The organism is Bradyrhizobium tropiciagri (assembly GCF_001189845.1).
GTDB classification, from domain to species: Bacteria; Pseudomonadota; Alphaproteobacteria; order Rhizobiales; family Xanthobacteraceae; genus Bradyrhizobium; species Bradyrhizobium tropiciagri.
The window spans coordinates 57,672-145,003 of sequence record NZ_LFLZ01000016.1 but is presented as its reverse complement, the minus strand read 5'-3'; the positions used below and the strand labels follow the sequence as shown (position 1 = coordinate 145,003).

74 protein-coding genes and 5 pseudogenes (1 of these 79 only partly in view) are annotated in these 87,332 nt (G+C 61.6%); 32 read left to right on the top strand and 47 right to left on the bottom strand.

Translation table 11 applies throughout. The features are described from left to right. Positions 1-378: 378 nt before the first annotated feature. Together trpS and AKN84_RS15740 are read left to right on the top strand one after the other, a co-directional pair. Positions 379-1,379: pseudogene (trpS, locus tag AKN84_RS15745) on the top strand (tryptophan--tRNA ligase). A gap of 158 nt (positions 1,380-1,537) precedes the next feature. Continuing rightward, the gene (locus AKN84_RS15740) at positions 1,538-1,738 is read left to right on the top strand and encodes a hypothetical protein (RefSeq protein ID WP_050421611.1); all 201 of its coding nucleotides are present in this window, start codon (positions 1,538-1,540) and stop codon (positions 1,736-1,738) included. A gap of 27 nt (positions 1,739-1,765) precedes the next feature. Here the strand turns inward: AKN84_RS15740 and AKN84_RS15735 are convergent, their stop codons facing one another. From AKN84_RS15735 to AKN84_RS15725, 3 genes are all read right to left on the bottom strand, one after another. Further along, positions 1,766-2,656 carry an aldose 1-epimerase family protein gene (locus AKN84_RS15735; protein ID WP_050421610.1) on the bottom strand — a complete coding sequence of 297 codons (891 nt, stop codon included), beginning with the start codon at positions 2,654-2,656 and terminating at the stop codon, positions 1,766-1,768. Positions 2,657-2,769: 113 nt separating this feature from the next. Next, positions 2,770-3,537 carry an enoyl-CoA hydratase-related protein gene (locus tag AKN84_RS15730; protein WP_050421595.1) on the bottom strand — a complete coding sequence of 256 codons (768 nt, stop codon included), beginning with the start codon at positions 3,535-3,537 and terminating at the stop codon, positions 2,770-2,772. Between the two features lie 143 nt (positions 3,538-3,680). Continuing rightward, positions 3,681-4,115, bottom strand: coding sequence for a MarR family winged helix-turn-helix transcriptional regulator (locus AKN84_RS15725; protein ID WP_050421594.1), 435 nt, complete (start codon positions 4,113-4,115; stop codon positions 3,681-3,683). Between the two features lie 309 nt (positions 4,116-4,424). Between AKN84_RS15725 and AKN84_RS15720 the strand changes: the two genes are divergently transcribed. From AKN84_RS15720 to AKN84_RS15685, 8 genes and pseudogenes are all read left to right on the top strand, one after another. Beyond that, on the top strand, positions 4,425-5,324 hold the full coding sequence (locus AKN84_RS15720) for a CHAD domain-containing protein (RefSeq protein ID WP_244485158.1): 900 nt from the start codon (positions 4,425-4,427) through the stop codon (positions 5,322-5,324). Between the two features lie 159 nt (positions 5,325-5,483). Further along, positions 5,484-5,756, top strand: a complete 273-nt coding sequence (locus tag AKN84_RS15715; protein WP_050421592.1) for a helix-turn-helix domain-containing protein — start codon at positions 5,484-5,486, stop codon at positions 5,754-5,756. Then, positions 5,753-7,767 (top strand): annotated as a pseudogene (gene hyfB / locus AKN84_RS15710) (hydrogenase 4 subunit B). The gene AKN84_RS15715 and the pseudogene hyfB overlap by 4 nt, the downstream one beginning before the upstream one ends. Continuing rightward, positions 7,758-8,713 (top strand): annotated as a pseudogene (locus AKN84_RS15705) (respiratory chain complex I subunit 1 family protein). Before hyfB ends, AKN84_RS15705 begins: the two co-directional pseudogenes overlap by 10 nt. Then, entirely contained in the window at positions 8,713-9,375 is a 663-nt protein-coding gene (locus tag AKN84_RS15700; RefSeq protein ID WP_021077468.1) for a hydrogenase-4 component E, read from the top strand. Before AKN84_RS15705 ends, AKN84_RS15700 begins: the two are co-directional and overlap by 1 nt. Continuing rightward, entirely contained in the window at positions 9,372-10,820 is a 1,449-nt protein-coding gene (locus tag AKN84_RS15695) for a hydrogenase 4 subunit F (RefSeq protein WP_050421591.1), read from the top strand. Before AKN84_RS15700 ends, AKN84_RS15695 begins: the two co-directional genes overlap by 4 nt. 18 nt (positions 10,821-10,838) lie before the next feature. Beyond that, positions 10,839-12,350: a hydrogenase large subunit gene (locus AKN84_RS15690; RefSeq protein ID WP_050421590.1), complete on the top strand. Its 1,512-nt coding sequence runs from the start codon at positions 10,839-10,841 to the stop codon at positions 12,348-12,350. Between the two features lie 12 nt (positions 12,351-12,362). After that, positions 12,363-12,896 (top strand): NADH-quinone oxidoreductase subunit B family protein, encoded by a 534-nt coding sequence (locus AKN84_RS15685; protein ID WP_050421589.1) that lies wholly within the window; start codon positions 12,363-12,365, stop codon positions 12,894-12,896. Positions 12,897-12,958: 62 nt separating this feature from the next. Here AKN84_RS15685 and AKN84_RS15680 read toward each other — a convergent pair whose 3' ends face one another. After that, positions 12,959-13,957 carry a LacI family DNA-binding transcriptional regulator gene (locus AKN84_RS15680; RefSeq protein WP_162240882.1) on the bottom strand — a complete coding sequence of 333 codons (999 nt, stop codon included), beginning with the start codon at positions 13,955-13,957 and terminating at the stop codon, positions 12,959-12,961. 110 nt (positions 13,958-14,067) lie between these two features. Here AKN84_RS15680 and AKN84_RS15675 point away from each other — a divergent pair, with 110 nt between their 5' ends. The 4 genes from AKN84_RS15675 (at position 14,068) to AKN84_RS15660 (ending at position 18,801) form a co-directional block, all read left to right on the top strand. Next, entirely contained in the window at positions 14,068-14,940 is an 873-nt protein-coding gene (locus AKN84_RS15675; RefSeq protein ID WP_050421587.1) for a phytanoyl-CoA dioxygenase family protein, read from the top strand. Between the two features lie 78 nt (positions 14,941-15,018). Next, complete coding sequence (locus AKN84_RS15670) at positions 15,019-16,362, top strand: MFS transporter (RefSeq protein ID WP_050421586.1); 1,344 nt, start codon at positions 15,019-15,021, stop codon at positions 16,360-16,362. A gap of 3 nt (positions 16,363-16,365) precedes the next feature. Continuing rightward, the gene (locus tag AKN84_RS15665; RefSeq protein ID WP_050421585.1) at positions 16,366-17,226 is read left to right on the top strand and encodes a sugar phosphate isomerase/epimerase family protein; all 861 of its coding nucleotides are present in this window, start codon (positions 16,366-16,368) and stop codon (positions 17,224-17,226) included. A 129-nt stretch (positions 17,227-17,355) separates the two neighbouring features. Next, positions 17,356-18,801: a glycosyl hydrolase family 79 N-terminal domain-containing protein gene (locus AKN84_RS15660; RefSeq protein WP_244485156.1), complete on the top strand. Its 1,446-nt coding sequence runs from the start codon at positions 17,356-17,358 to the stop codon at positions 18,799-18,801. A gap of 10 nt (positions 18,802-18,811) precedes the next feature. Here the strand turns inward: AKN84_RS15660 and AKN84_RS15655 are convergent, their stop codons facing one another. Beyond that, on the bottom strand, positions 18,812-19,594 hold the full coding sequence (locus AKN84_RS15655) for a division plane positioning ATPase MipZ (protein ID WP_050421583.1): 783 nt from the start codon (positions 19,592-19,594) through the stop codon (positions 18,812-18,814). Between AKN84_RS15655 and AKN84_RS49975 the strand changes: the two genes are divergently transcribed. Continuing rightward, positions 19,593-19,718: a hypothetical protein gene (locus AKN84_RS49975; protein ID WP_283805520.1), complete on the top strand. Its 126-nt coding sequence runs from the start codon at positions 19,593-19,595 to the stop codon at positions 19,716-19,718. The two genes, AKN84_RS15655 and AKN84_RS49975, sit on opposite strands and share 2 nt — an antisense overlap. A 147-nt stretch (positions 19,719-19,865) precedes the next feature. Here AKN84_RS49975 and AKN84_RS15650 read toward each other — a convergent pair whose 3' ends face one another. Beyond that, on the bottom strand, positions 19,866-20,654 hold the full coding sequence (locus AKN84_RS15650; protein ID WP_050421609.1) for a crotonase/enoyl-CoA hydratase family protein: 789 nt from the start codon (positions 20,652-20,654) through the stop codon (positions 19,866-19,868). A gap of 104 nt (positions 20,655-20,758) precedes the next feature. On the opposite strand from AKN84_RS15650, the gene AKN84_RS15645 reads away from it, so the two are divergent. The 4 genes from AKN84_RS15645 (at position 20,759) to AKN84_RS15630 (ending at position 24,459) form a co-directional block, all read left to right on the top strand. Next, positions 20,759-21,328, top strand: coding sequence for a TetR/AcrR family transcriptional regulator (locus AKN84_RS15645; protein ID WP_050421582.1), 570 nt, complete (start codon positions 20,759-20,761; stop codon positions 21,326-21,328). A 95-nt stretch (positions 21,329-21,423) separates the two neighbouring features. Continuing rightward, positions 21,424-22,182, top strand: a complete 759-nt coding sequence (locus AKN84_RS15640) for an SDR family NAD(P)-dependent oxidoreductase (RefSeq protein WP_050421608.1) — start codon at positions 21,424-21,426, stop codon at positions 22,180-22,182. 111 nt (positions 22,183-22,293) lie between these two features. Further along, complete coding sequence (locus tag AKN84_RS15635; protein WP_050421581.1) at positions 22,294-23,217, top strand: glutathione S-transferase family protein; 924 nt, start codon at positions 22,294-22,296, stop codon at positions 23,215-23,217. Between the two features lie 207 nt (positions 23,218-23,424). Further along, a complete protein-coding gene (locus AKN84_RS15630; RefSeq protein ID WP_050421580.1) occupies positions 23,425-24,459 on the top strand; it encodes an LLM class flavin-dependent oxidoreductase in 1,035 nt (344 codons plus the stop codon). A gap of 82 nt (positions 24,460-24,541) precedes the next feature. Here AKN84_RS15630 and AKN84_RS15625 read toward each other — a convergent pair whose 3' ends face one another. The 3 genes from AKN84_RS15625 to AKN84_RS50695 all read right to left on the bottom strand — a co-directional run bounded on the left by AKN84_RS15625 (position 24,542) and on the right by AKN84_RS50695 (position 31,108). Further along, complete coding sequence (locus AKN84_RS15625; RefSeq protein ID WP_050421579.1) at positions 24,542-26,092, bottom strand: porin; 1,551 nt, start codon at positions 26,090-26,092, stop codon at positions 24,542-24,544. Positions 26,093-26,920: 828 nt separating this feature from the next. Next, positions 26,921-30,025 carry a DEAD/DEAH box helicase gene (locus AKN84_RS15620; RefSeq protein ID WP_050421607.1) on the bottom strand — a complete coding sequence of 1,035 codons (3,105 nt, stop codon included), beginning with the start codon at positions 30,023-30,025 and terminating at the stop codon, positions 26,921-26,923. Between the two features lie 447 nt (positions 30,026-30,472). Further along, on the bottom strand, positions 30,473-31,108 hold the full coding sequence (locus tag AKN84_RS50695) for an enoyl-CoA hydratase/isomerase family protein (RefSeq protein WP_050421578.1): 636 nt from the start codon (positions 31,106-31,108) through the stop codon (positions 30,473-30,475). A gap of 340 nt (positions 31,109-31,448) precedes the next feature. Between AKN84_RS50695 and AKN84_RS15610 the strand changes: the two genes are divergently transcribed. From AKN84_RS15610 to AKN84_RS15600, 3 genes are all read left to right on the top strand, one after another. Continuing rightward, positions 31,449-32,078 carry an FMN-binding negative transcriptional regulator gene (locus tag AKN84_RS15610; RefSeq protein WP_050421577.1) on the top strand — a complete coding sequence of 210 codons (630 nt, stop codon included), beginning with the start codon at positions 31,449-31,451 and terminating at the stop codon, positions 32,076-32,078. Positions 32,079-32,497: 419 nt separating this feature from the next. Next, the gene (locus AKN84_RS15605; protein WP_050421576.1) at positions 32,498-33,178 is read left to right on the top strand and encodes an HAD family hydrolase; all 681 of its coding nucleotides are present in this window, start codon (positions 32,498-32,500) and stop codon (positions 33,176-33,178) included. A gap of 246 nt (positions 33,179-33,424) precedes the next feature. Further along, complete coding sequence (locus AKN84_RS15600; protein WP_050421575.1) at positions 33,425-34,333, top strand: TauD/TfdA dioxygenase family protein; 909 nt, start codon at positions 33,425-33,427, stop codon at positions 34,331-34,333. A 195-nt stretch (positions 34,334-34,528) separates the two neighbouring features. Here the strand turns inward: AKN84_RS15600 and AKN84_RS15595 are convergent, their stop codons facing one another. The 16 genes from AKN84_RS15595 to AKN84_RS45515 form a co-directional block, all read right to left on the bottom strand. After that, the gene (locus tag AKN84_RS15595) at positions 34,529-34,765 is read right to left on the bottom strand and encodes a DUF2274 domain-containing protein (protein ID WP_050421574.1); all 237 of its coding nucleotides are present in this window, start codon (positions 34,763-34,765) and stop codon (positions 34,529-34,531) included. Positions 34,766-34,769: 4 nt separating this feature from the next. Continuing rightward, a complete protein-coding gene (locus AKN84_RS15590; protein WP_050421573.1) occupies positions 34,770-35,975 on the bottom strand; it encodes a TraB/TrbI/VirB10 family type IV secretion system protein in 1,206 nt (401 codons plus the stop codon). Next, a complete protein-coding gene (gene trbG / locus AKN84_RS15585) occupies positions 35,972-37,003 on the bottom strand; it encodes a P-type conjugative transfer protein TrbG (protein ID WP_050421572.1) in 1,032 nt (343 codons plus the stop codon). The genes AKN84_RS15590 and trbG overlap by 4 nt, the downstream gene beginning before the upstream one ends. After that, complete coding sequence (trbF, locus tag AKN84_RS15580) at positions 37,000-37,683, bottom strand: conjugal transfer protein TrbF (protein ID WP_050421571.1); 684 nt, start codon at positions 37,681-37,683, stop codon at positions 37,000-37,002. Before trbF ends, trbG begins: the two co-directional genes overlap by 4 nt. Positions 37,684-37,776: 93 nt before the next feature. Beyond that, on the bottom strand, positions 37,777-39,006 hold the full coding sequence (gene trbL, locus AKN84_RS15575; RefSeq protein WP_050421570.1) for a P-type conjugative transfer protein TrbL: 1,230 nt from the start codon (positions 39,004-39,006) through the stop codon (positions 37,777-37,779). After that, positions 39,003-39,371 (bottom strand): putative entry exclusion protein TrbK-alt, encoded by a 369-nt coding sequence (trbK-alt, locus tag AKN84_RS15570; protein ID WP_050421569.1) that lies wholly within the window; start codon positions 39,369-39,371, stop codon positions 39,003-39,005. Before trbK-alt ends, trbL begins: the two co-directional genes overlap by 4 nt. Beyond that, positions 39,371-40,099 carry a P-type conjugative transfer protein TrbJ gene (trbJ, locus tag AKN84_RS15565; protein ID WP_050421568.1) on the bottom strand — a complete coding sequence of 243 codons (729 nt, stop codon included), beginning with the start codon at positions 40,097-40,099 and terminating at the stop codon, positions 39,371-39,373. The genes trbK-alt and trbJ overlap by 1 nt, the downstream gene beginning before the upstream one ends. Then, the gene (gene trbE, locus AKN84_RS15560) at positions 40,096-42,537 is read right to left on the bottom strand and encodes a conjugal transfer protein TrbE (RefSeq protein WP_050421567.1); all 2,442 of its coding nucleotides are present in this window, start codon (positions 42,535-42,537) and stop codon (positions 40,096-40,098) included. The genes trbJ and trbE overlap by 4 nt, the downstream gene beginning before the upstream one ends. A gap of 10 nt (positions 42,538-42,547) precedes the next feature. Then, complete coding sequence (locus AKN84_RS15555) at positions 42,548-42,811, bottom strand: VirB3 family type IV secretion system protein (protein WP_050421566.1); 264 nt, start codon at positions 42,809-42,811, stop codon at positions 42,548-42,550. Further along, entirely contained in the window at positions 42,811-43,110 is a 300-nt protein-coding gene (locus tag AKN84_RS15550; protein ID WP_244485162.1) for a TrbC/VirB2 family type IV secretion system protein, read from the bottom strand. Before AKN84_RS15550 ends, AKN84_RS15555 begins: the two co-directional genes overlap by 1 nt. Positions 43,111-43,138: 28 nt before the next feature. Next, positions 43,139-44,053 (bottom strand): P-type conjugative transfer ATPase TrbB, encoded by a 915-nt coding sequence (gene trbB / locus AKN84_RS15545; protein ID WP_193399657.1) that lies wholly within the window; start codon positions 44,051-44,053, stop codon positions 43,139-43,141. Between the two features lie 215 nt (positions 44,054-44,268). Continuing rightward, positions 44,269-45,597: an MFS transporter gene (locus AKN84_RS15540; RefSeq protein WP_050421564.1), complete on the bottom strand. Its 1,329-nt coding sequence runs from the start codon at positions 45,595-45,597 to the stop codon at positions 44,269-44,271. A gap of 132 nt (positions 45,598-45,729) precedes the next feature. Then, the gene (locus tag AKN84_RS15535; RefSeq protein ID WP_050421563.1) at positions 45,730-46,155 is read right to left on the bottom strand and encodes a ribbon-helix-helix domain-containing protein; all 426 of its coding nucleotides are present in this window, start codon (positions 46,153-46,155) and stop codon (positions 45,730-45,732) included. Positions 46,156-46,161: 6 nt separating this feature from the next. Beyond that, on the bottom strand, positions 46,162-48,150 hold the full coding sequence (locus tag AKN84_RS15530) for a conjugal transfer protein TraG (protein WP_050421562.1): 1,989 nt from the start codon (positions 48,148-48,150) through the stop codon (positions 46,162-46,164). Between the two features lie 37 nt (positions 48,151-48,187). Beyond that, entirely contained in the window at positions 48,188-49,951 is a 1,764-nt protein-coding gene (locus AKN84_RS15525; RefSeq protein WP_050421561.1) for a relaxase/mobilization nuclease domain-containing protein, read from the bottom strand. Positions 49,952-50,500: 549 nt separating this feature from the next. Next, positions 50,501-51,565, bottom strand: a complete 1,065-nt coding sequence (locus AKN84_RS45515; RefSeq protein ID WP_157863308.1) for an IS110 family RNA-guided transposase — start codon at positions 51,563-51,565, stop codon at positions 50,501-50,503. A 232-nt stretch (positions 51,566-51,797) separates the two neighbouring features. Here AKN84_RS45515 and AKN84_RS15515 point away from each other — a divergent pair, with 232 nt between their 5' ends. Further along, positions 51,798-51,998: a hypothetical protein gene (locus tag AKN84_RS15515; protein ID WP_244485154.1), complete on the top strand. Its 201-nt coding sequence runs from the start codon at positions 51,798-51,800 to the stop codon at positions 51,996-51,998. 144 nt (positions 51,999-52,142) lie between these two features. Here the strand turns inward: AKN84_RS15515 and AKN84_RS45510 are convergent, their stop codons facing one another. The 3 genes from AKN84_RS45510 to AKN84_RS15505 form a co-directional block, all read right to left on the bottom strand. Then, positions 52,143-52,838, bottom strand: a complete 696-nt coding sequence (locus AKN84_RS45510; RefSeq protein WP_244485152.1) for a lytic transglycosylase domain-containing protein — start codon at positions 52,836-52,838, stop codon at positions 52,143-52,145. A gap of 182 nt (positions 52,839-53,020) precedes the next feature. Continuing rightward, positions 53,021-53,533: a S26 family signal peptidase gene (locus tag AKN84_RS15510; protein ID WP_128970851.1), complete on the bottom strand. Its 513-nt coding sequence runs from the start codon at positions 53,531-53,533 to the stop codon at positions 53,021-53,023. Next, on the bottom strand, positions 53,530-53,994 hold the full coding sequence (locus tag AKN84_RS15505) for a DUF2840 domain-containing protein (protein WP_050421559.1): 465 nt from the start codon (positions 53,992-53,994) through the stop codon (positions 53,530-53,532). Before AKN84_RS15505 ends, AKN84_RS15510 begins: the two co-directional genes overlap by 4 nt. Positions 53,995-54,272: 278 nt before the next feature. Here AKN84_RS15505 and AKN84_RS15500 point away from each other — a divergent pair, with 278 nt between their 5' ends. Further along, on the top strand, positions 54,273-54,509 hold the full coding sequence (locus AKN84_RS15500) for a transposase (protein ID WP_050421558.1): 237 nt from the start codon (positions 54,273-54,275) through the stop codon (positions 54,507-54,509). 75 nt (positions 54,510-54,584) lie between these two features. On the opposite strand, the gene AKN84_RS45505 is transcribed toward AKN84_RS15500, so the two are convergent. Continuing rightward, the gene (locus AKN84_RS45505; protein ID WP_083992262.1) at positions 54,585-54,863 is read right to left on the bottom strand and encodes a helix-turn-helix transcriptional regulator; all 279 of its coding nucleotides are present in this window, start codon (positions 54,861-54,863) and stop codon (positions 54,585-54,587) included. Positions 54,864-55,759: 896 nt separating this feature from the next. Between AKN84_RS45505 and AKN84_RS15495 the strand changes: the two genes are divergently transcribed. Beyond that, positions 55,760-56,095, top strand: coding sequence for a helix-turn-helix domain-containing protein (locus AKN84_RS15495; protein WP_050421557.1), 336 nt, complete (start codon positions 55,760-55,762; stop codon positions 56,093-56,095). After that, on the top strand, positions 56,088-57,335 hold the full coding sequence (locus AKN84_RS15490; protein WP_050421556.1) for a type II toxin-antitoxin system HipA family toxin: 1,248 nt from the start codon (positions 56,088-56,090) through the stop codon (positions 57,333-57,335). The genes AKN84_RS15495 and AKN84_RS15490 overlap by 8 nt, the downstream gene beginning before the upstream one ends. Before the next feature lie 892 nt (positions 57,336-58,227). Here the strand turns inward: AKN84_RS15490 and AKN84_RS50410 are convergent. Genes AKN84_RS50410 through AKN84_RS15475 form a run of 3 tightly spaced genes read right to left on the bottom strand, consistent with a single transcriptional unit; the run spans position 58,228 to position 59,395 of the window. Continuing rightward, positions 58,228-58,440 (bottom strand): hypothetical protein, encoded by a 213-nt coding sequence (locus AKN84_RS50410; protein ID WP_347337342.1) that lies wholly within the window; start codon positions 58,438-58,440, stop codon positions 58,228-58,230. A 53-nt stretch (positions 58,441-58,493) separates the two neighbouring features. Then, positions 58,494-58,952, bottom strand: coding sequence for a hypothetical protein (locus AKN84_RS50405; protein WP_347337341.1), 459 nt, complete (start codon positions 58,950-58,952; stop codon positions 58,494-58,496). Continuing rightward, on the bottom strand, positions 58,949-59,395 hold the full coding sequence (locus AKN84_RS15475; protein ID WP_347337340.1) for a hypothetical protein: 447 nt from the start codon (positions 59,393-59,395) through the stop codon (positions 58,949-58,951). The genes AKN84_RS50405 and AKN84_RS15475 overlap by 4 nt, the downstream gene beginning before the upstream one ends. 165 nt (positions 59,396-59,560) lie before the next feature. On the opposite strand from AKN84_RS15475, the pseudogene AKN84_RS45500 reads away from it, so the two are divergent. Next, positions 59,561-59,863: pseudogene (locus AKN84_RS45500) on the top strand (transposase); the annotation flags it as partial. Between the two features lie 321 nt (positions 59,864-60,184). Here AKN84_RS45500 and AKN84_RS15470 read toward each other — a convergent pair. The 3 genes from AKN84_RS15470 to AKN84_RS49055 form a co-directional block, all read right to left on the bottom strand. After that, positions 60,185-62,146 carry a putative bifunctional diguanylate cyclase/phosphodiesterase gene (locus AKN84_RS15470; RefSeq protein ID WP_050421553.1) on the bottom strand — a complete coding sequence of 654 codons (1,962 nt, stop codon included), beginning with the start codon at positions 62,144-62,146 and terminating at the stop codon, positions 60,185-60,187. Positions 62,147-62,926: 780 nt separating this feature from the next. Further along, positions 62,927-63,193, bottom strand: coding sequence for a DUF3551 domain-containing protein (locus AKN84_RS45495; RefSeq protein ID WP_128970849.1), 267 nt, complete (start codon positions 63,191-63,193; stop codon positions 62,927-62,929). 224 nt (positions 63,194-63,417) lie between these two features. After that, positions 63,418-63,618 (bottom strand): hypothetical protein, encoded by a 201-nt coding sequence (locus AKN84_RS49055; RefSeq protein WP_128970862.1) that lies wholly within the window; start codon positions 63,616-63,618, stop codon positions 63,418-63,420. Positions 63,619-64,065: 447 nt separating this feature from the next. On the opposite strand from AKN84_RS49055, the gene AKN84_RS15465 reads away from it, so the two are divergent. The 3 genes from AKN84_RS15465 (at position 64,066) to AKN84_RS15460 (ending at position 67,863) form a co-directional block, all read left to right on the top strand. Next, a complete protein-coding gene (locus AKN84_RS15465) occupies positions 64,066-64,854 on the top strand; it encodes an effector protein NopP (protein WP_488226063.1) in 789 nt (262 codons plus the stop codon). 1,116 nt (positions 64,855-65,970) lie between these two features. Beyond that, positions 65,971-66,438 carry a Rossmann-fold NAD(P)-binding domain-containing protein gene (locus AKN84_RS45485; protein WP_128970848.1) on the top strand — a complete coding sequence of 156 codons (468 nt, stop codon included), beginning with the start codon at positions 65,971-65,973 and terminating at the stop codon, positions 66,436-66,438. A gap of 99 nt (positions 66,439-66,537) precedes the next feature. Next, a complete protein-coding gene (locus AKN84_RS15460; RefSeq protein WP_050421551.1) occupies positions 66,538-67,863 on the top strand; it encodes a DUF3422 family protein in 1,326 nt (441 codons plus the stop codon). A gap of 138 nt (positions 67,864-68,001) precedes the next feature. Here the strand turns inward: AKN84_RS15460 and AKN84_RS15455 are convergent, their stop codons facing one another. The 5 genes from AKN84_RS15455 to AKN84_RS45475 all read right to left on the bottom strand — a co-directional run bounded on the left by AKN84_RS15455 (position 68,002) and on the right by AKN84_RS45475 (position 74,866). Next, the gene (locus AKN84_RS15455; protein WP_050421550.1) at positions 68,002-68,325 is read right to left on the bottom strand and encodes a DUF736 domain-containing protein; all 324 of its coding nucleotides are present in this window, start codon (positions 68,323-68,325) and stop codon (positions 68,002-68,004) included. A gap of 948 nt (positions 68,326-69,273) precedes the next feature. Continuing rightward, positions 69,274-70,197 carry a DUF2493 domain-containing protein gene (locus AKN84_RS15450; protein ID WP_050421549.1) on the bottom strand — a complete coding sequence of 308 codons (924 nt, stop codon included), beginning with the start codon at positions 70,195-70,197 and terminating at the stop codon, positions 69,274-69,276. A gap of 376 nt (positions 70,198-70,573) precedes the next feature. Further along, positions 70,574-71,635 carry a DUF7146 domain-containing protein gene (locus AKN84_RS15445; RefSeq protein WP_050421548.1) on the bottom strand — a complete coding sequence of 354 codons (1,062 nt, stop codon included), beginning with the start codon at positions 71,633-71,635 and terminating at the stop codon, positions 70,574-70,576. Positions 71,636-72,230: 595 nt separating this feature from the next. Next, positions 72,231-73,424 (bottom strand): hypothetical protein, encoded by a 1,194-nt coding sequence (locus tag AKN84_RS15440; protein WP_050421547.1) that lies wholly within the window; start codon positions 73,422-73,424, stop codon positions 72,231-72,233. Between the two features lie 254 nt (positions 73,425-73,678). Next, positions 73,679-74,866, bottom strand: coding sequence for a hypothetical protein (locus tag AKN84_RS45475; RefSeq protein ID WP_128970847.1), 1,188 nt, complete (start codon positions 74,864-74,866; stop codon positions 73,679-73,681). 431 nt (positions 74,867-75,297) lie between these two features. On the opposite strand from AKN84_RS45475, the gene AKN84_RS15435 reads away from it, so the two are divergent. After that, a complete protein-coding gene (locus AKN84_RS15435) occupies positions 75,298-75,594 on the top strand; it encodes a hypothetical protein (RefSeq protein ID WP_050421546.1) in 297 nt (98 codons plus the stop codon). Positions 75,595-75,814: 220 nt separating this feature from the next. Here the strand turns inward: AKN84_RS15435 and AKN84_RS15430 are convergent, their stop codons facing one another. The 6 genes from AKN84_RS15430 to AKN84_RS50400 are packed head-to-tail and all read right to left on the bottom strand — an operon-like array spanning position 75,815 to position 83,779. After that, positions 75,815-77,149 (bottom strand): glutamine synthetase family protein, encoded by a 1,335-nt coding sequence (locus AKN84_RS15430; protein ID WP_050421545.1) that lies wholly within the window; start codon positions 77,147-77,149, stop codon positions 75,815-75,817. Further along, positions 77,146-78,435, bottom strand: a complete 1,290-nt coding sequence (locus AKN84_RS15425) for an ATP-grasp domain-containing protein (protein WP_050421544.1) — start codon at positions 78,433-78,435, stop codon at positions 77,146-77,148. Before AKN84_RS15425 ends, AKN84_RS15430 begins: the two co-directional genes overlap by 4 nt. Then, entirely contained in the window at positions 78,432-79,454 is a 1,023-nt protein-coding gene (locus tag AKN84_RS15420; RefSeq protein WP_244485150.1) for a DMT family transporter, read from the bottom strand. The genes AKN84_RS15425 and AKN84_RS15420 overlap by 4 nt, the downstream gene beginning before the upstream one ends. After that, a complete protein-coding gene (locus AKN84_RS15415; protein WP_050421543.1) occupies positions 79,451-80,281 on the bottom strand; it encodes a gamma-glutamyl-gamma-aminobutyrate hydrolase family protein in 831 nt (276 codons plus the stop codon). The genes AKN84_RS15420 and AKN84_RS15415 overlap by 4 nt, the downstream gene beginning before the upstream one ends. Beyond that, a complete protein-coding gene (gene rtxC / locus AKN84_RS15410; RefSeq protein ID WP_050421542.1) occupies positions 80,278-81,336 on the bottom strand; it encodes a dhydrorhizobitoxine desaturase in 1,059 nt (352 codons plus the stop codon). Before rtxC ends, AKN84_RS15415 begins: the two co-directional genes overlap by 4 nt. 31 nt (positions 81,337-81,367) lie before the next feature. After that, on the bottom strand, positions 81,368-83,779 hold the full coding sequence (locus AKN84_RS50400) for a 2-aminoethylphosphonate--pyruvate transaminase (protein WP_202814694.1): 2,412 nt from the start codon (positions 83,777-83,779) through the stop codon (positions 81,368-81,370). Positions 83,780-84,981: 1,202 nt separating this feature from the next. On the opposite strand from AKN84_RS50400, the pseudogene AKN84_RS15400 reads away from it, so the two are divergent. Continuing rightward, positions 84,982-85,682: pseudogene (locus AKN84_RS15400) on the top strand (IS630 family transposase); the annotation flags it as partial. Positions 85,683-85,912: 230 nt separating this feature from the next. Here the strand turns inward: AKN84_RS15400 and AKN84_RS48355 are convergent. Next, on the bottom strand, positions 85,913-87,332 hold the 3' portion of the coding sequence (locus AKN84_RS48355; protein WP_244485148.1) for a shikimate kinase. Its footprint extends 3,476 nt past the window's final position; 1,420 of the gene's 4,896 nt are visible here — the last part of the coding sequence; its start codon lies beyond the right edge, outside the window — the gene reads right to left on this strand; it ends in the stop codon at positions 85,913-85,915.

Below are 87,332 nucleotides of genomic sequence, written 5' to 3'. Positions count from 1 at the left end.
GGGAGAGGGCTGGGGTGAGGGGCCGTCTCCGTATTCGGTGATCGCTGCGTTTGCGGAGGCCCCCCTCACCCGGAACGCATCTAACGATGCGTTCCGACCTCTCCCCGCGCGCTGGGCGAGGTGAAGCGGAGTTCGACCCTGGACTCGAAGCAAAGTCATCATGCTCTGAGCTGACGCATCTTGACCCGAAAGCTCGATTGCCCTACCGGTCACGCATGAACCGATCGATCTTCATCGCCAATTTCTGGTGGCTCGCCGACTGACAGGCGGGCCGAACGCGTTCATGCATTTTCGGGGCCGCCGCATCGGGCGGCCTTTATTGTTTCATCCCATCCGGCCCGCATGCGGTGTCCCCATTCAACCGAATGGAGATCAACCGTGACCAAACCAATCATCCTGACCGGCGACCGCCCCACCGGGCCGCTGCATCTCGGCCACTACGCCGGCTCGCTGCGCAGCCGTCTTCAGTTTCAGGACAGCCATGAACAGTTTCTGCTGCTCGCCGACATGCAGGCGCTGACCGACAATGCGCATGATGTCGGCAAGGTTCGCAGCAACGTCATCGAGGTCGCGCTGGACTATCTCGCCGTCGGGATCGATCCCGAGCGAACGTCGATCTGCCTGCAATCGCAGCTCCCGGCGCTGGCGGAACTGTCGATGCTCTATCTCAACCTCGTCACCGTCGCGCGGCTCGAGCGCAACCCGACCATCAAGGACGAAATCCGTGCGCGCGGATTCGGGCGCGACATCCCGGCGGGCTTCCTGTGCTATCCTGTGGCGCAGGCCGCCGACATCACCGCGTTCCGCGCCACCGTCGTGCCGGTCGGCGAAGACCAGGCGCCGCTGATCGAGCAGACCAACGAGATCGTCCGGCGGGTCAATGCCCTCGCCGGCCGCCCGCTGCTGCCGGAGGCCGAGGCCATCATCCCGCGCGCGGGCCGGCTGCCCGGCGTCGATGGACGCGCCAAGATGAGCAAATCCGCGGGCAACGCGATTGCGCTTTCGGCTTCGCCCGATGACATCTCGGCCGCGGTGCGCGCGATGTTCACCGATCCCGACCATCTGCGCATCACCGACCCCGGCAAGGTCGAGGGCAATGTCGTGTTCACCTATCTCGACGCGTTCGACGACGATCACGACGCGGTCGAGGAATTGAAGGCGCGCTATCGGCACGGCGGTCTCGGCGATGCGACCGTGAAGCGGCGGCTGGACGACGTCCTGCAAGCCTGATCGCACCGATCCGGGCGCGGCGCGCTGAGCTCTCGACCAATCGCGATCACGTCGTCGACGTGATCAGGCGCGGAACCCTGAAAGCGCGGGAGATCACCGAACGCACCAAGCGCGACGTGATGGCGGGGCTGGGCTTGTTCCAGCTCTGAACCCTGTCATGAAACCATGGCAGGAACTGTGCTTGGCTAAGGCAGTTGTCCGTTTTGAGCATGATCTCCGCGCAAACGCCTTTGGCGTTTGTCGCGAGGGAAAACCGCTTCGCACTTTTCCGGATCATGCTGTGGCGAAACCGGATTTGGAGCCTGTCGTGATCGATCCGAAAACGCTTCTCGAACGCGCCGCGCAGCTGGCCGATCAGGCCAAGGGCGAGGAAGACGCCGGCATCCGCGAACGGCTGCTGCGCATGGCCGAGCACTACCGCGACCTCGCCGCGCATGAGGCCTGGGCGCATGAGAACCCGCCATCAGTCGGCGCGCTGACGGGTGCGCTTGGCACCCGCCCGCATTGAGCTGATCAGGCAACCGATGTCGTTTCGTCAGCTCACGCGAATCCGGTAGCCGAGCGACTGACGCGCGCTCGGCGCGATCTGCATCAGGCCGGGCTTGTCGGCAAACTCGCCATCGAACTCCGTGGGGCTGGCAAAACCGTGCCACGGCTCGATGCAGAGGAACGGAGCTCCGCCAACCTTCGACCAGACGCCAAGCTCGCGGAAGCCGCGCCAGGAGATTTCGATCGTCGGGCCTTGCGTGGCTGCTGCAGGACCCAGTGTCGCCGTAAAGAGGATCGATGTACTTGCGATCTGATCGAAGACCATCGCGTCGTCATCGAACAGCTCCTCCAACAGCGCAAGCGTTCTGCCCTTGACCGGATTGGGTTCAGGCTGCAGTCGCATCAATCCATCCTTCAACCGCCGGATCGGCGCGGGTTCAGCCTTGCCGAAGGTCAGCGTGTAGGCTTCCTTCGGCAGCCCCGGCACCAGCGGCCAATTGAACGCGGGATGACCGCCGAGCGAGGCCGGCAGCATCTCGTCGCCGGTGTTGATGATCTCGAAGCCGACCTCGAGATCGGCGCCATCGACGGCATAGGTGACCTCCAGGCGGAACGCGAAGGGATAGCGCGCCCGCGTTTCCGCATCGTCTGTCAACGCCAGCGTGCACGATCGCGGGCCCTGCTCCACCCACGCAAAACGGTGGTCGCGCGCAAAGCCGTGCTGCGTCATCGGATAGGTCTTGCCATTGTGGCGCAGCGTGTCGTTCTTCAACCGGCCGACGATCGGGAACAGGATCGGCGCATGGCGCGGCCATTGCGGCCCGGCCTGCCACAGCAGTTCCCTGCCTTCGGCATTCCTGAGCGACGACAATTCGGCGCCCTGGGCGTTGATGGTTGCGGCAATCCCGTCGCCGCGCAGGGTGTGACTGTCGCTCATGGCCGGCCTCGTCGGGGTTGCACTCTGCCCCGTCACGAGATGTTCGATGCCGGCGCAGCCGTCAACCCCAAAGCGATCGGGCCGCCCGCGCATGGCGGCCCCGGACACCGAGCCTAACCGGTGATCTTGGAGAAATCGGGCTGGCGGCGCTCGGCAAACGCCGCAAAAGCCTCGCGCGCTTCGGCGCTCATCAGCCGCTCCTGGAAGATCTTGCCCTCGCGCGCCATTTGCGCGCTGATCCCTGCGGGATCACGCATCAGCGCCTTGGTGTGCTGCAGCGAGCCGAACGGCCGCTTCGCCAGCGCGTCGGCAGCAGCGCGCGCCTTGGCGCGGAGATCCGCGAGCGGCACGACGGCATTGGCAAGGCCGATCGAGACAGCGGTCTCCGCCTCGACCGGTTCACCGAGCGCGAACATCGCATAGGCGCGCGCATAGCCGATCCGCTGCGGCAGCAGGTAGGTCGAGGCCGCCTCCGGCACCAGCGCCAGGTTGACGAATGGCGTGATCAGCCGCGCGGTCGGCGCGAGATAGACGAGGTCGCAATGCAACAGCATGGTGGTGCCGATGCCGACCGCATTGCCCTGCACGGCCGCAACCAGCGGCCGCGTCGCCTTGGCAAGACAGCTAAGGAAGCGCGTCACATGGCGCTCGCCCTGCACGCCGCGCGACACCGCGGCGAAATCGGCGAGATCGTTGCCGGCGGTAAAGCTGTCACCGTCACCCTGCAGCAGCACGGCGCGGATCGCGGAATCGCCTTCCGCACGCTCGAGCGCGTCGGCCATCGCGCCATACATCGCGTTGGTGATTGCGTTCTTCTTGTCCGGACGCGCCATCGTCACGGTGAGAACACCACCGTCCAGCGCTACGACCACGTCACTCATGTCTCACTCCTTTGATTGCTACTCGTTTGACGCGTTTTCTTCACGCGAACCGGTACCCACTTCGCTTGAAAACGCTCTAACTGGACCTTTGATTTGAGCATGATCTTTTCGGAAAACCGCTTCGCACTTTTCCGGATCATGCTCTAGCCGTCTTTGTCCTTCGGAAACTTCTCCTGCAGGCTGGTCAGCCAGCGCGACACCACGTCGATCTCGGCTTCCGAGAAGCCGTCCATCAGGCGGTTGTTGATCACCCTGGTCCGCGTCGCGGCGCGCTTGCCGAGATCCTGGCCCGCCGCGGTCAGATGGAGCCGCTGGCTGCGCCCGTCCTCACCGTCGCGCCGGCGCTTCACGAGGCCCGCACGTTCCATCCGGTCGGCGAGCCCGGTCATCGCTGACGGCACGATGTCGAGCGCCTGCGAGACGTCGCCGATCAGCGCGCCGTCATTGCGGCCGAGGAAGAACAGCACGCCCGTCTGGGCCGACGTCAGATCGTGCGCGGCCGTCTCCTGATCGATGGCGCGTTGCAGCCGCCGATAGGCCACGGTCAGGAGAAAGATCAGCCGGTGTTCCGCTCTCATCCCGCCGTTATATATTTCGCGTGCGAAATATCAAGATATTTCGCGCACGAAATACCCGGCGATTGGTCGAAATCCGTTTTCATGTCGCGCGGCGGCCTCAATGCAACCGACACCCCCACCGGAGCGAGCCAACATGTCGATTGGAATGCGACTGCCCGGCCAGGTTGATTGCGACAGTTTGATTGCAGCGCCGGATCGCCGCAGTGCCGCCACCGGCAGAAAACCCTTGATCGGCATCGACCAAACGGGAAATCTTCCATCCAGGAGCGGCGCTTTGCGTCGCGGCTCCGGCAGCGCCACGGGAGTGTCATGACGTCAGCGGCTAGTCCGGACCGGGAACGCGTTGCCCGCCCGAAGCGGCCGCGTCATCTCAGCCAGGCCATGCGTTGTGAGACCGCGTTTCGCCTGATCCTGTCCGAATGCCTCGAGGAAGTCGCGACCAATCACGAGGCCCTGAGCTCCGGCAATCCCGCCGCGCTGCACCAGACCCGGATCGCGCTGACGCGGCTCAAGGCGGCGGTCGCCTTCTACGGCCCGATGGTGGCCGACAGCGAATGGACGCGACTGAAATCCGAACTGAAATGGCTGAGCGCCCATCTCGGCGCAACGCGCGATCTCGACGTCGCGATCGCGAACAGCAAGGGCTTGCCTGAGGAGCGCATGCTCCAGACGGCGCGAACCGACGCGTTCGACGCCCTCAAGGAAGCGTTGCAAAGCGACCGATACTGGCAATGGTTCGACGGCATGTGGGACTGGGTCGGCAGCGGTCCCTGGACCACGCGGCAGAACCGCCGCGCCGCGCAGCGGCGGGCGGTGCCGGTCGCGGTGTTTCACGCCCGCCGGCTGGCGCGGTGGCACGGCAAACTGTGCCAGCGGAGCCGCGGGCTGCAAGGCATGGGCAAGAACAAGCGCCACCGCGTCCGGCTCGCCAGCAAGCGGCTGCGCTACGCCATCGAGTTCTCGGAGGGCGGCTTGCCCGCCGATGTCTACGCATCATGGCGGAACGTGCTGAAGCATCTGCGCAAGGGACAGCAACTGCTCGGCGAACTGAACGATGACGAGGTGCGTCGCGCGCTGCTCGAAAGTGCCGATGCCCTCGCGCAGCGCGCCCAGGAGCGCAAGGCCAAGCACCAGCGCGTGCACGAGCGGAAGCGCAAGAGCCAGCTGCTGCGCCGCGCCGCAGCCGTCTATCGGAAAATCTCCGACTGAGCACCCAGCAGCGCAGCGTTGCCGGTACGCGGCATCGACGCGCAGATAGCCTTGCTCGTAATGATGTATAAAACATCATTTATTGTCCTTGTAACATCACTACTCAATATGCATAAACGACATTCAACTAGACTCGACTCCCAACCGACGGCCCGATCGATGATCACTGCAGCGCAGCTTCGGGCTGCAAGAGCCTTGCTTGGCATCGACCAGCGGCAGCTCGCCGAGCTGTCCGGACTCTCCGTGCCGACCATCCAGCGCATGGAAGCGAGCGAGGGCACCATTCGAGGCAATGTCGACTCGCTGGTGAAACTGATCGACGCGCTCGGTGCGGCCGGCGTCGAGGTCATCAACGAGGGCGCCGTCAGCAGCGGCGGCGGCCGCGGCGTGCGATTGAAGGCCGGATCAGGCTCACCGAAGGTGCAGACGTGATCTCAACGGTCGCCCAGCAGCTCTGGTGTGTAGCCGCGCTGCTGGCGACGACCGTTCTCGCGATTGCAACGAGCCGATCGCGCCGATCGACGGCCATCGTCTACGGCGCGACCTTTGCGATTTCGGCGATCGCGTTGGCCGCAGCACTGCACGCGCTGATCGCCCACAGCAATGCGACCGGACTGATGCTGCCGGTCGGCCTGCCCTGGCTGGGCTCGCATTTCCGCCTCGATGCGCTCGCCGCATTCTTTCTCGCGGTGGTCAATCTCGGCGGCGCGGCCGCAAGCCTGTATGGACTCGGCTACGGCAGCCACGAAACGACCCCGCACCGCGTCCTTCCGTTCTTTCCGGCGTTCCTCGCCGGGATGAACCTCGTCGTGCTTGCCGACGACGCGTTCACCTATCTGCTCTGCTGGGAATTCATGTCGCTCGCATCCTGGGCGCTCGTGATGTCGCACCACCGTGAGGCAGACAATGCGCGGGCGGGCTACGTCTATCTCGTGATGGCAAGTTTCGGGACCCTGGCGCTGCTGCTTGCGTTTGGCCTGCTGTCGGGAGCCGGCGGCAGCTACAGTTTTGCGGCCATGCGCGGCATCCAGCACACGCCGTCCGAAGCCGCATTGGTGCTTGCGCTGATGCTGCTCGGCGCCGGGTCGAAGGCCGGCCTGGTCCCGCTGCATGTCTGGCTGCCGCTCGCTCACCCCGCGGCCCCGAGCCATGTCTCGGCGCTGATGAGCGGCGTGATGACGAAGGTTGCGGTCTACGGATTCATCCGGGTCGTGTTCGATCTGCTCGGACCGCCAAGCTGGTCGGCGGGTGTCGTCGTTCTCATCCTCGGCGGAGTGACCGCCGTGATGGGGATCCTCTATGCGCTGATGGAGAAGGATCTCAAGCGCCTGCTCGCCTACAGCACGATCGAGAATATCGGCGTCGTCTTCGCGAGCCTCGGCCTCGCATTGGCGTTTCAGGCGAACGGCTACCGCCTGGCGGCGGCCCTCGCCTTCACAGCCGCGCTGTTCCACGTCCTCAACCATTCGTTCTTCAAGAGCCTGCTGTTCTTCGGCGCCGGTGCGGTGCTGACGTCGACAGGCGAACGCGACATGGAGAAACTGGGCGGCCTGATCCACCGCATGCCGCTTACGAGCTTCGTCTTTCTCGTCGGCTGCGTTGCGATCTCGGCGCTTCCGCCGTTCAACGGGTTCGTATCGGAATGGCTGATGTTTCAGGCGGTCCTGCAAAGCCCGGATCTGCCGCAATGGATGCTGAAGATCATGGTGCCCGCGGTCGGCGCGTTGCTGGCGCTGGCGGCAGTGCTCGCTGCCGCATGTTTCGTCAAGGCCTTCGGCATCACGTTCCTCGGCCGCGCGCGGAGCCCGGCCGCTGAGGCCGCCGGCGAGGTCGATCGCTATTGCCTCGCCGCGATGTTTGGCCTCGCCGCGCTGTGCTTCCTCGCCGGAATTCTGCCGGGCCTGGTGATCGACGCGCTCTCGCCCGTCGCAATGGCCGTGATCGGCCACCGAATGCCGGTTCAGGCGAGCGACGCCTGGCTTTCGATCGTTCCGATCGAGGAGAGCCGCAGCTCCTACAACGGATTGCTCGTCTTCATCTTCATCACGCTGCGGCGTCGCTTGCCGTGTATTTCATCCATCGCTTTGCATCGCGCGCGATCCGGCGCGGGCCCGCCTGGGGTTGCGGCTTTACCGATCCGGCTCCGGCGGCGCAATATTCCGGAGTAAGCTTCGTCCAGCCGATCCGCCGCGTGTTCGGCACGTTGATCTTCCAGGCCCGCGAACACGTCGACATGCCGGCGCCGGGCGACCTGCGGCCGGCCCGTCTCAGGATCGACATGCATGATCCGGTCTGGGAGCGGCTCTATACGCCGGTGACTGAAACAGTGTGGTTCTTTGCCGATCGGCTGAACCAGCTCCAGTTCCTCACCATCCGCCGCTATCTCAGCCTGGTCTTCGCAACCCTCGTCACTTTGCTGCTGGCACTCGCGATATGGTCGTGATCTCGGACATCCTCGTTCAACTGGGCCAGATGACGCTTGTTCTGCTGCTCGCGCCGCTCCTGACCGGCGTCGTGCGCAAGATGAAGCTCGCCTGCTACGCCGCAAAGGACCATCGATCCTCCAGCCGTACCGCGATCTGCTGCGGCTGCTGCGCAAGGAAGTCGTGCTCGCCGAAAATGCGTCCTGGCTGTTCCGCGTCACCCCCTACATAACCTTCGCCGCGATCTGGGTCGCCGCGGCGCTGGTCCCGACATTTGCCACCGGCCTTGAGTTCAACTGGAGCGCCGACCTGATCGCGATCGTCGCCCTGCTCGGCAGCGCGCGCTTCTTCCTCGCGCTTGCCGGCATGGATGTCGGCACCAGCTTCGGCGGCATCGGCTCCAGCCGCGAGGTGATGATCGCAGCGCTCGCCGAACCGGCCATGCTGTTGATGGTGTTCTGCGTCGCGCTGATTGCCGGCTCGACCCAGCTGTCGACGGTCGCGACCTTCATGGCGTCATCCGAAGTGGGCCTGCGCGTCTCGCTCGGCATGGCGATGATCGCCCTCATCATGGTGGCGCTCGCCGAAAACGCCCGCATTCCAATCGACAACCCGGCGACGCATCTGGAGCTGACCATGGTGCACGAGGCGATGATCCTGGAATATTCCGGACGCCATCTCGCCATGATCGAGTTCGGCGCCTTTCTCAAGCTCCAGCTCTACGTCTCGCTGATCATCTGCGTGTTCTTTCCCTGGCAGATCACCACCGAAGGCGCAGGCCCGCTGTCGTACCTCGTGAGCGTCGCCGCCTACATCCTCAAGCTCGTGATCGCAAGCTTCCTGCTTGCGGTGTTCGAGACCGCGACGGCGAAGGTGCGCGTTTTCCGTGTTCCCGAGTTCCTCGGCGCCGCCCTCATGCTCGGCCTGCTCGGTACGCTTCTCCGGTTCGTGTCGCGGGGCTTCTGATGCACAACCTTGCCTTCGACATTGCCCATCTGCTCGCCGGCGGGCTCGTGCTGATCAGCTTCATGATGCTGTATCAGGACCGCCTGTATGCGTTGCTGAACATCTTCGCGGCCCACGCCGTGGTGCTCGCGCTCTCCGTCGCCTGGCAGGCATTCATCCAGAACGCACCGCATCTCTACGTGACCGCGGTCATCGCGCTGGTGTTCAAGGCGATCATCATCCCGGTGGCCCTACACCGGATCGTCAAGCAGCTCGGCATTCATCGCGATATCGAGACCGCAGTCGGTATCGGCCCGACCATGCTGGCCGGCATGGGGCTCGTCGCCCTCTCGATGGTGCTGATGCTGAGGGTGACCGGCGCGGCCGATCCGCTGGCGAGGGAAGACCTCGCCTTCGCGTTGTCGGTGGTGCTGCTGGGACTGCTCGTCATGGTGACGCGGCGCAACGCCGTCAGCCAGGTCGTCGGCTTCATGTCGTTGGAAAACGGATTGGTGCTGGCCGCGACCGGCGCCAAGGGCATGCCGCTGGTCGTGGAGATCAGCGTAGCCTTCTCGATCCTGATCGCGTTCATCGTCATCGGCGTGTTCCTGTTCCGGATCCGGGAGCGCTTCGACACCGTCGATGTCGGCGCGCTCGATGAATTCAGGGGGGAGCGGCGATGAACGCGGCGTCGGATGCCGTTGCCTGGATTCTCTTGATACCGATCTGCGCCGCAGCGGTGCTGGCGGCGCTGCCCGGCTATCGGCTGACCGCGGGGCTCAATATCCTTGCCAGCTTCAGCACCTTCCTGGCCGCGCTTTCGCTGCTCGTCATCGCCCGCCCGCAACCCGGCCAGTATCTGCTGGTCGACGATCTCAACATCGTCTTCATCGTGCTCAACACCTTCGTCGGTCTAACCACGAGCGTGTTCAGCGCGAGCTACATTGCCCATGAACTCGAGACCGGGCGACTGACGCCGCGTTATCTGCGATTCTACCATGCCATGTATCAGGTCATGATGTTCGGCATGAACCTCGCATTCGTGTCGAACAATATCGGCCTGATGTGGGTCGCGATCGAGATCGCCACGCTCACCACCGTCTTGATGGTCGGCATCTACCGGACCCACGCGGCGCTGGAGGCTGCCTGGAAGTATTTCATCCTCGGCAGCGTCGGCATCGCGCTCGCGCTGTTTGGTACCATCCTGGTCTACATGGCCGCGCTGCCGGTCATCGGCGAGGGGCAGGACGCGATGGTCTGGACAGTGCTGGTCAGCCGCGCCGCGACATTCGATCCGGCATTGCTCAACGTCGCCTTCATCTTCCTGCTGCTCGGATACGGAACGAAGGTCGGCCTCGCGCCGCTGCACGCCTGGCTGCCAGATGCGCATGCCGAGGGCCCGACTCCGATCTCCGCCGTGCTCTCCGGCCTGCTGCTCAACGTCGCGCTCTACGCGGTGCTCCGCTTCAAGATCCTGCTTGCCGCCAATCCGGACGCGATATCGCCGGGTCCGCTGATGGTGACGATGGGGCTGACCTCGTTGCTGTTCGCAGCCTTCATGCTCTATCGCCGCCGCGACATCAAACGGCTGTTCGCCTATTCCTCGATCGAGCATATGGGCATCATCGTATTTGCGTTCGGGATGGGCGGCCCGCTCGCCAACTTCGCCGGCCTGCTGCACATGGTGATGCACAGCCTGACCAAGTCGGGGATCTTCTACGCGGTCGGCCACATTGCGCAGGTGAAGGGCACGCAGCGGATCGCCAATATTCGCGGCCTGACTGAAACCCATCCCGCGCTCGGTTGGGGCCTTGTGATCGGCGTGGTCGCAATCGCCGGTCTGCCGCCGCTCGGCATTTTCATGAGCGAGTTTCTCATCGTCAGCTCGACCTTCGCGCGCCAGCCGCTGCTCGCGATCCCGCTGGTGTTCGGCCTGCTGCTCGCCTTCGGCGCGCTCGTGCTGCGCCTGACGAGCCTTGCGTTCGGCGAGCCGCGCGGCAGTGCGGCGCCGGCGGAAGCGTCATATTTGCCGATGTTCGCGCATTTCGCGCTGGTGCTGACTGCGGGCATCTATCTTCCGGGACCGCTCGTTGTCTGGTTCCAGCACGTCGCCAACCTCCTGGGCTAGCGCGAGGGAAAACGAGACATGCCGGCATTGATCGATCTGATCCGGGCAGGCCGCAGGGTTGAACGGCACAACCCATGGCCGCGCGTCAGCGTGGACAGCGGCACCTGGCGCTCCGCCGCCGGCGCCCTTGCGGATGGCGGCCTGAGCTTGCTCGGACTGTGGGGCGAGCCGGCGCGCGTGCATATGGCGCTGCTTGACAACAGCACATCCAATATTGGTGTGATCAGTCTGGACTGCCCGGATCGCCGCTATCCCTCCGTTGCCGCCCGCCATCGCCCGGCGCTTCGATTGGAGCGCACCATCCACGACCTGTTCGGACTCGTGGCCATCGAGACGCCGGACAGCCGCCCCTGGCTCGATCATGGTCGCTGGCAGATGCACGCACCGCTGGGCGAACGTCTCGATGCGGCACCGGATGCAGCGCCTTATCCGTTCCTTCCGGCCGAAGGTGACAGCCTGCACCAGATTCCGGTCGGCCCCGTGCATGCCGGCATCATCGAACCCGGACATTTCCGCTTCACCGCCAGCGGCGAGACCGTGGTTCGCCTCGAGCAGCGGCTCGGCTACACCCATAAAGGCATTGAAGGGTTGATGGCGGGAAGCACCGTCGAGCAGGCAGCACGGCTCGCCGGCCGGGTGTCCGGCGACAGTACGGTTGCCTATGGACTGGCATTCGCGCAAGCCGTCGAGGCCGCGCAGCAGATTGTCGTGCCGCCGCGCGCGGTGTTGCTGCGCGCGCTGATGGCTGAGCTCGAGCGATTGGCCAACCACCTTGGCGACATCGGCGCGATCTGCAACGATGCGTCGTTCGCACTGATGCACGCGCATTGCGGCGTGCTGCGCGAGCGCGTGCTGCGCGCGGCTGACGCTGCCTTCGGCCACCGCCTGATGCGCGACATCGTCGTTCCCGGTGGCCTGGCGCGCGACATCACCGGCGAAGGACCTGCGGCAATCCGGGCCGCGCTCGAGCAGGTCCGCCGGCATTTTCCGTCGCTGGTCGAGCTCTATGACAACACGGCATCGTTACAGGACCGAACCGTCGGGACCGGCATCGTCACCCCGGCACTCGCACGACAGTTCGCCGCCGGCGGCTATGTCGGACGTGCCAGCGGCCGCGGCTATGACGCCCGCCGCAGCCCTGGCTATCACCCCTATGACGGCCTGCGCTTCGACGTGCCTGTTCTCAGCGACGGCGATGTGAACGCCCGCGTCTGGATCCGGATCCGCGAGGTCGAGCAGAGCCTGTCGCTAGCAGGCCAGATCCTCGATGCGCTCGAGGCCGGCCCGATCAAGGTGCCGCTGCAGATTGCGCCGGAGCCTTGCGAAGGCATCGCGCTCGTTGAAGGTTTCCGGGGCGACATCCTGGCATGGCTGCGCCTGAGCGACGGCCGGATCGAGCGATGTCATCTGCGCGATCCGTCATGGTTTCAATGGCCCCTGCTCGAGGCGGCCATCGAAGGCAACATCGTGGCGGACTTCCCGCTGTGCAACAAGTCGTTCAACTGCTCCTATTCAGGGCACGACCTCTGAGGACCGGACGCGATGCGCAAACTTCTGCTGCAGAGTCTGTTTCGCCAGCCATTGACCGAGCAGGCGCCGCGTCCGGACGACGCCGCGATCGCGGAGCTCGCGGCCACGGTCGGCCGCACCGCAAGGCGTCGCCTCGGCCGCAGCCTGTCGATCCGCGAGGTTGATGCCGGCTCGTGCAACGGATGCGAATTGGAAATTCACGCGCTGAGCAATCCGTATTATGACGTCGAGCGATTTGGAATCCGGTTTGTCGCATCACCCCGTCACGCCGACGTCCTGCTCGTCACGGGTCCCGTGACGAGGAACATGCGCGAGGCGCTGGAGCGGACCTACAATGCAACGCCCGATCCGAAATGGGTTGTCGCGGCGGGCGATTGCGCCAGGGACGGCGGATGCTTTGCCGGCAGCTACGCGGTGGTGGGCGGGGTTTCCGCAATCATCCCGGTCGATCTCCACATTCCGGGATGTCCTCCGCCTCCGATGACGATCTTGCGTGGCCTTCTCGGCTTGCTCGAGGAGGCGGGCTCCGGCGGCGCGGCAAGGTGAGGGATCGCGCTTTTAAGCATGATCTTCTCGGAAAACCGCTACGCACTTTTCCGGATCATGCTTTAGCCGCTGTCGCGCAGCACCAGTTCGAAGCCGAGATCGATGCGGCGCTCGCCGCCGCGCTCCAAGGTCAGCGTCGCCGCGGTGCGGCCGATCGCATCGCCATGCACGCTGATCGTGCTCAATGTCGGCGAGATCAGCTGGCCCATTTCGAGATCGCCGAGGCCGATCACCGCGACCGGCTGCGCGGATGCAGGCCCATCGCGCAGCAGCCCGGCCTTGCGCAGCCCGGACATGAAGCCGATCGCATGCGCATCATTGGCGGCGAACACGGCGTCGACATCAGGCAGGCGCGCGTGCGCCGCCACGCTGCCGGAGTCCTTGCGGTCCAGGATCAATCTGCGCGGCTCGGCTCGACCGCTGGCCAGCGCCTCGTCCCTGAAGCCGAACCAGCGGCGCGTGCCGCGCGGATCGTCGCCGCCGATGAAGGCGAGATGCTTGCGTCCCTGCGCAACCAGATGTTTCGCGACAGCGACACCGGCCTTGTAATTGTCGAAGCCGGCGACGGCATCGATCGGGTTTGCCGGCAGATCCCAGGTCTCGACGATCGGGATCCGCGCGTTGCGCAGCAGCCGGCTGCCCTCCTCCGTCGCTGGGGAGCCGACCATGATGATCGCCTCGGGCCGCCGCGACAGCAGCGCCGCCAGCATGCGGTCCTCGCGCGCCGCGTCATAGCGCGACTGCGCCAGAATCACGGAGAAGCCGAGCGGCTCGAGCTTGTCGGACAGGCCCTGCACGGTGTCGGCAAAGATCGAGTTGGCGATGGTCGGTACCAGCACACCGACCGAATTGGTCCGCGCGCTCGCCAGCGCGCCCGCCACCAGGTTCGGGATATAGCCGAGGTCGCGCATCGCCTGCTCGACCCGCGCCCGGGTCTCGGGGGCGACCAGGTCGGGCATCCGCACCACCCGACTCACCGTGATCGAGGAGACGCCGGCGCGCTTGGCCACCTCTGAAAGGGTGGGCGCGGCACCGGCCGGGCCGGTCCCGGGTTCGGTCACTTCGGAGCTCATGGCCCGACCCTGCACGATTCCGGGTTGCCAAGCCACGATGTTAGCGCTAGCATCGCACCATGTTAGCGCTAACATAGAACAAAAAGTGGAGCAACGGCATGATTTCGGACGAGCAGGCCCAGGCTTACAAACGCGACGGGGTGATCGTGGTCCCCGAGGTGCTCAACCAGGAGACCCTGGGGAAGGTGCGCACGGTGCTCGCAGAGCTGGTGGCTGGCGCCGCCAGTGTGACCGAGCACACCGATGTCTACGACCTCGAACCGGGCCATACGCCGGAGACCCCGCGCGTCCGCCGCATCAAGGCGCCGCACAAGGTGCACCCGATCTTCGACGAGATCGTCCGCAGCCCCGCCGTGATCTCGATCCTGACCAAGCTAATCGGCCCCGGCCTTCGCCTGCACGGCTCCAAGCTCAACATGAAGTCGGCGCAATACGGCTCGCCGGTCGAGTGGCATCAGGACTGGGCGTTCTATCCGCATACCAATGACGACATTCTCGCGATCGGCGTGCTGCTCGACGACTGCGATATCGAGAACGGCCCGATGCTGGTGACGCCGGGTACGCACACCGGCGCCACGATGTGGGATCATCACGGCGAGGACGGCCACTTCGCGGGCCTGATCGATCCGGACCAGATCCAGGACGACATCAAGCGCGCGGTGCCCTGCATGGGCAAGGCCGGCAGCATGTCGTTCCATCACGTGCGCGCGCTGCACGGCTCGGCGACCAACACATCGAACCGGCCGCGCAACCTGCTGCTCTACGAAGTGGCCGCCAGCGACGCCTGGCCGCTGATGGGCGTGAAGGACTTTGACGAGTTCAACAGCCGCCTGCTGGCGGGTCCGCCGGTGGTCGCACCGCGGCTCACCGACGTGCCGGTGCGGATGCCGCTGCCGCCGGCCAAGCGGCAGGGATCGATCTACGAGACCCAATCGGCGTCGAAGAAATCCTACTTCACGCGCGCTGCCTGAAGACGACGACAATGCCCGCGGCCACGCCGCGGGCATCGCTGCTTCAAATACATAAAAACATACATAACGGGGAAACGAATGACCAAGATGGCAGATGGCGCCAGTAAATCGCGCCTGCGAGTGATTCTTGCAGCCAGCATCGGCTCCGCGCTCGAATGGTACGACTTCTTCCTCTACGGCACCGCCGCCGCGCTGGTGTTCGGCGAGTTGTTCTTTCCAAAGAGCGATCCGGTGGTCGGCACGCTGCTGTCGTTCCTGACCTTCGGCGTCGGCTTCGTGGTGCGGCCGTTCGGCGGCCTGTTGTTCGGCATCCTCGGCGATCGCTATGGCCGCAAGCCGGTGCTGGTCGCAACGCTGCTGATGATCGGCATCGGCACCACCGCGATCGGCTTGCTGCCGACCTACTCGCAGATCGGCATCTGGGCGCCGGTGCTGCTGGTCGCGATGCGCGTGATCCAGGGCCTCGGCGCCGGCGCCGAATATGGCGGCGCGGTGATCTATCTGGTTGAAAATGCGCCGCCGAAACATCGCGGCTTCTGGGGCGGCTTCGCGCCGCTCGGCGTCTCGGTCGGCAACCTGCTCGCCGCCGGCGCCTTCGCGCTGGCGACGATGCTGCCGCGCGAGGCGCTGATGAGCTGGGGTTGGCGGCTGCCCTTCCTGGCGAGTTTCCTGCTGATCGTCGTCGGCATCTTCGTCCGCATGCGCATCACCGAGACGCCGGTTTATACCGATGCCGTGGTCGCGCGCGGCAAGGTGGAGAGCAATCCGGCGATGGAGGCGTTGCGCCAGCACCCGCGCAACTTCTTCGTCGTGCTCGGCGCCCGGATGGCCGAGAACGGCCTCGGCTATTTCTTCCCGGTGTTTGGTCTGAGCTACGTCATCACCACGCTGGGCGTGCCGAAAGCGGAGGCGCTCAGCGCGCTGATGCTGGCCTTCACGGTCGAGCTGTTTGCGATCCTCGGCTTTGCCGCCCTGTCGGACCGGATCGGACGGCGGCCGGTCTATATGTTCGGAGCGCTGGCTGGCGTCGCGCTCGCCTTCCCGTTCTTCTGGATGGTCGGCACCAAGGAGTGGGTCATGATCGCACTCGCCTTCATCCTGGCGCGTGCCGTGGTGACCGCGGCGATGTTCGGGCCGCAGGCGGCATACTTCGCCGAACTGTTCCCGCCGCAGCGCCGCTTCGCCGGCTTTGCCTTCGCCCGCGAGCTCGGCTCACTGCTGTCGGGCGGTCCCGCGCCGTTCGTCGCCACCGCGCTGGTGGCCGCCTATGGCACCTGGTGGCCGGTCGCCTGCTACGCGATGTTCCTGTCGGCCTGCACGGTGGTTGCGATCTGGATCGGGCCGGAGACCTATCAGGAGAACATCGCCGCCGACGCGAGCGAGCAGGCCGAGCTGCCCACCGCGATCCCGGCGCGGGCTTGATCGGTGGCGCAGCAACTGCGTGTTCTGCAGTCGCTCTGGGCGATGGAGCGGCGGCTGGCCGATGAGGATGAATGGCCGCTGCAAACCCAGCTCGCGATGATCCGCGATGCCGGGTTTGACGGCGCCGGCGTGCGCTTCATCGATCCTGCCTTCGCGCGCGAAGTGACGGGCTTCCTTGGCGCGCATGGCATGATCTGGCAGGCGCAATGCTACCCGAAGAGCGTCGACGACCTGAAGCCGGTGCTCGAGCTGGTCGCCCGGCTCGGCGCCGATCACGTCAATCTGCAGCCGGACGTTCGGCCTCGCCGGCTCGCGGACTGCATTCCCCTGCTCGAAGGCTGGCGCCGGCTTGCCACTGACGCCGGCGTTGCCGTGCATGTCGAGACCCATCGCGACCGCATGACGACCGACCTGTTCTTCATGCTCGATTTGCTCGACTGCTTTCCCGATCTGCGGCTGACCGCCGATCTCTCGCACTACCTGGTCGGCCGCGAATTCGCCTGGCCGGTCGACGACGCCAACCACGCGATGATCCATCGCATCCTCGACCATGCCTGGGGCATCCACGGCCGCATCGCGAGCCGCGAGCAGGTGCAGATCTCGCTCGGCTTTCGCCAGCACCAGGGCTGGGTGTCGCTATTCACAGACTGGTGGGAGTACGGCATCCGCTCCTGGCGGAAGCGCGCCGGGCCCGATGCGACCCTGACCTTCCTGTGCGAGCTCGGTCCCCCGCCCTATGCCATCACCGGGGCCGATGGCCGGGAATTGTCCGACCGCTGGCAGGACGCGCTGGCCATGAAGGACATGATCCACGCGCTGTGGGACAGCATCGCGAACGAGCCGCAAGGCACGCTCCCGCGTTGATTCAAGCAGGCGGCAGCGGCATTCTGAATTGACAAGCAGTTCAGATCGACGCGAGCACCCGTGCGCAACCACCAACGAGCCGGCTCACTTCGACGCCTCACACGCATCGCCATCCCGGCGATTGCCGCCTTGGTCTGCACGAAGGCGATCGCGGCAGAACCGACGCTTGATGTCGCGCGCATGCCGCGCATTGCGACCATCGACCCGCGCTTCCAGTCCTACAACATCGAGATGGTCGAGGTGACCGGCGGGCGATTCTGGAAGCCTTATGCGGCCGCCGATGCACGGACATATCCAAAGGCGGAACGGTTCGCGGCCCGTGCGCCGATCGATCTGCACGACGGCAGGCTACGCTCGCTGGCCGCCGCCCTCGCGCCTGCGTATCTGCGCGTCAGCGGAACCTGGGCCAACAGCACGTTCTTTGCAGATTCCGACGCACCACCAAGCGCACCGCCGGCCGGCTTCAAGGGCGTGCTGACACAACGGCGATGGCGGGATGTGATCGACTTCTCGCACGCCGTCGATGCCCCCATCGTCACGTCTTTTGCGATCAGCGCCGGCACGCGTGATTCCGAGGGACGATGGACCTCCGAACAGGCCCGGCAGCTTCTTTCCTTCACGCGATCGGCCGGCGGCCAGATTGCCGCAGCCGAGTTCATGAACGAGCCCGACCTGCCTGCGATCGGCGGCGCGCCTGACCGCTACGATGCCAAAGCCTACGGCCGGGACTTTGCCGCGTTCCGTGCATTCATGAAGGACACGGCGTCCGACGTGACGATCCTCGGCCCAGGCACGATCGGCACCACCGCGGACGCACAAGCGCGCTTCGCGGTCTCGGCAGCAGGCATCGACGCGGTCTCCTACCATCACTACGGCGCGCTCTCGGCGCGATGCTCCGGCAATCGCACAGCCAAGCAAGCGCTGTCGGACGAGTGGCTGGCGCGAACCGGCAGGACATTCGCCTTCTACAAGACGCTGCGTGACCGGCTTGCGCCGGGCAAGCCGATCTGGCTGACCGAGACCGCGGAGACCGCATGCGGCGGCAACCGCTGGGCCGCAACCTTCATCGATACCTTCCGCTACCTCGATCAACTCGGACGGCTGGCCAAGGCCGGCGTTCAGGTTGTCATGCACAATACGCTTGCCGCCAGTGACTACGGGCTGCTCGACGAGCGAACCCATCTGCCGCGGCCGAACTACTGGGCCGCGCTGCTATGGCGACGGTTGATGGGAACCCGCGTGCTCGATGCCGGCATCTCACGGCAACCCGGTTTCCATGTCTATGCGCATTGCACGCGCGACATGTCCGATGCAATCACCCTACTCGTCATCAACAATGATCGGCAGACGCAACGCAAGCTGACACTGGCAGCCGCCGCACAACGCTACACACTGGCGAGCCCAAAGCCCGCCGACGGCACCGTTCAGCTCAATGGCAGCTCGCTTGCACTTGGGGCTTCCGATCAGATCCTGGCCCTAAAGGGTGATCCAGCTGCAGCAGGAGCGATCGTCTTTGCTCCCGCAACGATCACGTTCCTGACCATCGCTAGCGCCGGCAATAGCAATTGCCCGTAACGCGCAAGCCTTACGCCGCGTCGCGGCTGTCCTCGGAGGAGGCTGCCGGGCGCACCAGATGGCCGAGCATGATCGCGGTCATCAACCGCTCCATCTCGAGCCATGCGGTGACATGTGACATGGTCGGCCGGCCGCCAAGCGCGAGCTGGTTGACATCGTCGACCGCCGTCAGTCCGCGCGGATAGAACTCGCGGAAGATCACCCGTTCGGCCAAGCCGTCGACCAGGCGGAAGTTCAGCGTCTTCGACAGTTCGCTGAGAGCCTCGCCGACCAGGCGCTTGTTGCGAGAACCGAGCGTGGAGAGACGGTTGCGCAGCACCACCCACTCGAATGCCGGCTGATCGTTTGCGCTGCGCTGGCGCCGCGCCTCCTCCACCATCTTGGAATAGTGGCTGATGCCGGTCACCTTGAAGTCGTTCGGATCGACGGTGCCGAGCACGTCGAAATCGATGAAGCTGTCGTTCAGCGGCGTGATCAGCGTGTTCGCCAGCGAATGCGTGAACGTTGTCAGGTAGGTGTCATGGCCGGGGCAGTCGATGACGACGAAGTCATGCGATCGGCCGAGCCGTTCGACGATCTCGGCGAGCGCGCTACGCCCGAGCGTCTCGACCTCGCTGCTCCTGCCGCTCACCGTCTCGAAGCACATATGCGCCGGGATGCCGAGATCGAGCGAGGTTTCCCGCGCCCAGTCCCGCCGGTTCTCGACGTAATGCGTCAGCGACTTCTGCTTATTGTCGAGATCGATGGTGGCGACACGCTGACCCGCCTTGATCAGCGCGATGGCGACGTGCATGGCAATTGTCGACTTGCCAGAGCCGCCCTTGTTGTTTCCGACAACAATTACTCGTGCGTTTGTCATGGGAATCCATACCGGACGCTTGAGTGAGAGCCAGGACGAAATGAAATTTAATGAATGACTGGAGTCTCCCTGATTCGACGAATCTCGACAAGAGTCGCTGCAACAATGTCGTGATCGAAATCAAGAAGCTGCGACATCATTGTCACAGCTTCCTACAGTACGGATCGCGAACACAACTCGCGCTTTGGAGCTCGCGTCCCGAGCGCTAGCGCCCCTGGAACACGGCGGCGCGACGCTCCACGAACGACTTGATGCCTTCGGCAGCATCCGCGGTGTTGAGCACGCGTTCGCGGATCTGCGGGATGATTGCGATCGCCGCCTGCTCGCCGGCTTCGATGAACTTGCGGCCCGCCTCTTTCGTCACCTGGATTCCGAGCGGCGCATTGCGCGCGATGATCTCGGCAAGCGCCATCGCGCGCTCGATCTGCTGACCGGCCGGCACGACCTCCTGCACGAGACCGATCCGATGCGCTTCGGCCGCAGAGAACTCGTCGCACAGAAGCAGGTGATACATCGCATCGCCCCACCCGGCACGGCTGATATAGCGGAAATGCGCGCCGGCGAGCGGCGCGATGCCGCGCTTGGCTTCCATCTGGCAAAAGCGGCTGTCGTCCGCGGCGACAACGATATCGCCGGCCAGCATCATCTCGATACCGACCGTGAACACGATGCCCTGCACCGCCGTGATGATCGGCTTGCGGCACCGCTTCGACAATCCAAAGGGATCGACGTTGCCTTCCGGTAGCGGCTTGCGGCTCGCCGTCGGACCGAAGAATTTCGGCATGTCGAGACCCGCGGTGAAACTGCCGCCGGCGGCACAGAGCACGCCGACCCAAAGGCTGTCGTCATTGTCGAGCAGCGTCAGCGCGTCGGACAGCTCAGTCATCATCCCCGGACTGAAGGCGTTCTTCTTCGCGGGATTGTCGATGATGATCTTCAGGATGCGGTCATGCCGCTCGTGGCGGACCCGCCCTTCGCTCGCGCTGCCGGACATCTGTTCCTCCCTGCTTTGTGACTGAATATTTTCTGGATGATGGTTGTCATCCAGATGCATGATGGTCATAATCCAGAACGAGAGTCAAACAGGGGCACTGTGAGATGGGCCATTCCCAGGCCGACAAGGCCAGGAGCCGCGAGCGGATCCTGAACGAGGCCGCGACGCAGATCCGCGACAAGGGACTGGACGCGCTCAGCATCGGCGGCCTGATGCAGCAGGTGAAGCTGACCCATGGCGGCTTCTACGGGCACTTCGCTTCGCGTTCCGACCTGATCGCCGCGGCGCTGGAGCAGGCGCTGACCGCAGGCGAAGCGTCGGCGCACGCTGCGCGCGATCCCGACAAGCCGGTCAGCATCAACGCGCTGGTGCGAAGCTATCTCAGCCGCACCCACCGCGACCAGCCGAGGTCGGGCTGCGCGATCGGCGCGCTGATCTCCGATGTCGGCCGCGCCGACGCGCAATGCCGCGCGGTGATGGAGCCGCACATCGAATCCTTCATTGCCAAGGTCGCCGAGACGCTCGGTGACGATGACGATCACAGCGCGATCGTCGCTGTCAGCGCGATGGTCGGCGCACTCGCGATCTCGCGCGTCATCACCGATCCGAAGCGGTCCGATGCCATCCTGCGCACGGTGCGCGAGCGCATCGTGGCGATGGCCTCAGACGAATGATTGCGCCCGCGCCGCGGGCACCTTGTTTGTTGAGCATGATCTTTTCGGAAAACCGGTTTCCACTTTTCCGGATCATGCCCTTGATGGAGCGAGCCATGAACAACCGATCCACCCTCGAGCCGACGGCTGTGCAGGGCAGCGTGCTGATATCAGGCGTCGGCGCATCCAATGGCCTCGGCGCCGCGATCGCGCGACGCTTCGCGGCCGGCGGCTATCCTGTCGCGATCGCCGGGCGCAACGCGGAGAAGCTCGCAGCAACCGCAGCCGAACTCGCCGCCGATGGCGCCAGGGTCGCCCATGTCGTCGGCGATGCCTCGACCGCGGCCGACGTGGCGCGCTTCGTCGAGGCCGCCGAGAGGCTGGCCCCGCTGGCGATGGCCGTGCACAATGCCGGCTCCAACCGGCCGGCGCCGTTCCTGAAAGTGAGCGAGCAGCGTTTCGAGGAGCATTGGCGCGAACACGCGCTCGGCGGCTTCCAGCTGGCGCAGGCCGCGATCCCCGCCATGCTTGCACGCGGCGGCGGCACGCTGGTGTTCACCGGCGCCAGCGGTTCGCTGCGCGGCAAGGCCAACTACTCGCCCTTCGCCGCTGCCAAGGCGGCGCTGCGCGCGCTGGCGCAGAGCGTGGCGCGGGAGTTCGGGCCGCAGGGCATCCATGTCGGCCATGTCGTGGTCGACGGCGGCATCGGCGGCGATCGGCTGCTAAGCGTGCGCCCACAATTGAAGGACGAGCGCGGGCCGGATGGCCTGCTCAACATCGCGGCGATTGCCGACGCCTATTGGGTGCTGCATCACCAGCATCGCAGCGCCTGGACGCTGGAGCTCGACCTGCGGCCGTGGGCGGAGCAGTTCTGAGCGCCCAGGGCGGCACGCCTTCACCCGGGAAAATCGATTGCGATCGGCGTAAATCTTGTCAGGCTATGCGGCAAGGTCCGTCGAGATCGCAACCTGTCCCGGGAGAAGGCCATGCCGCAGCCCACGCCGATCCTGCATCATTTCGATCAGTCGCCGTTCTCCGAGAAGATCCGCATCATCTTCGGATTCAAGAAGCTCGCATGGAACTCGGTGCGGATTTCCCGGATCATGCCGCGGCCGGATCTGATGCCAATGACCGGTGGTTATCGCCGCACCCCGACGATGCAGATCGGCGCTGACATCTATTGTGACACCCAGATCATCATCCGCGAGCTGGAGCGGCGCTATCCGACGCCGACGCTGTTTCCCGCGGGAAATGCCGGGATGCCCTGGGCGCTCGGCATGTGGACCGACCGGCCGTTCTTCCAAAGCACGGTCAACCTCGTGTTCGGCTTTATCGGCGACAAAGTCCCGCAGGATTTCATCGCGGACCGCGAGAAGCTGCGCGGCGGCAAGTTCGACATCGCCGCCATGACCGCGGCGCTGCCGCAGATGCGCGACCAATTCCGCGCCAATGTCGACTGGATCGAGGCGCAACTCGGTGACAACAGGCCGTGGCTATTCGGCGAGTTCAGCCTCGCCGATGTCAGCGCCTACATGAACGTGTGGTACGCGCGGCAGAGCATCGCCACGATCGACGAAATGATGAGGCCTTTTCCACGCACCGCGGCGTGGGAGGAGCGCATCCGCGCCATCGGCCACGGCACGCGCACCGAGATGTCGTCGGCCGACGCGCTCGAGGTCGTGGCGAAGGCGCAGCCGGAGTCGCCGGTGTTCGGCGATGGCGCGGATCCGAACGGCCGCAAGCCCGGCGACATCGTCAGCGTGATGCCGGATGACTACGGCAGGATCCCGGTCCGCGGCGAGATCGTCTCGCTGTCGGCACAGCACATCGCGATCCGCCGGTCCGACGAGCGCGTCGGCGAGGTCGTGGTACATTTCCCGCGCGCCGGCTTCCTGGTCGTCCCGGGCTGATCGCCGGCCGGCTCGCGGGGTTGGAAACGCTGCGTTTCGCGGCCTGACCTTGTCGGGCCGCGAACAGGCAATACCTCCACCCCATCTCCAACCGAAGGCTCCACAGCGCAGGCTTGCGGACAGATCCGCAGCAACCCGACCTCTCGGCCTGCGTGCGATGGGTGGCCCGTGGCGGATGCTCCGCCACGCCGACAACTGGACTATGTGATGACGACCTCTCTCGAATTCGGGCTCGATACGTTCGGCGACGTCACCAACGACGCCGCCGGCGCGCCGCTGCACCATGCCCAGGTGATCCGCAACGTCGTCGACGAGGCGGTGCTGGCCGATCAGCTCGGGATCGATTTCATCGGGCTCGGCGAGCACCACCGGGCCGACTTTGCGATCTCCTCGCCCGAGACGGTGCTGGCGGCAATCGCCACGCGCACCAGGAATATCCGCCTCGGCTCTGCGGTGACGGTGCTGAGCTCGGACGATCCGATCCGCGTCTTCCAGCGCTTCGCAACCGTCGACGCGGTCTCGAACGGCCGCGCCGAGGTGATCCTCGGCCGCGGCTCGTTCACCGAGTCGTTCCCGCTGTTCGGCTTCGACCTCCGGCAATACAACGAGCTGTTCGAGGAGAAGCTCGACCTGTTCACCGAGCTCCTGAAGCAGGAGCCGGTGACCTGGGAGGGCAAGCTGCGGCCGCCGCTCAAGGGCCAGTCGGTCTATCCGCCGGTCGAGCACGGCCGGCTGAAGACCTGGATCGGCGTCGGCGGCAGCCCCGAATCCGTGGTGCGCGCGGCGCATTACGACCTGCCGCTGATGCTCGCCATCATCGGCGGCGATCCCAAGCGCTTCGCGCCCTATGTCGACCTGCACCAGCGCGCCTACCAGCAATTCGGCCGGACGCCGCAGCCGATCGGCGTGCACTCGCCGGGTTACGTCGCCGAGACCGATGCGCAAGCGCGCGAGGAGCTGTGGCCGGACTACAAGGTCATGCGCGACCGGATCGGCAAGGAGCGCGGCTGGCCGCCGATGAGCCGCGATGAGTTCGTCGCCGAGGCCGAGCACGGCTCGCTCTATGTCGGCGCGCCGGAAACCGTCGCCCGCAAGATCGCGGCGACCGTGAAGGCGCTCGGCGCCGCGCGCTTCCAGCTGAAATATTCGGCGGGCCCGCTGCCGCATGAGAAGCTGATGAAGAGCATCGAGCTCTATGGAAGCAAGGTGGTGCCGATGGTGCGCGACATGCTCGCCGCGTGACACACGAGAGCCGCCCGCACAAAGCAAAACCCCCGGTGCTTCCACCGGGGGCTCTGTTAGTTGGCTATCAGATCAACCGGTATTACCAGTTGCGCTGAGCGCGGAGCAGCAGGGTGTAGGTGTTCTGGTCCTTCAGCTCGTAGAGAGCAGCAGGCTTGCCGATCGCGGCGCTGGGCGCCGACACCGTACCAGCATACTTCTGATCCAGATGGGTGTAGGTGAAGTCTGCCGTGAAGGTCAGGTTCTTGACCGGGGTCCACTGGGTCTGGGTACCAATCTGCGCGATATTGTAGTCAGGGTTGCAGGTGGTGATCGCGCCGCCCAGAGCATTGAGGGTGGTACGAACCGAACCGCCCACGCCGCCGACGCCGCAGAGCAGGGTCTTAGCCGTATCGTTGTAGGTGATACCGGCATAAGCACCGTAGATCGAGGTGTTCCAGTAGGGGTTCCAGTTGTGCACGTATGCACCGCGGAAGCCCCACGTCGTGACCAGCTGCTGCCCAGTGTTCACGCCACCGATAGCACCGAATACGCTGTCCGGCGCAACGCCGATACCAACGCTCTGGTAGGCGCCCGGCAGACCGGTTCCACCATAAATGGTGTTCGCACCAGCCGAACCAGCGAGGTCCTGGATGTTGTAGCGCGTCGCACCGTTGGTGTAGACGCCCTGCACGTTGATGGTGTCGCCAGGTCCGGTCGGAATGTTCTTGATCGACAAGGCCAACTGACCAGCCCAGCCCCACTTGTCGTCCGGATGACCGGTCAACTCAGTGCCGCCGTAGTAGGCCGCGTGGTTGTCATGCGCCGCGAACGACGCCTGGAACAGACCCCAAGCCTGGTCGACGCGCAGCATCGCGACGAGGTCCGGAGCAATCGTGCCGGCGTAATCGCTGGTGCCGTAAGCGCCACCCGCGAGGGTGTTGTTCACGCCAGCCTGATAGTACGCCGTCTGGTCCTGAGCGGACAGAGACAGCGACACGCCGTTGCCGAACTGAGCGGTGTAGGTGAACTGGTTCACGCCAGTGATCGTACCGCCGCCGCCGACGAGACCGTCGAAGTTGTTGCCCGGATAGTTGGCCCACGGAGCCGAGAACTGCGAGACCGCCTTACCCATGGTGAAGCCGGCGAACTGAATGAAGGCGTAGTAGACGCCAACCGTACCGCCTGCAACCGCACCGGAGTTCGCGTTGTTCGGAGCCTGAACCGCGCCGATCGGGGAGTAAACGGTCGCGCCGTTGCCCTGGCCAGCGTAGGTGTCCGACGTCCACGAGAACGTCGCATCGAAGAAGGTACGGACGACACCGTATTCGGTCGCGGTACGGGTATCGATGTTCAGGTCTTCACGAGAGCGCCAGGTGTAGCCGTTGGTGAACCGGTTGTTCGCACCGCCGGCACCCGAGGTGTTGCCGGTGTGATCCGAGTTCGAGTTCACGACGACGTCGGCGCGCAGGTAGCCGCCCAGCTTGATACAGGTATCGGTGCCCGGGATGTAGTAGAAACCGGGACCATACAGGGAGCAAACCTTCACGTACTCGACCGCTTTGGCCTTGACGGGAAGATCGGCCGCCTGAGCTCCGCCGACCGCGACGAGAGCCGCCGCCGAGCCGAGGATAAGGCTCTTAACCATCTTCATGTTAAACCTCCAAGTTGCTCTATCTCAGGGAAGGTTCCGGATCCGCCGGGTAAACACCCTCAGGTTGGTTCCCTTTGTCCCTTAAATCCCCGCTTAGTCGCTTCGCGCCTTCGGACACACCCGCATGAACGCGAGGGACTTAAGCGAACCACCTAGAACGGGACGACCTCGGGATGCCCCCCTCCGTCGCAGTTCCATATGAGACAGAAGCCCCCCGATCACGCAACAAAAGACCGCTTGCCATGGCAGGAGTTGCGGCTGTTTTCGGGCAAATGTTGCACAAATATCACGGGCATTTGAACTGCGGCACCTCAACAAGCCATTGAAATTTAATAAGAATATTTGAGATACCGCTAGTGGGCGCAAATTTGGGCAACACCGGGCGGAACGGTGTGCAAAACGCGTAGTCCTACCGAGTAAGCGAAAATCGGAGCCCGCTTTGGCGGCACTGATTCCGGCTCCGGGCACGATATTTCGGCCCAAAAACACCGGTATCTGAACGACATAGTCCGCCCCGGATACCGTCGAGTCGAGCCTGGAAGGGGCTTTCCGATGGCTCGGAGCAGGCCGAAGGACGGCGGACGGACCGCTTCCTGTCTGCAGTACCGGCACTAGATGTCACTGCGATGTCAGTGCGCCGGATCAGTCGATTTGTTCTCCGCAGCAGCTGCGCGATGAAATATCTCCACTGCGCGCGTGACGCAGTCACACGGCGGGATGCAGTCGGATGCAGTCACAAGACTCGTTTGTGACGAGAGCTGGTACGCACAATAAAGCAGCAGGCGTGCGACACAGCCCGCGAGGGCGTTGCCAGGAGTGACGTCGCACTCACTCGTCCAGAATATCCAGCAGATCGTTGATCCGCTCGAAGGGCGGCTCGTGTGTCCTGTCTGAGTAAAACACGCGATCGCCGTCGCGTTGGAGCGATCGTGCTCTGGATTTCGGCAGCCTCCCCGGGAGGAACGTCGCTGCGACGGCCTCCGGCCCGACATCGAGCCTCACGATGCCTCGCCGCTTGCAATCGATCCTGAGCCTTGCCGCCGCGAAGAAATCCCGACCCGCCGGCGGCAGCCTGCCGAAGCGGCGCGAGGTCTCTTCCTCGAGATCTTCCAAATCGTCTTCATTCCGGCACCTGGCGACGCGGCCATAAATTTCAAGGCGCATCGATTCCGACTGCACGTAACTCCTTGGCAACAGATCCGCGAGCGGAAGGTTGAGGTCGGGCACCCACATATCGGCGGACCGATCGTTGGTCTTCTCCGAAGCCTGCTTCAGGAGGTGGCTATAGAGCACCGGTCCGAACACCTGCACGTGGCCGGATTGCCGCTCGGACAACAGGTCTCCGGCACCTCTGAGGTCCAGATCACGCTCGCTGATCGCAAAACCGGCGCCCGGTCTGCTGAACTCCTCCAGAACGGCCAATCGCTTGCCGGATTGCTCCGAGCTCGTTTCGGTCAGCATGTACGCGAAGGCGCGCGTTCCGCCGCGTCCCACCCGTCCCCTCAGCTGGTGAAGCTGTGCCAGACCGAACTTTTCCGGCCAGCAGACCACGATAGTGTTCGCCCGCGGAATATCGAGGCCGCTTTCCACGATGTTGGTCGCCAACAGGACGTCGGCCTCGCCTTCGACGTAGCTCATCATGCGGTCGTCAAGTTCATCGGCGGGCAGCTTGCCATGCAGACAAACGATGCGGAGCTCCGGGGCGACCGCCTGCACGCGCGCCAGCAGCGGATCGAGATCCTGGATGCGCGGACAGATCAGGAAGCTCTGCCCGTGACGCCGCTGCTCGCGCAGCAATGCCGCGGCAATCGCAGCGTCCGACAATGGCGCGATCTTGGTCACGACCGGCAGCCGATGCACCGGCGGCGATGCGATCACGCTGAGATCCCTGAATCCCGCAAGACCTGCCGCAAGCGTGCGCGGGATCGGTGTGGCGCTCATCCAGAGCGTATGGACGCCCTTCGCCAGACCCGAGAGCTTCGCCTTCTCCGCTGCCCCGAAGTGCTGCTCCTCGTCGACGATGACGAGGCTCAGCTTGGCGAATTTGACGTCCTTCGATGCGATCGCCTGCGTGCCGACCACGACCTTCATCTTGCCGCTTCGCAGGCTCTCCTTGGTCTCGCGCATTTCCTGCGCCGATGTCGCGCGCGACAGGCTTCCCACCTCGATGCCAAGCGGCGCAAACCGCTTGCGGAACGTCGCGACGTGCTGCCTTGCCAGAACGGTGGTCGGCACGACGATGGCAACCTGCTTGCCCGACAGCGCAACGGCGGCCGCCGCACGCAAGGCGACCTCGGTCTTGCCAAATCCGACATCGCCGCACACGACCCGGTCCATCGGATGCCCCGACGCAAGATCGTCAAGCACGTCCCGGATCGCCTTCGCCTGGTCGACCGTCGTGAAATACGGAAAGCGCGCGACGAACCGCTCATATGCCGGACCGGGAGCGACCAGCTTGGGCGCGCGCCGGCGACGCCGCTGCGCGATGTGTTTGGCAAGCGCCTTGGCGGCGATCTGGATTTCCTGCTCCGCCTTGGTCCGTCGCGCCCACCATGTGCTGCCATCGGCCTTGTCCAATGTCAGCCTGCCGAGCTCAGCCGCATACGGCCAGATCAGTGCAAGGTCGGCGGGCGGAACCAGCACGGCATCGTCGCCGGCGAATGCCAGCCTGATCATCTCGCGGGACGATCCCTTCCCCATGTCGAAAGTCTGCAGGCCATCGAGCACGGCGAGGCCGCGCTGCAGATGAACGACGACCGCGCCCCGCTCCGGCACGTCGGGATGATCGAACGCCGCACTCCAGGCTCTGGCCATCGGCTGCGGATGATGGGCCCGGCTGCCGAGCACGTCGGTCGCCGTCACCACGACAAGCGGCTTGCGGCCTGAATCGATGAAGCCGGTGTCGAAGTCTGCCAACAGCGCGGCTTCGCCGCTCCGCCCCTTCGCCGCCTCGCTCCAGTCGGTGAAGCGCTCCGCCTTGATCCCGCCCATGCGCTCCATCGTGCGCAGGTCGTCCTCAACAGCTGCAACGAGCAGCAGCCGCGATCCGGCGCGCTCGGTGTCGGCGACAAAGGCACGGAGCGCTTTGCGCGACGAGGCGACCTTCGAGAAATCAGGTGTCGGGATGAACGCCGCCTTTCGCGGCAGCACGCTCATGCGTTTGATCAGCCGCTTCCAGTCAGCGGGCGCAAAATACTCGCGCTCGGTCTCCCGGCGGCCGGCAGCCTCCTTGATCGTGCTCAGCCAGCTGTCGGCGTGACCCGACACGCCTGCGTCCGCGATCCAGTGCGCGCGCTCACAATAATCCGGCAGCGCCGCGCGCTGCGCCCGTTTGCCTCCCAGCGCGATCCGTTCGGACATCGGATCGATCAGCAGTTCCTGCGTGTCGAAGACCACGTCGTGTTCGTCGGGATCGACGCCTGCGATTCTGCCGATCACGCCGCCGGAATGCTCGATCCTGAACGGCCCAAGGGCGCCGGCCGGAAACACTTCGAACGTCATGCCGTGGAACAGAACGCTTCCCGGATAATCCGCCTCTTCGTCGAGATCGTATCCGAGAGCCTCCAGACGATCCTTGAGATCCTGCTCGGAATAGCGCGCCCCGACCTTCAAGCTGATGCTGAGGCGGCCCCAGCTCGCGGGCAACGGCAACCGTTCCATGACCGCCTCGGCCGTCGACACCAGGAAGACGGGCTTCTTGCTCTTCGCCAGACGCCGCAACACCGAACTCCGCCTGCCGGCGATCTCGCGCGACGGCTCCAGTCCGTCAAATGGCAAGGTATTCAGCCGCGGAAACACCAGCACCTCGAGCGACGGATCGAGGGAATGCAGCACGCTGCCGAGGCGCTCGGCCCTGTTCTCGCTCTCCGCAAGGAAAACGATGCCGTCGCGGCCGGACTGCTTCCACTGCTCGAGAAGATGCAGCGCCAACATGCCGAGGGGCGAGGAAGATGAGATCCCGGAACGCGCCAATCCCTTGCTGTTCTTCTTCGCGCCAGCAGCAGCGCGGGCCTTCTTGGTATTCGCCACGTCAGATCCATCGTTATTTCGTGAGAGCGATCGCCCGGTGACGTGGGGCGACTCAGCGCTTATCGGCCACCGGCATGGAAACCAAAGCGGCACGGATTTCCAGATAGAAAGCCCGATCCCGCCCCGAAATGCCCGTACGGGCGATCGGGGAGAAGTCGATTCTTCCATAAAAATCAATGGCTTGCGTGCTGGCTGGGGCGGGAGGGATCGAACCTCCGAATGGCGGAATCAAAATCAACTAGATTAATGAACGATATCAAGGCCCTTTTGGAAAAAAATAAGAAAAACACCCGCCAGCGATTTCAATAGCTAGCCAATCGTTTCCAAATGAGGAAGCTCCCGAATTCCTCATCAGCAGATTAGAATGGAATCGGCGCGAGACCCCTCGGGCTCCCTTAACGGTCGGCGCAATGCGGCACTAGACCGCTCGCGATGTGAGACGTCATGCGTCTGGGCGTCCAGCGGAGCCCTGACACTCACCTGAGACCAGCTTTCCGTCGGCATTAAAGCTTCTGCATTTGAGCCGGCGAGCGGGCGGCCGCCCTCGCGGGCCGAGGCCATCCTCAAGCTCCTACGTTCGTCGGTCAAGCCATCGGCCATAGGACGGTTCAGGGCAGCCCCGGGTAAGGCTTTTTGGCCAATGCCAGGCCCTCGGCACCTCGGCTCGATATCCTTACACCATCTCAAGGCGCGAGCGACTGGGCCGGCGACGACCTCATGCACGATCCCAATTTCGTGGGCTCGCGGCCCTGTCAGGGTCAGCCCCCGCAGGATTATCTCAAGCGTTTTGGCTGTACCAATGATCGTCGGCAAGCGTTGGGTAGCGCCGTTACCGGGAAAGCTGTCGATGCGCGTCTCCGGCAGACCGATTGCTGTGACGGCATTCCCGGCGACGCGCAGATCGCACGCCAGCGCAAACTCGAAGCCTCCACCCATGCACAGCCAGTTGATCGCCGCGATGACCGGCTTCTCAACTGCTGCAATCATGCCCGTGAGGCACCGCCGTATTCTCCGCCCTCAGCTGTTGTAGATTCCAAGTTGAGAATATGGCTCGGGCGGGCAGCAGTCCAAGGGAACCCAGACGTTCAGAGCGACGAATAGAACCGAGCTACCGCTGCACCGGACTTGCCGCCTGGTCCGTCACAATTGCCTTGCTCAGCTATATCACGGCCCCAGAAGTGCGTGAGGAGGCGCGATCATCGGCCGGCCGGGCCACGAGCAAGGCGGCTCGATCCAACGTGGAACCCTCTACGGGGGCGACTGAAACTGGCAGTTTTCTAGCATACTGACCTGGGTTTATCTCGACGACCTCCAACGGAGAACCTTCATGTACATACCACCCCACTTTCGAGACGACGACCTCGAGAACATTCGAGCGACAATCCGCCGCGCCCGATTGGCCAACCTGGTTACGGCCACGTCAGACGGGCCGCTTGCGACGCCTCTTCCGCTCTTTCTCGATGAGAGCGAAGGCGAACACGGCGCGCTGTACGGGCACCTAGCGAAGGGCAATCCGCAATGGCGCACGCCCCCGATCGGAGAAGCTCTCGCGATCTTTACTGGCGCAGAGGCTTATGTGACGCCATCCTGGTATCCCAGCAAACGACAAGCTGAACGTGTGGTGCCGACATGGAATTACATCGCGGTTCACGCCCATGGGCCGACCGAGTTCTTCGAGGATCCCGATCGCCTGCTTGAAACCGTGACGCGCCTGACGAATATCCATGAGACGTCACGTGCGACACCTTGGGCGGTCAGAGATGCTCCCGCGGATTTCATCGCCGCCCAGTTGCGTGAGATCGTTGGCGTGCGCATCCCCATCACCAGGGTCGAAGGCAAGCGCAAGATGAGTCAAAACCGCCCCGCGCCTGACCGCCTTGGTGTCGCCTCCGGCCTGGCGGCGAGCAAACTGCCACGGGATCAGGAAGTTGCAGCTCTTATCCTGGTTCAGGGCTGAGGCGACACTGTGCATGACTGGCGCCAACAGCGCCGGTCGACAGAGAGCGAGGAGCTATCGCACAGACTCTTGTCCGTATTCTGACAGAGACGCAATGTTGTGTCCGGTCCAGTGCAGCGCGCATAGCAAGCGTTGAGACCTTCCAAAGCCCTTCCGGCCTTATTGCATGCCAACGCTGGCTGGCATGGCCATTGCTTCAACCAAATCGATCCAGAAACAGAGCTACAGAAGCAGCAATGCTCACGCTCTCCACCCGCCCTCTCGCCTCAGAAGAACGGTCCGCCCGTTCAGCTCACTGGCACGCGTTGCACCCGTGACGACTCCGTTCGAACCACTACGATCGCCCCAGACATGTAGACCAGAATATCTAAGCCTCGAACACATTCTATCGCACGATCACATTTGCCTTAGTTTCACGCATGAAATCGGCGATTATTTTCGACTGGAATGGCACGCTGCTCGATGACGCCAACGCGGTGCTGCAAACCATCAATGCAATTTTGAGCCGCTTCGGTCGCGCAGCTGTGGATATGCACAAGCTTCGAGAGAAGTTCGAACTTCCTCCTTCGGTTCTTTTCCGCAACCTGGACATGTCGAAAGATGAAATCGAAGTCGTACAGAGCAACGACAACGCCATTTTTCACGACACTTATGAGTTCCTGGCGCGCAACGCGGCCTTACGTAAAGGGGCTCGAAATGTTTTGCTCGCCGCTGATCACCGAGCCATCCAAACCGTCATTGTCAGCAACCACATTGTTGGACCAATTCGCACACAATTGCGAAGACTTGGGATCAAGACTCACGTCACCGACATCTTGGCATTTGAGAGCCGCGCAACTCAGTTTAGGAGCATGAGCAAGCAAGAACGGCTGCGCTTGTATATGCAGGCTAATGATCTATCCCCAGAAAGAACTGTCATCGTGGGCGGTATGCCAGTTGAGACCGAGATTGCCCGCAATCTTGGCCTTATCAACGTATCAATCGTGGGTGGATATGTTTCCGAAGGGCGCTTACGCGCGGCAGGGCCCGACTACATGATTTATGATCATCATGAATTATTACCAATCTTACGGAAGCATTGCCTTTTTGAGGGCAGTTGAGTGATTGCAATAACATAACTGAATGTCTTCCGTCGGCTGCCGCTCTCTTTGCACCATATTCGGTGGGTGAGGTCGACGATCGAGCTTCTTTGTCGCTCGGTCGAATCATCGGTTGGTCCGAGAACTCGCGCCAAATAGCGCAATTCGTTGCCATGGGGGCTACATGTTCTTCTTTCGCCTGGCACGTTGCTTGCTGAAGATCATCCGCCTCGAAAAGCAGAAACTTCAAGGGCTTGGAAAAACAACATGAGCACAACGGCTTTGATCGGTGACGTCATTCCGGGCGCCGATGTTCTGAAACGTGCAGCGCGCATCGGTGCCGAAGTCAAAAATATCGAGCTATCGGGCGATCTACCGGACCGCACGATCGCTGCGATCAACAGCTTGCTGCTCGAGCACAAGGTGATCTTCTTCCGCAACCAACGGCATCTCAATGACGTTGAACAGGAGCGCTTTGCTGCTCGTCTTGGAAAGCTAACGCCGCATCCGATGCTCGGCGCCGCCAGGGGGACGGCCTCGCTCCTCGAACTGGACTCCACTCGCGGCGGCGGTCGCGCCGATGTTTGGCATGCGGATGGGACCTTCGCCGATGCCTATCCCAAGATTTTAGTCCTGCGGGCCGTAGTAATGCCAGCTTTCGGAGGCGACACCGTGTGGTCGAACACAGCTTCCGCGTATCTCGATCTGCCGCCGCCGCTACAACGGCTTGCCGAGGAGCTATGGGCCGTTCACAGCAACGTTTTCGATTACGCCGGGATCGCGCGTGTCCGCGAGGTGGACAAGAAACACTTCGACGAGGTATTCACCAGAACGGTTTTTGAGGCCGAGCATCCCGTCGTGCGCGTCCACCCCGAAACAGGCGAGCGGACGCTAGTGCTCGGCGCTTTGGTGAAGCACTTTGTTGGGATCTCCAAATACGACGGACAAAAGCTCTTCGATCTGTTCCAGTCTCACATCACCGCGCCCGAAAACACTGTGCGCTGGAACTGGTTAGTGGGCGATATCGCGATATGGGATAACCGCGCAACGCAGCATTACGCCGTCAACGATTACGGGGACGGGCATCGCGTCGTACGTCGGGCGACAATCGAGGGCGACGTGCCTATCAGCGTCGATGGCCGGAGCAGTGTACCGCGCTTGAAGGTGACCGAATAAATGCCCATCGACGCCAGGCGCTCTTGCGTCTGAAGACAGAGAAAGCCGGGGCAATCAGAGTTATTTCGGGGCAGACGCAGGAACACGCTTTCCGACACGATATCTTAGCTCACGGGCCAAACCCGGCAGCGTCTCGGTTGATGCATCGTACTGTTAGCTTTGACCGGCAGCTTCGAGAAGCCTTGAGCATCACTGTCATTCGCCGGCGACCGGTACGCGGCCGCCACGTTTCAATTTAGAAAATCCTCGATCCGTGGCCATAAAGCGCGCCAACATGGGAGCGATGAGCTTAGTCGGTTCGACCACTTGACCACCTTGACGCGTAAGGGCTTCTGCATATGCGATGAGATCGCGATGCACGGCCGCCGGCAGCTCCGCGCTCACTTTGACCGGCTTGTCATCTGGAAGCTCTCCTATTTTGAGCTTTGGCATGTTGTCACCCTCTATACGGCGTAAGTATGAGGTCACGATTGACAAGAACACGAACCGGGAAACCAGGTCGTACGGTCAAAGTAGGCTGGATGTTGAGACTGCGTCGAACCACCTGCTGTCCGGTTTCGTTTAGTGAGTCGGAGGCACCGTGCCGTAATGCCTGGATGATGGCGCTGTCGTTGCTGTTGGTGTCCGAGCCGGCCCCCAGTTCAGTCCCGACCGCCAGAAACGTCGATAGTGCCGCAGCCTTGAACAGCTCGCCCCAGTGATTATCGACCTGATCTTCGAGGCCTGCATATCCGGCAGCCTCAGCGCCAGGTTGTCGCTCGAGAACGATGGAACGTCCATTCGGCATGATCAGGCGGGTCCAGACGAGTAGGACGCGTGACTGGCCGAAAGTGACCTGGCTGTCGTAGACCCCGATCAGACGCGCGCCCTGCGGCACTAACAAGAATCGACCGGTGGGTGTGTCGTACACGTTTTCTGTCACCTGCGCGGTGATTTGGCCTGGAAGATCCGATCTAATCCCCGTAATCAGAGCTCCCGGAATCACAGTTCCAGCCTGTACAATGTAGGGTGAAGCCGGCCGGGTAATGCGGTCAGGGCTTACCGTGCGACGATCCACAGAGGCGTTCACGAAGGCAAGCTTGCGGTCCTGGCCGTTCTGCGCAGATCCATCGTCGCCAGTGCTCGTTGCGTTCGGTAGCACGGCGCGGTCGCTTCCAACCGTCGCAGCGGTGGGCGCACGCACTCCTCCTCCATTGGTCGAAGCGAATAGATGACTGATGCGGGCTGCCTCGGACTCTTGATCTCGGCGCTGCTGGTCCGGATCAGCGCCGATCGCCGGCGGCTGGCCTTGGGCGGCAAGGATCGGTCGACCGAGATCCCCGGGGAGCGGCGGACCAAGCTGTGGGACGGGTTGGCGCGGAACGCCAGCATAGTCCTTCGGCAGCGTCGTAATGCCGTCCGCAACATTGTGGTGGTCGGTACTGTAAAGCTCATCGGCCGTTTGATTACGGGAGCGATTGCTCTGTAGCGACCACAACACAGTTCCGCCGATGACGAGCAATGCAACGGCGCTTCCGCCGGCCAAGACCTTCCGCGACAACCGCGTGACGCGCGGATGCTCAGCTCTCAAGCGGAAGCTTTGGGACGGCTCGCCTTGTGTCGCCGGCGGAACTGCTTGCCCGTGATCGTTTCCATTGTTCATGACGACGGCCTCCCGTCGGTCCTGACAATACGGACCTTCTGTTGGTGCTCGCCGCCGAGCCGCAGTTCGGCGGCTGCAAAGAGTCGATCGACAATCAATACGTTGCCGTAAGCGCGATAGTTGACGAGTTCGGTCTTGCCATCTGGGCCGATGACAAAGAGCGGAGGCATCTCGCCTTGCACGATGCCTTTCGGGAATTCGACATAGACCTTGCGGCCATCGTCATATGCGGCGAGCGGCCGCCAGGGAGGACTGTCCCCCTCGATGGCATAGCGGGAGATGCGCTGCGCCGGCCCCGGAAGAACGGGCTTCAGCGCAGCTGAACGCGACCGTTCGCGTACCGCCTCTGGATAGTACCAGGCAACAGACGGCATGTATGGTCGCTCGCGGGAGCGGAGTTCGATCAGGTAAGTGCGCCGGTCAGTATTGACCACCAGGTTGGTCTCAATCGAAGCTCGGGTCGGCTTGACCAGGATATGGACGCGCCGTGTGTCGCCGCTCCCGCTCTCGGTATCGCCCACGACCCAGCGTACGGTATCTCCGGCCGCGATCGGCCCTGCTCCCGTCAACTGTTCTCCTTCCTCGAGCGAAATATCCGTGATCTGCCCGGGCGCGGCGTAAACCTGATAGAGTGCGCCAGGACTGTAAGCGTAGATTTGCGCCGCGTTGAAATACCCACGTTTGCGCGGTTCGACCCTCGCTGCGCTGTTTGCCGTCTCAACCCGGCTCACGGGTTCGGGCTTTTCCTTCTCGGCCGATTTGCCGCCGAGAGTTGGCTTCCAGAGCGGTGGAACGTGAAGCGGCCGCGAGCTATCGTCCAGTGCCACTGGAGCTGCCGGCAGCGGCGGGACCTCCGCGTCATAGCTGATCTCCGGCGGTACGTAGGTCGCGCACCCGCCGAGCGCCGACAAACAAAGCAAGAGCGCCGACAGGAGCGCTCGCTTTGAGGTCACAAACTCGGGCCGAGGCACATTGAGCTTGCTGTGCGGGAGGAAACGCTTCGAATGAACAGACGGCGTCTTGGTCACTGACTCAACTCCTTTGACCAGTTGATGGCGCGGACGTAGACGCCAAGGGGATTCTTGCGCAGGCGTTCGGCATCGCGCGGCGTTTCGATCACGATCGTAAGAATCGCGGTCCAACGCTCCGTCGAGCTCAACGATCCGTTGTCGTAGGTGCGCTGAGTCCATGCGACCCGGAAGCTTTCCGACGACGCACGAATGACGCTCGAGACGTCGACAGAAATTTGCGCCTTACCCAGCTTGGCAAAGGGGTCATTGTTGCGCGCATAGTCGTTCAGCGCAGCGGCGCCACGATCCGTCGTAAAATCATAGGCCCGGAGCCAGTTTTGGCGCAGAACGATGCCGTCGGCGGGCAGGCCTCTAACATCCTCGATAAAGCGCGCCAGATGGTAGGCGATCTGAGCGTCGTTGGGTTGATAGTCGATGTTGGCCGGCGCAACCCTTTGTGTCTGGCCGAGTTGATCGACTTCGACCACCCAGGGCGTGATGGAGCCTTGGCTCGATTGCCAAACAAGGCTACCTGCGAGACCGGCTGATAACGTCAAGCAGCCGAACGCCATCAAGCGCCAGTTCTTGGCCTGCACGCGGGCAGATCCAATGCGTTCGTCCCAAACTTGGGCTGCCTTTTGATAAGGCGTGATCGGTTCGGGCATGCGCCCGTAGTGAACTGATGGTCGTTTGAACATCGATGTTTGCCCCTGCGATCAAGTGATCGGTTTCAAGTCGTGCGAGGGAAGGGTTTGAGGTGCTGCTCTGCGTTGGGGGTGCAGTGGTGCGTCTCAGCGCTCTCCTTCAGACAAATCGACGGAGGAGCCGCTGGCGCCGTGATCGCCTGAGCGAACCGCGTGGCCGGCTGCCGATGCGCCGTGCCGAATAGCCTCGGCACGCTTCATGCGCCGCGCCCAATCGGGCTGACCTTCGGCCGAGGTGCTCGCGGCCTGTGCGCCGGCTTCCCCACTTCCGCCGAGCGCAGCCGCCGCACGACGTAACGGACTCATGGCAGCCGAAGTGCCAGCCTCCGCGGCGCCGGCAAGGCCGCCGCTGCGGTAGGCGGCTGATACTCCGCTTATGACAGCGCCGCCACCGCGCGCGGCGCCTGCAATCGCCCCACCAGCGAGGCCAGCGCCACCGGCAACAACACCTGCGCCTGCCGCAACAATGCCGCCGGCAGCAAGGCCTGTTCCAATCGCGGCGCCCGCGCCGAGCTGAGGTCCGCCCGACACCAGGCCGTTTGCGATACCCGGACCGAAGATACCGAGCCCCAGCAAGGAGAGCGCCGCGAGCACCAGTGTCATCGCGTCTTCAATGGTCGGCTGTGCGCGGCCGAAACCAGAGGTGAACTGCGAGAACAGGGTCGAGCCGATGCCTACGATGACGGCCAGGACCAGAACCTTGATCCCTGAAGATATGACATTGCCCAAAACCCGCTCCGCCGCAAAGGCGGTCTTGCCAAACAGACCAAATGGAATGAGCACGAAGCCGGCCAGTGTCGTGAGCTTGAACTCAATCAGGGTGACAAAGAGCTGAATCGCCAAAATGAAGAAGGCGAGCAACACTACGACCCAGGCGAACAGGAGGATGATGATCTGGACGAAATTCTCGAAGAAACTGATGTAGCCCATCAGGTTGGAGATCGAATCGAGCAACGGTCGGCCGGCATCGAGTCCGACTTGAGCGATCTTTCCCGGTCTCAGAAAGTCGGATGCGGACAGGCTTGCGCCCGATGCTTTCAGCCCAAGACCCGCAAAACTCTCGAAAACAATGCGCGCTAAGCCATTCCAGTTGCCGATGAGGTAGGCAAAGACGCCGACGAAAAGCGTCTTCTTGACGAGACGTGCGATGATGTCCTCGTCCGTTCCCCAACTCCAGAACAAGGCGGCGAGTGTGATGTCGATCGCGGCAAGAGTCGTCGCGAGATAACCGACGTCACTTCCCAGGAGCCCGAATCCGGTATCGATATAACGCGTGAATGTTTCCAGAAACTGGTCAATGATCCCGGTACCAGTCATGGCTTGCTCACCTCAGGTGTCGCAAGGTTGGGATATCCCTGAGGGATCCGGCTTTGATCCTTTAAGACAGCTATCGAACTGGTTGGCTCATCGTGGCCGGAAGCTGCGGCGCTGTCCCTTTTGCCAAAGAAACGGCGCCGATTTTCGTCCCAAACGCGCCTACAATGCCGATAGCCCGCTGCTTCCTCCCAAGTGACGCCGCGGCAGCGTGCGAGATCGGACGCGGTTGCATCGGTCGTCTGCTCCGCCTTCGATGCCGGCGGAGAATCGTCTCCGCCACGCAGTTGAATCGTGCAGGCAGCGACGGCCACCAGGCCGATTGTCGTAAGCAGCGACAGCGCCTTGAATGCCTTTACGTCGGTCATCAGTGAAACATCTGCACGTTGGAGGATTGATAGCCCTGCCCCGGTGTCAGGAACCGCCGAAGCTGTTCTCGTCCTTGATCCTGAGCCGAGGCGCGCTGAGCAGCTTCTAGGCTCTGCGCCCTGCCCTGCGCCGTCACGACAGCTGTAAGATCGGCGAGCTGCTGTACATTCAGCGCAAGGATCTGATTGCCAGCCTGCGTTGCCTGCAGCGCGCCGCTGGCACCCTGGCTTGATGTTACGAGTGTGGATGTCTGGATACGATTAGTGTCGAGGTTGCCGACGATGCCGGCCTGGACGCGAAGCGCGTCCTGAGTTGCCGAGTAAGTATTTTGCCAGCGCGATTGAGCGTTGGAGATCAGTAGCTGGTTCGACTGGCTGCCGGTCGCTGGCGCGTAGCTCGTCGAGAAGGCGCGGTCGATCTGCTGGACGTCGTAGGTGATGCGCTGGGCCTGTGCCAGCAATTGCTGAGTCCGCTGGATCGAGGCTTGCAGTTGTTGCAGCGACGAATACGGTAAATTTGCAAGGTTCTTTGCCTGATTGATCAGCATCTGCGCCTCGTTCTGCAACGAGGTGATCTGATTATTGATCTGCTGGAGTTCTCGCGCGGCCGTCAGGACATTCTGGACGTAGTTGTTGGGATCAAAGACGATCAGCGCCTTCGCGGGCACCGCAACACCAAATACCAGAGCGAAGGCGGCCGTGGTCGCCAATAGGCCAAGAGCTCTCATAGCGATTTCTCCAGATTGACGAGATTGGGGATCAGATCGTTCGCCCAGGCGACGCCACGTTGCTCGAGCCAGGCAGGCACGAAGCCGTCGGGTCCACGTTCGGCGATGAGCTGCGTAATCGCGACCTGGTCTGTCCTGGAAGAGGCTGCGGTGAATGCGAGCGCAATCTCACCAAGGCCAAGTTCGAACATCCGGTTGCCGCGACGAGACTGGCAATAGTAGTCGCGCTTTGACGTTGCCCGGCTCAGAAGTTCGATCTGGCGGTCATTGAGGCCGAAACGGCGATAGATGGCAGTGATCTGCGGTTCGATCGCCCGTTCGTTCGGCAGCAACAGGCGCGTTGGGCAGCTTTCGATGATGGCCGGCGCGATCGCAGAGCCATCAATGTCCGAAAGCGACTGGGTGGCGAAGATGACGGACGCGTTCTTCTTCCGAAGCGTCTTCAGCCATTCCCGGAGTTGCCCCGCAAAATCCTCGTCATCGAGGGCAAGCCACCCCTCGTCGACAATCAGGAGTGTCGGCCGGCCATCGAGACGATCACCAATACGATGGAAGAGGTACGCCAGCACGGCCGGCGCCGCACTCGTTCCGATCAAGCCTTCGGTCTCAAACGCCTGGACCGACGCCTCGCCGAGACGCTCGAATTCGGCATCAAGCAAGCGCCCGGAAGGTCCGCCCAGGCAATATGGTTGCAGGGCGCGCTTCAGGGAGTTCAATTGAAGAAGGACTGACAGGCCCGTCAAGGTCCGCTCCTGCCTCGGCGCCGAAGCGAGAGATGTCAGCGCCGACCACAGATGATCCTTGACCTCCGGGGTGATCTCGACCTTTTCCCGTGCCAGGATCGCGCCGATCCATTCCGTCGCCCATCCGCGCTCGGAAGGATCATCAATCCAGGCCAGCGGCTGCAGCGCAACGGGTTGATCGCCTCCGTCAGACAAGGCGCCGCCCAAATCATGCCAGTCACCGCCCATGGCGAGCGCGGCCGCCCGAATTGAGCCGCCGAAATCGAACGCAAAGACCTGAGAGTTCGGATAACGGCGGAATTGCAACGCCATCAGAGCTAGCAACACGGATTTGCCGGCACCGGTCGGGCCCACCACGAGGGTATGGCCGACGTCGCCGACGTGGAGGGAGAAGCGGAACGGCGTTGATCCCTCCGTCTTGCCGAACAACAGAGGCGGACCCTCAAAGTGCAGATCCCTCGCCTCGCCGGCCCACACGGCCGACATCGGAATCATATGGGCGAGGTTGAGAGTCGAAATCGGTGGCTGCCGCACATTGGCGTAGACATGTCCCGGCAGACTGCCGAGCCAGGCTTCGACGGCGTTCACCGTCTCGATCATGCAGGTGAAATCCCGACCCTGAATGACCTTCTCAACCAGCCGTAACTTCTCGTTGGCCGCATTCGGATCGCGGTCCCACACGGTGACGGTTGCCGTGACAAAGGCTTGTCCTATCTGATCCGACCCCAGTTCCTGCAACGCCGCGTCGGCATCAAGCGCCTTGTTGTGCGCGTCGGTATCGAGCAGCGTCGACGCCTCGTTGGTCATGACCTCCTTGAGGATGGCGCCGATGGACTTTCGCTTGGCGAACCACTGCCGCCGAATCTTGGTCAGCAGCCTGGTGGCGTCGGTCTTGTCGAGCATGATCGCGCGGGTCGACCAACGATACGAGAATGGCAGGCGATTCAGGTCGTCCAGGATTCCCGGGGTCGTGGCGCCCGGAAAGCCGACAATTGTCAGGACCCGAATTTTGGCTGAGCCCAACATCGGCTCTAGCCCACCGGTCAGCGGCTGGTCGGCCAACAGCGCATCGATGTACATCGGAATTTCGGGCACTCGAACGCGATGACGCTTGGTCGAGATGGTCGAGTGCAGGTAGGTCAGCGTGTCCTGATCGTCGAGCCAGGCACATTCTGGCATGAACCCTTCGACGAGTTGCAGTACGCGGTTGGTTTGATCGATGAACCCGCGCAGCACCTCCCGAGCATCTGCACCAGCAGTGCGATCCCGGCCCTCATAGAGGAGCCGCTCTGCCCGGGCGCCGCCCTCCTCCGGCGGCAGATAGAGGAACGTCAGGAAAAAGCTGGACTCATAGTGGGCGCCCGCCTCCTCGAAAAGAGCCCTGCGTTCGGCGTCGACCAGCGCGGACGCGACATCCGGAAACATATTCAAGGGATACGCGCCCGCAGAATGACGCTGCGCCTCAACGAATACGGCCCAACCTGATCCCAGTCGGCGCAAAGCGTTGTTCAGACGCCCTGCGACGGCGACAAGTTCAGCCGGCACCGCGCTGTCCAGGTCGGGGCCGCGGAATTTGGCCGTCCGTTGGAAGGAGCCATCCTTGTTCAGAATGATGCCCTCGTCGACCAGGGCTGCCCAAGGCAGGAAATCGGCGAGACGCGCGTTGGAATGGCGGTATTCGGAAAGGTTCATCATGACCGAGGGCTCAGGCGTTGAGATGACCGGGAATGCGCAGATGTCGGCGCACCACGTCGACGAAGGCGGGGTCGCGTTTGGCGGCCCAGACGGCGGCCATGTGACCGATGAACCAGAGGACGAGACCCGCGATCCACAGCCGCAGTCCAAGTCCGAGGGCCGCCGCAAGCGTGCCGTTGACAATCGCGACCGACCGCGGCGCGCCGCCCATCAGGATCGGCTCAGTGAGTGCCCGGTGAACGGTCACGACAAAGCCTGCGACCTGCTCATCCATTAGATCACCACGCCGCCGCCGAACGAGAAGAACGACAGGAAGAAGCTCGAGGCCGCGAACGCGATCGACAATCCGAACACGATCTGGATCAGCCTGCGGAAACCACCTGACGAATCCCCGAACGCGAGCGTGAGCCCGGTCACCACGATGATGATGACGGCGATGATCTTGGCGACCGGCCCCTCGACAGACTGCAGGATCTGATTGAGCGGCTGCTCCCACGGCATGTTCGACCCAGCCGCCCATGCCGGTGCTGACGCTAAGAGAACCGTGCCACACGCGGTGAGCGATGCGGACATTCGAAGAAAGCGATAAAGCGGACGCATGTTAGTCTCCTGCTGGTGAAAGGCCGTAGTCGCCAGTGACCCCGAGCCCTGTGACCACGGCGAGATCGGCGAGGCGACGATCGGCACCGCGGCCCGTAAGGACGGCGACGAGGTTGATCGTTTCGGCGATCAGGGCACGCGGAACCGTGATGACGGCTTCCTGGATGAGTTGCTCGAGCCGCCGCAGCGCGCCGAGCGCGGTGCCGGCATGAATGGTCCCGATGCCTCCGGGGTGACCGGTGCCCCAGGCCTTGAGCAGATCGAGCGCTTCCGCACCGCGGACTTCGCCAACAGGGATGCGATCAGGTCGCAGCCGCAGCGAGGAGCGAACGAGGTCCGATAGCGTGGCCACACCGTCTTTGGTCCGTAGCGCGACAAGATTGGGCGCCTTGCATTGAAGTTCGCGTGTGTCTTCGATCAGTACGACCCGATCGGAGGTCTCTGCCACCTCGGCCAAAAGCGCATTCGTCAAGGTGGTCTTGCCGGTCGACGTCCCGCCGGCGACAAGGATGTTCTTGCGTGCGGCGACGGCGCTCTTCAGGATCCTGGCCTGCCCCGAGGTCATGATCCCCTTGGCGACATAATCGTCGAGCGTAAACACGGCGACAGCAGGCTTGCGGATCGCGAAAGCAGGAGCTGCAACAACCGGCGGCAGGAGACCTTCGAAGCGCTCGCCGGTCCCAGGCAATTCGGCCGAGACGCGTGGCGAGCCGGCATGGACCTCCGCGCCTACGTGATGCGCCACCAGGCGAACAATGCGCTCGCCGTCTGCCGCGGACAGAGTTTCGCCGGTGTCAATCAGGCCACTGGACAACCGGTCGATCCACAACCGCCCATCGGGATTGAGCATGACCTCAATGATTGTCTCATCTTCGAGGTAGCCCACAATCGCAGCGCCAAGTGCGCTACGCAGCATTCGCGCACCGCGGGAATTCGCTTCCGATTGAATGGAATGAATTGCCACCGCCGCCCCCACTAAACGAGGCGCCTACGAGGCGCCTAAGATGGGATGATTAGAAAAGGCACCGATGGACTTGGCGCAACAAGCAGCTTCAGCGATCGTGGACTAGCGTAGAAAAAGAAAGTCTGAGAATTGATACTCGAGGTGACGGTTCGCTGGGAGTGGCTTGCTTACCACTCCACATCGTCATTCGCGGGCAAGAGGATGACCGAGTCCTCATACAACCCAACTGACTCGACAGCGCAGCGAATGTCAGCCGGCCTGAAGAAGAGGATTGAACTTATCCACGAAACGATGGATCGGCGCCAGGGCAGCGCGAACCAGACCAGCGTCGCGATCTGCAGTACTACGTTGAGACCAAAAGCGACTTGATAGGCTTGGACGGGCCTATGGCCATCGTTCCTCACCCATTGCTCTAGGATCAGGCCTGTTGCAGATTGTGCCAGAAAGGCCCAGCCAAAGTGCAAGACGTTCAAAGTGCCATTGGCACGACCAGCAAGCTCAGGCGGAAAGTAATCCGCTATTACCGCAAAACTGACCACGGTCGCCGTTCCGGCAATTGCGACAACGGACCAAGGAAAAATGGATGGCAGAGGCACTCGCAGGATCAAGGCCAGCTCGGCTGCGATAAGCAAGACTGCAACGATCGTTAATACCGTCTCCGCCCCGATTCCCCTTCGTTTGATGTGATGGACCGTCATGCCGAACAACCAGGCACCGCCGCCAAGCATGATCGACATTATGAACAGTTGCCTGACAAGACTTGAACGGTCAAACCCCTCGACGTCTGTCAGCCACGGCGATGCCCACAATCCCTGCAGGGACCAGGACGATCCAACGCAAGTCGCCGACAACGGTGCCATTCGCCAAAAGCGCCGATCGCTGAAGACGGAGCTCAGGGAAGCGGCCGCTGTTGATGGGGCCACTCCTCGTTCAGGCACTACGACGTAGATGAGAATAGCTGTCGCACCGGTCGCGAGGGCCATGATGTCAAAGAGCTGCCGCCAGCCCATCCAGGCGAGCAGGTATTCGACGGGAGCCGTGGCGGTCACCGCTCCAAGCGATCCCACCATGATCATGTAGCCATTGAGCAACGCAACTCGCTCCCTGGGGAACCAAAGGATGATGGACTTCAGTCCTGCCGTGAGCGACGCCGCGACACCAAGCCCGATCATTGCGCGCGCGATCAAGAGGAGTAGGAAGCCGTTCGATACCGCGAATAGTCCGGCGCCGAGTGCTGCGAGCAACAGCAAAACGCTCTGTACGCGACGCGGACCAAAGCGGTCCAATAGAATACCGATGGGGATCTGAACCGCTGCGAAAACAAAAAAATAGACTGACGTAAGCAACCCGAGATCAGCAGCACCAACGCCGGTATCCGAGCTGAGATGGCTGGCGATCAGAGCGTTGATCGTTCGAAACAGATAAGAGAAATAGGACCCAGCTGCAAAAGGCAGAAAGACGCGCGCGATTCGACGCCATGCTGTTAAAATTTGCATGCTGGCCCCTTTGCTCTCAGCTCGCTAGAGCCGATAGCGCGTCCAGCTTTTGTCAGTTCGGCTAAATCGCTGCGGTCGTAGGCTGGGGTAGAAAAAGAAAGACCGGCGAAATGCTGTTTCTACATGGTTCAATCAGATTTCTTCGGCCGGTTCCTGACGGCGTATATCTTCTGGAATTTCGCGCAGAAAGCTTTGCCCCTTTTGCAAACGCCGACCGAGCGCCTCGACAAATCCTTCAAAGCGCTCCCGGCCCTTTGCCTGTGCGGCCGCCTGCGCGTCGTTGGGTAGCGGTGGCGTGATCGTCAGCCAGAAACGGATGAACAGGGCCAAGCTCTCGGCGGTCAAACCGACGTCGCGTTCCAGTCTCTGCATCTGACGGGAAAGCCGATCTAGGCGCCGGGTAAACGCTGCCTCCCGCCTGTCCGCGCCGTCCGGCGATAGAAACGAAGCAACCGCCGCCTCTACGATCGCAGACCGGGAAAGCTTCTTGCGATCGGCGAGCTCCGAGATCTGTTTCAGAATCTCCGGTGGGAAGTAGACGTTCATCCGGTCGCGCATATTACCTCAGAGCTCCATACCGTCATTCGGGTCCATGGCGACTTGACGGGCGACACCGCGCATCTGCTGGCGTATGAACCGGGACTGACGGATGGCATCCTCGTCGTCGTCAAGAACGGCCGCAAATTCCTCTGCCGGCGTCGGTTCGGTCGTCTCCTTAGCGATCGCGACGTGATCGGGGAGTTCGGGCTCACGACGGAGCCCGCTGTTCGCCGCATCTTCCTCGGCCTCGGCGGCTTTGTCAGTTGGACCTCGCGTCGGCTTCAGAGTTCCAAGTGTTGACCATCCATCCATTCGCGATGACTGACCTGATGCCGCCGGATCGGGCGGTGGCAAGACACGCTCGGTAAATCGCTGATCCTCGTAGTAGCGGACCTTCTTCGCCCGGATTGGCGGCGTGCCCGCCACCATGACGATCTCGTCCATCGGTGGAAGCTGCATGACTTCGCCGGGGGTCAATAGCGGCCTCGCCGTCTCCTGGCGCGAGACCATGAGGTGCCCCAGCCATGGGTTCAACCTGTGCCCGGCGTAGTTCTTCATCGCCCGCATCTCGGTCGCCGTACCCAGCGCGTCGGACACCCTTTTGGCCGTCCGCTCGTCGTTGGTCGCGAAGCTGACGCGGACGTGACAATTGTCGAGAATGGCGTTGTTGGGGCCGTAGGCCTTCTCGATCTGATTGAGCGATTGCGCGATCAAGAAACTCTTGATGCCGTATCCCGCCATGAAGGCCAGCGCGGACTCGAAGAAATCAAGCCGTCCGAGTGCCGGGAACTCGTCGAGCATCATCAGAACGCGATGCCGGCGATCGCGGGCGTGTAAGTCCTCAGTTAGGCGCCGGCCGATCTGATTCAGCACCAGACGAATCAATGGTTTGGTTCGCGAGATATCGGAAGGTGGCACCACAAGGTAAAGCGTCGCCGGTCGGCTATCTGCGATCAGATCGGCAATCCGCCAGTCGCAGCGACAGGTCACCTGGGCCACGACGGGATCGCGGTAAAGGCCGAGGAACGACATCGCGGTGGACAGGACGCCTGAACGTTCGTTCTCGGATTTGTTGAGGAGTTCGCGCGCGGTTGAGGCGACCACGGGATGGGCACCATGCTCGCCAAGGTGCCGGCTGGTCATCATCGCCTTTAACGTGACCTCGATCGGCCGCTTCGGATCGGATAGGAAAGCTGCGACGCCGGCCAAGGTCTTGTCTGCCTCAGCATAGAGAACATGGAGTATGGCGCCGACCAGGAGCGAATGACTGGTCTTCTCCCAGTGGTTCCGCTTGTCGAGCGAGCCTTCGGGGTCGACCAGGACGTCGGCCACGTTCTGGACGTCTCGAACCTCCCATTCCCCGCGTCGGACTTCGAGGAGCGGATTGTAAGCTGATGACTTTGGGTTGGTGGGGTCGAACAACAGGACGCGGCCATGCTGCGAGCGGAAGCCGGCGGTCAGTTGCCAGTTCTCGCCCTTGATGTCGTGCACGATGGCCGAACCCGGCCATGCAAGAAGAGAGGGAACGACGAGACCAACGCCTTTGCCGGACCGGGTGGGCGCGAAACATAGCACGTGCTCCGGCCCGTCATGACGGAGGTAGTCGCGGTCGAGTTCGCCGAGCACCACACCGTCCGGACCAAGAAGTCCCGCCGCTCGAACCTCTTCCGCGTCAGCCCAGCGCGCCGAGCCATAGGTCTCGACGTTCTTGGCTTCACGCGCACGCCACACGGACATGCCGATCGCCGCCGCGATCGAAACGAAGGTCCCGGACGCGGCGATGAAGGCTCCCTCGACAAAGACCTGAGGCGCATAAGCATCGTAGACGAACCACCACCAAAAGAAGATCGGTGGGTAATAGATCTTGAGGCCCAACAGTTCGAACCAGGGCCGGCCAAGCTCCGGTTGATAGGCGAGCCGCCAAGCCGTCCACTCTGTTGCTCCCCAGATGGCCAGCAGAACGATCAGGCCGACGACGATCACCTGTCCCCAGAGGATTTTGGTTCCGGACATTCCGAACGTCCCTTCCGCAACTTGATTGGAGAGATTGCTAGAGACCGAGGTCACGCTTCCGACCAAAGCCCCATTCGATGCCCCCACCGTCCTTCACGACGCCGGTGACGTGTTGGCCAAGCTTCTTTTCGAGTTCGCGCGACCAGGGCACCAGCTGAAAGCCCAACCCATTATCGATCATGGCGAAGCGCCCCGAGGCTAGCGTCAGCCGCTGGCGATACGTGCCCGCCACATGCTCCCCGGAGTCAGCCTTTACTTGTGGTAGGCGGATGTCGGCCGAGACTTTTGCGGCAGCCTCGTCCAGTTCGCGCCGGCGCAACGTGTTCAGGAGGTCGCGCTGCAAGATAATGCGTTGACCCTGCCGCCGCGCTAGGCCCTCCTGGATCAGATGCTCGGTACGGGCTTCCATGGCGTCGCGGGTTTCACGCCCAAATCCTCCCATGGCGAGCGGCATGGGGTCGCGCTCGACCAGCCGGTAGTCGAGCCAGGTTGCCCCCTTCGCGGTGACCTGCTCACCAAGATCGAGATCTGAACGGGTCGCGAGCACCAGGGTGGGACGCGGGTCGTCGGCTTGACCGAAGCGTCGGACTTCGACGATTCCGCCGATCGGGGGTGCGTGGTCGAAAGCTTCGAGTCCTCGGAAGCGCACGTGATGCGCGCGTCCGTCTATTCCATCGATCACGGCATAGGCCTCGCCGGTCAGTTCGTCATGCAGTCCACGGTCGACCAGGCGTCCGACAAGCTGGGACGTCGGCTGTTCGCCTTCGATGACGTAGTCGGCAACGCCGCGCGCTTCCCCGCGGTTGGTAAAGGCGCGGTGCATGGTCTTGATGATATCACCACGCATGCCGAGGTCGCGAAGATTGCGCTCGGCCTCGAGCCCGACCATCCACTCCCCCGGCGAGGCGGGTGCAGCAAGACCCATCTTCTCCAGGTGTTGAAGGCGACCGACCATCAGGCGCCGGATCTCGGGATCGGACTTGCCGGAATTCTCCGGGCGAAGATCGATAGTGCCCGTCTCATCGGCCGCCAGCCGGATCTCCCGATCGAGCCGCGTCCATCGTTCCGCTGTGACTTCCCTCTCTAGCGAATTGCGGATCTCGTGCTCCGGTTTTGGACCCAATTCGCAGGCGACCAGTTCCTCGGCGCGGGAGCGCAGGCCTTGGCTGATGTAGTCGCGGGAGATCACGAGATCCGCCCCCTCCACATCTACTCCCCGAACGAGAAGGTGGACGTGAGGGTTGTCGGTGTTCCAATGATCGATAGCAACCCAATCGAGCCGCGTGCCGAGATCGGTCTCCATCTGCCTGACGAGATCGCGAACAAAGGCCTTCAGGTCGGTCATGTCGCCGGCATCCTCTGGCGAGACGATGAAGCGGAAATGATGCCGGTCGTCCGTGCACCGTTCTGCGAAAGCCAGGCCATCAGCACGGTCGCTGCCAGCATCAAACATCTCGGCCCGCTCACCACTCCGGGTCACGCCGTCGCGCTTCAGATACGAGAGGTGGGCGGTCAGTGGTGCTGAACGGAAGGCTCGCCCTTTGTGCCGGACCACGCGCGCTTTCAGCACAACGCGCCTCGCCGAGCTGAACAATCTGGCGCGGCTAAAGGCGAACCGACCACGGCCAAACGTCGAGCGTCCATGGGCCGGCGAACGCCTGCCGGCTACGGTGTGACCCGAGGTGTGTCCGGCTTTCTTCGCCGCCCGCAGCACCTGGTTGATGAAGCTCTTGGGCCTCGGCGCGCGTGTACTGCGGATGCGCCCAGGCCGAATTCGCAGGTCGCTATCGCCTGCCGTCATGACCAGGCCTCGAAGAACGCAGCGACACCTACGGTGCCGAAAACTTGTTTGAATGTCCTGGGAAAAGTCTTTGGCGCGGCACGCGCCCCGACCGATCGGCACGCCGGAACCCAAGCCATGTCAATGGCTTGTGGTTCGACCGGCGAGCCCCTTTTATCTCGCCTTCCTAATCGGGCGGGCAAAGTCAACTCATTCCTACGCTTTTCTTCGACTCTTCGCACTTCAGCCATTACCGACTCCCTGCATCGACAACGCACAAGCGTCACCACAACCGCGCTTGCGATCAGCATTCACCAGGCGGGGTCCATGCGTTCCTTCGCGTTCAGCACATTGGCCGTCGCATGCTCTTCATCAGGTTCGTAAACAGGGCTGTCCAAGCAGTCCGGCGCTCTCGTCCCCGAAGGGCGGCAGCAGGCAAGAGATAGCGGACATTCCCCGTTTCGCGGCCCCGCCAGGGGACGCTCACCGCGCGCGCGGATCTCTAATTTTGCTCCTCCTCGACATGCCGGGCGCAAACCCAGCGCTAATCCGTTGTCATCTGCCTCGCCGCTACGGCGCTGGCTTCAGCCGCAGCCGCTGCGTGATCTTCGCGCCGAACCCGACGTGGAAATCAGTCTCACTGACCCACATCCGGTGCAGAATGCTCGCAAGCTTCCGCGCGACCGCGGTGATCGCACACAGCATGCTCGACCGTTTGGCGATCCGCAGGCCCCAGGCCCGGAGTGCCGACCATTTTCTGACCCGTAGCAGCAGGCTTGCAGCTGCCTCGCAAAGCGCCTCGCGCACTGCGACGTCCCCCTGTTTGCTGATGCGCCCCTCGTAATCGATCGACGTGCCGGACTGGTGCCGCCTCGGCGCCAAGCCAAAATGCGTGCCGACCGTTCGCGATCGGGCAAAGCGATGAGGGTCATCCACGCCTACTTTGAACGACAGAGCCGCCACCGGGCCGACGCCTGGAACCGTCATCGAGCGCCGGCAGACAACATCATGCTGGACCACCTGCAGCAGCACACGATGCAGCTGATCGTATCCCTCTAGGATGGCGCGGCGCACATCCAGCATGGCTTCGATGGTCATCACGAAGATCGGATCGCTGCGCTCGAGCAGCTCGCGGACGCGGGCCTCAAAGGCACTGCGGGCGACGGCTCCGATGAGCAACCCATAGGCGCGCAGCGCACCACGAATGTGGTTCTCGAGGTCGATTAGTTTGCGCTTGAGCAGCCTTCGGCTGGTGAGCAGCGTGCACATCTTCTGCATGTCGATGTTCTTGACATGAACGGCGCGATACCAGCCCAACCGCATCATCCGCCCGATGCCACGCGCGTCATTCTGGTCGGTCTTGTTACGCATTGTCGACAGCGAAACGCACATGTGACGCGCTTCGACGACAATGATCGGGAGCCCCGCTGTCTGCAGTTCGCGATGCAGCCAGGTGCCAAGCGATGACGCCTCGCCCCCCGCTCTCTCTAGGCGATCCGCGCAACCCTCTGCTGCGGAAGGGATCGCAGCTGCCTCGATCATAATGTTGACCTCGCGAACGGCGAGACCCTCGCCATCGACGATGCAAAGACTGGTCTCCTCAAGACCGATGCCCGACCCAACGAAAAGCCGCATCGGAGCTCTCCTATGTGGCAACGACCAGCTAAGTCGTTGCACCGGGCTGTCGGATTCGCCCACACGGCGGCCATCCCTGTGCACCGGTTTCTCGAAGCCCGATTTGAAGGGCCGCTCTGCCATCAAGTTCCGTAGGCAATCGCAATAGTCATTTATTGCGATGACGTTGCCTGAAGGTTCACAATCGCGATGCGGTGAGTCTAAAGAGGTGACGCGGTCTTCCCGCGATGAGTTGAATGGCAAGCTGGTCGCCGAAGCCATTGCGGTGCTTCGCGAGTTGGTCTCACGCGCGCGAGACGCCGCAGACGAGTCGTACGATGACGGCCATTCGGTTGATACCTGGAAGAGCGAGGACTTCCGCGCCGCGATCGAGCGCGCCAAAGCAGTGATCGCGAAAGCGGCATCTGCCATGGCAGGGCCCCGCACAGAGTAGGAGCTCGCCGAGTCGATGCAATGCCGGCCGAGGCCGCTAGTCTCGTCAAGACATGACGTCATCTGCAGCCCCGGACGCACGCGTCGTGCCTGCCCACTGCTCTCGCTCCTCCACTGATTGCTTGCTGAAGCAAGCCATTGCTGGTCATCGTAATGCCCTCGAGTCCGATCGAGCTACAAAAACGCCAGTACGCCTGGGGGCCATCTGCGAGACATCGGGCGACGAGATTGCAATCGTTGCGCAGCGCGAGAGCGCGAACGATGTCGGCCTACCGCGGATTTCCATCCGCTCAGCTCGTTCAACGAACAGCGTCGCGGCTGCTGATGACCTCCAGCTCGCGGTACACGTCGGCGGCAGTTGAATGCCAAGCAAATTTGCAAGCTTTGCCACGTATGCTCGCGTCTCGTCAGGTAAAGGTGCTCCCGCGAGATGTTCTTCGTAGCGAGTTGGTCCCGCGTTATACGCAGCAAAAACGCCGCGCAAACCGTAGCGGTCGAGCAGTTCACGGAGATACGCCGTGCCGGCCAGAATGTTGTCACGCGGATCGTACGGATCGCTTCCTAGATCATAGCGTTGGCGTAGTTCCGCCCAAGTCGCCGGCATGATCTGCATCAGTCCCATCGCGCCCTTGGGCGACTTGGCGTGCATGTCTCCAGCAGTTTCGATGCTCAATACCGAGCATATCCACCGCGCCGGGATCGCAAAGCGTCGTGAGGCTTCTTCGATGAAGGCCGAAAGCGTGTGGTTGGTTCGACAGATCGCTGGGAGCGCGGCGGACCCGTTTTGGGCCAGAGCGGTAGTGTCCGATGCGGTCAGAGCAAGCAGCAGCGACACGACCACCCAAACAGACACACCTGACCGAGCCAAGTCTGCTGTCGTGCTCGCGCCCGTCCAGGGTAAAGCCGCTTCGCGCCGGCCATTTGGACCACCGCCGGGTGCGCCAGGCTTGCGAGTGTTGGCTGGGTCGGAGGAATGGTCCCGCAACCGATCCAGCCGGGGGTGAACACGTAGAACACGCACGGTCACTCCTCCCAGGTCCAGACCGGGAGCGCACAGCCAATCACCGCCGACGCCGGAAGAAATCCAAAATATCGGCCGTCCATGGAGTCGTCCGACTGCCAATTCATGAGAAAAAGCTCGCCGTCGCCGACGACGCGGCAGCCCTGCCATTTGGGCAGCGGCCGGCGGCGTCCGTCGCGATCTTTCGTCTCGCCCACCGCAACATCATCCACCAAAATCGTCCGCCCGCTTCTGCAGACCGTCTGCCCGGGCAGTGCCAAGATCCGCTTAAGCATGGGGACGCCGACCGGCAGATAGCCGTTCAAATCGAGGAAGGTCGCAAGCGGCTCCGGCGGTTGAACGGCGACCAGCTCGGTGACATGGAAGCGCTTCGTGGGTCGTAAGCTGTAGAGACCGATTGGCACGCTTGCCGATGCATTCCAAATGTAGAGTGGAAGCGGCTCAAGGACGATCGTCGCGATGAGCGCGGCAGCCACCGCAAACGTCGTGGTCATCGTCATCAGGCGGCTCGTCATCGCATCACTCTGCGACGATGGAGCCAGGCCTGGTGGCGCGTTCTCGTGTATGGACGCGGGTTTTCGTTGACGGACAGACGGTTATGAACGTGATGCCAATGATCGGGAGCGACGTCGGCCGGATCGATTCCAAGCGCCTCGACGGCATCGATCATCTGCAACACGCGCTCGACCTTCGGCCAGCCTGAGAGCCGCAGCACGATCTCTCCGCCGGGCCTCACATACGGTACGGTCGAGCAGCGCTGTCCCGGGGCGACCGCGCGCAAGATGTCAATCCGCGAGATGATCGTGCCAAAGTCGTTGGATGTCCAACGGACGAAGGCAAAGATGCTGCCCGGTGCAAATGACAGGACACGGCGGTGACGATCAAGCTTTCGTTCCTTGACAATACGACCGAACCGAATGCGGTTTTCGATACGCTTCTCGAGCCACAAGACTTCCACTTCCGTGAGATCGTTCATGCCGCCGCTCCCTGACGCTCGAATCGGGAACGGTTTGCTTTGGGCTGAGCGAAGCGCGTGTGCCTCTTCTGAAGGTGAGCAGGCCTGGCGGCCTGACGTTGCCAGTCAGTTCCCATGAATATTGAGGCCTGGTCCGCCAGGAAGAAGCCCAAGTATTTATGGCTAGCAGCAGTATTGGGTGGTGCCCCCTTGCATGCCACGCTACGGCGACGTTGCCGCGCAACGATTCGCGGCTGAGGCGCGCCGCGCATTCCAGCCGTCGGCGACGAAGTCGAAGGATGGACTTGCACGCAGGGTTCGACGTGTCGCTGGATCCGAGACGATCTAGGAAATCGACCAACGTCCGGGCCGATTTCGGATTGGCGCCACGGCGCCATCAATCCGGACAAACCGGTCGCATCGGGAGCATCACCAAATGCGGCGACGAACTGACGCGGGCTATGCAGCACAAGGCGGCCATCACGATCCTGACGAGCATTCCCGACAATTTCAAGCCGGGTCTCGGGAGCCCGTAGCTCGCCGGGAACAAGGATCTGAAGTGCGCCGCGACACCGGCGGCGGTGCGCTGAGGATTTGCTAACGGACATGGCCTAGCGCCGCTCTTTGCCCGCATAGGGAATTGGCGCACGCCGTTTTGCGGGCAGTACGGTGCCGACACCAGGATCCGAGGTTGACTTCTTCTTGCCGAGTTTGGCCCATGCTGTCAGGTCAGCTACTGAATAGACCACGCGTCCGCCAATCTTGTGATACTCGGGACCGGTTCCGTAGGTTCGGTGTTTCTCCAGGGTGCGGCCGGACAAACTCAAGAAGCGCGCGGCTTCGGACGTGCGTAAGTAACGCGGCGGCTTATCCGTGTTCGGATCGGACATTTGAAAAGCTCCGTGCTCCTTTGGAGCGCGTACGAGGTTCGCCGCGCGTCGACTGCCACGATCGCGGAGTAGAGGTGCTTAGGGGGATGCCGAAGATGATGTGGTGATTTTCGATACCCCCATCGAAGGCACTCGCCGCAGAAGCCTTTCAATGGCCGCCGATCTGTCAGAGCCAGGCTCCGCCCCCTCGGATCGTTCGATTGCGAGGAACCGTGTCTTCTGAGCGCGGTCGGAATGCGTTTTTGTCGAGCAGCGCTCCGGCGATGATTCGATGGACGCCATCGGGCAGCAATGCGCGGCGGGCGCTCGGACATCCGCGACCCGTTGCGGAGGGCGAGCTGCCGCTATGGGAGCGTCTACCGTCTGACCGTTATTCGGCGAAGTGGGCCTCGACGTGCGGTTCCAAAATCGATGGATATCCGAAAGCTCGCGTTCCGCAGCACCTTTGATGCGATGAACTTGGAGCGAAATGCTCACGGTCCAGAGCTTGAGGAGCGCTCCGGCGGTGCCTGACATGATCGAGCGATATCTTCCGCGGGTCCGTGGCACGGTCATGCTCAAGCAAGAGCGAGGCTCGACGTGCGGCCACGCTCGGCTGGTATCTCTTGCTCAAAATTGAAATGATCCGCTCGGATCGAGGCTGTGCCCTGGCGCCGGCTTGCCAATCGATCGAATCCTGACTGAAGCAGATGGCTCAGTCAGACTGACAGAAATTGCAGCCAGTCCGCCGTGTGAAAGCCGGAGCGAGGGGCCGCCGAAGTCGGAAACTCAAGGCCGGCAGCCGCGAATGAGGTATAATAACACCTTATGTCGTTCGGCTTCCTGGTTTGCCACCTAGGCAAATTGTAATCTTGCTGCTACATATTATCTAAATATGAAGCGCGAAGACGTCAAAAATGCCTACGCCACACAATCCTCCCGCTGCGGTACGACGCGCGCTACGCAAGCTTGGGGCGGACATCCATGATGCCCGTCGACGCCGACGGCTGCCGATGGCGGTCGTGGCCGAGCGCGCCTTCACGTCCCGATCGACCCTGCAAAGGGTCGAAGCCGGTGACACCAGCGTCAGCATCGGCATCTACGCCGGCGTGCTACAGGCGCTCGGCCTGCTCGAGGGCCTGGGTCAGGTCGCCGACATCAGCAACGACAGCGTCGGCCAGGCCCTTGCCAGCGCGCACCTTCCCAAGCACGTCCACCTCAAGCGGCCAACCGGACCATCCCACGATGGCTGACTTCGAGGTGCACATCGATCTGGACGGTCGCACGCGCCCGATAGGGTTGGCGAGGAGCAATCGCGTCAGAGGCGCGGAGACCATCCTCTTCGAGTACGACGCTGCATGGCTTGAGGATCCGGATCGCTTCTCGCTGGAGCCGGCACTTGCACTGACACGCGGCGCATTCGCTCCTCCTGCCCGATTAGCCATCTTTGGCTCCATTGGCGACTCGGCGCCGGACACCTGGGGCCGCCGCCTCATGCAGCGCGCCGAGCGCCGCCTCGCCGAACACGAGGGCCGTGCCGTTCGCACCCTCGCGGAAAGCGACTATCTGCTGGGCGTCGCCGACGAGAGCCGGCTAGGCGCGCTCCGTTTCCGCTGGGTCGGCGACGACGTTTTCCAGGCGCCGACCCGGGCCGGCGTTCCTGCCTTGATCGAACTCGGCCGGTTGCTCCAAATCACCGAGCGGATTCTGCGGGATGAAGAAACAGATGAGGAACTCCAACTCATCTTTGCCCCCGGCTCTTCCCTCGGCGGCGGGCGTCCGAAGGCCTCGGTCATCGACCAGCATGGTCGCCTCTCCATCGCCAAATTCCCGAAGGAGACCGACGACTATAGCATGGAGACCTGGGAAGAGATCGCGCTGCGGCTGGCTGGCCAGGCAGGTATCGCCACTCCGCAGCACGAACTGATCGACGTCGCCGGCAAGCCGGTCATGCTGTCGCGGCGCTTCGATCGCGACGGCGCGATCCGCATCCCGTTCCTGTCGGCGATGGCGATGATGGGCGCCAAGGACGGTGAGCGCGGCAGCTATCCGGAGATCGTCGATGCCCTTGCTCAACACGGCGCACAAGGGAAAACGGATGCCCAGGCCCTTTATCGGCGCGTCGTCTTCAACGTGCTGATCTCCAATGTCGACGATCACCTCCGCAACCACGGTTTCCTGTGGCTGGGAAAGGCAGGATGGTCTCTCTCGCCGGCATACGACCTCAATCCCGTTCCAACTGATCTCAAGGCCCGGGTGTTATCGACGAACATCGATCTCGACGAGGGCACCTGCTCGCTCGATCTGCTGGAGGCCGCATCGGAGTTCTTCGCGCTCACGCTGCCGCAGGCCCGCGCGATTATCAAAGACGTCGCCGTCGTGACGGCAACCTGGCGCGAAACCGCTAAGACGGTCGGCGCCCGCACGGCCGAAATCAACCGCATGGCCAGCGCCTTCGAGCACGAGGATCTAAACCGGGCGCTGGCGCAATGACGAGAACGTTCCTTCACAGCTTCGAGCCAGCGACAGCGAGCCCCATCACCGGCGGCAGACAAAGCTCGAGGCAGCCGACATCAAGCGCTCGTCGCGACCTGCAAGGGCGATGCGGCGACCGCCTCGTTCGAGGCGAGCCATGTCAGGGACCCGGAAGCCGGCCACGCCATCCCTCGCCTCGGCGCCCTTCGCAGCCTGTCTCATGTCAACGTGCTGGCGTCGGGTGAGCGCCTCTCGACAAATGCAGTCGCTGGCTGCTCGTATATCCGATCTGAAGGGTGCTTCGATCATCGCCTTCAGCTGCGATCGCCACATCGTCCCTTGCAAGAACATGGCTTGCTCTTCCGCCGACAACTCCGCCCAAAACCCGTCGATTGCGGCAACAAATGATTTGCCTGACTCTGCTGTGATTTTGTTTACCTCAGCCGGAATGAATTCCCTCCCTCGGAAGCTTCGTGGCAGTCGGTTCCGGGCAGGACTCCTGACGATTTCGTCAAACGGAACGTCACCTATCGGATTGGCCAGCGTATGGGGCTTGGTGAATCAATGGACCGCGCCGTTTTGCTCGCGGCTTCCTAACAAGCAATCGTCAGCGTGCAGAACGAGCGCCGTCCCTGTGTTCGGTATATGGGCGAGCACGTAGCACGCGCTGTCCCGCGGAAATCGCCGAGATAAACTGAGATGAGTGCGGCGCAATTGCGCGCTGAGGCATTCTGCCGTTGCGGCTTGGTTTGTCGCGACGTACCAGTCTACGACATCGCGGATAATCTGGCGAGCAAGGTCACCGCTTGTTGGGCCAGAGGTTGAACTGTCGAGAAGGAGACATAACACGGCATCGGCGCGCACTCCGACTCCTCGGCAATCCCGGTTATCGCGCGTCCTCTTTCCTTGCTCACTGCGCCAGTTGATCTCCATTCCCCTCTCGCTCGCCAGCATCGCTCTGGCTTATGGCGACAAACCGCTCTCGCACAATATCGACCCGGCCTTCAGGTCCCTTGATATTGCCATCGAGAAAATGATCAAAATCCTCATGACCTAAGAGCGCTTTGAACTTCTCTGCAATGTAGCAACGAATATCATCGTCTGCGTTTTGGATTTCAGCCACGAGTTCCTCTCGACCGTCAACGACGAGAAGGATGTCCTCGATGTCACGGCTGCCTAAGAGATCATCGTTGCCGCGGCCGATATGCTTCCAACTTTGTCGCCACGAACAGTTCGGGCGTGAGGCGCTTGATGTTCAGTACCACATGTGACCGCCGTTTCGATGCCTTTGGCGTACCAGCGATTGCTAAAGCCGAGAATGCTTTGATCATCCGGCATGAAATCGACTTGGAGGTCGCCGAGCCTCATGCGGCAAATGACCTCGTCTTCGGGAGATTCCACGAACCCCTTCTGACGCAACTGGTCTTGCAGTTGAGCCCATTGCGCATGTCCAACGAGATCAACGATGAGATCCACGTCATCGGTTGCCCGAACCCCTTCGAGCACGATCTCATCAGTAATGAAAAGGGCTGTTGTGCAACCGCCGACAAACACGAGCCGCTCGCGCAGTTCGTCTCCCAGAGACTGCGCGACCGTTTCCAACATGTGAAGCAATTGGCCTTTGATGGTGGTCATTTCTTGAGAAGCCTTTGCGATAGACGCTCGGCCGCGAGCCCAGCCTCCCTTTGATTTCCAAGCCTGACACCATCAATAAGGGCGAGATACTCATACAGGCGATCGTCTTTTTGGATGGCTTGTGGCACGCTTTTGAACAGCGCGTCTACCGCCTGCCCCATGTCTTTGCCTTTGGCGTACGGCCAAACGTAGATGTACTCGCCAGCGCTGATCAGAAGGTTCTTGAGTGGGGCGGCCGCAAAGGCGGTGGGGATGCCCCGGGTCATCGCACCCGGTTTTGCCGGGAAAACGAACTTTAGTCCGTGCACGACGAAATTATAGAGATTGCGGCGGTTGGGCGTGGCCTGACCGGATTCCCGATCTTTGACTGCAAGTCCCGACGAAACGCTCCGCTTGATCGAGGCATTAACCTCCGTCTTGCTGATACCCAGGGCCGATTCCAACCCGCGTACTGAGTACGGGTCATCGTGATGGGCAACCTCTCCGGGATGCGCATCGTCCTCATTTTTGGCCTGTTCGAGGCTCACGAGCTTCAACAATATAACAAGGTCTTGACTTTTCATGTAAATTCGCCGTCGTCCGCTGTCCTAGGACTGCGGACAGTCAACGCCGACGAACCTCCTCAGCGAATATGGGACAAGGGTCAACAGCATCTGCCAGGCGACGAAGCTTGGCTCATCGACCAGCAACGCGCGTCCGGGGACAAAAAATACTATCGCGCCAACCTGCCCGCCGCGACAGATCTGCGGACACTAGCCGCCACCATCAAGGCACGATGGATTTGCGAACAGGCCCATCAGCAGCTGAAAGAAGAACTCAAACTTGATCACTTGGAGGGACGATCCTGGCAAGGTCTTCATCGCCACGCGCTGATGACCATGATCGCCTATCTGCACGGAATCCCTCGTTGACCTTCAACGAAGTTGACTTGAAACGGCTGGCGAGTTCATCAAGTCCGAATGGCTTGCGAATGATCAGGTTGTCTGCAACGACCTCTGCACCGGAAGGGTCGACCGCGTGATGTTCGTGGCATCGCTCTAATCAGACAATACTAATCCACAGTCAAAATGGGGGAGCTTGATCAGCGCTGCTTGCACAGCAATTCGTGGGGTGATTCGGCCGGTGCTGCAGTGCTTCGCAAATCTTCGAGAATACTACAGCAGGCCAAGCGTCTACTCCACCTCGGGATGCGGATGTTCACCACTATCGGCATAACGCAGCGACCACGTCATTCAAGCGGCGGGCGTCGACCATTGCTTGTCTTGATGGAGCAGAGCGAAAATGTGATCCTCCGCGACCGGTCGACCGATGAGATATCCTTGCACTTCATCACAATTGGTTTGACGCAAATAGTCGAGTTGCTCGGTTGTTTCGACGCCTTCGGCGACCACGCCGATCCGCAGGTCCCGCGTCAGTGCGATGATCGATTTTACGATCGCCGCATTATCCGGTCGCCTCAGCATGTCCCGTATGAAAGACTGATCGATCTTGATGCGAGTGTAAGGCAGTTTCAGCAAATAAGTCAGCGACGAATATCCCGTTCCGAAATCGTCAAGTGCCACCGTCACTCCCAATTGCAGGAGTGACGTCAGGATCGATGACGCCGGCGCGTACTTCGAGATCAGCATCGACTCGGTTATTTCGATTTCGAGACGATGAGGAGCAACTCTGGCTTGGGAGAGGGCCTGCACGATTGTCTGCAGGATGCTGGTGTTATGGAATTGAGCCGCCGAAAAATTCACGGCGACCCTGAGGTCCGACGGCCAGTTCGATAGCGTCGCGCAGGCGCGTCGGACCACCCACTCACCGATTCCGTGGATCAGTCCGGTTTCTTCGGCGATTGGGATGAACTCGGTCGGGGAAATTATTCCACGGACGGGATGCCGCCAGCGGAGCAACGCCTCAAACCCGGTGATTCGGTTCGCGTGAATATCAAAGAACGGTTGGTAGAGGAGGAACAGTTCGTCTCTGTCGATCGCGAGCTCCAGATCCCGCTGCAGCGCCCTGCGCTCGTGCGCTGATTTGTCGTCGTTGATCTCAAAGAAGCAGATCGTTCCCGGCCCCGCTTGCTTGGCACGATAGAGCGCAATGTCGGCATTCCTCAGGAGCACATGAGGTACGTCGCCGTCGCGCGGGGCCACTGCGATTCCGACGCTGGTCGCCCCCGCGATCTCGCATTTTTCGATCGCGAATGGTTCGGCGAACGCGCCGACAAACCGCTCGGCGACTTCCAAGGCGTCCTCCACCTTGGTCAGATTGGTCATAACAAGCGCAAATTCATCACCGCCGATGCGCGCAACGGTATCGGTCTGCCGTACGCATCGCTGTAGTCTCACCGCCGCCTGCACGAGAAATTCATCGCCAGCGAGGTGGCCGAATTTGTCGTTCACGTCCTTGAAGCGATCGAGGTCGAGAAGAAGAACCGCGAATTCCTCGCCCGTGCGGGCGAGCCTGTTGAGGGCACCTTCTAGGCTCTCATTGAAGGCAAAACGGTTCGGAAGTTGGGTCAGGGTATCCCGCCGGCCCCTCCTTTCGGCCTCCAGTTGAGCAATGGCGCGTCTGGTAAATTCGAAGGAATGGGCGAAAACGCCGCGCAGGAGCACGAAGCCATAGGCCACGACCAGGATAGCGACGAGCAGATAGGCGAAATCGTCGTTTCTGCCGAGGCAAATTGCCGTACCCACAAAGATCGGAGCCGTGAACGCAACTGCCGCCACCGGAATCGTGGCGAAGGCGAATGCGCCACCTGCAAGCATTCCAGAGCAGAGACATGTAATGACGAGCTGCCCGCCATTGGAGGCGTTCGCGAAGAAAGCCACCGGCACAATTGCCCAGGCGGTTCCGAGAACCAGCGCATTCCGTACTAGCCGGTGCATGGCCTGGCGCGACACGAAGTGAGGCTTCGTCATCAGTCGTGATGAACGCGCTTTCAGGCCTATCGATAGCGCGCCGCAGACGACAGTCGCCGCCCAGATCAAGGCAAAGTTTCTGTCGGGCGAATGCCAAAGCGCAATTGCGAGCACGGTCGCATTGCACGCGTTGGCCAGCATGATGCCCAGCGAATAGCCAAGCACGAGGGAGATCTGCTCGGCACGAATGTATCCTGCAACCGCTTCATCGGTGACCGGCCCGCCAAATGCCGCCAAATCTCCGGCTAGGAGCTTCGAAAGCCAGGAGATCAGATATGCCCTCATTCCGGGACCCTGCAGGACTGGTTGTAGCGTTGGCGCCAGCTCTGGAAGGTCGCGGCAAATCTTTGACAAAAGATAAACTCTTGATTGTACCACCCGCCTCGCGACACCTCACGGCGCGCCGGATTCATTGTTCAGGCTTGGACCGGTTAAAATTGAAGACGAACTCCGTTCGTTTCGTACAGAACCATTGTTTTATCGGATCGCAATCAGAGCTTACTCGCATGCGGAAAGCCTCAGCACCGCGCGAATAGAACGGCTGGGTGCGAGATCGATCGGGCCTGACGAAGGGATGGCGGCCGCGCGCATTCCGCGGTTGGGGCGCGTGCTCCGACGACTTTCTCTTTGCGTGCCTCGCGGTTCGCTGTCCTGCTGCACGGCACGCCAGCCACTAAAAGGGGCGCTCTTTCGGCAAAGGTGCCAACGATTTTCAGCGTGTCAAAATCGCACTGCAGCTCTCTTACCCTGGGACGCAACCTGCCGGCGGACCGCAATCTGCGCTGATTGCCGCGCTGGTGTTTGGCGGGCCTCACGACTGGCATGCCAATCAATAAAAATAAGTTGCCGCCAGCACGCGAGATCTCAGCCCTGAGTTTCGATGGCCATGCGGCGATCAATCCTCCGGGCTACTGGTCGGATCACGTCGCAGCCACAGGAAGCGGCGCAAGGTATCGTTGATGATATCCTCTCCGCGCTCGGCACAATGCGCGCTGCAATCGAGCAGCCGACGACCGTCGCGCCCTTGGCGCGGCTGAGTTGACGCAGATTGGAAAAGGACCGCCATCAGCGCGGGCGCCACCCATGCTCGAAAGCATAGGTGGGATTGATAGCGCAATGTGCGTACGTGCCCGATGCAGTGGCCTGGCACTGTCTATAGGTTGAGAACTGGCAATTGCCTGGATAGCCCCAGCTGCGCCCTTGCAGACAGTAAAGGTCTGGCGGGGGCGGCGCTATGTGCTTCGCGCGGTTTCGTGCGGCTGCGGTCGCTCCCGATGCGAGGCCGACCAGGACGGAAAAGGTGACAACAACTATGAACGGAAGGAACCGCATACGGTCTTTTGACCCCCGCCATGGATTCTTTCCGATAGCACGATCAACCTCAGAACAACCTGTTTGCGTCAACAGACCGCGCAGCGACCAGTGTAGTCTAGCCCGACGGGCAATGAGTCAAAGCGCGATGTCTGCACGAAACGTACGAACCGCACCTGTGATCGCTTATCCGCCGAGCGGACGCCTTCATGGAACTCTGCGCAAGTCCCCCAGCCGATTGCGTCCTAACGCCACATCGTAGGTGCACTGGCCAATGCCGCTCGGCCAATTTTCCTGAGAGCATCGACCGACGTCTCTCCGCGGCTGGCGGCTTCCAGGAGTCTGCAGGCGACATGAGTTCGAGCGCCATTCTCGTGACGCGATACATCTTCGCACACTTCGTCCAGAACCGCTCGCAACAGGGCAGCCAATTCGGAATCGACCATACGAAATGCCCTCAATCCCTCGACAATGATCATGTGTCAGCGTGTATCGGGACAGATATCAGGTTGAGTGAACCTCAGGGCCGGTCTACGCTTTCGTTCACTCCTGTAGGGCTTAGCGCAATAGTATAACGAGTATAGGACGAGCACTGACGCAAGTCACCGGGCTTCCACTTGCACCGCTGATGCCGCCGACGGTTTGCGCGAAAGCGCGGACCAGTCGCCCGGCACCCGCGCGTCAGCTTTTTGACAGCTTGGCTGTCTAACATTCTTCAACCTGAACTCCATGCGACAAACATGTCGCCGACAAGAGTACGACTTGCGATGCATAACCGGACTATCAGCACGTCGGGTATCGAATCCCTCTCGCATGCACAGGATGTTGATGAAATCAGGCACTCAGCAAACAGTGACATGCAACCTGATACAGATACCCAGAGGTTTGCGGACGTGCTTGCAGGCATTCAGTCGACACCGAATTCGAACGCGAGTTCGTCTTCGGCGGTAGCACCGTCGTACTCCCTAGTTCGCCGAACTCCTGTGATTGAGATCACAAGGTTTCAATACAAGCAAAAAATGAAGGATTTTCATGGCGCTGAAATCAAGCATATCGCGGCGAACCCACAAGAGTACTCGCATTTCGTGTCCTCAAAAGCTGCGCGCACAGCAAGTCTCGCTGAGGGCACCGGTACGGCCAGAAGACATACCGACGACGCTCGATATTTTAGCTATGAGTTGGGCAACGAAAGCGTCGGGCTTCTAAGAACAGAATCCGGATTTCGCATGAGTGAGGTGTTCGAAGGCGAAAAATGGCGGGAACTGTTTCCCGGGCGAACTGACATCACGTCCACCACAGTTCTTCGGGTTACTCATCCGCTCGTCGACAACGCAGGTGATATTCTGCTGGAACATCAGCTTCGGCTCGATGGCGAACGACCATTGATCAATTCCACTCCAGTCAGCCTAGAAGCGCAATCCCGTCTCGCGGCGATGGGTTTTGTTGAGGTGGATCAAGCGAACATGGTTCTTGACCCTGCCCAGCATCCCGAAAAGTGGACTAAGAATGGTGACGGTGAATGGCAGCGCGCAGATAAACCTGCACTGTATCTTTCTAAAGCTCGGGACACCGAGGACAGCGATGCCGAGAGTGTAACAAGCATCTCGACCGATTCGTGCGACAATAACGTTGATGTAGACAAACTCACTGAAGCGCTCGACGAGCTCCTCGCCGAACAATAGGCGGTTTGTCCAATGCTCCCGGCAGCAGCCATTCTGCTTCCAGAGGTGGCTGCCATAGACCCATTGCTGAAGGTAATTGGCTTCTTGCGAACTTTGACGAACGCCGACCCAAATTGTGGGCGCGGCTGCAGAGAAGCCAACGTGTATCAGACTTCGTCGGGACTCTTCCTCCGGAGTCGACTTTATTGCCGAACGCATGGTCCGGCAAGGTGCTGTCTCTTACGAACGTTTCAACTCGCAGTCTGAGTTCCCGCCGCCGGGCCAGCCAGTCGTTCTTGATTACGAAACGTTCTCGGTCGGACGCTTAGCCGGCTAACCTCCAGCACCGGTTGTAGGCCGATGACTTCGCATTGGTCGGTCGAGGCACAGCCGTCCTTCGGGCAGATCCATCGATCGAAGAGGTCGTTTCGTGCGCTCGATCCAGACAGAGCTGACATCAAGGACAACGCGGCGACGCCGAGTCCCGCTGAGAAGCCGGCCCAACGAATTCAGTGGTGACTGGCTCTTTGTGCTGCCAGGCGCAGATTTCCGATTCCGCGATCACGCCCTCGGCCCCACGCCCCGCTCACGATAGTCGCCGGCCGTATCTGTGATCCGCCGCGATTTGGTCGATCGCTTACGACGATCGCCACGTATCTGCCTCCCAGCGACATACAAGCCGCGATGCTTGCGCTGCTCTGAGTGACGCATCAAAGACGAGGACGGCGAGAGCTCCAACTGCGTGATCCAGTCAACCTCACGCGACGTGACGTTATCAACCCATCGCCGAACCCTTGCCCGCGGGTCCGGGCGCGGTCACTCGCGGGGCTCCGCATCGACAAATCCGGCCAGAGCGTGGCCACTCAAACAATGGCAGCGGCCGGGCGAGCGATCACCAGGCCGAAAACACGCAATTCCCTGCGGCCTGTGCCACGTGCGCATTCTGTCGGAATACAAGCGCGCGTCATGTCTGAAACCCGCCTCCGACTGTCTTCGAAAGCCACATTGCGTAAAAACGACGCGGGAGCGCCCCTTGAATAGTGCTGGCCCAAATCCTGCACCTGCTCTCTGCGCCGGGAAGTTTAACGACGGCAACAAGATGGGAGTCGCGTTTGGGCCTCGATCCGTCAATCGACAATGCGGTTGCCGCACCCGAGGTCGTTTGTCTGCACCACGCTGGGAGAACGCAAGACGTTCCTGCTTGCCACGACCTCGCGCGGCATCGGTCATGCGACCGGAAAACCGCGTTCAGAAGAGGGCCGGCGCATGTTCACTTTCACGCGGCACCCCTTCGGTGGTGGGCGATGTCGGTGGGATTCGGAGACAGACAACCATGTCCGCGTAAATCCAAGCATTCGTCGGACGGTGCGGCGGGCCACCGTCAAGATCGCGGAACGGCTTGCCGGCGCACCGCTACACTTATTGAGCCGCGACGCCGGCATTTCGTCATCGACACCGGACCGTACCCGGCCGATGCCGTTGATGGCTTCATTCGAAAGCTGGATGAGGCTGCTCCATGTCAATCTGCCTGGCCTAACCCACCTCCCGCAAGACCTCTTTCCCGAGTTCAAGGCGGCCTCGGTAATGATCGTCGACATGGCTTGATCAGCAACCTGGCCGCGCGGAACCGTTTCCCAGCACCGCCATTGCCTCCCGCGTCAAGGCTGACGGTTGCCTGCTCACCCTGAAGCAAGGCGTCAATACATGATCGATGAATTGGATCTGCGAACCTTCACGCCACATCCGCAACGCGACGCTGTGCTCGGCGAGGTGCACGCGCGCCCTTTCACGCGCCTGGTTTCGCCCTTCAGCGTGATCCACTTCGCTTTTCTTGCACAGGGCGAAGCGGCCACGAGCGATCGCTGCCGTTTTATCGATTTTTGCCTCGAGCGCAATCTTACGCCGCCTGAGCAATCGGCGAAACTTCATCAGATTGTCATTGGTCCCGCTACGCTACGCTGGGAGCAGCATTCGGAATTCACAACATTCACCTGGATCTGGACTAACGCAAATTGTTCTGCCGCAGACCAATTTGACAAAGTTGATGGTACCGTCGGATCGCTGATCCGCGCGTTGCGTCAGACCGGACAGTTGCTGGTCGCGATCAGGCTAGAAGTGGAGCAGGACGCCTCGCCGACCAGGCGGGCCGAAGAGATTTTTGACAAGAACAGCCTGGCCATGGTTGCCACAAAGAGCGGCGCAGGCGTAGCGGCCTCAGACTTCCGCGTAGACGAAAAAGGCTTCACGAAAATCCTCGTCTGCGACCTCGGGTTGACGTCGCACGATCTCGGAGCGTTGGTGCAACGGCTCCTGGAAATCGAGACCTACCGTCCATTGGCGCTTCTTGGCCTGTCGACGGCCCTTGAGCTTGCACCATCCGTCGATCGCATCGACCGGCGTCTTGTTGAGGCACTCGAGAAAATGCAAAGCGGTGAAGGGCTGCAGTTCAACAACCATCTGCTTGCCGAGCTGACGGCGCTGGCCGCATCTTTCGAAAGAGGCGCGACCGGCAGCCTGTTTCGCTTCGGCGCCAGCAGGGCCTATAACGAGCTGGTCCAATCGCGACTGTCCATCATTGAGGGCAACGATGTCTCAGGCTATCCAACCTGGTCGTCGTTTCTGGCGCGCCGCATGGCGCCGGCGATGCGAACCTGCGCGACCGTGGAGGATCGTCAGGCGACTCTCTCGGTCAAGCTCGCGCGTGCCGCCGATCTGTTGCGAACTCGGGTCGACGTCGAAATCGAACGACAGAATCGTGACCTATTGCAGGCCATCAACGAGCGCGCGAGACAGCAACTTCGGCTGCAGTGCACGGTCGAAGGATTGTCGGTCGCGGCGATAGGATATTATGTGGTCAGCCTGTTTAGCTATCTTGCCAAGGGCGCGCATGATGTCGGACTGCGAGTAGAGCCCTCGTTCCTGACCGCAACCTTCGTGCCGATCGCGGTCGGCGTCATCTGGCTGGTGAGTTACAATGTCCGAAAGCGACACCTCAAGCACGACGACGCACCCTCGGTTACTTACGACTAGAGCTCCTCGAGGCGATCGGTGCGTCCATCCGGGGAAGCTCGCATGGTCGTGGTGCGACACTGCCGCAAAGATCGCGGCCGTCTCCTGCGCAGGGTAATGCCCCGCCCGGACCAGCCGGGCGAGGCATCGTGGATCGGGTCAGTCGCCGTTGCGACGGCTGGGACGGGACCAGATCAGGCTGAAGCCCTCGCCTTCCTCGTCGGCGAAGAGGTTGGCGAAGATCGGAGCGGTGAAGCTCGGATCGTCGAGCTTGAGGCTCAGATAGTCGCGACCCTCGTTGGAGCGCTTGGACCAGCCGGCCCCGATCTCGGCCCGGCCCACGTAGATGCGGTGGCTCGGAGCGTTGTCGTTGGAGCGGTTGGTCTCGGCGACGATACGGACGCCCTTGGCTTGCAGGCTCAGGGTGACAATCTCGCCCTGGAAATCGTTGCCCACCTTCTTGAAAGAACCGATGTTAGCCATGTCACTTCTCCTGTTGTGTTTCGAGCCCGCGACCACCGCGGCCTCGATGGCGATCTAAGGGCCGAGGACGATCGGCGACGCACCCCTTGCGGGCCGGAGCGCAGCGGAGGACGCCGTTGTGGCGACTTTCTTGGCTCGCGAGGAATGGGCGAAGCCCAGGGGAAGAAAGTCGCATCAACGGCGTTGCGGCTCAGACGATCGAGGCGGAGCCGGTCTTCGGCCAGATCAAGCCATCTAAGAGGCCACGTGCGTCCGCGGGCTGGATCGCAAGCTCAGGAGAAGACTTGGCAAATCTCGGTTCGGCTGCACAAGAGGTTGGAACGACTCGGCGAACAAAGAGAAACAGCCTGCCGCAAAGGGCGATGTCGTGATGAGAGACAATCGAGAACGACTGACCGTGCCAAGCCACGAGGTGGGCCGGGCCGAGATCGGCGCAGCATGGTCGAAGCGTTCCGAAGAGGGCCGCGATATCTCTCACTCCAGTCACTTGCCCCCCGTTCAATATGGCAATCCTGCGCAACCTGTTCGATGAGGAAGGTGGCGATGGATCATCATTCGCGCGTTGCGGCCATGAGAAAGGTTGAGACTGTTGCCCCACCAGTTCAGCCGGCTCCAACAGGCGGGTCTTCGCAAGCAGGAACAGTCATCTGCGTCCATGTCGCGCCGCCAACGCAAAACGCGTCAGCAGCCCGATCCCCGCAAGCGTGAGCACCAGGTGCGACGGAAAAGGGCCAGGCCGCCTCCGACCGACCTAAGGCCGCCCGGCATAACAAGCCAATGCGTGGTGTGGTAAGAACAAGACCAGGCACGAGCATGGTGACGGCTTCATTCGGATGGATTGGGAAGGCGTCTTCCACCACCGCCACAAGCCGCAACTTCGGAGCCAAAGCTGGACGCGCCGGAGTGCCAGGCGTCCAGCTCCTCTCGATAGTTTGGAAAAGACGGCGCTCACGCGCCGCCGAATTTCCAGACGGGGATGCCGAAACGCCTCGCCTTGTCGGCGAGATTGTCCTGGATTCCCGTACCCGGAAAATGCATGACGCCGATCGGCAAGAGCTCGAGCATGGCATCATTGCGCTTGAAGGGTGCTGCCTTGGCGTGCTTCGTCCAGTCGGGCTTGAATGCGATCTGGGTCACCTTGCGGCTCGTCGCCCATTTGGAAGCGATCAGTTCGGCCCCTTTGGGTGAGCCGCCATGGAGCAGGACCATGTCGGGATGCTTGGCGTGGACCTTGTCGAGGCGATCCCAGATGAGGCGGTGGTCGTTGAAGTCGAGCCCACCGGTGAGTGCGATCTTCGGTCCTGCCGGCAACATGACCTCCGTTTGGGAGCGGCGCTTGGCGGCGATGAAGTCGCGGGAGTCGATCATCGCTGCCGTGAGCGTGCGGTGGCTCACCAGCGAGCCCGACCGAGGACGCCAGGACGAGCCGGTGTGAACCTCAAACTGCTCCATCGCCTGGTCGCGGAAGAGCTCCAGGCAATTTCGGCGCTCGATCAGGGTGATGCCCTCCGCCGTCAGGCGCTCGAGCTCGACCGATCGCACCTCTGACCCATTCTGCTCCCGCTGGCTCTTGTGCTGCGCTTGTTCATTGTCGTCGAGCTGGCGTTCGATGCGATCGACGGCCCGGTGGAACAGGTTGACGGTTGACCAGAGGAGTTCGCTGAGATCGGGTTCAAGCCGCGTATTGCTCAGCGCGGCAACCAGGGCGTCGAACATATCGACGATGGTACCGGCGATCATCCGGCTCTCGGGGAGAGGTCTTGGATCTGGCTGGTCGTCGAAGGGGCGATAGCCGAAGAGCTGCAATTCGGTGAGCACCTGTTCGCTCGGAGACGGGGCATGCGTCGGTTCGATGTCGTCGTGGTCGGTCATCGCAAGAGATCCTTTTGGCGGAGCGGCCGCGCCCATCGCGGCCTTCGTGGCGATCACTCAGACGGCGGGCGGAACGGGCCAGAACCCGGAGCGGCTTGTCCGCCCAGGCCCGCAGGGCGTGGGCGGAAGCGAAGGGCCGAAGCGGCAGCGGAGGATGGCGAAGACCGGCTATTTTGCTTCGCGATGCAAAGCGCGCTCGCCAAATCGCGATCGTGTCTTCTCATTGCCTGCGCGCGGCGGAAAATGGCCGGACGCAGCCATTGCCGGCCCGGGCCGCTTGCCGTCCGATCGCCCGCTAGAAGGCCGAAGGTCGCGTCCTCTCCGCCAATTGGGTTCGGCTATGACCGATCTTTCGCGATCGGTCGAATTACCGCGACTACCCGGCCTCGATCGTGGACGAGCGCAGGAAGCGGGCGGCATCGTCAGGAACAAGTTGAAGCCGCAACGCTGCCCGGAGAACCTCAAGGCCGAAGACATGCAGATCTTCATTGAAGTCGCCGAGCCGAGGCGACAGCGAGATCGCTTCAACGCCGGCGTCCTCCGCGCGCCGGGTAAGGATGGCTTGTACGGCATCTCCGGCGGCATCGGCGTCACGGGCGATATAGAGCCGACGCAAGCCAGCCGGCAGCAACATGGCTGAGAGATGATTGGCCGAAAGCGCAGCAGCCATCGGCAAGGTCGGCAGGACGCAGCGCAGCGACAGCATGGTCTCGATGCCCTCGCCGGCAGCGAGCACATCATCCACCAGGCCGAAACGAACAGCGTTACCGAGCAAGTCGCCCATGGCGCGCCGTGGGGTGTCGATGGGAGCCTTGCCGAGCCGGATGCGATCAAAGCCGTCCGGATCGAGCCAGGTGCGATGCACGCCGCATATCCGCCCATCAAGATTCGTGACGCTGGCTATCATCGCTGGCCATGTTTCCATCGGAAAATGCTCGTCCGGTCGATAGTAGCAACGTGGATGGAAGCGCAAGCTGCCGCTATGGTGGATACTGACTATTCCGCGACGCCGCAAATAAGCTTCGACCATCGTACCGTCGATGGAGCTGGACATTGCAAACAGGCGACGGGCGGCTTGCGGCGAACCGGCTCGCGCCGCTGGACCGTCGGCTTTCGGGGCGGCTTGCTGCTCGCAACGAGGTAGCGTTAGAAAGCGTCTCGCCTCCTCGGCCACCTTGCGAAAATCGCGTAAAGCCATACTTTCGCGGATGATGTCGAGCAGGTCCCCATGTTCTCCGGTGGCGGCATCGGTCCACTTTCCGGCGGGCCCCTTTGTCGATTCCTGGAGCCGTACGAACAACGAGCGTCCTGGCGTGTTGCGAACGTCGCCAACCACCCAGTACCGCCCGACCCGCTTGCCATTGGACAGATAGTGTCGGCATACGCCCTCGGCCTCGCGTGCGAGGTGGCGTACCAATTCTGAGACATCAAAGACCATCACGCGCCCTCCCGCTCAACGAAAGGGCTCAAGTTGAGTTTGCTTAGGAGGATGTCGCGCGACGGCGACAGCTTGATCTTCCAAACGGCGCTTGCCATGTCAGCTTCTCCGAACCGGGCGGCCGGGAGCCTCTCTCTCGGCCTCCAACCCGTTCGCGGACAAGCCTGTCCAGCTCTCGCTCTCGCTTTCGGCGGCAAATGGCGTTCGTTGGCGGGTGCCGCGCTATCGGAAAAAACCAGGTCCCGCCGTCACATGCCGGATCAGATGAAGCCCAAAATGGCCGGCGGGGCGGTGGCAGAGGCGGTTATGTTGACCGCCCCTGAGGCAATACGTTTGCGTGGACGCGAATCTGAGCGCACGAAGGCGGTTCGTGGCGGCAATTGTATGAGTCCGCCGATCGTGTCGACGCGAGAAGCCAGAGATTCCGATGTAGTCGTCGCAATCCCATGCGCGGGTCTCGATCCCGCAAGAATTCGAAACTGCCCGGACCTGTCAGTCCGCGATGGACATGACGGCGAGAGAGCAGCGCCATCACCCCTGAACGGAAAAGGTAGACGTACCAGGCCGGAGACCTGGATCTCCGGCCTGGCTGACATTAGGCCGCCCGGTCGAGCAACTTCTTGGCCTTGGTCTCCATGTCCAGGCGGACATCTTGATGCGGCTTGTCACGCGCGACGGCGGTGATGCCCTGCACGAAGTCGAAGATGCTTTCAGGCGGGCGGCCCTCCTCCGCAAGCACCGCGTCTATCACCTTGCCTGTCTCGGCCTTGGAGAAGCCGCGGCGGCGCAAGAACTCGGTGCGATCCTCGTCACTGCGTGCCACGATCCGCTCGCGAGCGGCCTTGATGCCAGTGACGAAAGGCATGGGTGAAGAGTTGGCGAAGTTCGACAACGCCGGGGCTGCCTCGTGAGCAAATCGCGAGGCTGCGTATTTGGAATGGCGGATTGCGATCTCCTCGAAATCTTCCACGCCCCACAGATTGCGATTTTGGCAAACCGCACGAAGATAGAAGCTCGCCATGCCGAGGGTCTTCGCGCCGACTTCCGAGTTCCAACAATAGAAGCCTCGGAAATAGAGGTCGGGCGAGCCGTCACGAAGACGACCAGCTTCGATCGGATTCAGATCATCGACCAGAAAGATGAAAACGTCCCTGTCTGATGCATACAGGGTCGTCGTGGCCTTGGAAATGTCGACACGGGGATTGTAGATGCCGCTCGACCAGTCGAGTACACCGGGCACCTTCCATCGTGTATCGCCTGTGCCATTGCCGGCGATGCGCTGTACGGCCTCGACCAACTCGTGGTCGTAGATCCGGCCATAGTCGGGGCTGGTGACGGCGCGAAGCTCGACACGGCTCTCCTCGGTCTCGAGCGTTTTGATCTGCTCGAGACGATTGGCGTTCAAGCCATATTGCAGGTTGATGGCTGCGAGTGACGCAGGGAGCTGCCGGAGGTAAGCGGCCGGAGCGCCAACCTGGCTTGCAAGCTGACCGAAGCTCCAATGCGTCGGTGCAACCGGAGTGTCGGAGCCGGGCAACATCAAGGCCAGCCGCTCAGGGTCGGCACGGCTTGCGTTGACATGGATCAGCGCGCTTTCGACCACGCGCGTCCGGCTGCGGTTCGCCCGATTGTGCACCGTGCGGGCCAGCTCATCGAGCGACAGGTAACGCTGATCTGCCGGGCGGGAAAACCACTCCGAGGACACCCGACCGACGCGCTCGCCGCGACTCACATCCACTCTGTATCCGCCGCTCGCAATGCGGCCGGCATCAACAATCTGCGTATTCATGGCAGCAATCTCCATGACGGGCGCCGGAAGACTCTCCTCCGACCCTCAACCCGTCATGGCCAAGGCCACCCCACTCTGCCTCTCCCTTTTTACGGCCGCCCCGAGGCCCAAGACATTCCGCGCCGCCGCAGCTACCGTCAGGGATGGAAGCCCGAAGGGTGAAAACCCGGCGCAAGCAGGGGTTTCAGCGTGAGCCGACAGCCCGCTCCCGCAGGGAGACGGCAATGAACCCGGGACCTACGGTCCATGGATGCTCACGGCGTGACGATGCCAGATTGCGGCGGCGGAACATACCGATTACGGAAAAGGCGAATGTCCCGTGCGCCTCCCGGCCCCCGCACGACTGTATAGGCCACACTATTGATCTTGATAGTCGTCTGTCGCTGGTTCGGCAGTAAGCCGTGCTGACGTAACTGAAGAATCAGGGAAGCAGGGGCGGGTTGATCGCAATGCACCCAGTTCGGCCCGACAACAGGGCCGAAGTCCAGATGCCCGGAGCCATTCATTGGCCCTGTTGTTGCGCGATCCAGTCGCTGGTGATGGCGTGAAGGCTCGGCGGAAGACGAAGGTCCGGCGGCTTCTTGATTCTGAAAGCCGAGTCCGCGCAACGGACCCACGACAGACGGCTCGGCTTGATGGCCGCGCTGCATTGCGAATGCGTGGGCGACTTCGCGTACCGTTGAGTCGTCGCTGCGTACTCTGTCTCGGGGCGGCACCGGTCGAGTCAGCTCGAAGAGGGCGCGCTGGCGACGCAGGTCCTCCTCTGAAGCAGTGAAACCCACGCTGTCGCTGGTATCATCTCGGCTCTCGATGGAGTTATCGAAACTGTCGACGGTGTCGTGTCGACGCCGCAGGTCCTGGGCCCCTTGAGGACGCACAGGCTCGACGGGAAATGACGATGCGGCTTGCTGACCCGGAGTGGTCGGTTCACTGGCGCTATCATGCCGCACAAAGCGAGGATCGTCGGGCAACGCAAGCGGCAACCGCTCCGCCGAAGCTCCCTGCTTATTGGCGGCCCACCGCTCAAGACACCACTGCCTATATTCGTTAGTGTCCGCCTCGGAGGCAATACCGCCCGAGCTATCCAAAATGCCGTTGCGGTCGACAATCCCGGTAAGGCGGTCAGTAGGGCGGCCCAGCGACGGATTTCGCACAAGACGAGGACCGTCGCGCAACGCAGACTCACGATAGGGAGGATTCAAGCGAGACTCCGGGCGACGTTCCCCTATCCCGGCCAGCACCGCGCGAAACTCCTGCGACATACTGCCCAGGGAATTGTCGCCCGCGTTGGATGATCCGACTCTTCTCAGCGCGACTGGTTGCTGGCGAAAATCCGTTGGATCAGCTGATGGAGAGGCTTCCGTTCTCGGGTGCTGGATTTCTTCATCCTCGATGATTGTTGGCATAGCGTGCGTAGACAAAGCTCGTTCGATAGAAGCCATACCTAGTCTCCCATTGAGAACCGCCAAAGCCGGCTTTCGGATAGCGGTAGACTGCCGAGCTTAGCTTACGGGATGCTGACAAGCTCGACGACAAAAGCGGTGCCTGCCGTTAGACGACTCCAGACGTGAGAACTTCAAGGCCGCCAGCGCGCGTCTATCTCCCCGGCCGGGGACTCCGGCCACTTCAGCAGCGCAGATCTTGCACTCGTCCCTCCAGTCGTGAGCAGGGTACGACGATACGAATGTTGTATCGCCACAGGTAAGACAACAACTTCGCGAATTTACCCCAAATCTCCTAAACGATGACCACACAAGAGAGACTAGATGAAGCAGCGCTGCACGTACGCTTAACGCGACGCAAGCGGCGCAAGCGGGCGGCGCGGCGTCGAGCCAAAATCGCTCCGTCAAGCAACTCGATCCAGGAGACGTGAATGAAATTGGTGAAGACCTCTGTACTCGCATGCGGCCTTGCGGCTTTCCTTGCTTACCCAGTCATTGCGCAAAGCCTTTCCGCAGATGCCAAGGCTCGCAAAGGCGAAGGATCAAACGTACAGAGCGGGATAAGCGATGATGAGGACTCGTCGCCTAAGCTCAGGGCCGCTGGCGCAAAAGCGGGCAGGAAGTCGCCCAAGGGCGCAAAGAATGCAGCCGACGGCAACGCGTCCGACAATGAGGCAGTTGACGACCCTGCGAATAACACCACGCCGATAAGCAGCAAGCGGCACTGACGCGAAGCCCTGTTGGGGTCAACCTCCGGTCGCGCCCTGCGGCCGGAGGTTCAGCGGACGCGCCGCAACATGGATAGCTAGATTGTGATGGTCGCCTGCCTCCAGCAAGACGGCGAAAGAAGGGAGGGTCCAGGCGTGAACTTCCGCGGCTGTCCCGGACGGACGCCCAGGCCCTGACCAACCGCGGCGCAACGGCGGCAATCCTCAATAGTGCGAACAGCTAGATGATCTCGAAGTACCGCCGACGTTCAAAGTCAGTCACCCGATGTTGAACGGCCTCCCACTCCCAGCGCCGGGAGCAGGAAAAGGCCTCGACAAACCTTTCTCCGAACACATCATTGGCCGCCGGCGACTGTGCAAACCGATATGTTGCCTCTGCCAGGCTTTGAGGCAGCCTTCCGGAGCGAGGACACATTTCCATGCTTGCGTCACCGACGATCGAAGCCGGCAAGTCCGCATCGGTCTCGACGCCCAGCACACCCGAACCGATAGCACATGAGAGAGCGAGATAAGGGTTCATGTCTGCACCAGCCAGCCTGTACTCGAGGCGATGTGAAGACGGCTCTCCCGGAATGGCCCGCACCGCGCAGGAGCGGTTGTCAATTCCCCAGCTTGGGCAGACCGGCGCCCAGTAGCCGGGGACCAATCTCTTGTAGCTATTGAAGTTCGGCGCGGCGAGCAGGCAGAACTCATTCATATAATTCAGTTGTCCGCCGACAAATTGCCTCATGATCTTTGAGACGTTGCCAAACGCGTTACTATCGTAAAACGCATTGTGGCCGTCCGAGAACACCGAGATGTGAATATGGCCCGACTGGCCGGGCCAATCCTCGCAAACCTTGGCCATGAATGTTGCCATCATGCCTTTCGTCTGCGCCCAGGCTTTTATCATTGCCTTGAAGATGATCGCTCGATCCGCAGCTTCCAGGGCATCACAATGATGAAGTGATGCTTCAATCACGCCCGGCCCTGTCTCGAAGTGCAAGCCGCTGAGAGGTATTCTGGCCTTCTCACAAAGCGCCAAGATCTCGCCGAACAGCTCCTGGTGCGCGACAGAGCGCGCAATCGAGTAACCGAATGGCCCTCGCGTGAACGGAGCCCATTGGCCGAACGGTTTGTCCTCAATTGTGTCGGCGTTCTCATTGAACAGCATGAACTCGAACTCGAACCCGGCCGTGCAGCCGTATCCGTGATCAGCTGCCCTTTTCAGGACTTTGCGCAGGATACCTCGCGGGCAGATGTCCTCATGTGCGCCCATAAACTCGGCAAGGTAGAGATGCTGATCGCCGAGATAAGACACCAAACGGCCGGTGCCAGACAGAACACGCAGATCGGCATCTCCGAATGCTGAGAGTGGCTTTTGCGTGAATCCTTCGGGAATGACCCGGTCCGCACAATCCCACGCCAGCACCGCTTCAGAGAACTTGACGATCTTGTCTCCATCCGAGAGATCTTCACCCAGGACGTGCTTACCTCGAAGGATACCGTCAAAGTCGCTCACGCCAATCATCGCCGCACGAGCTGAGTTCGTGCGCGCCACACGGATGTCGGTCATTCGCCGCCTTCCTGCGCCATCAGATCGAACACCTGGTTCATCCGCAGCGCACGCAATTGGCGATAGTCATCCTCAAGCTGTACCAGGTCGTTATTGACGAGGTACACGATGCCTGGTGTGGACACCAGGTCGATCGTCGGGACCAGCTTTTGGCCTATGGGAACGAATGCGATGGCATCCGCAAAGCTCGAGAGGTTACGGATTGCATCCAATCCGGAGTAACCGGCAACGACACCGCTCATATCGGAAATCAACGAGACGCACAGTGCATGAGCCTGTCGCTTGTAGGCCCCACGCAACCTCATACACTCGCCAAATTCCTTGGGATTTGCGTACCGCCAGGCCGTCAGCGACATATGATTGTCACCCAACGCCATGGTCCTGGCCTTTGCCGACATGGTTCCTTGCAGTCTCGCTCCGAAGTCGACCAAAACTGGTCCGCGATCATCGACGATGATCTCCGCATGCGCTGGTCCGTTGACGATCTGAAGTGCCTGCAACGCACGCACAAGATAATCGGACAACTCCAGAACGATGGGCTCCTTGGCGCCGAGCAACCACTCGCGTGAGCAGACCGACGATGCGCCCTCGACGGGAACGGTCTCATAAGTCCAGGCCTCGGTGATGAACGCTTCTCCATCGATCGAGACGGCATTTACGGTATATTGCTGACCGTTTATTTTCTCCTGTGCAAGCGCCAGTTCATTGAATGCTCCGACCCGGTTCGTCTTTCCGACGATGGCAGACAGGGCGCGCTCGACATCCGCATCAGCCGAGCAGAAGAACACGTCCTCCGTGCCTGTGCTATTTAGTGGCTTGATCACGATCTCATCGAAGTTCTCTTGACGTTTCCAGCTAGCGATCTCAACGGCATTGTCAGACACGACCTGCCTGATCGATCGCACGCCTGCTGCGGCCAACGCTTCGGACATCCGAGATTTATCACGCCGGGCGGCTGACAGAGCCGTCCCATTCGAAGGCAACCCCAGCCGTTCCGAGATGGAATCGGCAAGCTCAACTCCGGTCTCGGACCCCGCTATAACGAACTCCAGCTCCCTGCCGCGGAGGGCCTGAAGATGAAATTCAACGATCTCGTCGTGGGCCATGCATTCGTGGGGACGAATGACTTCATCATACAGGTCAGCGTCGAAATGCGACTGGAAGATGGCTGGGATCTGTGCAGCCGACATCACGTGCACCGTTCCAATTCCGTACCGCTTGAACTCTTCAGGTAGAAATCGGCCAGTCGAATATGCGTCGACGATTACACATTTGCGTTCGTTCATGCGGTCCTCCGATACTGCGAGTAGACGTTGCCGACAGCGACAATCGTGATGAGAACATTTCCAATGAACGTGTGGAGCGAAGGCACGATGCGAGAATCGAAGTACTGGAACAGGAACGTGATGACAGGGGCGGTGGACAGCACCATGTTGACGGTGAAAGGCTCGACCCGTCGGATACCCTCCTGGATCAAGAGCAGAGGAACAATGATCGTGGAGAGCCCGATCGCCGCGATCGCAGGCCAATTCTGCGAGATCTCAAGCACGATGGAGGAATAGTCGACCAGTCCCAGCAGCAGGAGAATCGTTCCATAGAACCGGTGCGCCAACACCTGTCGGCCGGAAAACCCGTAGTCGAACAGCAGTTTGACCAGTACATTTGTAAGCGCCAGCGATAGGCCGGCCACGATCGCGAGGACGATGCCCAAGGACGATCGAGGCCCCCACTGCACGCCCGCATTGCCGCTGACCGAGATCCAGATCATGTAGCCGCCTATCATCGCAATCGTGGCGCTCACGACGATGTCGGATGCTGGAGGGATACCCTTCCGCCTGATCAGCGCGTTCAACCAGACCGTTGCGGCGGGTCCTAGCGCGACCATGAACGCCACGACGATCGCGGGTTCGGCGTATTTCAGGCCGATAAACAATCCGGTCCAGCTGATCGCGGTCACGAGATTGAGCGACACGAAAGCCACGAGCGCAGGCTTCGTCACTCGTGCCTTGCCCGTCCCGTGACCAGCCAGCAGATTGAACGACAGACATACCGCCGCAAAGGACACCAACAGAGCGACGAACAGGTCTGCCTGCTGAAAATACGATGCCGCATACACCTCGCCTGCCGCGCTCAGAACGACGTAAAGCGCCACAAAGAGAACTCCCAGAGCGAAGCGGCTTGTCGACCGCCCGCCGTTCGTTCGAGGTTGCTGCGGCGCAGCGCGCCCCCCGAACCATGCCGGCGCGTCGGTTTCGGCGAACTCCCCTTTCGATCTGGGCGGACCGCGTTTGGTTTGAAATGTCACTGTCCACCTCTCGTGCTTCTTTGTTCGGCGTACGCGAGACACGCCTCTCCGAACGCCGTGAATAGTCGCTTGCTCAGCAGATCGGTTGAAGCGTGCCATTCGGGGTGCCATTGCACGGCGATCTGCAGCGTCGGCGCGCCCACGACCGAAACCGCTTCGACCAGGCCGTCAGGCGCCCACGCCTCCCGTCTTAACGCACTGGCCAGCACCTCTATGCCTTGATTGTGAAGGGAGTTGACCTGTGCTTCGACGGTGCGCGCGATCGGAAAGAGCGCACCGTCGGGACATACCCTGATGCTATGTGCGACATCGTACTGGCGATCTCTCGGGCGGTCTGTCTTCTCGGCATGCATCTGGCCACTTCCCAGACTCCACGCGCTAAGGGATGAGCGAAGCGTGCCGCCGAAATGGACGTTGAGCTCCTGCAGACCGCGGCAAATGCCCAGGATCGGCATTCCCTGCGCAATGGCGTTCCTGATCGCTACCCCGGATAACCTGTCCCGGGGACGATCACGGATTCCATTCTCGATGTCTTGCTGATCAGGCCCTGGACAGGACGCAGGCGCCCTCAGAACGGCAGGATCGACGTTGGATTCGTCTCCTGTCAACACGAGCCCGTCGAGAGTCCGCATGATCGCCCGTGCGGTCTCAACCGGCGCATCTTCAGCGTCGATCGTCGGCAATATGACGCACGCCACGCCCGCATGGTGAAGCAGGGCCTTGACGTACTTGCGCCGCAACCAATCGCGATGCACACCATCGACCAACAGACGATTCGAGGTGATGCCGACCACGGCGCGGGATTTGTCTGGCCGTTGCAACGTCACGCGGGTTGTCCGCTCGTGTTGGCACCGCGCATAGATTGCTCATACAGACGCCGGTTTCGCTCCTTCAACTGAGTGATGACGCTCGGCTGACCTTGCGGCCCCTTGACGAAGAGCCCTCCCCAGCTTGCGGCAACCTTTGCGTAAGCCGGATCCTGCATCCTGATTTTCTGGGCTTTGTGCAACAGCCAGAACGGGATGCCGGGCGAGAGGTGATGCTCGAGGTGATATTCATCCAGGTTTTGCCCAAGGATAGCCCGCTCCAGGAAATTCCCTTTGCGATTCCTTGTCAGATAGACGTTCTGCGTCTCGGTCTCGCACATCGGTGAGTGCTCGGCGAGTTCAACAAACCAGCCAAGCACCTGGAACGTGGTGAGATAGGGCACGATCCAGAACAGGATCACGATGTGGAGCAGCCCAAGGGCATAGGATCCGCCCAGGATGCAGATCCAGAAGAGATAGAAGCCATATTTGTCGATAAGTATGCCTGAGCGGCTCTCGTCCTCGGCATCTCTGATCGAAAACCGGTTGGTCCAGAGATACTTCAGGTACGCCACCGTCGCACCGCCAAATATCGGCTTCCAGATCAGGTTGAACGCGTATCGCTCAGGCGGCTGCACGTCGTAAACACCGTTGGCCAGGAAGAACTTCAGGTCAGGATCCTTGTCCGGGTCGCCGAGATATGGATGATGCAAATAGACGTGTGAGATCCGGTAAGCCCAGTGGCGCTGGAACAACGGATAGGCAGCGAACAGAATCCCAAGGACGTAGTTCCAGGTGGTGTTCTTCGCGAGCGTGCGGTGGGCCGCATCATGGGCGATCGTCGTCAATCCACGCTGGTAGGCGCCGATCAGAAGGACCGCGAGCGGATACAACCACCATGAGACCGACACGGTCGCGAGCGTGCACGCCGCGATCACGACGTAGTCTTTCGCGATATAGGCAGCACCCGTTATGTTATCGGGCCTCAGCTCGGAGAGCTGCTTATTGATCTCGCGACTGAATGGAACGGCCTCATAGCGTGACGACCTCAGTTTCCAAGCTTCTGGCTGATTCATGAGAATCCCTTCCTGATCACTTTCTAGGTTGTCAGATTGCGGCGAGCGCCTTGTGCAGATCGCGGACAATGTCGTCGACGTCCTCGATGCCGGCGCAAAGCCGGATCGAACCGCCAAATATGCCCGCGGCCTCGCGCTTTTCCCGTGGAACGGTTGTGTGTGTCGTGGACACGGGATGCGTCACCAGTGTGCGCGCATCTCCAACATTGGAAACGTGATACATCAAGTCGACGTTCTGGATGAACTTACGTCCGGCCAGCTCGTCCTCCACCTCGAACATGACCATTGCGCCGTGCCCATATGCCGGGTTTAGCGTCTGGTCGACGGTTTCCCGATCGGCGCCTTCGAAGAGCCCCGGATAGAAGACACGGCGCACCTTTGGATGCTTCTTGAGAGCGTCTGCGACGACCCTAGCGTTGGCGCAGTGCTGCTTCATGCGAAGCGGCAGCGTCTCAAGCCCCTGGATCAGTTGGAAGCTCGCAAACGGAGCGATCGCAGCCCCCGTATCGCGCAGCCAAGTCATGCGAGCCTTCAGCAGAAACTCGCTTTTTCCAAGATCGTCGACATCCTGCAGCGCGCTGCGCCAGATAATCCCGCCATGCGCCTCGTCAGGACCGTTGAACAACGGAAAGCGGGAGGCCCCGCGGTAGCTGAACTTGCCGTTGTCGACAATCAGCCCGCCCAACGTGGTGCCATGGCCGCATATGTATTTCGTCGCGGAGTACGTCGTGATCGCAGCACCGAGATCTGACGGCCGGCATACCAGTGGCGTCGTGGTATTATCCACCACCAGGGGAACGCCGTACTTCCGACCGATCTCCGCCAGTTGCTTGACCGGAAGCGGAATCAGACAGGGGTTCGAAATCACCTCTCCGAATAGGCATATCGTGCGATCATCGATGGCACGTTCGAACGTCTCGGGCCTTCGGGGATCCGCCGTCCTGACGCTGATGCCAAGACGCTTCAGCGTGTTATGGAGCAGGTTCCAGGTATTGCCATACAGATATGGCGAGGCGACGACATTATCCCCGACCTGCCCGCTTGCCAGGTTGACGATGGCAAGGAAGGTTGCCGCTTGCCCTGATGCGACGGCGAGCGAATCCCTTCCCGTATCGACCGCCGCATACCTTCTTTCCAGCGCGCGGGTCGTCGGATTGATGATCCTTGTATAGGTGAACCCATCAGCCTTTACGTTGTAGACATCGGCAATGTGGTTCAGATCGCCATCGAGTTCATAAGCCGTGTTCTGATATATCGGCACGGCCACAGCCTTCGTCACCGGGTCGCGACGGTAACCTGCGTGCAGAACGGCAGTCTCGGGGGACCATGGCACCTGCGCGCCCGCTGCCACGCGAGGCGGCACCTTGACGAGGGCCTGGGATGTCTCCTGAGCGGATATTGGTCGCGCTGCCGCACCGTGACCAGGGCGGAAGTATGTCCGGAAGGCGCAACCCAACTGCTGAATCCAACCGGATTGAATTTCCCCGATGCAGCCGATCCGGAAACTCCGCGTCGCAATGTGCAGCTTGGAGTAGATGTAAAGGTTGTGGCTCGCCAGGTGGCGATACAGCCCATCAAATGCTGCCTGATCCGCCATCCCCGACGGCGCAACGAACGCAACGCAGACCGGCGACTGCACGTTGGCGGCTAGCAGCGGGGAGACCACTCCTTCGAGTTCCTTGAGGAGATCGTCCCTGACCTTCTCATACCTGCGGCGACGGGCAGGAATGCTCTCTTCCTCCAGGATCTCCAGTGCCCTGGTCGTTGCCTGAACGATATGGGTGGGAGGTGTCGAACGCCATTCACCTGTGCGCTCCAGCGAGAGCCATTGGTCTCTCACGTCGAGCACAAATGACCTCGGCTCTTGAACCGCTTTCTCCAACAGTTCGCGAGAGGCGATGACAAACGCTACGCCCGGAGGCCCCTCTATGCACTTGTTGCTCGACGTAACCAGGACGTCAGGGCCACCCTTGCTCAGGTCAATATCGATGCCGCCAAAAGAACTCATCCCGTCGACGATCGTCTTCACGCCACGCCGCCTCGCCTCCTCCACGATCGCATCCAGCGGATTGACGATGCCGGTCGTGGTCTCGCAATGAACGAAACACAGGTGCGTAACGCCGGGATTTCGGTTCAGATGCTCGCCGATCTCCTGAGGATCCAAAGGGTCGGTCGCCCGCTTGGCAAGCGTCTGCGCTTCGACACCCCATAGCCGCAGCATCTTGTATATGCGCTCGCCATAGATGCCGTTTATGCAAACGAGTGGTTTGTGGGCTGAAGACACGAATGTTGACAGAGCGGCTTCCATCGCAAAAGAGCCGCCTCCCTGAATCGGGACCACCGAATAGTCGTCGGCATTTGCCAGCAAATTGAGGATCAGCCGCCGCATGCGGGCGGTCACTTCCTTGAACTCGCAATCGCGCGATGCAAGGTCAAGCTGCATTTGGCTCCTGACATCCAGCGATAACGACAATGGACCAGGCGTCAGCAAAGAACGCTGTCTTGTCACACTATTCCCCCTCAGTTGTATTCATCGATGCATCTGGAGCAAAACCGCCCCAGGAAGAGACGGCGAGCGCCGTTCAAGAGCTTTGAGCCCTGCGCGAGAGAGCCCGGGTGCGCTTCGGATCGGCCGCTTCGGATCGGCAGTCGAAGAAGCTGCCCAGGGACAACCTGCACATCCAGTCGCGGATGCGAAGTGATGTCTCGCAAGGCTCTTGAGCTGTCATTCAGATCTCCCAACAGTTCGCATTATGACCGCCCGTCGAACCCCATTTGGCGCGACGCGCCACTCTGATCCGGCCATACGCATCCCGCAGATTTGAGCGCGAGTGTCGGCTTGTCGCCGCGCGTCGACAGTCCAACCGGACGGCTTACGCGCGCCACTCCGGCAATATTGAAATCGGATTAGCAGTGCGCGTCGGACCGTGGCGGCCGGCCCGGATCCCGGCACGGCGCATTTGATGATCGCCGCTTCCTGCGTGAGCCTAAGACTTGAGACATTCGCACACTGTCGCTCGTTGGAGGTTTTTGTACGCTGACGACCCTCGCCGTCTATTTTTCAGATCGTACAACTTGACGTTAGGTGCGTTTCAACCCTCTCCGGAATTTTCTGGTGTGAATTTTTCCTGACGTACGCGTCCACCTTCGGGAGACTAGACGACCTGTGCGGAGATTCTCGGACGAGCTCCGTAGTCGCCTGGGGTTCAATGACGCTGTCGGAATTCACCTGAGCTCGATGGCCACGGACAGGTGAGCTAGCCTGCTCCGCCCGCTGTTGCGTGCGCGGCGTTTTGCCACATCGGCAAACCGATACATGGGTCTGTTTGCGTTCGATGGAGCGTCCGGAAAGCGGACTTTGGAACGAGACGATGAGCGCATGGCCGGATGGCGAAGAGTAAGCAGCTTGCGCGGGCTCGAAGGCAGGTTTTCTGACAGAACGATGATGGTCTAGAACGCGGGTTGCTTAGGAAATCGCTTGTTGATTAAACCTCCTGAGAGCCGCACGTTTGGATCGCAAGTCATGCGCGGTCTATCAGCAACCGACCGCACGATTTCCGTCCTGTCTGCCTAGTGTTCTGTCCCGTAAGTTCGTAGCATAATTATTGCATTGGTTTCGGGTATCCTGATCGAAGGAGATACCCGATGCGTACCGGACGGCCGAAGGCGACGCTGACGATTTCGAGTGACGAACGTACGCAACTCAAGGCCATCACGCGGTCGCGCTCGCTCCCTGCGGCGCTGACGCTGCGGGCAAAGATCGTGCTGGCCTACGAACGTGAGCCGAGCAACGCCGTCGTGGCGACGCGGCTTGGTGTCGCCCCTCATACGATCGGCAAATGGCGCAATCGCTTCATCCCAGATCGGATCGAGGGACTCTACGACGAGATGCGTACCGGCAGGCCTCGCACGGTTGAGGATGAGGCGGTGGCCGAGATGATCACCAAGACACTTGCTCGCAAGCCCAAAGCCGCAACCCATTGGAGCGTGCGCGCCATCGCCAAAGAGACGGGCATTGCCAAGAGCACCGTTCATCGCTTGTTCCAACTCTTCGGGCTGCAGCCTCACCGCACTCGCAGCTTCAAACTCTCGACCGATCCCTTCTTTGTCGAGAAGCTGCGCGATGTGGTCGGGCTCTATCTCAATCCGCCTGACAAGGCCGTGGTGCTTTGCGTCAATGAGAAGAGCCAAATTCAGGCCCTCGAACGAACCCAGCCCATGCTTCCTATGGGGTTCGGCTACATCGAAGGCGTCACCCACGACTACGTCATGGCACAACCACTCTGTTCGCCGCCCTTAACGTGCTCGACGGCGCAATCATCGCTCAATGCAAAGCCCGCCATCGTCGCGGGACAGAACACCAGGTCGCCCGTGCCACGTTCATGTGGGGCACCTCGGCCGTTTCGAGATGGCCGGGCCTGGCTCGGCGCGTTTGAATTGTCGGACGAGGTTGATACGACAGCACTGAGCAGGGCGAGCTTCGCCTGGCTCGAGGGGTGTGCCCACTCGAGGCGAAGAGACTGTTCATACCGATCAGTGCGCGCGATATCGACAATCAACCTTGTAAGCGGCAAGGTCACGGTTGCGCTCCCATGACCTTGGCCGGTATCCGGTCCGCGCTCGCCTCGCCGCAAAGATGGGCATGCAGCGCGACCACGCATTGATCCGCGCTCCTGTTATTACGCTTTCCCGGGACGATGGTAAGATCGGCAAGTTGATAGAACGGTTCGCGATCGCGGATCAATTGAGTGATCTTGTCCTCCCGGTCCTCGGTCTGCAACAGCGGGCGGGTGGTGTCACGAGCAAGGCGCTTCCTGATCTCACCCGCGTCGGTATTGAGCCAGATCGAGACCCCTTTCTCGGCGACGCGGCGCCGCGTCTCCTCACGCATGAACGCGCCGCCACCAGTGGCGAGCACCGTGGGTCCCCGCTCGAGACACTCCGCGATCAAACTCGCCTCGAGGTCTCTGAAGTACTGCTCCCCTTTGGTCGAAAAAATGTCCGTGATCGACATGCGAGTCATCGCCTCAATCTTTTTGTCGGAGTCGATGAAAGGCAGCCCTAGTCGTCGCGCAAGATGTGGGCCAATAGTGGATTTGCCGGAGCTGGGCATGCCGACGAGCACGATCGGCCGGCCGTCGAGGGCCGCGACAGCCTCCTTTGCGGTCGGTGATCGCCCTGTCGTCCCTGTTTGTTGGGCAGATCGCAGCGCAAAGGCCGCGCCGACGCCGGCTGTACGCGCCCCTTCGATTGAAAAGTGGGCAATGTTTCTGACACCCTCCGGGATCGCAACTTCTTTGCAGACCTCGCGCGTGAGCTGCGCGAGTTGCTCCATCTTGGCGGGATCCGGTGTATCGCTTCTGCTTCGTCGCTGGAGTTCCTTATAGGTGTTGTGATTGGCCATTTTGGCCTTGTAGCTGCCCGGCGTATGAAACTCCGCCTCGAAGTGGTAACCATCCGGCGTGGCGAGCACAGTCTTGATGCCGACAAAGGTCGGAGCGTTCATCCTGAACCAGTTTGCTGTGCTGATTTCGGTGTAGCCTTGCTTCTCAAACGACAGAATAGCTTTCCGGAAGGCCTTTGCAAAATCCTTATCGGGCACTTCGAAGACATGGCGCACGGCGTTGCTGATCAGCTGTGAGGCGCCTTCGGGGACTTCATTCACAACCATAAGCTGGTCTCTGAGGGAGCTTTCTGTCTTCAATCGACGGCCGAGATGGGGCATCTTCACATCGATGCCCGTTTGTCGGAGATCCTCGGCAACCTGATGCGCCGCTGCAGTGATCGCTTTCTCTTCGACTGCGGCGCGCGCCACCTCGGTTTGGGCGCGCTCCGAGGCCAGTTCGCGAGTTAGCGTCAATTTGATGGCAGTATCCTCGGCAGGCTGCCGGTCAAAGGGGCGAGGCAGAATCCCTTTCTCCGCAGCAAGATTGATCGAGGCCTCCATGATTGAAGCCGCCAATGTGGGATTGTCCTTCAAATCCTCCAAAGTCGTG

What these genes read in the sequence shown, in the direction of transcription:
- AKN84_RS15735 (WP_050421610.1), bottom strand. Translation starts at nt 2,656, where the DNA reads ATGAGCGACAGTCACACCCTGCGCGGCGACGGGATTGCCGCAACCATC.
- AKN84_RS15730 (WP_050421595.1), bottom strand. Translation starts at nt 3,537, where the DNA reads ATGAGTGACGTGGTCGTAGCGCTGGACGGTGGTGTTCTCACCGTGACG.
- AKN84_RS15725 (WP_050421594.1), bottom strand. Translation starts at nt 4,115, where the DNA reads ATGAGAGCGGAACACCGGCTGATCTTTCTCCTGACCGTGGCCTATCGG.
- AKN84_RS15720 (WP_244485158.1), top strand. Translation starts at nt 4,425, where the DNA reads ATGACGTCAGCGGCTAGTCCGGACCGGGAACGCGTTGCCCGCCCGAAG.
- AKN84_RS15715 (WP_050421592.1), top strand. Translation starts at nt 5,484, where the DNA reads ATGATCACTGCAGCGCAGCTTCGGGCTGCAAGAGCCTTGCTTGGCATC.
- AKN84_RS15700 (WP_021077468.1), top strand. Translation starts at nt 8,713, where the DNA reads ATGCACAACCTTGCCTTCGACATTGCCCATCTGCTCGCCGGCGGGCTC.
- AKN84_RS15695 (WP_050421591.1), top strand. Translation starts at nt 9,372, where the DNA reads ATGAACGCGGCGTCGGATGCCGTTGCCTGGATTCTCTTGATACCGATC.
- AKN84_RS15690 (WP_050421590.1), top strand. Translation starts at nt 10,839, where the DNA reads ATGCCGGCATTGATCGATCTGATCCGGGCAGGCCGCAGGGTTGAACGG.
- AKN84_RS15685 (WP_050421589.1), top strand. Translation starts at nt 12,363, where the DNA reads ATGCGCAAACTTCTGCTGCAGAGTCTGTTTCGCCAGCCATTGACCGAG.
- AKN84_RS15675 (WP_050421587.1), top strand. Translation starts at nt 14,068, where the DNA reads ATGATTTCGGACGAGCAGGCCCAGGCTTACAAACGCGACGGGGTGATC.
- AKN84_RS15670 (WP_050421586.1), top strand. Translation starts at nt 15,019, where the DNA reads ATGACCAAGATGGCAGATGGCGCCAGTAAATCGCGCCTGCGAGTGATT.
- AKN84_RS49975 (WP_283805520.1), top strand. Translation starts at nt 19,593, where the DNA reads ATGGCAATTGTCGACTTGCCAGAGCCGCCCTTGTTGTTTCCGACAACA.
- AKN84_RS15655 (WP_050421583.1), bottom strand. Translation starts at nt 19,594, where the DNA reads ATGCACGTCGCCATCGCGCTGATCAAGGCGGGTCAGCGTGTCGCCACC.
- AKN84_RS15650 (WP_050421609.1), bottom strand. Translation starts at nt 20,654, where the DNA reads ATGTCCGGCAGCGCGAGCGAAGGGCGGGTCCGCCACGAGCGGCATGAC.
- AKN84_RS15645 (WP_050421582.1), top strand. Translation starts at nt 20,759, where the DNA reads ATGGGCCATTCCCAGGCCGACAAGGCCAGGAGCCGCGAGCGGATCCTG.
- AKN84_RS15640 (WP_050421608.1), top strand. Translation starts at nt 21,424, where the DNA reads ATGAACAACCGATCCACCCTCGAGCCGACGGCTGTGCAGGGCAGCGTG.
- AKN84_RS15635 (WP_050421581.1), top strand. Translation starts at nt 22,294, where the DNA reads ATGCCGCAGCCCACGCCGATCCTGCATCATTTCGATCAGTCGCCGTTC.
- AKN84_RS15630 (WP_050421580.1), top strand. Translation starts at nt 23,425, where the DNA reads ATGACGACCTCTCTCGAATTCGGGCTCGATACGTTCGGCGACGTCACC.
- AKN84_RS15625 (WP_050421579.1), bottom strand. Translation starts at nt 26,092, where the DNA reads ATGAAGATGGTTAAGAGCCTTATCCTCGGCTCGGCGGCGGCTCTCGTC.
- AKN84_RS15620 (WP_050421607.1), bottom strand. Translation starts at nt 30,025, where the DNA reads ATGTTGGCGCTGCATCTTCTCGAGCAGTGGAAGCAGTCCGGCCGCGAC.
- AKN84_RS50695 (WP_050421578.1), bottom strand. Translation starts at nt 31,108, where the DNA reads ATGATTGCAGCAGTTGAGAAGCCGGTCATCGCGGCGATCAACTGGCTG.
- AKN84_RS15610 (WP_050421577.1), top strand. Translation starts at nt 31,449, where the DNA reads ATGTACATACCACCCCACTTTCGAGACGACGACCTCGAGAACATTCGA.
- AKN84_RS15605 (WP_050421576.1), top strand. Translation starts at nt 32,498, where the DNA reads ATGAAATCGGCGATTATTTTCGACTGGAATGGCACGCTGCTCGATGAC.
- AKN84_RS15600 (WP_050421575.1), top strand. Translation starts at nt 33,425, where the DNA reads ATGAGCACAACGGCTTTGATCGGTGACGTCATTCCGGGCGCCGATGTT.
- AKN84_RS15595 (WP_050421574.1), bottom strand. Translation starts at nt 34,765, where the DNA reads ATGCCAAAGCTCAAAATAGGAGAGCTTCCAGATGACAAGCCGGTCAAA.
- AKN84_RS15590 (WP_050421573.1), bottom strand. Translation starts at nt 35,975, where the DNA reads ATGAACAATGGAAACGATCACGGGCAAGCAGTTCCGCCGGCGACACAA.
- trbF (WP_050421571.1), bottom strand. Translation starts at nt 37,683, where the DNA reads ATGTTCAAACGACCATCAGTTCACTACGGGCGCATGCCCGAACCGATC.
- trbL (WP_050421570.1), bottom strand. Translation starts at nt 39,006, where the DNA reads ATGACTGGTACCGGGATCATTGACCAGTTTCTGGAAACATTCACGCGT.
- trbK-alt (WP_050421569.1), bottom strand. Translation starts at nt 39,371, where the DNA reads ATGACCGACGTAAAGGCATTCAAGGCGCTGTCGCTGCTTACGACAATC.
- trbJ (WP_050421568.1), bottom strand. Translation starts at nt 40,099, where the DNA reads ATGAGAGCTCTTGGCCTATTGGCGACCACGGCCGCCTTCGCTCTGGTA.
- trbE (WP_050421567.1), bottom strand. Translation starts at nt 42,537, where the DNA reads ATGATGAACCTTTCCGAATACCGCCATTCCAACGCGCGTCTCGCCGAT.
- AKN84_RS15555 (WP_050421566.1), bottom strand. Translation starts at nt 42,811, where the DNA reads ATGGATGAGCAGGTCGCAGGCTTTGTCGTGACCGTTCACCGGGCACTC.
- AKN84_RS15550 (WP_244485162.1), bottom strand. Translation starts at nt 43,110, where the DNA reads ATGTCCGCATCGCTCACCGCGTGTGGCACGGTTCTCTTAGCGTCAGCA.
- trbB (WP_193399657.1), bottom strand. Translation starts at nt 44,053, where the DNA reads ATGCTGCGTAGCGCACTTGGCGCTGCGATTGTGGGCTACCTCGAAGAT.
- AKN84_RS15540 (WP_050421564.1), bottom strand. Translation starts at nt 45,597, where the DNA reads ATGCAAATTTTAACAGCATGGCGTCGAATCGCGCGCGTCTTTCTGCCT.
- AKN84_RS15535 (WP_050421563.1), bottom strand. Translation starts at nt 46,155, where the DNA reads ATGCGCGACCGGATGAACGTCTACTTCCCACCGGAGATTCTGAAACAG.
- AKN84_RS15530 (WP_050421562.1), bottom strand. Translation starts at nt 48,150, where the DNA reads ATGTCCGGAACCAAAATCCTCTGGGGACAGGTGATCGTCGTCGGCCTG.
- AKN84_RS15525 (WP_050421561.1), bottom strand. Translation starts at nt 49,951, where the DNA reads ATGACGGCAGGCGATAGCGACCTGCGAATTCGGCCTGGGCGCATCCGC.
- AKN84_RS45515 (WP_157863308.1), bottom strand. Translation starts at nt 51,565, where the DNA reads ATGCGGCTTTTCGTTGGGTCGGGCATCGGTCTTGAGGAGACCAGTCTT.
- AKN84_RS15510 (WP_128970851.1), bottom strand. Translation starts at nt 53,533, where the DNA reads ATGACGAGCCGCCTGATGACGATGACCACGACGTTTGCGGTGGCTGCC.
- AKN84_RS15505 (WP_050421559.1), bottom strand. Translation starts at nt 53,994, where the DNA reads ATGAACGATCTCACGGAAGTGGAAGTCTTGTGGCTCGAGAAGCGTATC.
- AKN84_RS15500 (WP_050421558.1), top strand. Translation starts at nt 54,273, where the DNA reads ATGGACTTGCACGCAGGGTTCGACGTGTCGCTGGATCCGAGACGATCT.
- AKN84_RS45505 (WP_083992262.1), bottom strand. Translation starts at nt 54,863, where the DNA reads ATGTCCGATCCGAACACGGATAAGCCGCCGCGTTACTTACGCACGTCC.
- AKN84_RS15495 (WP_050421557.1), top strand. Translation starts at nt 55,760, where the DNA reads ATGCCTACGCCACACAATCCTCCCGCTGCGGTACGACGCGCGCTACGC.
- AKN84_RS15490 (WP_050421556.1), top strand. Translation starts at nt 56,088, where the DNA reads ATGGCTGACTTCGAGGTGCACATCGATCTGGACGGTCGCACGCGCCCG.
- AKN84_RS50405 (WP_347337341.1), bottom strand. Translation starts at nt 58,952, where the DNA reads ATGACCACCATCAAAGGCCAATTGCTTCACATGTTGGAAACGGTCGCG.
- AKN84_RS15470 (WP_050421553.1), bottom strand. Translation starts at nt 62,146, where the DNA reads ATGAGGGCATATCTGATCTCCTGGCTTTCGAAGCTCCTAGCCGGAGAT.
- AKN84_RS45495 (WP_128970849.1), bottom strand. Translation starts at nt 63,193, where the DNA reads ATGCGGTTCCTTCCGTTCATAGTTGTTGTCACCTTTTCCGTCCTGGTC.
- AKN84_RS49055 (WP_128970862.1), bottom strand. Translation starts at nt 63,618, where the DNA reads ATGGTCGATTCCGAATTGGCTGCCCTGTTGCGAGCGGTTCTGGACGAA.
- AKN84_RS45485 (WP_128970848.1), top strand. Translation starts at nt 65,971, where the DNA reads ATGCGGTTGCCGCACCCGAGGTCGTTTGTCTGCACCACGCTGGGAGAA.
- AKN84_RS15460 (WP_050421551.1), top strand. Translation starts at nt 66,538, where the DNA reads ATGATCGATGAATTGGATCTGCGAACCTTCACGCCACATCCGCAACGC.
- AKN84_RS15455 (WP_050421550.1), bottom strand. Translation starts at nt 68,325, where the DNA reads ATGGCTAACATCGGTTCTTTCAAGAAGGTGGGCAACGATTTCCAGGGC.
- AKN84_RS15450 (WP_050421549.1), bottom strand. Translation starts at nt 70,197, where the DNA reads ATGACCGACCACGACGACATCGAACCGACGCATGCCCCGTCTCCGAGC.
- AKN84_RS15445 (WP_050421548.1), bottom strand. Translation starts at nt 71,635, where the DNA reads ATGGTCTTTGATGTCTCAGAATTGGTACGCCACCTCGCACGCGAGGCC.
- AKN84_RS15440 (WP_050421547.1), bottom strand. Translation starts at nt 73,424, where the DNA reads ATGAATACGCAGATTGTTGATGCCGGCCGCATTGCGAGCGGCGGATAC.
- AKN84_RS45475 (WP_128970847.1), bottom strand. Translation starts at nt 74,866, where the DNA reads ATGGCTTCTATCGAACGAGCTTTGTCTACGCACGCTATGCCAACAATC.
- AKN84_RS15435 (WP_050421546.1), top strand. Translation starts at nt 75,298, where the DNA reads ATGAAATTGGTGAAGACCTCTGTACTCGCATGCGGCCTTGCGGCTTTC.
- AKN84_RS15430 (WP_050421545.1), bottom strand. Translation starts at nt 77,149, where the DNA reads ATGACCGACATCCGTGTGGCGCGCACGAACTCAGCTCGTGCGGCGATG.
- AKN84_RS15425 (WP_050421544.1), bottom strand. Translation starts at nt 78,435, where the DNA reads ATGAACGAACGCAAATGTGTAATCGTCGACGCATATTCGACTGGCCGA.
- rtxC (WP_050421542.1), bottom strand. Translation starts at nt 81,336, where the DNA reads ATGAATCAGCCAGAAGCTTGGAAACTGAGGTCGTCACGCTATGAGGCC.
- AKN84_RS50400 (WP_202814694.1), bottom strand. Translation starts at nt 83,779, where the DNA reads ATGCAGCTTGACCTTGCATCGCGCGATTGCGAGTTCAAGGAAGTGACC.